The 111,592-nt window shown below is 71.1% G+C and carries 105 protein-coding genes, 2 tRNA genes and 1 pseudogene (2 of these 108 running past the window's edge); 44 read left to right on the forward strand and 64 right to left on the reverse strand.

Translation table 11 applies throughout. From position 1 onward, the window contains the following. The 4 genes in view from rhaS to IT072_RS14475 are tightly spaced (at most 39 nt apart) and all read right to left on the reverse strand, a layout consistent with a single transcriptional unit that may run on beyond the window. Window position 1, reverse strand: partial view of a rhamnose ABC transporter substrate-binding protein gene (gene rhaS / locus IT072_RS14460; RefSeq protein WP_442786766.1) — a 1-nt sliver only. The gene continues 1,046 nt to the left of window position 1, outside the view; a 1-nt sliver of its 1,047-nt coding sequence is all that appears in the window; the start codon is cut by the window's left edge — 1 of its three bases falls inside, at window position 1; the stop codon falls past the left edge of the window. Between the two features lie 39 nt (window positions 2–40). Next, window positions 41–1,081 (reverse strand): ABC transporter permease, encoded by a 1,041-nt coding sequence (locus tag IT072_RS14465; RefSeq protein ID WP_223357559.1) that lies wholly within the window; start codon window positions 1,079–1,081, stop codon window positions 41–43. After that, complete coding sequence (locus IT072_RS14470; RefSeq protein ID WP_223357560.1) at window positions 1,078–2,121, reverse strand: ABC transporter permease; 1,044 nt, start codon at window positions 2,119–2,121, stop codon at window positions 1,078–1,080. The genes IT072_RS14465 and IT072_RS14470 overlap by 4 nt, the downstream gene beginning before the upstream one ends. Then, on the reverse strand, window positions 2,118–3,647 hold the full coding sequence (locus IT072_RS14475) for a sugar ABC transporter ATP-binding protein (protein WP_223357561.1): 1,530 nt from the start codon (window positions 3,645–3,647) through the stop codon (window positions 2,118–2,120). Before IT072_RS14475 ends, IT072_RS14470 begins: the two co-directional genes overlap by 4 nt. A 127-nt stretch (window positions 3,648–3,774) precedes the next feature. Here IT072_RS14475 and IT072_RS14480 point away from each other — a divergent pair, with 127 nt between their 5' ends. After that, window positions 3,775–4,794, forward strand: coding sequence for a LacI family DNA-binding transcriptional regulator (locus IT072_RS14480; protein ID WP_223357562.1), 1,020 nt, complete (start codon window positions 3,775–3,777; stop codon window positions 4,792–4,794). Between the two features lie 27 nt (window positions 4,795–4,821). Here the strand turns inward: IT072_RS14480 and IT072_RS14485 are convergent, their stop codons facing one another. Both IT072_RS14485 and IT072_RS14490 read right to left on the reverse strand, forming a co-directional pair. Then, on the reverse strand, window positions 4,822–7,815 hold the full coding sequence (locus IT072_RS14485; RefSeq protein ID WP_223357563.1) for a helix-turn-helix transcriptional regulator: 2,994 nt from the start codon (window positions 7,813–7,815) through the stop codon (window positions 4,822–4,824). A gap of 73 nt (window positions 7,816–7,888) precedes the next feature. Next, window positions 7,889–8,155: a hypothetical protein gene (locus IT072_RS14490; protein ID WP_223357564.1), complete on the reverse strand. Its 267-nt coding sequence runs from the start codon at window positions 8,153–8,155 to the stop codon at window positions 7,889–7,891. A 144-nt stretch (window positions 8,156–8,299) separates the two neighbouring features. Here IT072_RS14490 and IT072_RS14495 point away from each other — a divergent pair, with 144 nt between their 5' ends. After that, window positions 8,300–8,893 carry an NADPH-dependent FMN reductase gene (locus IT072_RS14495; RefSeq protein WP_223357565.1) on the forward strand — a complete coding sequence of 198 codons (594 nt, stop codon included), beginning with the start codon at window positions 8,300–8,302 and terminating at the stop codon, window positions 8,891–8,893. On the opposite strand, the gene IT072_RS14500 is transcribed toward IT072_RS14495, so the two are convergent. Continuing rightward, complete coding sequence (locus IT072_RS14500) at window positions 8,868–9,380, reverse strand: metallophosphoesterase family protein (protein ID WP_223357566.1); 513 nt, start codon at window positions 9,378–9,380, stop codon at window positions 8,868–8,870. The two genes, IT072_RS14495 and IT072_RS14500, sit on opposite strands and share 26 nt — an antisense overlap. Before the next feature lie 48 nt (window positions 9,381–9,428). Here IT072_RS14500 and IT072_RS14505 point away from each other — a divergent pair, with 48 nt between their 5' ends. After that, a complete protein-coding gene (locus IT072_RS14505) occupies window positions 9,429–10,460 on the forward strand; it encodes an aldo/keto reductase (protein ID WP_223357567.1) in 1,032 nt (343 codons plus the stop codon). Window positions 10,461–10,615: 155 nt separating this feature from the next. Then, a complete protein-coding gene (locus IT072_RS14510; protein ID WP_223357568.1) occupies window positions 10,616–11,071 on the forward strand; it encodes an iron chaperone in 456 nt (151 codons plus the stop codon). A gap of 3 nt (window positions 11,072–11,074) precedes the next feature. Here IT072_RS14510 and IT072_RS14515 read toward each other — a convergent pair whose 3' ends face one another. Next, window positions 11,075–12,613: a DUF7059 domain-containing protein gene (locus IT072_RS14515; RefSeq protein WP_223357569.1), complete on the reverse strand. Its 1,539-nt coding sequence runs from the start codon at window positions 12,611–12,613 to the stop codon at window positions 11,075–11,077. Window positions 12,614–12,644: 31 nt separating this feature from the next. On the opposite strand from IT072_RS14515, the gene IT072_RS14520 reads away from it, so the two are divergent. The 3 genes from IT072_RS14520 to IT072_RS14530 all read left to right on the forward strand — a co-directional run bounded on the left by IT072_RS14520 (window position 12,645) and on the right by IT072_RS14530 (window position 14,465). Continuing rightward, complete coding sequence (locus tag IT072_RS14520) at window positions 12,645–12,920, forward strand: acylphosphatase (RefSeq protein WP_223357570.1); 276 nt, start codon at window positions 12,645–12,647, stop codon at window positions 12,918–12,920. A 146-nt stretch (window positions 12,921–13,066) separates the two neighbouring features. Beyond that, window positions 13,067–13,984 (forward strand): aminodeoxychorismate lyase, encoded by a 918-nt coding sequence (locus IT072_RS14525; RefSeq protein ID WP_223357571.1) that lies wholly within the window; start codon window positions 13,067–13,069, stop codon window positions 13,982–13,984. Between the two features lie 145 nt (window positions 13,985–14,129). Further along, on the forward strand, window positions 14,130–14,465 hold the full coding sequence (locus IT072_RS14530; RefSeq protein ID WP_223357572.1) for a hypothetical protein: 336 nt from the start codon (window positions 14,130–14,132) through the stop codon (window positions 14,463–14,465). Window positions 14,466–14,589: 124 nt separating this feature from the next. On the opposite strand, the gene IT072_RS14535 is transcribed toward IT072_RS14530, so the two are convergent. Continuing rightward, window positions 14,590–16,476 carry a thioredoxin domain-containing protein gene (locus IT072_RS14535; protein WP_223357573.1) on the reverse strand — a complete coding sequence of 629 codons (1,887 nt, stop codon included), beginning with the start codon at window positions 16,474–16,476 and terminating at the stop codon, window positions 14,590–14,592. Between the two features lie 54 nt (window positions 16,477–16,530). Here IT072_RS14535 and IT072_RS14540 point away from each other — a divergent pair, with 54 nt between their 5' ends. Together IT072_RS14540 and IT072_RS14545 are read left to right on the forward strand one after the other, a co-directional pair. Continuing rightward, the gene (locus IT072_RS14540; RefSeq protein WP_223357574.1) at window positions 16,531–17,364 is read left to right on the forward strand and encodes an aldo/keto reductase; all 834 of its coding nucleotides are present in this window, start codon (window positions 16,531–16,533) and stop codon (window positions 17,362–17,364) included. A 36-nt stretch (window positions 17,365–17,400) separates the two neighbouring features. Continuing rightward, on the forward strand, window positions 17,401–17,817 hold the full coding sequence (locus IT072_RS14545; RefSeq protein WP_223357575.1) for a hypothetical protein: 417 nt from the start codon (window positions 17,401–17,403) through the stop codon (window positions 17,815–17,817). A gap of 102 nt (window positions 17,818–17,919) precedes the next feature. On the opposite strand, the gene IT072_RS14550 is transcribed toward IT072_RS14545, so the two are convergent. After that, window positions 17,920–19,482, reverse strand: coding sequence for a long-chain-fatty-acid--CoA ligase (locus IT072_RS14550; RefSeq protein ID WP_223357576.1), 1,563 nt, complete (start codon window positions 19,480–19,482; stop codon window positions 17,920–17,922). 151 nt (window positions 19,483–19,633) lie between these two features. Between IT072_RS14550 and hrpA the strand changes: the two genes are divergently transcribed. After that, complete coding sequence (hrpA, locus tag IT072_RS14555) at window positions 19,634–23,488, forward strand: ATP-dependent RNA helicase HrpA (protein ID WP_223357577.1); 3,855 nt, start codon at window positions 19,634–19,636, stop codon at window positions 23,486–23,488. 64 nt (window positions 23,489–23,552) lie between these two features. Here the strand turns inward: hrpA and IT072_RS14560 are convergent, their stop codons facing one another. The 5 genes from IT072_RS14560 to IT072_RS14580 form a co-directional block, all read right to left on the reverse strand. Continuing rightward, on the reverse strand, window positions 23,553–24,335 hold the full coding sequence (locus IT072_RS14560) for an SDR family oxidoreductase (protein ID WP_223357578.1): 783 nt from the start codon (window positions 24,333–24,335) through the stop codon (window positions 23,553–23,555). 72 nt (window positions 24,336–24,407) lie between these two features. Beyond that, window positions 24,408–25,196 carry an amino acid ABC transporter ATP-binding protein gene (locus IT072_RS14565; protein ID WP_308443809.1) on the reverse strand — a complete coding sequence of 263 codons (789 nt, stop codon included), beginning with the start codon at window positions 25,194–25,196 and terminating at the stop codon, window positions 24,408–24,410. Continuing rightward, the gene (locus IT072_RS14570) at window positions 25,193–26,179 is read right to left on the reverse strand and encodes an amino acid ABC transporter permease (RefSeq protein ID WP_223357579.1); all 987 of its coding nucleotides are present in this window, start codon (window positions 26,177–26,179) and stop codon (window positions 25,193–25,195) included. The genes IT072_RS14565 and IT072_RS14570 overlap by 4 nt, the downstream gene beginning before the upstream one ends. Before the next feature lie 4 nt (window positions 26,180–26,183). Beyond that, window positions 26,184–27,092 (reverse strand): ABC transporter substrate-binding protein, encoded by a 909-nt coding sequence (locus IT072_RS14575; protein ID WP_223357580.1) that lies wholly within the window; start codon window positions 27,090–27,092, stop codon window positions 26,184–26,186. 219 nt (window positions 27,093–27,311) lie between these two features. After that, entirely contained in the window at window positions 27,312–27,557 is a 246-nt protein-coding gene (locus IT072_RS14580; protein ID WP_223357581.1) for a hypothetical protein, read from the reverse strand. Window positions 27,558–27,701: 144 nt separating this feature from the next. Between IT072_RS14580 and IT072_RS14585 the strand changes: the two genes are divergently transcribed. Continuing rightward, window positions 27,702–28,238: a GNAT family N-acetyltransferase gene (locus IT072_RS14585; RefSeq protein WP_223357582.1), complete on the forward strand. Its 537-nt coding sequence runs from the start codon at window positions 27,702–27,704 to the stop codon at window positions 28,236–28,238. On the opposite strand, the gene IT072_RS14590 is transcribed toward IT072_RS14585, so the two are convergent. The 5 genes from IT072_RS14590 to IT072_RS14610 form a co-directional block, all read right to left on the reverse strand. After that, entirely contained in the window at window positions 28,225–30,597 is a 2,373-nt protein-coding gene (locus IT072_RS14590; RefSeq protein ID WP_223357583.1) for a cell wall-binding repeat-containing protein, read from the reverse strand. The genes IT072_RS14585 and IT072_RS14590 overlap by 14 nt on opposite strands. A 45-nt stretch (window positions 30,598–30,642) precedes the next feature. After that, window positions 30,643–32,112 (reverse strand): aromatic amino acid ammonia-lyase, encoded by a 1,470-nt coding sequence (locus IT072_RS14595; protein WP_223357584.1) that lies wholly within the window; start codon window positions 32,110–32,112, stop codon window positions 30,643–30,645. Beyond that, entirely contained in the window at window positions 32,112–33,413 is a 1,302-nt protein-coding gene (locus IT072_RS14600) for an NtaA/DmoA family FMN-dependent monooxygenase (protein ID WP_223357585.1), read from the reverse strand. The genes IT072_RS14595 and IT072_RS14600 overlap by 1 nt, the downstream gene beginning before the upstream one ends. A gap of 32 nt (window positions 33,414–33,445) precedes the next feature. After that, window positions 33,446–34,465: a PLP-dependent cysteine synthase family protein gene (locus IT072_RS14605; protein WP_223357586.1), complete on the reverse strand. Its 1,020-nt coding sequence runs from the start codon at window positions 34,463–34,465 to the stop codon at window positions 33,446–33,448. Window positions 34,466–34,581: 116 nt separating this feature from the next. Then, complete coding sequence (locus tag IT072_RS14610; RefSeq protein WP_223360991.1) at window positions 34,582–35,418, reverse strand: sulfurtransferase; 837 nt, start codon at window positions 35,416–35,418, stop codon at window positions 34,582–34,584. 79 nt (window positions 35,419–35,497) lie between these two features. Here IT072_RS14610 and IT072_RS14615 point away from each other — a divergent pair, with 79 nt between their 5' ends. Both IT072_RS14615 and IT072_RS14620 read left to right on the forward strand, forming a co-directional pair. Then, window positions 35,498–36,049, forward strand: a complete 552-nt coding sequence (locus IT072_RS14615; RefSeq protein ID WP_223357587.1) for a TetR/AcrR family transcriptional regulator — start codon at window positions 35,498–35,500, stop codon at window positions 36,047–36,049. Between the two features lie 119 nt (window positions 36,050–36,168). Further along, window positions 36,169–37,605, forward strand: a complete 1,437-nt coding sequence (locus IT072_RS14620) for a DHA2 family efflux MFS transporter permease subunit (protein WP_223357588.1) — start codon at window positions 36,169–36,171, stop codon at window positions 37,603–37,605. Between the two features lie 96 nt (window positions 37,606–37,701). On the opposite strand, the gene IT072_RS14625 is transcribed toward IT072_RS14620, so the two are convergent. Next, the gene (locus IT072_RS14625; RefSeq protein WP_223357589.1) at window positions 37,702–38,691 is read right to left on the reverse strand and encodes a ribonucleotide-diphosphate reductase subunit beta; all 990 of its coding nucleotides are present in this window, start codon (window positions 38,689–38,691) and stop codon (window positions 37,702–37,704) included. 126 nt (window positions 38,692–38,817) lie between these two features. Then, the gene (locus tag IT072_RS14630) at window positions 38,818–41,289 is read right to left on the reverse strand and encodes a ribonucleoside-diphosphate reductase subunit alpha (protein ID WP_223357590.1); all 2,472 of its coding nucleotides are present in this window, start codon (window positions 41,287–41,289) and stop codon (window positions 38,818–38,820) included. A 312-nt stretch (window positions 41,290–41,601) separates the two neighbouring features. Here IT072_RS14630 and IT072_RS14635 point away from each other — a divergent pair, with 312 nt between their 5' ends. Both IT072_RS14635 and IT072_RS14640 read left to right on the forward strand, forming a co-directional pair. Next, a complete protein-coding gene (locus tag IT072_RS14635) occupies window positions 41,602–42,813 on the forward strand; it encodes an MFS transporter (protein WP_223357591.1) in 1,212 nt (403 codons plus the stop codon). Between the two features lie 119 nt (window positions 42,814–42,932). Then, window positions 42,933–43,814 carry a hypothetical protein gene (locus tag IT072_RS14640; protein WP_223357592.1) on the forward strand — a complete coding sequence of 294 codons (882 nt, stop codon included), beginning with the start codon at window positions 42,933–42,935 and terminating at the stop codon, window positions 43,812–43,814. Window positions 43,815–43,910: 96 nt separating this feature from the next. Here the strand turns inward: IT072_RS14640 and IT072_RS14645 are convergent, their stop codons facing one another. Together IT072_RS14645 and IT072_RS14650 are read right to left on the reverse strand one after the other, a co-directional pair. Further along, window positions 43,911–44,891 carry an aldo/keto reductase gene (locus tag IT072_RS14645; RefSeq protein WP_223357593.1) on the reverse strand — a complete coding sequence of 327 codons (981 nt, stop codon included), beginning with the start codon at window positions 44,889–44,891 and terminating at the stop codon, window positions 43,911–43,913. Window positions 44,892–44,951: 60 nt separating this feature from the next. Next, on the reverse strand, window positions 44,952–46,070 hold the full coding sequence (locus IT072_RS14650; protein WP_223357594.1) for an ABC transporter permease: 1,119 nt from the start codon (window positions 46,068–46,070) through the stop codon (window positions 44,952–44,954). Between the two features lie 97 nt (window positions 46,071–46,167). Here IT072_RS14650 and IT072_RS14655 point away from each other — a divergent pair, with 97 nt between their 5' ends. After that, window positions 46,168–46,767 (forward strand): TetR/AcrR family transcriptional regulator, encoded by a 600-nt coding sequence (locus IT072_RS14655; protein WP_223357595.1) that lies wholly within the window; start codon window positions 46,168–46,170, stop codon window positions 46,765–46,767. Between the two features lie 23 nt (window positions 46,768–46,790). On the opposite strand, the gene IT072_RS14660 is transcribed toward IT072_RS14655, so the two are convergent. Both IT072_RS14660 and IT072_RS14665 read right to left on the reverse strand, forming a co-directional pair. Continuing rightward, complete coding sequence (locus tag IT072_RS14660; protein WP_223357596.1) at window positions 46,791–47,597, reverse strand: alpha/beta fold hydrolase; 807 nt, start codon at window positions 47,595–47,597, stop codon at window positions 46,791–46,793. After that, window positions 47,594–48,184, reverse strand: a complete 591-nt coding sequence (locus IT072_RS14665; RefSeq protein ID WP_223357597.1) for a TetR/AcrR family transcriptional regulator — start codon at window positions 48,182–48,184, stop codon at window positions 47,594–47,596. Before IT072_RS14665 ends, IT072_RS14660 begins: the two co-directional genes overlap by 4 nt. Window positions 48,185–48,242: 58 nt before the next feature. Here IT072_RS14665 and IT072_RS14670 point away from each other — a divergent pair, with 58 nt between their 5' ends. The 4 genes from IT072_RS14670 to IT072_RS14685 all read left to right on the forward strand — a co-directional run bounded on the left by IT072_RS14670 (window position 48,243) and on the right by IT072_RS14685 (window position 52,673). Further along, on the forward strand, window positions 48,243–48,998 hold the full coding sequence (locus IT072_RS14670) for an SDR family NAD(P)-dependent oxidoreductase (RefSeq protein ID WP_223357598.1): 756 nt from the start codon (window positions 48,243–48,245) through the stop codon (window positions 48,996–48,998). 51 nt (window positions 48,999–49,049) lie between these two features. Beyond that, window positions 49,050–50,207, forward strand: a complete 1,158-nt coding sequence (locus IT072_RS14675; RefSeq protein ID WP_223357599.1) for an acyl-CoA dehydrogenase family protein — start codon at window positions 49,050–49,052, stop codon at window positions 50,205–50,207. Window positions 50,208–50,259: 52 nt separating this feature from the next. Further along, complete coding sequence (locus IT072_RS14680; protein ID WP_223357600.1) at window positions 50,260–51,372, forward strand: aminopeptidase P family protein; 1,113 nt, start codon at window positions 50,260–50,262, stop codon at window positions 51,370–51,372. 86 nt (window positions 51,373–51,458) lie between these two features. Then, a complete protein-coding gene (locus IT072_RS14685; RefSeq protein ID WP_442786811.1) occupies window positions 51,459–52,673 on the forward strand; it encodes a DUF445 domain-containing protein in 1,215 nt (404 codons plus the stop codon). A gap of 44 nt (window positions 52,674–52,717) precedes the next feature. Here IT072_RS14685 and IT072_RS14690 read toward each other — a convergent pair whose 3' ends face one another. Continuing rightward, window positions 52,718–53,098, reverse strand: a complete 381-nt coding sequence (locus IT072_RS14690) for a DUF3054 domain-containing protein (protein ID WP_442786767.1) — start codon at window positions 53,096–53,098, stop codon at window positions 52,718–52,720. 132 nt (window positions 53,099–53,230) lie between these two features. On the opposite strand from IT072_RS14690, the gene IT072_RS14695 reads away from it, so the two are divergent. After that, window positions 53,231–56,101, forward strand: coding sequence for an aminotransferase (locus IT072_RS14695; protein WP_223357602.1), 2,871 nt, complete (start codon window positions 53,231–53,233; stop codon window positions 56,099–56,101). A gap of 31 nt (window positions 56,102–56,132) precedes the next feature. Here the strand turns inward: IT072_RS14695 and IT072_RS14700 are convergent, their stop codons facing one another. Further along, window positions 56,133–57,020, reverse strand: a complete 888-nt coding sequence (locus IT072_RS14700) for a LysR family transcriptional regulator ArgP (protein ID WP_223357603.1) — start codon at window positions 57,018–57,020, stop codon at window positions 56,133–56,135. 71 nt (window positions 57,021–57,091) lie between these two features. Here IT072_RS14700 and IT072_RS14705 point away from each other — a divergent pair, with 71 nt between their 5' ends. Both IT072_RS14705 and IT072_RS14710 read left to right on the forward strand, forming a co-directional pair. Next, window positions 57,092–57,691 (forward strand): LysE/ArgO family amino acid transporter, encoded by a 600-nt coding sequence (locus IT072_RS14705; protein WP_223357604.1) that lies wholly within the window; start codon window positions 57,092–57,094, stop codon window positions 57,689–57,691. A gap of 71 nt (window positions 57,692–57,762) precedes the next feature. Continuing rightward, window positions 57,763–58,662 (forward strand): AraC family transcriptional regulator, encoded by a 900-nt coding sequence (locus tag IT072_RS14710; protein WP_223357605.1) that lies wholly within the window; start codon window positions 57,763–57,765, stop codon window positions 58,660–58,662. Window positions 58,663–58,771: 109 nt separating this feature from the next. Here IT072_RS14710 and IT072_RS14715 read toward each other — a convergent pair whose 3' ends face one another. Both IT072_RS14715 and IT072_RS14720 read right to left on the reverse strand, forming a co-directional pair. Beyond that, on the reverse strand, window positions 58,772–59,998 hold the full coding sequence (locus IT072_RS14715; RefSeq protein WP_223357606.1) for an MFS transporter: 1,227 nt from the start codon (window positions 59,996–59,998) through the stop codon (window positions 58,772–58,774). A 138-nt stretch (window positions 59,999–60,136) separates the two neighbouring features. Then, complete coding sequence (locus IT072_RS14720) at window positions 60,137–63,280, reverse strand: endo-1,4-beta-xylanase (protein WP_223357607.1); 3,144 nt, start codon at window positions 63,278–63,280, stop codon at window positions 60,137–60,139. A 242-nt stretch (window positions 63,281–63,522) separates the two neighbouring features. On the opposite strand from IT072_RS14720, the gene arfA reads away from it, so the two are divergent. Then, window positions 63,523–65,040 carry an arabinosylfuranosidase ArfA gene (gene arfA, locus IT072_RS14725; RefSeq protein ID WP_223357608.1) on the forward strand — a complete coding sequence of 506 codons (1,518 nt, stop codon included), beginning with the start codon at window positions 63,523–63,525 and terminating at the stop codon, window positions 65,038–65,040. Window positions 65,041–65,070: 30 nt separating this feature from the next. Here the strand turns inward: arfA and IT072_RS14730 are convergent, their stop codons facing one another. From IT072_RS14730 to galU, 5 genes are all read right to left on the reverse strand, one after another. Continuing rightward, complete coding sequence (locus IT072_RS14730) at window positions 65,071–65,679, reverse strand: GyrI-like domain-containing protein (protein ID WP_223357609.1); 609 nt, start codon at window positions 65,677–65,679, stop codon at window positions 65,071–65,073. A gap of 94 nt (window positions 65,680–65,773) precedes the next feature. Then, a tRNA-Ala gene (locus IT072_RS14735) sits at window positions 65,774–65,849 on the reverse strand. 58 nt (window positions 65,850–65,907) lie between these two features. After that, window positions 65,908–66,987, reverse strand: coding sequence for a hypothetical protein (locus IT072_RS14740; RefSeq protein WP_223357610.1), 1,080 nt, complete (start codon window positions 66,985–66,987; stop codon window positions 65,908–65,910). A 55-nt stretch (window positions 66,988–67,042) separates the two neighbouring features. Further along, window positions 67,043–67,711, reverse strand: a complete 669-nt coding sequence (locus IT072_RS14745; protein ID WP_226655359.1) for a GNAT family N-acetyltransferase — start codon at window positions 67,709–67,711, stop codon at window positions 67,043–67,045. A 62-nt stretch (window positions 67,712–67,773) separates the two neighbouring features. Beyond that, window positions 67,774–68,727, reverse strand: a complete 954-nt coding sequence (gene galU / locus IT072_RS14750) for a UTP--glucose-1-phosphate uridylyltransferase GalU (protein WP_223357612.1) — start codon at window positions 68,725–68,727, stop codon at window positions 67,774–67,776. Window positions 68,728–68,786: 59 nt separating this feature from the next. On the opposite strand from galU, the gene IT072_RS14755 reads away from it, so the two are divergent. From IT072_RS14755 to mscL, 3 genes are read left to right on the forward strand one after another with little or no spacing between them, the layout of a single operon-like run. Next, the gene (locus IT072_RS14755) at window positions 68,787–69,371 is read left to right on the forward strand and encodes a 5-formyltetrahydrofolate cyclo-ligase (protein WP_223357613.1); all 585 of its coding nucleotides are present in this window, start codon (window positions 68,787–68,789) and stop codon (window positions 69,369–69,371) included. 40 nt (window positions 69,372–69,411) lie between these two features. Then, window positions 69,412–69,717, forward strand: a complete 306-nt coding sequence (locus IT072_RS14760; protein ID WP_223357614.1) for an FmdB family zinc ribbon protein — start codon at window positions 69,412–69,414, stop codon at window positions 69,715–69,717. Between the two features lie 43 nt (window positions 69,718–69,760). After that, window positions 69,761–70,198: a large conductance mechanosensitive channel protein MscL gene (gene mscL, locus IT072_RS14765; RefSeq protein ID WP_223357615.1), complete on the forward strand. Its 438-nt coding sequence runs from the start codon at window positions 69,761–69,763 to the stop codon at window positions 70,196–70,198. Between the two features lie 11 nt (window positions 70,199–70,209). Here mscL and IT072_RS14770 read toward each other — a convergent pair whose 3' ends face one another. Genes IT072_RS14770 through IT072_RS14795 form a run of 6 tightly spaced genes read right to left on the reverse strand, consistent with a single transcriptional unit; the run spans window position 70,210 to window position 76,710 of the window. Then, entirely contained in the window at window positions 70,210–70,395 is a 186-nt protein-coding gene (locus IT072_RS14770; protein WP_223357616.1) for a hypothetical protein, read from the reverse strand. Window positions 70,396–70,414: 19 nt separating this feature from the next. After that, window positions 70,415–70,774 carry a type II toxin-antitoxin system PemK/MazF family toxin gene (locus IT072_RS14775; protein ID WP_223357617.1) on the reverse strand — a complete coding sequence of 120 codons (360 nt, stop codon included), beginning with the start codon at window positions 70,772–70,774 and terminating at the stop codon, window positions 70,415–70,417. Beyond that, the gene (locus IT072_RS14780) at window positions 70,771–70,992 is read right to left on the reverse strand and encodes an antitoxin (RefSeq protein WP_223357618.1); all 222 of its coding nucleotides are present in this window, start codon (window positions 70,990–70,992) and stop codon (window positions 70,771–70,773) included. The genes IT072_RS14775 and IT072_RS14780 overlap by 4 nt, the downstream gene beginning before the upstream one ends. Window positions 70,993–71,020: 28 nt before the next feature. Beyond that, on the reverse strand, window positions 71,021–74,782 hold the full coding sequence (locus IT072_RS14785; RefSeq protein ID WP_223357619.1) for an AAA family ATPase: 3,762 nt from the start codon (window positions 74,780–74,782) through the stop codon (window positions 71,021–71,023). Window positions 74,783–74,791: 9 nt separating this feature from the next. Further along, entirely contained in the window at window positions 74,792–76,129 is a 1,338-nt protein-coding gene (locus IT072_RS14790) for an MFS transporter (RefSeq protein WP_223357620.1), read from the reverse strand. Next, window positions 76,126–76,710: an ArsR/SmtB family transcription factor gene (locus IT072_RS14795; RefSeq protein ID WP_223357621.1), complete on the reverse strand. Its 585-nt coding sequence runs from the start codon at window positions 76,708–76,710 to the stop codon at window positions 76,126–76,128. The genes IT072_RS14790 and IT072_RS14795 overlap by 4 nt, the downstream gene beginning before the upstream one ends. A gap of 75 nt (window positions 76,711–76,785) precedes the next feature. Between IT072_RS14795 and IT072_RS14800 the strand changes: the two genes are divergently transcribed. The 3 genes from IT072_RS14800 (at window position 76,786) to IT072_RS14810 (ending at window position 80,399) form a co-directional block, all read left to right on the forward strand. Next, window positions 76,786–78,231: an MDR family MFS transporter gene (locus IT072_RS14800; RefSeq protein WP_223357622.1), complete on the forward strand. Its 1,446-nt coding sequence runs from the start codon at window positions 76,786–76,788 to the stop codon at window positions 78,229–78,231. A gap of 144 nt (window positions 78,232–78,375) precedes the next feature. After that, window positions 78,376–79,131, forward strand: a complete 756-nt coding sequence (locus IT072_RS14805; RefSeq protein WP_223357623.1) for a FadR/GntR family transcriptional regulator — start codon at window positions 78,376–78,378, stop codon at window positions 79,129–79,131. 11 nt (window positions 79,132–79,142) lie between these two features. Then, window positions 79,143–80,399: an alpha-hydroxy acid oxidase gene (locus IT072_RS14810; RefSeq protein WP_223357624.1), complete on the forward strand. Its 1,257-nt coding sequence runs from the start codon at window positions 79,143–79,145 to the stop codon at window positions 80,397–80,399. A gap of 23 nt (window positions 80,400–80,422) precedes the next feature. On the opposite strand, the gene IT072_RS14815 is transcribed toward IT072_RS14810, so the two are convergent. Both IT072_RS14815 and IT072_RS14820 read right to left on the reverse strand, forming a co-directional pair. Further along, the gene (locus IT072_RS14815) at window positions 80,423–81,046 is read right to left on the reverse strand and encodes a G5 domain-containing protein (RefSeq protein WP_223357625.1); all 624 of its coding nucleotides are present in this window, start codon (window positions 81,044–81,046) and stop codon (window positions 80,423–80,425) included. A 79-nt stretch (window positions 81,047–81,125) separates the two neighbouring features. Beyond that, window positions 81,126–81,752, reverse strand: coding sequence for a class I SAM-dependent methyltransferase (locus IT072_RS14820; protein ID WP_223357626.1), 627 nt, complete (start codon window positions 81,750–81,752; stop codon window positions 81,126–81,128). A 120-nt stretch (window positions 81,753–81,872) separates the two neighbouring features. Here IT072_RS14820 and IT072_RS14825 point away from each other — a divergent pair, with 120 nt between their 5' ends. Both IT072_RS14825 and IT072_RS14830 read left to right on the forward strand, forming a co-directional pair. Further along, window positions 81,873–82,778: a DsbA family protein gene (locus tag IT072_RS14825; RefSeq protein WP_223357627.1), complete on the forward strand. Its 906-nt coding sequence runs from the start codon at window positions 81,873–81,875 to the stop codon at window positions 82,776–82,778. 124 nt (window positions 82,779–82,902) lie between these two features. Beyond that, the gene (locus IT072_RS14830; protein WP_223357628.1) at window positions 82,903–83,199 is read left to right on the forward strand and encodes a hypothetical protein; all 297 of its coding nucleotides are present in this window, start codon (window positions 82,903–82,905) and stop codon (window positions 83,197–83,199) included. Here IT072_RS14830 and IT072_RS14835 read toward each other — a convergent pair. Together IT072_RS14835 and IT072_RS14840 are read right to left on the reverse strand one after the other, a co-directional pair. Next, complete coding sequence (locus tag IT072_RS14835; protein ID WP_223357629.1) at window positions 83,196–83,801, reverse strand: TetR/AcrR family transcriptional regulator; 606 nt, start codon at window positions 83,799–83,801, stop codon at window positions 83,196–83,198. The two genes, IT072_RS14830 and IT072_RS14835, sit on opposite strands and share 4 nt — an antisense overlap. A gap of 10 nt (window positions 83,802–83,811) precedes the next feature. Continuing rightward, on the reverse strand, window positions 83,812–84,456 hold the full coding sequence (locus tag IT072_RS14840; RefSeq protein ID WP_223357630.1) for a TetR/AcrR family transcriptional regulator: 645 nt from the start codon (window positions 84,454–84,456) through the stop codon (window positions 83,812–83,814). Between the two features lie 70 nt (window positions 84,457–84,526). On the opposite strand from IT072_RS14840, the gene IT072_RS14845 reads away from it, so the two are divergent. The 4 genes from IT072_RS14845 (at window position 84,527) to IT072_RS14860 (ending at window position 86,923) form a co-directional block, all read left to right on the forward strand. Further along, entirely contained in the window at window positions 84,527–85,072 is a 546-nt protein-coding gene (locus IT072_RS14845; RefSeq protein WP_223357631.1) for a hypothetical protein, read from the forward strand. Between the two features lie 77 nt (window positions 85,073–85,149). Further along, complete coding sequence (locus tag IT072_RS14850; protein ID WP_223357632.1) at window positions 85,150–85,746, forward strand: DUF6230 family protein; 597 nt, start codon at window positions 85,150–85,152, stop codon at window positions 85,744–85,746. Beyond that, window positions 85,737–86,183 carry a DUF6114 domain-containing protein gene (locus tag IT072_RS14855; protein WP_223357633.1) on the forward strand — a complete coding sequence of 149 codons (447 nt, stop codon included), beginning with the start codon at window positions 85,737–85,739 and terminating at the stop codon, window positions 86,181–86,183. Before IT072_RS14850 ends, IT072_RS14855 begins: the two co-directional genes overlap by 10 nt. Then, on the forward strand, window positions 86,180–86,923 hold the full coding sequence (locus tag IT072_RS14860; protein ID WP_223357634.1) for a hypothetical protein: 744 nt from the start codon (window positions 86,180–86,182) through the stop codon (window positions 86,921–86,923). Before IT072_RS14855 ends, IT072_RS14860 begins: the two co-directional genes overlap by 4 nt. 37 nt (window positions 86,924–86,960) lie before the next feature. Here IT072_RS14860 and IT072_RS14865 read toward each other — a convergent pair whose 3' ends face one another. After that, entirely contained in the window at window positions 86,961–87,566 is a 606-nt protein-coding gene (locus IT072_RS14865; protein ID WP_223357635.1) for a J-domain-containing protein, read from the reverse strand. A gap of 345 nt (window positions 87,567–87,911) precedes the next feature. Between IT072_RS14865 and IT072_RS14870 the strand changes: the two genes are divergently transcribed. Further along, complete coding sequence (locus tag IT072_RS14870) at window positions 87,912–88,142, forward strand: PLD nuclease N-terminal domain-containing protein (RefSeq protein ID WP_223357636.1); 231 nt, start codon at window positions 87,912–87,914, stop codon at window positions 88,140–88,142. Then, a complete protein-coding gene (locus IT072_RS14875) occupies window positions 88,139–88,852 on the forward strand; it encodes a DUF3592 domain-containing protein (protein WP_223357637.1) in 714 nt (237 codons plus the stop codon). Before IT072_RS14870 ends, IT072_RS14875 begins: the two co-directional genes overlap by 4 nt. Before the next feature lie 369 nt (window positions 88,853–89,221). Here IT072_RS14875 and IT072_RS14880 read toward each other — a convergent pair whose 3' ends face one another. The 9 genes from IT072_RS14880 to IT072_RS14920 all read right to left on the reverse strand — a co-directional run bounded on the left by IT072_RS14880 (window position 89,222) and on the right by IT072_RS14920 (window position 100,728). Beyond that, the gene (locus IT072_RS14880; RefSeq protein ID WP_223357638.1) at window positions 89,222–90,628 is read right to left on the reverse strand and encodes an LPXTG cell wall anchor domain-containing protein; all 1,407 of its coding nucleotides are present in this window, start codon (window positions 90,626–90,628) and stop codon (window positions 89,222–89,224) included. 170 nt (window positions 90,629–90,798) lie between these two features. Further along, window positions 90,799–91,893, reverse strand: coding sequence for a fatty acid desaturase family protein (locus tag IT072_RS14885; RefSeq protein WP_223357639.1), 1,095 nt, complete (start codon window positions 91,891–91,893; stop codon window positions 90,799–90,801). Between the two features lie 123 nt (window positions 91,894–92,016). Beyond that, complete coding sequence (locus IT072_RS14890; protein ID WP_223357640.1) at window positions 92,017–93,489, reverse strand: FAD-dependent monooxygenase; 1,473 nt, start codon at window positions 93,487–93,489, stop codon at window positions 92,017–92,019. A gap of 178 nt (window positions 93,490–93,667) precedes the next feature. Then, a complete protein-coding gene (locus IT072_RS14895) occupies window positions 93,668–93,901 on the reverse strand; it encodes a hypothetical protein (RefSeq protein ID WP_223357641.1) in 234 nt (77 codons plus the stop codon). A gap of 108 nt (window positions 93,902–94,009) precedes the next feature. Then, entirely contained in the window at window positions 94,010–95,002 is a 993-nt protein-coding gene (locus tag IT072_RS14900) for a C-terminal binding protein (protein WP_223357642.1), read from the reverse strand. Beyond that, window positions 94,995–96,020, reverse strand: a complete 1,026-nt coding sequence (gene speB, locus IT072_RS14905; RefSeq protein WP_223357643.1) for an agmatinase — start codon at window positions 96,018–96,020, stop codon at window positions 94,995–94,997. The genes IT072_RS14900 and speB overlap by 8 nt, the downstream gene beginning before the upstream one ends. 9 nt (window positions 96,021–96,029) lie before the next feature. Beyond that, entirely contained in the window at window positions 96,030–97,679 is a 1,650-nt protein-coding gene (locus tag IT072_RS14910; RefSeq protein ID WP_223357644.1) for a thiamine pyrophosphate-binding protein, read from the reverse strand. 25 nt (window positions 97,680–97,704) lie between these two features. Then, window positions 97,705–99,378, reverse strand: a complete 1,674-nt coding sequence (locus tag IT072_RS14915) for an amidohydrolase (protein ID WP_223357645.1) — start codon at window positions 99,376–99,378, stop codon at window positions 97,705–97,707. A gap of 3 nt (window positions 99,379–99,381) precedes the next feature. Next, window positions 99,382–100,728: an MFS transporter gene (locus tag IT072_RS14920; RefSeq protein ID WP_223357646.1), complete on the reverse strand. Its 1,347-nt coding sequence runs from the start codon at window positions 100,726–100,728 to the stop codon at window positions 99,382–99,384. Between the two features lie 226 nt (window positions 100,729–100,954). Here IT072_RS14920 and IT072_RS14925 point away from each other — a divergent pair, with 226 nt between their 5' ends. After that, window positions 100,955–101,893 carry an Lrp/AsnC family transcriptional regulator gene (locus tag IT072_RS14925; protein ID WP_223357647.1) on the forward strand — a complete coding sequence of 313 codons (939 nt, stop codon included), beginning with the start codon at window positions 100,955–100,957 and terminating at the stop codon, window positions 101,891–101,893. A gap of 21 nt (window positions 101,894–101,914) precedes the next feature. On the opposite strand, the gene IT072_RS14930 is transcribed toward IT072_RS14925, so the two are convergent. Beyond that, window positions 101,915–102,262, reverse strand: coding sequence for a LysR family transcriptional regulator (locus tag IT072_RS14930; protein WP_223357648.1), 348 nt, complete (start codon window positions 102,260–102,262; stop codon window positions 101,915–101,917). A gap of 34 nt (window positions 102,263–102,296) precedes the next feature. Beyond that, the gene (locus IT072_RS14935; RefSeq protein WP_223357649.1) at window positions 102,297–102,524 is read right to left on the reverse strand and encodes an RNA-binding S4 domain-containing protein; all 228 of its coding nucleotides are present in this window, start codon (window positions 102,522–102,524) and stop codon (window positions 102,297–102,299) included. Between the two features lie 49 nt (window positions 102,525–102,573). On the opposite strand from IT072_RS14935, the gene arfB reads away from it, so the two are divergent. Further along, on the forward strand, window positions 102,574–103,011 hold the full coding sequence (arfB, locus tag IT072_RS14940) for an alternative ribosome rescue aminoacyl-tRNA hydrolase ArfB (RefSeq protein ID WP_223357650.1): 438 nt from the start codon (window positions 102,574–102,576) through the stop codon (window positions 103,009–103,011). A 38-nt stretch (window positions 103,012–103,049) separates the two neighbouring features. Next, window positions 103,050–103,609 (forward strand): annotated as a pseudogene (locus IT072_RS14945) (dihydrofolate reductase family protein). A gap of 102 nt (window positions 103,610–103,711) precedes the next feature. Here IT072_RS14945 and IT072_RS14950 read toward each other — a convergent pair. After that, the gene (locus IT072_RS14950; RefSeq protein WP_223357651.1) at window positions 103,712–104,197 is read right to left on the reverse strand and encodes a MarR family winged helix-turn-helix transcriptional regulator; all 486 of its coding nucleotides are present in this window, start codon (window positions 104,195–104,197) and stop codon (window positions 103,712–103,714) included. Beyond that, a complete protein-coding gene (locus IT072_RS14955) occupies window positions 104,194–104,952 on the reverse strand; it encodes an SDR family NAD(P)-dependent oxidoreductase (RefSeq protein ID WP_223357652.1) in 759 nt (252 codons plus the stop codon). Before IT072_RS14955 ends, IT072_RS14950 begins: the two co-directional genes overlap by 4 nt. Window positions 104,953–105,243: 291 nt before the next feature. Here IT072_RS14955 and IT072_RS14960 point away from each other — a divergent pair, with 291 nt between their 5' ends. Then, window positions 105,244–106,434, forward strand: a complete 1,191-nt coding sequence (locus IT072_RS14960) for an IS481 family transposase (RefSeq protein ID WP_223357653.1) — start codon at window positions 105,244–105,246, stop codon at window positions 106,432–106,434. Window positions 106,435–106,476: 42 nt separating this feature from the next. On the opposite strand, the gene IT072_RS14965 is transcribed toward IT072_RS14960, so the two are convergent. The 4 genes from IT072_RS14965 to IT072_RS14980 form a co-directional block, all read right to left on the reverse strand. Continuing rightward, a tRNA-Arg gene (locus IT072_RS14965) sits at window positions 106,477–106,548 on the reverse strand. Between the two features lie 41 nt (window positions 106,549–106,589). Then, window positions 106,590–107,087 (reverse strand): HNH endonuclease, encoded by a 498-nt coding sequence (locus IT072_RS14970; RefSeq protein WP_223357654.1) that lies wholly within the window; start codon window positions 107,085–107,087, stop codon window positions 106,590–106,592. Between the two features lie 392 nt (window positions 107,088–107,479). Then, window positions 107,480–108,445, reverse strand: a complete 966-nt coding sequence (locus IT072_RS14975) for a C40 family peptidase (protein ID WP_223357655.1) — start codon at window positions 108,443–108,445, stop codon at window positions 107,480–107,482. A 221-nt stretch (window positions 108,446–108,666) separates the two neighbouring features. Beyond that, the gene (locus IT072_RS14980) at window positions 108,667–109,368 is read right to left on the reverse strand and encodes a metal-dependent transcriptional regulator (RefSeq protein ID WP_223357656.1); all 702 of its coding nucleotides are present in this window, start codon (window positions 109,366–109,368) and stop codon (window positions 108,667–108,669) included. A gap of 130 nt (window positions 109,369–109,498) precedes the next feature. On the opposite strand from IT072_RS14980, the gene serC reads away from it, so the two are divergent. Beyond that, complete coding sequence (gene serC / locus IT072_RS14985) at window positions 109,499–110,614, forward strand: phosphoserine transaminase (RefSeq protein ID WP_223357657.1); 1,116 nt, start codon at window positions 109,499–109,501, stop codon at window positions 110,612–110,614. A gap of 8 nt (window positions 110,615–110,622) precedes the next feature. Then, window positions 110,623–110,847 carry a DUF2530 domain-containing protein gene (locus IT072_RS14990; RefSeq protein ID WP_223357658.1) on the forward strand — a complete coding sequence of 75 codons (225 nt, stop codon included), beginning with the start codon at window positions 110,623–110,625 and terminating at the stop codon, window positions 110,845–110,847. A gap of 142 nt (window positions 110,848–110,989) precedes the next feature. Here the strand turns inward: IT072_RS14990 and IT072_RS14995 are convergent, their stop codons facing one another. Then, window positions 110,990–111,592, reverse strand: partial view of a DUF3027 domain-containing protein gene (locus IT072_RS14995; protein WP_223357659.1) — the 3' portion only. It continues 117 nt past the right edge of the window; 603 of the gene's 720 nt are visible here — the last part of the coding sequence; the start codon falls outside the window, past its right edge — the gene reads right to left on this strand; its stop codon occupies window positions 110,990–110,992.

Below are 111,592 nucleotides of genomic sequence, written 5' to 3' on the forward strand. Positions count from 1 at the left end.
TTGTTCCTTTCGATGGTGGATTGCTGTGGTGCGGGAGGGATCAGGTGAGCGTTCTGTGCCGGGTGGCGCCCGAGGCCCTGAGCCAGGCCAGAACGCGGGGCGAGAGCACCGAGACGATCAGCAGCACGCCGGTGATGATGTTGATGGCGTCGGAGCTGACGTTGGCGAGGCGGAGCGCGCTCTGCAGCACGCCGATGAGGAGCACGCCGGCGACGACGCCGTGCAGCGCACCCTTGCCGCCGAAGATGGACACCCCGCCGAGGAGCACGGCGGCGATGACCGAGAGCTCCAGTCCGGTCGCGTTGTCACCGCGAGCGCTGCCGTAGCGCAGCGTCCAGTAGATGCCGGCCAGGGCCGAGATCAGGCCGGTGAGCAGGAAGGCGATGAACTTGGTGCGGGCGACGTTCACCCCCGAGAAGGCGGCGGTCTCCTTGCTGAGTCCGAGGGCGAACAATCCGCGGCCGTACGGGGTCGCGTGCAGCACCACCGCGAAGATCGCGATGAGCACGACCACCAGGACCATGACGACGGGGATGCCGGAGTTCCCGAACCGCATCTGCACGAGGTTCTGCCAGAAGAACGGGAAGTCGGTGATGGCCGTCGTCCCCAGCAGTCCCACGGCGATGCCGCGGAAGAGGGCGAGCGTGCCGATCGTGACCGCGAGCGACGGCAGTCCCACGACGGTGACGAGGAATCCGTTGACCGCGCCGGCGAGGAGCCCGACGATGAGGCACGCCACCATCGCCGCCTCGATGGGCCACCCGGCCTTGGTCAGAACGCCCAGCATGACGCTGCTGAGCCCGAGGGTGCTGGCGACGGAGAGGTCGATCTCGCCCGAGACGATGACGAAGGTCATCGGCAGCGCGATCATCAGGATCGGCGTCACGTCCAGCAGGAGGAACCCCAAGGTCACCGGAGTGCCGAAGTTCGGGACGACCGCGGAGGCGACGATCGCGACCACGACGAGGGCGCCGATCACCGCGGACTCCCGCGTCAGCACCCAGCGCTGCCACAGCGGGCGGCTGTAGTCGGGGTAGGTGCGCGGTGCCGCCGTGGTGGCGGCGGTGTCGATGCCGGTCATGCGGCGACCTCTCTTTCGGCGACGAGGCGGCGCGTGAGCCGCAGGGCGAGGACGCGATCGAGCACGATGGCGCCGATGATCAGCACGCCGACGACCGCCTGCTGCCAGAAGTCCTGGATGCCCAGGATCGGGAGGGCGCGATTGATGGTGAGCAGGAGCATCGCGCCGAGCGCCGCGCCGTAGACGGAGCCGCTGCCGCCGAAGATCGCGACGCCGCCAATGACGGCGGCGCCGACGGCCTGCAGCTCGAGCCCGGTTCCGGTCTGCGAGCTCACCGTGCCGTAGCGGGCCACGAAGAGCACCCCGGCGAGACCGGCGAGCGCTCCGGAGAGGATGAACGCCGTGAGGACGCGCCGCGTGACCTTCAGGCCGTAGAGCTCGGCCGCGGCCGGGTCGGACCCGATCGCGTACAGCTCGCGTCCGCCGCGCCGGTTGCGCAGATACCAGCCCGCGACCAGCAGCACGACGAGCGCGAGGATCGTCAGGTACGGGATGGTGAGGAACGACCCCGTGCCCAGGTTGAGGAAGGCGGAGGGCACGTCGGAGGCGTTGATGCGGTTGCTCCCGGCCCACAGGACGTTGATGCCGCGGTACGCGTACAGAGTGCCGAGCGTGATGACGAGCGCGGGAACCTTGCCGTAGGCGACGAGCGCTCCGTTGACGAGGCCGAGCAGGCCGCCCGCGATCGCCCCGATCACGAACACGAGGATGATCGGGATGCCCGGGACGCCGACGAACAGCTGCCCGGTGAGGTAGGCGGTCAGGCCCACCACGGATCCGACGGAGAGGTCGACGTTGCGGGTGATGATGACGATGGCCTGCCCGATCGCGACCAGCGCGAGGATGGCGGGCGTCAGCAGCAGGTCGCGCCAGCCGTCGGGGCTGAACAGGAAGCTGGGGTTGATCGCGGTGGTCACGGCGATCACGATCACGAGAGCGACCAGAATGCCGGTCTCGCGGGCGCGCGTGAAGCTGCGGAAGAGGCGGCTCGCCGTGCTCGACCCGGGCGGGGTCGGCGGGGCCGGGGCGGTGGTGGTCATCGTGCGGCCTCCTCGGCGGCGTGCGTGGCGGCGAACATGACGTTCTCGGCGTCGGCGTCGGCGCGGTCGAACTCGGCGGTGATGCGGCCTTCGCGGACGACGAGCACACGGTCGGCCATCCCGAGCACCTCCGGCAGCTCGGACGAGATCATGAGGATCCCCATCCCGCGGCCTGCGAGCTCGGAGAGCAGCCGGTGCACCTCCGCCTTCGTGCCGACGTCGATTCCACGGGTCGGCTCGTCGATGATGAGCACCCGCGGCTCGGTCGAGAGCCACTTGCCCAGCACGACCTTCTGCTGGTTGCCGCCCGAGAGGGTGCCGACCAGCGTGTCCAGCGCGTTGGTCTTCAGCTGGAGGCGGCTCGCCCACACGCGTGCCGACGCGTTCTCCGACGCGTTGCGGATGAGGCCGAGCTTCGACAGGCGGGTGCGGATGGCGAGCGTCGAATTGCGGGCGACCGACTCCTCGAGCACCAGCCCCTGCTTGCGACGGTCCTCCGGGACGAGCGCCAGTCCGGCGGCCATCGCCGCGGTCGGACGTCGCTTCGGGATCACGCGCCCGGCGAGCCGGACCGTGCCCGACTCGTACCCGTCGACGCCGAAGACGGCACGGGCGATCTCGCTGCGGCCCGCGCCGACGAGACCCGCGAGCGCGACGATCTCGCCGGAGCGGACGGTGACGTCGACATCGGAGAACACTCCGGCCGCGGTGAGGCCCCGCACCTCGAGCAACGGCTCGCCGATGACCGTCTCCTGCTTCGGGAAGAGCTCGGTGACGTCGCGGCCGACCATCCGGCGCACGATCTCGTCCTCGCTCACTTTCGCGGTCGGGTCGGACGACACGTACGAGCCGTCACGCATGACGGTGATGGTGTCGCACAGCGAGAACACCTCGTCGAAGCGGTGGGAGATGAAGACGATGCCGCGGCCCTCGTCGCGCAGGCTGCGGGCGACGGCGAACAGGCGCTCCACCTCGACGCCCGAGAGCGCCGCGGTCGGCTCGTCCATGATCAGCAGGCGCGCGTCGAGCGACACCGCCTTGGCGATCTCGATGATCTGCTGGTCGGCGATCGAGAGGCCCTCGGCCAGCCGGTCGGGGTCGATCCGGACGCCGAGCCGCTGGAACAGGGCCTGCACCTCCTGGCGCATGCGGCGTCGGTCGATGCGACCGAACCGGCCTTTCGGCTGACGGCCCATGAAGACGTTTTCGGTGACCGAGAGGTCGGGGAAGAGCGTGGGCTCCTGGTAGATGACGGCGACGCCGGCCGCCTTCGCCTGCGCGGTGGAGGAGAAGTCGACGTCCTCGCCGCGGAGGCGGAACTCTCCCGCGTCGCGGCGGTACAGTCCGGCGACGATCTTCACGAGCGTGGACTTGCCCGCGCCGTTCTCGCCGACGAGGGCGTGGATGGTTCCCGGTTCGACCCGGATGCTGCCCGAGCGGAGGGCGACGACGGCCCCGAACGACTTCACCACCCGCGACAGTTCCAGCACCGGCGGTGCCGCTGTCGTGGGGTTGCTGCTGGACACTGCTGCCTCCTCATTGAGGTGAACGGGAATATGAATCGATTCAGGAGCGATTCAGCTACACTATATTTGGGGAGTGCGCCTCGGTCAAGCGAGGCGTTTGAACAGCAGCACCGGACGAGGAGCAACGATGCAACCGGCTAGTATCCGGGATGTCGCGCAGCATGCGGGCGTCTCCGTCGGCACCGTCTCCAACGTGCTCAACCGGCCCGACGAGGTCTCCGCCGAGCTCGTCGTGCGGGTCACGCGCTCGATCCAGGCGCTGGGCTATGTGCCCAACGACGCCGCCCGGAGGCTGCGCAAAGGCGTCAGCACGATCGTCGGGTTCGTGGTGCTCGACGGCCAGAACCCGTTCTTCAACGACGTGGTGCGCGGCGCGGAGGACGAAGCGTCGAAGCACAGCATCGCGATCCTCTACGGCAACACGGATGAGGACGCCGACCGTGAGCGCCTCTATCTCGACCTGTTCGAGGAGCAGCAGGTGCGCGGCGTGCTCATCGCCCCGTTCGGAGACATCCAGCCGCGCCTGGAGCAGCTGCGGCAGCGGGGGATCCGTGCCGTACTGGTGGACCGCTTCGGCGGCAGCAGCCGGTTCAGTTCGGTCTCGGTGGACAGCGTGGCGGGCGGCCGGATGGCGGTCGAGCACCTCATCGAGACCGGCCGACGCCGGATCGCCTTCGTGGGCGGCCCGTTCGAGATCCGGCAGGTGCGCGATCGCCTCGCCGGCGCGCGGGTGGCCGCCGAGAATGCGTCGGCACCCGTCGAGTTGGAGGTCGTCGCCACCGCGGCGATGACCGTCGAGCAGGGCGCGGAGGCCGGGGCACGCATCCTGAGCCGGCCTCGCCACGAGCTGCCCGATGCGCTCTTCGCCTCCAACGATTTGATCGCGCTCGGCCTGCTGCAGGCGATCGTCGCCGACGGACGCGTCGCCGTCCCGGACGACATCGCGATCATCGGATTCGACGACATCGCGTTCGCGGGCGCGGCGGCCGTGCCGCTGTCGTCGATGCGTCAACCGCGCTCGATGATCGGCCGCACGGCGCTCCGCATCCTGCTCGAGGAAACGGCGGATCCCGAACTCATCCCCCGCCAGACCGTGTTCCAGCCCGAGCTGGTGGCGCGGCGGTCGACGGCGCCGAAACCGCGCTGAGCCGGCCCGCCGCGCGGGCGTCCGCGTCTACCGCACCGACTGCCCGGCGCGATAGACCGCCTCGGTGCGGGACGAGGCCCCGACCTTGCGCAGGATGCTCGACACGTGCACGCTCGCCGTCTTGGCGCTGATGAAGAGCCGCTCACCGATCTGCTTGTTGCTCAGTCCCTGCTCGATCAGAGCGAGCACCTGCTCTTCGCGCTCGGTGAGCGGTGCTCCGGGCCCGGAGAGACCGGCGGGCGCACGCGGGCCGCGCGGTGCCGTCAGAGCTGCGGCGGCCGTCGCGATGAGTCCGTAGCCGTGCGTTTCGGCGGCGGCGACCGCCTCGGCAGCGAGCCGCTCCGCCGAGCCGCGGTCCCCGGCGGCGAGCGCCGTGCGGGCCGCCCGGAAGAGCGAGAGCGGGCGTACATGCGCGGGCGCCAGGGGCGAGGAGGCGACCTCGACGGCCGCTCTCCAGGCGGCGACCGCGGGTGCGAAGACCGCCGAGACGTCGGTTGCTCCGCGGTCCGTAGAAGCGTCGGCGCCCGGATGGGCAGCCTCCCCGAGGCGCGCGAGCACAGCACGCGCGGTGGCGAGTTCGGCGGTGATCATCGCGGTCCAGACGGGAGCCGTCGGCCACGACCGCAGCCCGGCGGCCGCCGTCTCGAGCGCGACCGCGTCGGCGCGCAACCGGTCGCGGGTCTCGGCGCCGGGCGCGTCCGCCGCAGCACGGTCGGCGAGGGCACGGTCGGCGAGGGCGCGCGCCGCCGTGGCGAGGAGGGGCAGATCCTTCGCCGGGATGACGCGGTGACCGTCGGCGAGCACAATCGCGGCGTCGCGCCAGGCCTCGTCGACCTCACCGCGGGCGAGGGCGATCTCCGCCCCGATCTTCGCGAGGTCGAGCTGCGACTGCACCTCCAGGTCGCCCTGCAGTCGCAGCCCGCTGCGCCAGCGCCGGTAGAGCGCGTCGGCCGGTTCGACCTCTCCGCGCCAGAGCATCAGCGACAGCTTCATGTGCTGGAGGTGCGCGCGGAAGCTCGGCGGTGGGTCGAGGGCCAGCGCCGGGTCGACGAGGGCTTCGGCGCGCGCGAGGTCGCCCAGGGCGAGCAGCGGCTCGATCGTGTTGGAGGAGAGGATCACGCCCGACGTCCGCTCGACACCGCGCGCCCGGGCCCGCGCGGCGCCGGCCTCCGCGATCGCCACCGCCTCCGCGTAGCGGCCCAGCCCGTTGAGCGCGTCGGATGTGTTGACCGCGTGCCGCAACAGGGCGGCGGTGTCGTCGCCGGCGACCACCCGGGCACGTTCGAGCTCCGCGAGGCCCTCATCGATGCGGCCGGTGGCGACGAGCGCGCAGCCCCGGATGTTGTGGGCGACGGACAAGCGCAGATCGCCCGTGCCGCCGAGCTCGTCGATCGCGCGGGAGGCGGTCTCGACGGCCTCCTCGAAGCGGGCCGACAGCATCAGCCGTGCCGCCAGCTCGGCGAGCAGCTGCGGCCGCAGACCGTCGCCCGGAGCGGTCGAACCCGCCGGGAGCACGTCCAGCGCCTCCCGCAGCAGCTCGATGCCGCCCGGCCTGTTGAGGTTGGTGACGTACTGCGCCTTGTCGCGCAGCAGCCGGGCGTGCTGCACCGGGTCGAGCGTCTCCGCGTCGTCGAGGGCCGCCGTCACGAGAGCGAGGGCGCGCTCGCTGTCGCCCCCGTTGCGGAGGGCGGACGCGGTGCGCTTCAGGAGATCGACCCTGCTCATGCCGCCCAGCGCCTCGGCGTCCGGCACGCGCTCCCACAGTTCGAGGGCGCGGTCGCCCATCGCCGCAACGGTCGCATAGGCATACGACCGCCGGGCCTCCTCCATCGCCTCGACGGACGCGGTGAACGCGCGCCGGAGGTCGTGCGCAGCCATCCAGTGCGTCGACAGCTGGATGGCCGAGCGCTGCGGACCCGCGGCCTCCAGCGCCTCCGCGTACCGGGTGTGGAAGCGCGTGCGCTCCCCCGGCAGCAGATCGGCGTGGACGGCTTCGCGCACCAGGGCGTTGCGGAAGGTGTACTCGGTGTTGTCGGCCGCCAGCACGTTGGCGACGACCGCCTCCCGCGCGGCGTCGTCGAGCTGCTCCGGGGTGCCGTCGAACACCGCGGTGAGCAGATCGTGCTCGACGCACACCCCGCCGGCGGAGACGACGCGCAACAGGCGCTGCGCGGGCGCGCTCAGCCGTTCGTAGCGGGCGAGGAGGAGCTCCCGCAACGTCTCGGGGAGGTCGTCACCGGTCGCGAGGCCGTCGATGCCGGCGAGTTCCTCCACGAAGAACGGCACGCCCTCGCTCAAGCGGTTGACCTGGTCGACGGTCGCGGCGTCGGGCACGCAGCCGAGCAACAGCTCCAGCTGCGCGGCGACCTGATCGCGCGAGAGCCGGCCGAGCTCCCAACGGGTCACGCGCCGCGTGCGCTCGAGCTCCGCCAGATAGGCCCGCAGCGGGTGACCGCGGGACACCTCGTCGCTGCGGTAGCCGAGCAGCACCAGCACCCGCCCGCGCTCGCTCATCCGCACCACGAACCGGAGCAGTTCGAGGGTGGAGGTGTCGGCCCAGTGGATGTCGTCGACCGCGAGCACCAACGGCCGCGACACCGACAGATTCTCGAACAGCACCGTGATCAGCTCGTACAGCCGCTCCGCTCCCGTGCGGGGCGGCAGCGTGCCGTCGTCCGCGAGCTCGGGCAGCAGGGCGGAGAGCCCCGCCGATCCCGGCCCCGCGGCCGCCAGCACGGTGTCGACGCCGACCAGCTCGATCAGCCGGCGCAGCGCCGCGGCGAACGGCGCATACGGCGCGCCGTCGCTGCCCAGGTCGACGCAGCGGCCCAGGAGCACTGTGGCGGAGCCCTCCACCTCGTCGAGGAACTCGGTCAGCAGGCGCGTCTTGCCGATACCCGCCTCGCCACCGATCACGACGGCCCGGGTGCCGCCCGCGGCGACCGTCGCGAGCTCGTCGCGCAGCACCGCGAGATCGGACTCGCGCCCGATCATCGTGGGGCTCGACGCCGGTGATCGCATTCCCTCATGCTGGCACGCGCCACCGACATCCCGGCACCTCCCGCGACCTCCTCTGCGCAGGGCAGAACGACCGTCACCGCACGCTGCGCGCGAGGTCGCGCACGGGGCCGGCCGCCGGCTCGGCGACCGGCTCCGCGGCTCCCGCCGCCGATCCCGGAGCGGCCGACCGTCGCGCGCCGATTCGCGCCGACCGCACGGTGCGCCGAGCCAGGAGCGCCTCCCTCCACCGCACGACCACGACGCGCTCGCGCCGCTGCCGCAGGACCTCGCGCTCCGCCATCCGCCGGGCGTCGTCCGCCGCGTTCACCCGGGCGACCACATACTCCTCGAGCAGTCCCATCCGTCCATCCCTCTCACTCGTTCCGACCACCTCAGACTGCTCGCTAAGGCGGTGCCCGAGCATCGGGAAGATGCCCTATTCCGATCCGCTCAGACGACATCGGCGGGGCTTCCGCTGCACCGCGCCCGGGTGCAGGCTGGCCCCATGGCAACGATCAACGTCCTGCAACCGCCCTATCGCGTCGGCTACTTCGTCGGCAGCCTCTCCTCGCGATCGATCAACCGCCACCTCGCCCGCGCCCTGATCCGCCTGGCACCCGCCGAGCTGGAGTTCACCGAGATCGAGATCGGCGGCCTCCCGCTCTACAACAGGGACTTCGACGGCGACTTCCCCGCGGTCGCGCTGGAGTACAAGGCCTCCATCGCCGCACAGGATGCCCTCCTGTTCGTGACACCGGAGTACAACCGCTCCATCCCGGGAGCCCTCAAGAACGCGATCGACTGGGCGAGCCGCCCGCACGGCGAGAACGTGATCGCCCGCAAGGCGTCCGCCGTGATCGGCGCCTCCACCGGGGCCATCGGCACGGCGGTCGCGCAGCAGCAGCTGCGCAGCGTCCTCAGCTTCCTCCAGGCGCCCCAGATGAACGCTCCCGAGGCCTACCTGCAGCTCAAACCCGGCTTGATCGAGGAGGACGGCACGGTCACCGACGAGGGCACCGAGGCGTTCCTCCGCGGTTTCATGGTGTCGTTCTTCGAATACATCGAGCGCGTGCTCACGGTCGTGCCGACGCCCTCCTGACCGGAACCAGCCGTACGTCGGCCAGACGGCCGTCCGCGACGGATGCCGTCAGGAAGGTGCACGCGGGCTGGCGGCGGCGGTCCGTCGGCGACCCCGGGTTCAGCAGCCGCAGGCCGCCCGGCGACACCGTGTCCCAGGGGATGTGCGAGTGGCCGAAGACGAGCACGTCCGCATCCGGGTAGGCGCGGTCGGCGCGCTCCTCCCTGCCCTGTGCCGCTCCGGTCTCGTGCACGACCGCGAACCGCAGCCCGCCCAGGTCTGCGCGCGCGACCTCCGGCAGCCGCGCCCGCAACCCCGGACCGTCGTTGTTGCCCCACACGCCGATCAGACGGCGCGAGCGCGCTTCCAGCAGGTCGAGCGTCGCCTCGTCGACCCAGTCGCCCGCGTGCACGACGACGTCGGCGTCGTCGACCGCCTCGAGGACCTGGTCGGGCAGAGCCCGCGCGCGCTTCGGGAGGTGGGTGTCGGAGATCAGCAGCAGCTTCATCCCTGTGAACGCTAGAGGAGGCCGCCGCCCGGGGCTAGCGTCGGCCGCATGGAACTTCGCAACCTCGGAAACAGCGGCACGATGGTGTCGGAGCTCGCGCTCGGCACCATGACGTTCGGGGCGGAGGCGGATGAGCCGACCTCCCACGCCCTCCTCGACCACTTCCTGGAGGGCGGCGGCACCCTCGTCGACACCGCGGACGTCTACAGTTCGGGCGTCTCGGAATCGATCATCGGCCGCTGGCTCGCCCGCAACCACGGCCGCCGCGACGAGATCGTGCTCGCCACCAAAGGGCGGTTCCCGATGGGCGCCGGGCCGAACGACCTCGGCCTCTCGCGCACCCACCTGCGCCGCGCACTCGACGGCTCCCTCCGCCGCCTCGGCGTCGACCACATCGACCTCTACCAGCTGCACGCCTGGGACGGCCTCACCCCGCTCGAGGAGACCCTGCGCTTCCTCGACGACGCCGTCTCGGCCGGGAAGATCTCCTACTACGGCTTCTCGAACTACCTCGGCTGGCAGCTGACCAAGGCGGCGCGGATCGCCGCCGAGCACGGTTGGTCCCCGCCCGTCACGCTGCAGCCGCAGTACAACCTCCTCGTCCGCGGCATCGAGCACGAGATCGTGCCGGCCGCCCTCGACGCCGGACTCGGCCTCCTCCCGTGGTCGCCCCTCGCCGGCGGCTGGCTCAGCGGCAAGTACCGTCGCGACGAGAGCCCGACGGGCGCGACGCGGCTCGGCGAGAACCCGACCCGCGGGATGGAGGCCTGGGACGCCCGCAACGCCGACCCGCGCACCTGGGAGGTGGTCGATGCCCTCGCGGCCGTGGCCGACGAGCTCGGCGCGACCTCCGCGCAGGTCGCCCTCCGCTGGCTGGCCGACCGCCCGGGCGTCACGTCCGTCATCCTCGGCGCCCGCACCGTCGACCAGCTGGACGACACCCTCCGCACCGCCGACGTGCGCCTGCCCGACGACCTCCGCCGCCGCCTCGACGACGCGAGCGCCCCGCGCGCCGAGGTCTACCCGTACGGCGAGCAGGCGGTGGCGCAGCGGCACCGGAAGCGTGAGGGCGGGCGGTAGCACGCCACGCATCGCGCGACGTGGACCAAGAGTCGGGTTTCGCACGCCTTTACCGGACATTCGGTCCAAATCGCCGGGGGCGAGCAGGAATCGAGAAGCGTGCGGGAGCGGGATGCGGGAGGCTGGGTTCACCAGAACCCTCAGGAGGACACGCCATGAGCCCCGCCAAGGACGACACCGACGGCTTCACCGCCGAGGAGCGCGCCGCCATGAAGGAGCGCGCCCGGGAGATCACGACGAAGCGCGCGTCGAAGAAGCTCTCGAAGGAGGAGCGGGCCGCCGCCGACGCCGCCGAGGTCGAGGCGACGATCGCCGAGATGACCCCGGAGGAGCAGGCGATCGCCCGGCGGTTGCACGAACTGGTCGCCGAGCACGCGCCCGCCCTCGCGCCGAAGACCTGGTACGGGATGCCCGCCTACGCGAAGGAGGGGAAGAACATCGTGTTCTTCCAGCCGGCGACGAAGTTCGCGGCGCGCTACTCGACGATCGGCTTCAACGACCCGGCACAGCTCGACGAGGGCACCATGTGGGCGACGGCGTTCGCGGTCGTCGAGCTGACCCCCGCCGACGAGAAGATCATCGCCGCCCTCCTGGAGAAGGCGGCGGGCTGACCCTCAGTCCTGGGCCGGGACGATGAGGAGGCCGTCGACCAGCATCCCGCGCACCGCCGGGAGCAGGTCGGCCAGCAGTGCCCCCTCGTCCACCTCGAGCAACTGGGCGAGGGCGGCGACGATCGCCCCGACGCTCAGCTCGCCGTCGCTCGCGCCGACGAGGGCCGCGAGGCCGGTGTCCGCCGAGACCGTTCGGCCGAAGCCGCCGCCCTGGCGCAACAGGATCGCGGTCGGCGCGTCAGCACCGGGCCAGAGGTGCCGCTCCTCGGTCACGTCGCCGGCGACCGCGAGCCGGAGGGTGGCGAGCCCACCGTCGTCGAGGGCGACTTGCAGGTCATGGGCCGCCAGCGCCGCGTCCAGCGCGACGCCGAGTCCGGCCTCGTTCGCGCCCAGGGAGCCGTGGATGCGCTCGAAGCGACGCAGGGTCGGCGCGCCCTCGGAGCGGCGCAGCAGCAGGTAGCCGAAGCCGACCTGCCGCACGTCGCGGGCGTCGAAGTCGTCGAGCCAGGCGGCGAGCAGGCGGTCGAAGGCGTCGGTGCCCGGCTTGGTCCCGCCGTCCCGGATCCACGTCTCGGCGTAGCCCGGTGCGTCTTCGGTGTCCCGCTCGACGACCCACGCGTCGAGCGGGACGGCGGAGGCGTCGATCCAGCCGCGCACGCGCTCGAGCGCGTCGGCGTAGCCGTGGTACTCCCAGTTGCCGAGCAGTTGGGCGACACCACCCGGCTCGAGGTGCTCGCCGCAGCCGGCGACGAAGGCGGCGACGAGCGCGTCCCCCACCATCCCGCCGTCGCGGTACTCGTAGGCGGGCACGCCGTCGGTGCGCGGGGTGATGACGAACGGCGGGTTGGAGACGATGTGGTCGAAGCGCTCCCCGGCCACCGGCTCGAACATGCTCCCGAGCCGGAACTCGATGCCGTCCACATCGTTGAGGTCGGCGTTCAGGGCGGCCAGCTCGAGGGCGCGCTCGGAGATGTCGGTGGCCACGACGCGTTCGGCGTGCCGCCGCGCGTGCAGCGCCTGGATGCCGCAACCGGTGCCGAGGTCGAGGGCCGTGCGCGCCGGACGCTGGAGCATGAGCCCGCTGAGGGTCATCGAGGCCCCGCCGACGCCGAGCACGTGATCCTCCGGGAGCGCATGACCCAGCGCGAGCTCACCGAGGTCGGACACGATCCACCACTCCGCCGCGCCGAGCACGTCGACGAACGCGTACGGGCGCAGATCGACGGACGGGCTCGCCGTGCCGTCGGCCACGCGCAGGAGTCCGAGCTCCCGCGCGCCGTCGATCCCGAGGCTCGGGAGCGCGTTGTCCGCCGCGGCGACCGGCTGGGGGCGCCCCAGGACGAAGAGCGTCGCGAGCGTGCCCAGGGCGGAGGGCTCACGGCGGGCGAGCGCCCGCTCGGCCGGCACCCGCTGGCCGCGGTGCAACGCCTCGGCCGCCTCCTCGCCCCACAGCTCGGTGAGGGCGGCGACGGTGAAGCCGGCCGCGGTCAGGTCGGAACGGAGGGCCGCGACGGACGCGGCACGATCGGCGGGTGAGCTCACCGGACCATTCAAGCAGGAGCACAATGGGCGTGTGATCCGCAGGAGAGCGATCGTGACAGGGACGGTGCAGGGCGTCGGCTTCCGCTGGGCGGCGCGCGAACAGGCGCAGACGCTCGGCGTCGCCGGCTGGGCGCGCAACCGGGCCGATGGCAGTGTCGAGGTGGAGGTCGAAGGCGAGGACGAGCGCGTCGACCGCATGCTCGCGTGGCTGCGGCAGGGGCCTCCCGGCTCCGACGTGCGGGCCGTGGACGTCTCGGAGGCGGCGACGGACGGCGACGACGGCTTCCGCATCCGGCAGACCGTCTGACCAGCCCCGCACGGCCGCGACGCGCTCGCGCGACCGCTACCGTTCGGGACGTCCGCGGCGCGGCGCCGCCCCGCACTCGTCCCGAAACACCGCGCTCGTCCCGAACCGCAGCGGTCGTTCGCGGCGGAGCGGTGGACAATGTATGGATGACCCGTGCGACCCTCATGACCGTGACCGCGCCGACCCGTCCCGCCTCGGCGGACGAGCACGGGGTCGACCCCGCCGCCGGCGACCCCGGCTACGCCCTGGCCGACTTCGGCGCACCGCAGGTCCGCATCACCGACCTCGGCATCACGCGCGGCGATGGGGTGTTCGAGACGATCGCCGTGATCGACGGGCACCCGCAGGCGCTCGAACCGCACCTCGGACGGCTGGCCCACTCGGCGGCGCTCCTCGACCTTCCCGAGCCGGATGCGACGGTGTGGCGCGAGGCCGTGCTCGCCGGAGTCGCGGACTACCGGTCGCGCAACGGCGGCGACGGCGAGCTGTACGCCAAGCTCATCCTCACCCGCGGCGTGGAGGGCGAAGGCCGGCCCAGCGGCTGGGTGTTCGTCGACGAGGGCGAGGACTTCTCCCGCCAGCGCCGGGGCATCCGCGTTGTGACGCTCGACCGCGGCTGGCCGCACGACGTCGCCGAGACCTCGCCGTGGCTGCTCGCCGGCGCCAAGACCCTGTCGTACGCGATCAACCGAGCGGCTGGCCGAGAGGCGGCACGTCGCGGCGCGGACGACGTGATCTTCCTCAGTTCCGACGGCTACGCGCTCGAAGGGCCCACGTCGAACGTCGTCCTGCTCGCCGACGGCATCGTCCGCACCCCGCAGACCGACCAGGGCATCCTCGCCGGTACCACGCAGGCCGCCGTGTTCGCGTTCTTCGAGGACCGCGGGTACCCGACCGAGTACCGCCGCATCACCGCCGACGAGCTGCGCTCCGCCGACGCGCTCTGGCTCGTCTCCAGCGTGCGCCAGGCCGCGCCGATCACCGCGCTCGACGACCGCGAGTACCCCGTCGACGCCGCGCTCGCCGCGGACCTGAACGCGTACCTCCTGTCGCGGACGGATTGAGGCCGCACCCACCGCGAGGGCTCCCCCGCTCGCGCGGTAGACCCCTCGTTACTCCCCGATTCGCGACGGTCGGCGCTGCCGTCTAGGCTGAACGCACCGTACCGGCGACGAGGCCGGTTCCACCGTCAGCGGAGGGAGGTCGTCCATGACCGAATACGTTCCCCGAAGTATCGAAGTGCTGCGCCAGCAGGCGCAGGACGAGCTCTCCGCGATCATCGAGCACCGCTGCCGGGCGGGCGAGGATCCCTGGCAGTTCATCCCCGACCTCCCGAGCGTCGATGAACAGGTCGTCATCTCTCTCCGGGCCGGTGCCATCGAAGCGTTCGATCTCGGCGAGCAGCAGTCGCGGGCGCATCATCCCGCCGCCGGTCGCGACGTGTTCACGCGCTTCGAGTACACCGTGCTCCGCCGCATCGCCCTGGAGCATCCCGAGCTGAGCGAAGCCGTCTGGGGCATGCTCGACAAGCTCGAGCGCGCATAGCGCCCCGCCGGCGTTTCCGGAGACGTCGCGCGACACGCCGCTGCGCTCGCCGTTGCTCCGGAGTTCGGGCGCCCGTGCAGAGAGACCTCCGGAATCGCCGCACGGTGGCGGGAGCCCGCAGGGCTCAGACGGCGAGCGCAGCCGGGTCGGTGACCGGGAGCCTGCAGACGAAGTCGTGGCAGAGGTACGCGGTGGGCAGGCCGCCGTGGGCGGTTCGGGCGGCGAAGAGCTCGAAGCCGTCGTCGGCGAAGGCCTCGGCCGCGGACTCGCCGACGATCGCGACCACCGGTGCCGGATGCGTCCGCACCGCGCGCAGCAGCCCGGCCGGGTCGGCCGGTCCGGAGGGGTGCGCGGTCGGGTCGTCCCCCGCGGGCAGCACCACGACGAGCTGGATCGCGTCGGCGGCCAGGCGCGACATCAGGCCGAGCGCGGCGCCGAACCCGCTCGGGGTGAGGACGGCCTGGCCCGCGACCAGCCGCATCCCCTCGCGTGCGGCGCGCTCGTAGCGGCGCTCGCCGGTGAGGAGGAAGAGCGTGTGCGCCGCGCCGGCGAGCGAGGACAGCCCGGACGGATACGCGCCCTCGGACGGATCCACCCGCACGGCGAGGCCGCTGGCAGCCAGCACCGGGTCTCCGCCGCCGGGTGCCTCGAACGGACAGGAGCCTCCCGCGGCCCCGCCGGCGTCGAGGCAGAGGTCGACGAGATCGCGCGCAGCATCCGCCCACGCCGGATCACCGGAGGCGAGGGACAGCTCGAGCAGCCCGTCCGCCAACGCCCCGTAGTCCTCCAGGGTGGCCTCCGCCGCCGAGATCCGCTCGCCGAGCGACACGCGCACCAGAGTGCCGTCGGCACGACGGTGACGCCCCAGCAGCAGCGAGGCAGCCTCCGTCGCGGCGACGATCCAGGCGGGACGGTTCAGGATGCGCGCCGCGCGGGCCAGCGCCCCGATGGCGAATCCGTTCCACCCGGTGAGCACCTTCGCGTCGACGGGCGGCGCCTCCAGCGAGCCCCGCTCCGCCGGGGACCGGCGGTAGTACTCGCCTTCGACACGGGCGCCGTCGATGGTGCTCTCCGAGTCCTGAGCAGACGCGAAACCGCCGCCCGGGCGGCGGAGCACTCCCAGCAGGAAGGCCGCGATCCCGTCGGCGGTGCGCTCCGCCCAGGGCTCGCCGGTCTGCAACCACGCGGTCGCGTAGGCGTCGAGCAGGAGGGCGTTGTCGTACAGCATCCGCTCGTAGTGGGGCTCGCCCCAGTCGCGACGCGTCGCGTACCGGAAGAAGCCGCCGTCGACCCGGTCGCGGAGCGGGGAGTCCGCCATCCTCTGCAGCGTGCGGTGAGCGAGCGGACGGCCCGCCGGCCGCTCGAGCAGGAAGCCGAGCACGGGCGCCACGGGGAACTTCGGCGCCGTGCCGAATCCGCCGTACCGGGCATCCTCCGCCTCGGTCAGCAGCGCGACGGCCGCGTCCAGCTCTCGGCCGTCCGGGAGATCATGGGCCGCGGTGGCCGCCGCCGAGGCCGCGGCGAGCGCGGCGACGACCCGGCCCGCGTCGGCCTCGACCTGGGCGCGACGCTGCTGCCACGCGTCCGCGACCGCGTCCAGCACCAGGCGGAACGAGGCCCGTCCGTCCACCGGGATCGGCGGGAAGTAGGTGCCGGCGAAGAACGCGCGGCCGGTCGGCGTCGCGAAGACGGTGAGCGGCCATCCGAGATTCTCCGTGAAGGCGCTCGCGGCGGAGAGGTAGGCGGCGTCGACCTCGGGATGCTCCTCCCGGTCGACCTTGATGGCGACGAACCGCGCGTTGAGCTCGGCGGCGAGCGCGGGGTCGGAGAAGCTCTCGCGTGCCATCACGTGGCACCAGTGGCAGGTGGCGTAGCCGATGGAGAGGAGCACCGGGACATCCCGCCGTCTCGCCTCCGCGAGGGCCTCCGGGCCCCACGGCCACCAGTCGACCGGATTGTCCGCGTGCGCACGCAGGTAGGGGCTGATCGCGTCCCGCAGTCGATTCGCCATGGCCACACCCTACGACCGGTGACCGCGGTCGGGGCGGCTGGTAGCGTTGTCGATATGGTTGCAAACGCAAATACTCCGACCCTGACCCTCAACAACGGAACCACCATCCCGCAGCTGGGCTTCGGCGTCTTCAAGGTCGACCCGGCCGAGACGACGCGGATCGTCACCGACGCGCTCGAGGTCGGCTACCGCCACATCGACACCGCCGCCATCTACGGCAACGAGAAGGGCGTGGGCGACGCTCTCGCCGCCTCCGGCATCGCCCGCGACGAGCTCTTCGTGACCACCAAGCTCTGGAACGACCGCCAGACCGACGCGCAGGCCGCCTTCGACGAGTCCCTCGAGAAGCTCGGGCTGGACTACGTCGACCTGTACCTCATCCACTGGCCCACCCCGGAGAAGGACACCTTCGTCGAGGCCTGGAAGTCGCTCGAGACCATCTACGCCTCCGGCCGCGCCAAGGCGATCGGCGTCTCGAACTTCCTCGTGCCGCACCTGGAGAAGCTGCTCGCGAACACGGACGTCGTGCCGGCCGTCAACCAGATCGAGCTGCACCCCGCCCACCAGCAGCCCGCCGTCACCGCCTTCTCGCGCGAGCACGGCATCGAGATCGAGGCGTGGGGCCCGCTCGGGCAGGGAAAGTACCCGCTCTTCGAGCTGCCCGAGGTCGCCGGCGCCGCCGAGGCCCACGGTAAGACGCCCGCGCAGGTCGTCATCCGCTGGCACCTGCAGACCGGCAACATCGTGTTCCCGAAGTCGAACCGCCGCGAGCGCATGGCCGAGAACTTCGACGTCTTCGATTTCAAGCTGACCGACGCCGAGGTGGCCGCCATCACCGGTCTCGAGCGGGAGGGCCGCGTGAGCGCGCACCCCAACGAGGTCAACTGACCGGATCCCGGGGCCACGGCGGATAGGCTCTCCCACGTGAAGCTGAGGATCACGACGGTGACGGGCAAGATCGCCTACGTCATCGGCGGCTACGGACTGCTGCTGGCGCTCAACGTGTTCGTGTTCCAGCAGCTCGTCGATCAGACGGTCGACGTGCTCATCGTGGCCGTGCTCAACCTCCTCTACGTGGCGTTCGGCGTCCGCACCTTCCGCGGCGCCGAGGAGAACCGCGAGGACCCGCGCGCCTGGTGGCGCGCGACCGCCAAGCCCGCCGCCGGTTTCTGGATCGGCGGCGGGCTGGCCGGGGCGGCCTTCGTCTCGGGCGTCGGGGCCCTGGCCAGCCGTCCGGAGAGCTCCTTCATCCCCACCGTCGCGTGCGTCTGCTACGCGGCGCTCGCGGCGTTCTACCTCCACTCGTCGGTGCGTCTGCGGACGATGGACACCGCGTCGTAGGGCGGGTCCAGCGGAGGAGATTCCGGCCGACGCGACGTGCCGTGCCGGGCAGCGGAGGAGTTCCCGGGCGAATGGGGCGAGATCTCCTCCGCTGCCGCCGACTCACACGGCGGCGCTCTCGAACCGCGCCACCAACTCGCGCTTCAGCACCTTGCCGCTCGGGCCGAGGGGCAGCGCCTCCAGGATCTCCACGCGGCGCGGGAACTTGTAGGCCGCCACGTGCTCCTGCGAGAAGGCGATCAGGTCGTCGCCGGTCGTCTCGGCGCCGGGCATCAGCGTCACCGCGGCCATGACCTCCTGGCCGTGCGTGTCGTGGGCGACGCCGAAGACGGCGACCAGTGCGACGGCCGGATGGGTCGAGAGGACCTCCTCCACCTCGCGCGGGTAGACGTTGTAGCCGTTGCGGACGATCATGTCCTTCTTGCGGTCGACGATGGTGATGTAGTCGTCCTCGCTCTTGGTGCCGAGGTCGCCGGTGCGGAACCAGCCGTCGACGACCGCCTCCGCGTCGGCCTGCGGGAGGTTGAGGTAGCCCTTCATGAGGTTGTGGCCGCGCACGACGATCTCGCCGAGCTCGCCGCGGGGCAGCAGCTCGATGCGGTCGTCGACCTCGGCGTCGGCGATGTCGACGTCGACGCCCCAGATCGGCGTACCGACGGTGCCGACGCGGGTCGGACGGCCGCGGTGGTTGAACGAGGCGACCGGGGAGGTCTCGGTCAGGCCGTACCCTTCGTGGACGTCGATGCCGTAGACCTCCTTCATCCGCTCGATGACCGCGACGGGGATGGCCGCGCCGCCGCTCATCCCGTACCGCAGCGGCGGTCGCTCCGGGTTGGACTTCGCGGCCTCCAGCAAGGCGATGTACATGGTCGGCACGCCGGTCATGATCGTGCAGGCGTGCTCGTTGAGCAGGTCGAGGGCGGTCGCAGGGTCGAACTTCGGCACGAGGACGACGGCGGCTCCGGCACGGAAGCCCAGGTTCATCACACAGGTCTGGCCGAAGGTGTGGAACAGCGGGAGGCAGCCCAGGATGCAGTCCGTCGGCAGCACGTCCAGCGCCTCCGCCAGGAGCACGTTCACCTGCTCGATGAGCGAGAAGTGGCAGCCCTCCGCCCCCTTCGGCTTGCCGGTCGTGCCGCTGGTGTAGAGGATGGTCGCCGTGTCGAACGGGTCGCGCGGGAGGTAGGTGTCGATCGGCTCCGCGGCCGCTGCCTCCGCCTCCAGCCGCGGGAACGGCAGCTGCTCGACGAGGTCGTCGGGCACCAGCACCGAGAGGGTCGGAACGCCCGCCAGCGCGGCGCCCTTCGCACCCTCAGCCAGCAGCGGCGCTGCGCAGATCAGCAGGGCGGCGCCCGAGTCGCGCAGCACATAGTCGATCTCCTCCGCCTTGAGGAGCGCGTGGACCGGGACCACGGATGCGCCCAGCGCGAGCACGCCGTAATAGGCGCGCGGGAAGTCGGGGACGTTCGGGATCATCAGCGCCACCCGATCCCCCGGGCCGATCCCGCGGGCGCGCAGCGCTCCCGCGTACCGCGTGGTCTGCTCCCAGAGATCGGCGTAGCGGATCTCCTGCCCCTGGAAGATCAGCGCGACATTGTCGGGCATGCGATGCGCCGTCTCGGCGAGGATGCTCGCGACGGACATGGTGGCGAAACCGTGGCTCATGGGGTCTCCTTCATCGACGTTGACAAGGGCCGGGTGAGGGCAACCTACAGCACCTACCCGCCGAGGATGCTGCGAAGTGCCGCTGTGCCGCCGTGAGCGCCGCCGCCTCGCCCCGTCGCGCCGCCGCTCACGGCGATAGACTGGAGGGCTCATGTCTGCGACCTCCACCCTCCCCCGCATCACGTTCCCGCCCGAGCTGCCGGTCAGCCAGAAGCGGGACGACATCGCGCGCGCCATCCGCGAGAGCCAGGTCGTGATCGTGGCCGGCGAGACCGGCTCGGGCAAGACGACGCAGCTGCCGAAGATCTGCCTGGAGCTGGGACGCACCTCCATCGGCCACACCCAGCCGCGCCGGATCGCCGCGCGTACGATCGCCGAGCGCATCGCCGAGGAGCTCGGCCAGTCGGTCGGCGAGCTGGTGGGCTACCAGGTGCGGTTCACGGACCGGGTCTCCGCCGACACCCGCATCAAGCTGATGACCGACGGCATCCTGCTCAACGAGATCCACCGCGACCGGCTGCTGCGCAAGTACGACACCATCATCATCGACGAGGCGCACGAGCGCAGCCTCAACATCGATTTCCTACTCGGCTACCTGCGCGAGCTGCTGCCGAAGCGCCCCGACCTGAAGGTGATCATCACCTCGGCGACCATCGACCCGGAGAGCTTCGCCGCCCACTTCGCCGCGGCCGACGGCACCCCCGCTCCGATCGTCGAGGTGTCGGGACGCACCTTCCCGGTCGAGATCCGCTACCGGCCGCTGGTCGCGGAGGCGATGGAGGACGAGGACGATCCGGATCCCGTCCCCGGCGCCGACCGTGACTATCTGCAGGGCATCAACGACGCCCTCGACGAGCTGGCTCGCGAGGCACCGGGTGATGTGCTGGTCTTCCTCTCGGGCGAGAACGAGATCCGGGACGCGGCGGACGCGATCCGCGGCCGCGCCCTCCCCGGCACGGAGGTGCTCCCCCTCTACGGCCGGCTCTCGGCGGCCGAGCAGCACCGGGTGTTCCAGCCGTCGTCGACGCCGGGCGTGCGTCGCCGCGTCGTGCTCGCCACCAATGTCGCCGAGACCAGCCTCACCGTGCCCGGGATCAAGTACGTGGTGGATGCCGGAACCGCCCGCATCAGTCGGTACAGTACGCGCGCCAAGGTGCAGCGCCTCCCGATCGAGGCGGTCTCGCAGGCCAGCGCCAACCAGCGCTCCGGCCGCTCGGGCCGCACCAGCGACGGGATCGCGATCCGGCTGTACTCGCAGGAGGACTTCGAGAAGCGGCCGGAGTTCACCGAGCCGGAGATCCTGCGCACCAACCTCGCGGCGGTCATCCTGCAGATGATCTCGCTCGGGCTCGGCGACATCGCGGCCTTCCCGTTCCTCACCCCTCCCGACTCGCGCGGCATCAAGGACGGCCTGGACCTGCTGACGGAGCTCGGCGCGATCACCACCGCGCGCGGCGGCGACCCGGCGCTCACGAAGGTCGGGCGTTCGCTCTCCCTGCTCCCGATCGATCCCCGTTTCGCCCGGATGGTCGTCGAGTCCAAGCGGCACGGCACCTCCCGCGAGGTGATGGCGATCGTCGCCGGGCTCACCATCCAGGACCCGCGCGAACGACCCGTCGAGAAGCGCGGCAGCGCCGACGAGAAGCACGCCCGCTTCGCCGACCCGACGAGCGACTTCCTCACCCTGCTCAACCTCTGGAACTACCTCGAGGAGCAGCAGAAGGAGCTGTCGTCGAGCGCGTTCCGCCGGCTCTGCAAGGCCGAGTACCTCAACTTCCTCCGGGTGCGCGAGTGGCAGGACGTCTACCGTCAGCTGCGCCAGCTCGCCAAGCCGCTCGGGTTGACGATCGGCGAGGCCTCGGTGAACCCGGACGGCATCCACCGCTCGCTGCTCGCCGGGCTGCTCTCGCACATCGGGCTGAAGGATCAGCGCGAGTCGGGCAACAAGGGCGGGGCGCGCACCCGGCAGTCCGAGTACCTCGGCGCCCGCCAGGCCCGGTTCGTGATCTTCCCCGGCTCCACCCTGGCCAAGAAGCAGCCGAACGCGCTGATGAGCGCCGAGCTGGTCGAGACCAGCCGCCTCTTCGCCCGGATGAACGCCGCCATCGATCCGGCCTGGGCCGAGCCGATCGCCGGCGACCTCTGCAAGCGGCAGTACAGCGAGCCGCACTGGGAGAAGAACCAGGGCTCCGTCGTCGCGTTCGAGAAGGTCACCCTGTTCGGGGTGCCGATCATCCCGCGCCGGCGCGTCCAGTACTCCCGGATCGACGCACCGCTGTCGCGGGAGCTGTTCATCCGCCACGCGCTCGTCGACGGCGAGTGGGACTCCCACCAGGCGTTCGACCGGGCGAACCGGAAGCTTCGCGCGGAGCTGCGCGAGCTGGAGGAGCGCACCCGGCGGCGCGACATCCTCAACGACGACGAGACGGTCTTCGAGTTCTACGACAAGCGCATCCCGGCCGACGTCGTCTCCACGCGCACCTTCGAGGGCTGGTGGAAGAAGGCGAGGAACGAGACCCCCGACCTGCTCACCATGACCCCGGAGTCGCTCCTGGACGAGGATGCGGCCGAGGTCGACGAGGAGGCCTTCCCGCCGGTGTGGCGTCAGGGCGACCAGCGCCTCACTCTGCGCTACCGGTTCGAGCCGGGCGCCGAGGACGACGGGGTGACCGTGCAGGTGCCCCTGCCGCTGCTCGCCGGTCTGCTGCCCGACGGCTTCGACTGGCAGGTCCCCGGCCTCCGACACGAGCTGGTCACGGCGCTCATCAAGTCGCTGCCGAAGGCGATCCGCCGGCAGGTGGTGCCCGCGGCCGACTGGGCGCAGCGCTTGCTCGGCGAGCTCTCGACGACGACGGGGATGCGCGCCCACGAGGGCGAGCGCCCCGCGGCCTCCCTCACCGACACCCTCGCGGCGACGATCTCACGCCTCACCGGCTCGCGGGTCAGCGGGACGGACTTCGACACCGAGCGGCTCCCGGCGCACCTGCGGCCGACGTTCCAGGTGATCGGAGAGCGCGGCCGCCCGCTGGCGAGCGGCAAAGACCTCGGTGCACTGCAGGAGCGTCTGCGGTCGCGCGCCCGGGACTCGGTGGCGCGGGTGGCCGAGGCCCGCACGCCGGACGCGATCGAGCGCACCGGGCTCACGACCTGGGACCTCGACGAGCTCCCGCGCTTCCTCGACAGCACGCACGAAGGCCCCGGGGGCTCGTCCAACACCATCCGCGCCTACCCCGCGCTCGTGGACGACGGTCAGAGCGTGTCCATCCGGCTGATGAGCACCCCGGCCGATCAGGCGAGAGCCATGCCCGGCGGCGTGCGGCGGCTGCTGCTCGCGAGCATCCCCTCGCCCGTCGCGTACGTGCAGCAGCACCTCACCGCGAACGAGAAGCTGACGCTCGCCGCGAGCCCCTACCCGAATACGAAGGCGCTCTTCGACGACTGCCTGCTCGCGGTCATCGACTCGGTGCTCTACCGGATGAAGCCGGACGGCCAGGTCTTCATGCGCGCCGAGTTCGAGGCCGTGCGCGACCGCGTCTCGGGCATCGTGATGGACGCGATGTTCGAGACCGTCGCGCTGGTCACGCGCATCCTCACCGCGGCGCGGGCGGCGGAGAAGACGATCGGCGGCGCCACGTCGCTCGTGTTCCTCGCCTCCCTCAATGACGCGAAGGCGCAGCTGGCCGGCCTGGTCTATCCCGGCTTCGTCTCGGCGACCGGGCTGGAGCAGCTGCGGCACCTGCCTCGCTACCTCGCCGGCATCAGCCAGCGCATCCAGGCGCTCCCGGTGAATCCGGGCCGCGACCGTGCGTGGCAGACCCAGGTGGAGACCGCGGTGGCGCTGTACACGGACGCCGGCGGGCGCATCCCGCTCGCCCCGCACAGCCCGCCCCACCTCGTGCACGCGCGCTGGATGCTCGAGGAGTTCCGCGTCTCGCTGTTCGCCCAGTCCCTCGGGACCGCCGAGTCCGTCTCCCTCCAGCGCATCCGCAAAGTCCTCGCCGGCTAGTCCCGAGGCGGCCCACAATCGGCCGCCTGGGTGGATCCGACCCCATTTCGGGCCGTCTCGAGGCTTATACAGGGAGGTGGAAGCCTCCGTTGGAGTGGAGGAGCTGGCCGTTGATCCAGCCGCCGGCGGCCGAGAGCAGGAAGGCCACGAGGTCGGCGGTGTCGTGCGGGGTGCCGAGGCGGCCGAGAGCGGTCTCGGCCGCGAGGTCGGCGGCGAGCTCGGGGGTCATCCAGCCGGTGTCGATCGGGCCCGGATTGACGAGGTTCGCCGTGATGCCCTGCGGCGCCAGCTCGACGGCCGCCGCCTGCACGATGCGGTCGAGAGCGCCCTTGCTCGCCCCGTACGGGAGGTTGTGGGCGGTGTGGTCGCTGGTGAGCGCCACGATCCGCCCCCACCCGTGCGGGCCCGCGTATTTCTCGGCGAACGCCTTGATGAGCAGCCAGCTCGCGCGGGTGTTGACGGCGAAGTGGGCGTCGAAGGCTGCGACGGAGGTGTCCAGGATGCCGCTGTCCACCGAGTGCGCGTGGCTCAGCACGAGCGCGCGCACCGGGCCGAGTCCGTCCCGCACCCGCGCGATCAGGGCGGCCGGTGTGGCCGGATCGGCCAGGTCGGCCTCCAGAGGCAGCACGCGCGCGCCGAGGGCCCGCATCCGCTCCGCGAGCTCGGCGTGGAACTCCGGCTCGCTCCCGAACGGCATGGTCGCGTCGTACCCGTCCCAGTACGAGAACGCGACATCGTGCGCCACGGCCAGGTCGAGGGCGATGGCGGCTCCGATGCTCCGCGCCCGCCCCACACCGGTGATCAGCACGACGGACCGGCGCCCGCGCTCCCCCGCCTCATCGCTCATCCCGCGATGCTAGCGGCCCGCGAGCCCCGCCCGCGAATCGTGAAGACGGCGGGCGGGGCCGGGGACGATGCGTCAGAGCACCTTCGAGAGGAACGTCTGCGTGCGCTGGTGCTGCGGATTCGCGAGCACCTCCCGCGGGTCGCCCGACTCGACGACCACGCCGCCGTCCATGAAGACCAGCTCGTCCGCGACCTCGCGCGCGAAGCCCATCTCGTGGGTGACGACGACCATCGTCATGCCCGACTGCGCCAGCCCCTTCATCACGTCGAGCACCTCGCCGACGAGCTCGGGGTCGAGCGCCGAGGTGGGCTCGTCGAAGAGCATCAGCTTCGGGTCCATCGCCAGGGCGCGAGCGATGGCCACGCGCTGCTGCTGACCGCCCGACAGCTGCGACGGGTAGTGGTCGCCCTTGTCGCTCAGGCCGACGCGCGCCAGCAGCTCCTTCGCCCGCTCCACGGCCCGCGCCTTGGGCAGTCCTTTGACGCGGATGGGCGCCTCGATGATGTTCTCGAGCGCGGTCATGTGGGGGAACAGGTTGAAGCGCTGGAACACCATCCCGATCTCCCGACGCTGCTTCGCGGCCTCCTTCGGCTTGAGCTCGAAGAGCTTGTCGCCGTGCTGGCGGTAGCCGACCACCTGCCCGTCGACCGACAGCCGGCCCGCGTCCACCCGCTCGAGGTGGTTGATGCAGCGCAGGAAGGTGGACTTGCCCGAGCCGGAGGGTCCGATGATGCAGAGCACCTCCCCCGGCTTGACCGAGAGCGAGATGCTCTTGAGCACCTCGTTGGAGCCGAAGCTCTTCGAGACGCCCTCGGCGAGGACCATGGGCGTCGCGGACGTGGCTGCGTTGATGTCGGTCATCCCTTGCCTCCGAGGTCGTTGCCGTCCGGTGCTCCCGAGGCCGGCAGGGCGCCCGTGGCGAGCGCCGGCTCCCGGTTCTCCGGGCGGCGGGCGTTGACGCCCCGCGAGAAGCGCTTCTCGAGGAAGTACTGCCCGATCATCAGGATGGACGTGAACAGCAGGTACCACAGCGACGCGACGATCAGCAGCGGCACCGGGGTGTATGTCACCGCGGAGATGTCACGGGCCACGCCGTACAGGTCCGTGGTCAGCGGGATGGCCGCCACCAGCGACGTGGTCTTCAGCATCGAGATCACCTCGTTGCCGGTCGGCGGGATGATCACGCGCATCGCCTGCGGGATGACGATGCGGGTCATCGTCTGCCACCACGACATGCCGAGCGCGGTCGCCGCCTCCTCCTGGCCCTCGTCGACCGAGAGCAGGCCCGCGCGCACGATCTCCGCCATGTACGCGGCCTCGTTCAGCGCGAGGCCGATGACGGCGATGATGAACGCGTTCTGCATGAACCCGAGGTCGAAGGTGACGTGGAACTCGGTCCACGGCACCCCCAGCACCAGCTGCGGGTAGATGAGCGAGAACAGGCCCCAGAAGACGAGCTGCACGTACACCGGCGTCCCGCGGAAGATCCACAGGTACAGCCAGGCGATCGACTTCACGACCGGGTTCGGGGAGAGGCGCATCACCGCGAGCACCAGGCCCAGGATGACGCCGATGACCATCGAGTAGACGGTCAGCTGGAGGGTGACCAGCGCAGCGGCGCTGATGCGCTTGTCGAAGACGTACTTGCCGACGTACTCCCAGCCGTAGGCGCTGCGCTGCGCCGCATCGACGAGGAACCAGACGAGTACGAGGATGAGCACGACGGCGAAGACGATCCGCCACGGGTGCTTGAGCTTGACGGCCTTGATCGGCTCGGAGGCCGGGGCGCCGGCCGGCGGCGGGGTCGTCCCCGCCGCCGGTCGGCCAGGAGTGCCCTGGGACATTCGGTCAGCCCTTCGAGGCGGCGTTGACCTCGGCGGTCGTGACGGCCCCGTCGGAGACGCCCCACTTGTCCAGGATCTTGCCGTAGGTGCCGTCGTCGATGAGCGCCTGCACCGTCTTCTGCAGCACCGGCGTCAGCGCGGAACCCTTGGCGACCGGGAGACCGTACGGGGCGACCTCGAACGCCTTGCCCGCGGCCTGCAGCTTGCCGTCCGTCTTCGAAATCGCGTAGGCAGTCACCGGAGAGTCTGCACTGAGCGCGTCCGCCTTGCCGAGGATGACCGCGTTGGTCGCATCGTCCTGCGTGTCGTAGCGGAGGATCTGAATCGCGTCCTTGCCTGCGTCCGTGCACGCCTTCGACTTCGCGGGCACCTCCTCCGTGTCCTCGACAGTCGTCGACTGGACGGCGACCTTGAGTCCGCAGGCGTTGTCGGGGTCGACCGTCTTGCCCTTAGCCGAGGCCCACGAGATTCCGGCCGTGTAGTAGTTGACGAAGTCGACCTGCTGCTCACGCTCGGTGGTGTCGGTGAACGACGACATGCCGAAGTCGTCCTTGCCGCCCGCGACCGACGGGATGATGTTGTCGAACTTCGCGATCGCGAACTCGACCTTCACGCCGAGCTTGGACGCGATGGCGTTGGTCAGGTCGACCTCCCAGCCGACCGGCTGTCCGGCGTCGTCCTTGTACTCGTTCGGTGGGTACGTGTTGTCCATGCCGACGACGAGCTTGCCGGCCGACTTGATCTTCTCGGGCAGCGACGCCGCGAGGGCGTCGTCCTTCTTGACGTCGATCGCCGCGGCGCTCGACGTCGAGGTGCCGCTGCTGGACGGGGTGGAGTTGTCGACACAGCCGGTGAGCGCCAGGGCGGCCACTGCGGCGAGTGCGGCCACCGGGGCCACGGATCGGATACGCATGATGGTGATGGTCCTTCTTCCTGTGTGCAGAGGGGTGCAGGAGGTATGGGGAGCATACCCCAGCACTCGGGCGCATCCATCACACTAATTTGCGCGTGAAACGCTGCTTTTCCTGCAGGTTTCGAACACATTTCGCGTTTCCTTGCGTGGATTCGTTGCAAGAGCGAACGATGCGCAGGAGGCTGGCCTCCTGCGCATCGAACCGCCAACCGTGAGCGATCAGGTGTAGTAGATGAAGTAGTACTGCGGCACCCACACACCCGCGCCGGGGATCACGATGGAGTAGCAGCCGTTGACGGGTCGTCCCGCTCGCTGCTGGCTTGCCATCGCCGTGCCACACGCGGCAGCAGTCGGATAGTACGGCGAGTAGTGTTCGGTCGCGGCTTGCGCCGGAAGCGCGGCCCCGAGCGCGATCGCGCTGCCAACGACAGCGCTAGCAACGGACATCTTGAGCGTTTTCTTCATCGATCCCCCTCAAAGGTGATTCATCGCCGACCCCCGGCGACACATCCTGTCTATCAGAGAGGGATGGGGCCAACAATGCCCGATCTTCGTAACGTTCAAGACGCGGAGCCCGCGCGTGTCGGGACGCTGTCGTAGGGTCGAGGCGTGACCGAACCGAGATCCGACGGCGCGTCGGCGCGCCCTCTGTCCGAGACCGTCCGCGTGGTCGTCACGCGCGCAGACGACCCACTCGCCGCCCCACTGGTCGACGAGTTGTCGCGCGAGTACGACGAGCGCTACGGCCTCAACGACGGCATCCCCTCGTCGGTCGAGCTCTCCCGCTACCCGGCCGAGCTGTTCACGGCGGAGCAAGGCGGGACGTTCCTGCTGCTGCTCGACGCCGACGGGGAGCCCGTCGCGGGAGGCGCGTTCATGCGGGAGGACGACGACACCGTCGAGATCAAGCGCGTCTGGACCCACTCCTCCCGCCGCAGGCAGGGGCTGGCCCGGCGCGTGATGGCCGAGCTGGAGGCCGAAGCGGGCCGGCGCGGCGTCCGCACCCTCGTCCTCACCACCGGCGCCCGCCAGCCCGAAGCCGTCGCACTCTACCTGTCGCTCGGCTACGAGCCGCTGTTCGACCTCGAGGGAGACTGGGAGGCGGTCTCCTACCTGGGATTCCGCAAGGACGTCAGCACGATCTGAGAGCCGCCACCTCGGGCGCGAGCGCGTTCGGACCACCGATCAGCGTCACCGCCGTCGCTCCCCACCCCGCCATCGACGACGGCACGGTCGCCGGCACGCAGCCGCCCATCGTGAGCAGTAGGGGCTGCGCGGCCACCGCGGCGAGCCCGGAGCCGGTGAGCGCGTCGGGGAAGGCGACGCCCGAGGCGAGATACACCGTCTGAGCCGAGGGATACACGGACCGCGCGACCAATTGCGAGGTGCTGAACCGGTCGTCGCCGCCGATACGGGTGGTCGGTGCGAGGGTCCCCAGCTGCGCGGCGATCCCCGCCGACACCGCCGAGACGCCCCCGACCACCGTGATCCTCGCGGGATGCAGTGCGGTGATCGTGCTCACCGTGGCCGCATCGAGCGCGGCGGCCCCGCCGAGCACCGTCAACACCGGGGCGCCGGTCGCACCGGCGGCGGCCGACGCAGAGAGCGAGTCGGGGAAGCCGACTCCGCTGGCGACGTAGAGGGTGGCCACCGAAGTTCCGCCGAAGGCGTCGGTGACGATCCTGCGCGCGGTGTCGAACCTGTCGCCTCCGGCGATGCGGTCGATGGCCGGGGCGAGCCCGGCGAGACTGCTTTCGAGCTCGGCCGAGAGGGAGACCGGCCCGCCCACGACGACGATGCGATCCGGGGCGAGGCGCTGGATCTCCGCTCTGACCGCCGCGGAGATGCCCGTCGTCGGCGCCAGCAGGACGGGGCCTCCCTGTTTCGCCGCGGCGGCGGTGGCCACGAGCGCGTCGGGAAAGTTCCAGCCGTTGGCGAGGTACACGGTCCTGGCGCCCGCCGGGAACGCCTTCTGCGACACCTGGACGGACGTGTCCGCACGATCGGAGCCGAAGACGCGCGAGGACGTGATCCCGACGGGGAGGTACGCCGTCGGGGACGGACTCGACCGGTTGTAGGAGCCGTACGTCGCGGTCACCGAGACGGTGTGGACGCCGGTGCTCAACCCGGTGGGCGCGAACGACCAGGCGCCGGTGGCCGAGACCCCGGTCGTCGCGGACGCGGTCGAGGAGCCGTCGAGGTACAGCGAGACGGACGTGCCCGTCGTGGCGTTCGGCACCGTGCCTGACACCGTGGGAGCAGCCCCTCCCTCCGTGGACGCGATCACCGGCGTGTCGAGCGTCACCTGCAGCTGCCAGCCCGCCTGCTTCTGGGTCACGCTGTTCGCGTCGCCGCCGAGCGGGTAGATCGCCGAGTAGCCCCCGGCGTTGGTGCAGCCCGGGGTCGACCAGTTGCCGGAGGAGTTGATGCCGACGGCGAAGGAGCCGATCATGGCGGGCCCGCCGCTGTCGCCATGCCACATGCACATCGTGGTCGAGACGGAGTTCACCGAGACGATCGCTCCGCCGTCGCCCAGGATCTTCTGGTCGAAGTTGACCCGCGTCACGACGCCGCAGGTCCAGCCCGTCGTGCGCCCCGACTTGCAGATCGGGGCGCCGACGGTCGCATTCTTCAGCCCGCGGACCGGGAGCGTCGAGCCGTTCCAGGTCGAGACCCGGCCGCGGGGCGTGAGGTTCGCGCCGGTCACCGGGATGAGGCCCGAGTCGTCGCCGCCGCCGAACATGAAGGTGTTCGAGGCGAGCGTCCCGATGATGGGGCCGGCCGTGCCCTGCTGGTTCGGCGCGCTCTGCAGGTAGCGGGAGGCCACGACCGGATCGCTCGGCACCGGGGTGTTCCCGCGCAGGCAGTGGCCGGCGGTGGCCATGGTCGGCGCGCCACCCGCCGCGTACCCGTTGAAGCCGGTGGAGCAGATCGAGATCGTCGACCCTCCCGTCCGCAGATACCATCCGAGGCCGTCGTCCAGGTCGTCGTACGCCGTCGTCGGCGCCACCGGCGCCGGTGCGGCGGGGGGCGCGTCGGTCGTCGGGGTCGCGCCGAGGGAGGCCACGAGGGTGCGCTGGGCGGCCGTCGTGGCCTGCACGGTGATCGTCGAGCCGTCCATCCAGACCTGATCGGCGCGGATGCCGCCCTTCTCGAGCTCGGGGACGATGTCGGATGCCCGGCCGGCCGCAGCGGCGTCGGCGAGATACTGCTCCGGGGTGAGACCGAGATCGCGGCGCACCGCGGCCTCCAGGCCCTGAGGGAGGCCGCCGACGTCGCCCCCACCTGTCACACCCCCGTCCTCCCCCGCCGGAGGACCAGGCGTCGGGACCGGGACCTCGATCGGCGTGGGGTTCTCGGGCGGCGCCGGCGCATCGATCGCCGGCCCCGCGGACGCGAGGCCCCGCGCCTCGTGCGGAGCCGGTGCCTCGGACGCCGCGACGCAGCCCGTGAGCAGTCCGATGGCGAGGCCCACCGCGAGACCTGTCAGCACGACACGATGCATGGATCGTCCTTCTCCCGCCCGCCGGCGCGAGCCCCACGGACGAAACTATCGGAGCAGGCGCGCCGCGTCTTCCACCAGAATGCGGGCCGGGGCTCCCGTCGCGACCAGATCGTCGAGGCGGTGCGCGAGTGGTCCCGTCCCTGCGCCGGTCGGGAGCACGCCGTTCGCGTGCAGCAGTTCCGCGGCGTGCAGGGCCTCCGCGGCGAACACGTCGGCCGCCAACGCGAGCGAGCGCTGCGCGAGTCGCACGGCCAGCGGCGCCAGAGAGGCGTGGTCCTCGACACCGGAGAGAGTGGTGCTGCCGAGAGTGGCCGGGGCCGCGAGCTGCTTCAGCTCGGCCGCGTCGGAGGCGGCGGAATAGAGCAGCAGACCGGGAACGCGGGTCCGGCCCTCCGCACGGGCCGTCGCGAGCGCGAGCGAGTGCGCCGCCGTCCGCCGCTCGGACGCGGCGGCGACATGCGCGAGGGCGAGCCGAAGCCCCTCGAAGGCGAGGGCGAGCGGGAGGGCCTGGAAGTTGCCGCCGGACACCAGGAGACCTGTCGCGACGTCGACGACCGGATTCTCGCTGCGCCCGGCCAGTTCGACCTCCAGCTCCGCGCGGACGCGATCGACGGCCTCACGCAGTGCCCCGTGCAGCTGCGGCGCGCTGCGGAAGACGAGCGGATCCTGCACGGTGACCACACGTGCGGGGTCGTGGAGGACGCTGCCGGCGAGAGCGTCGCGGATGCTCGCCGCCGAGGCCTGCTGGCCGCGCCCGCCGCGCGCGTCGGCGACGACGGCGCTGTACGGGCTCGGGTTGCCGCCCGGACCCGCGGCCGCGACGGCCTCGAGGGAGAGGGCGACAGCACGGTCCGCCATCTCCACGAGCGCCTCCGCCTCCCGCAGCGCGAGGGCGCCGACGCCGATGCTGAAGGCGTTGGAGCTGAGCGCCGCGAGGGCCTCGTGCGGTGCGAGGGCCAGCGGTTCGAGGCCGACGGCGGCCAGCGCCGCACCGGCCGGCGTTCCCCCGACGGAACCGTCGAGCACGGTCCCGTCGCCGGTCACGACGGCCGCGACCTCCGCCAGCGCCGTCAGGTCGGCGGCCCCCACCGATCCGCGCGACGGGATCAGGGGCACCACTCCCGCGTTCAGGAGGTCGGCGTACGCCTGCGCGAGCACCGGGCGCACACCCGCTCCGCCCCGCGTGAAGCCCGCCAGTCGGGCGGCGACGACGGCCCGCGCCTCCCCGTGCGACAGCGGATCGCCCACGCCGCCGCGGTGGTTGGCGATCGTCCTCCGCTGGAAGGCGGCGAACTCGTTCGGGTCGATGGCCTCGTCCCGCCCCGCCCCGAGGCGGCGGTTGAGCCCGTACACGGCCTCGCCGGAGGCGATGGCGCGCTCGACGACCGCGCGCGCGGCCTCGAGGGCGGCGCGCGCCTCCGGGCCGAGCTCGACCCTCGCGCCGTCCGCGATCGCCGCGATGTCCTCCGGACGCGGAGGCGCACCCCCGAGCACGACCGGCGCGCCCGCCGTCATCAGAAGTCCAGCAGGTTGCGGCGCAGGCCGCCATCGCCGAGCTCGCTGCGCAACAGGCCGCGTCTCCGCAGCGCCGGGACGAGCGGATCGAGCGTGCGATGCACGTTCGCGGGATGCACCTGGCCGGTGAACAGGAAGCCGTCGCCGCCGACCGCCCCGCCCAGCTCACCGAGATGGTCGGCGATCTCGTCCGCCGTCCCGACGATCGCCAGACCGTCCTTCGTGGCGCGCGTCTGCAGGATCTCGCGCAGGGTCGAACCCGCGGGCGCGGAGCGCACGAAGTTGTCGAGGGTGCCGCGGTTGCTGTTGGTGCTGAGCTCGGGAAGGGGGGCGTCCAGGTCGAAGGCCTTGAAGTCGACGCCCGTCAGATAGGAGATGGACTGCAGCTGCTCGTCGATCGCCGCCTGGGTGAGCTCGGCCCGCGCGGCGCGCACGCTCGCCGTCTCGGCCGCATTCGCGGTGACGATCGGCTGCACGACGAAGAGGACCTTGATGGCGTCGGCGTCCCGGCCGTTCTCCGCCGCCACGGCACGGATGCCGTCGCGATACTCTCGCATCCGCTCGGCCGTCGAGGCGAGTGCGAGCACGACATCCGAGTTCTTGCCCGCGAAGTCGCGTCCACGGCCGGACGCGCCGGCCTGCACCATCACGGGCTCCTCCGCCGCGGGCGCCGTGTTGAGCGGGCCACGCACGCGGAAGAATCTCCCCTCGTGGTCGATCGTGTGCACCTTGCGGAAGTCGGCGAAGACGCCGTTCGCGGCGTCTTCGACGATCGCGTCGGGTTCCCAGCTGCGCCAGAGCTTGCGGACGACCTCCACCCACTCGTCGGCGCGGTCGTACCGCAGGTCGTGCTCGACCTGCTTGTCGAGCCCGTAGTTCTGGGCTGCCAGATCGGAGCCGCTGGTCACCACGTTGAAGCCGAGACGACCACCGGCGAAGTGCTGGAGCGTGCTGAGCAGCCGAGCGGCCGTGAAGGGCTCGTAGAAGCTGGCGCTCAGCGTCGGCACGATCCCGAGTCGGCTGGTGGCCCCCAGGAGGTACGGCACGAGCGGCAGCGGGTCGTGCTTGGGCACGAAGCGCGCGGCGGAGAGGTTGACCTCGGCACTGCCGCCGTACGTGTCGGGGACCGCGACACCGTCTTCGATGATGAACAGATCGAGCCCGCTCGCCTCGAAGGTGCGGGCCGCGTCCTGATAGATGGGAGGCTGACGCCAGTCGTAGCCGATGCCGTACGTCGGATCGCCCCAGCCCTGCACGCCGAAGCCTGCGCCGAGGAACCAACCGAAGTGGAGGAGTGCCATGAGTGTCTTTCCGTGATCCGCTGTCGTGGCCGTCAGTCGCCGACGCCGGAGGCCCGCAGCCACAGCGGGTCGAACGCCTTGGTCAGGTAGTTGATGCCGCCGTCCGGAGCGACCGCGACGATCACCGAGCCGGCCGGCGCCCGCTCGGCGATCCGCAACGCGGTCGCGACCGCCAAGCCGGACGACGGCCCGAGCAGGAGGGCTTCCTCGGCCGCGAGCCGACGCACCGTGCGGTACACCTCGGCGTCCTCGACGGTGTGGACCTCGTCGACGACCCCGTGGTCGAACGTCTCCGGCCAGAACTCGCGCGGCCACGCGCTGCCGACCCCGTCGACGAGGATGCGCCCGGCGGGACCGCCGCCGTACGTGGATCCGACCGGGTTCGCCCCGTGGACGCGCACGGCGCCACCGGTGACGTCCTTCAAGAAGCGGCCCGTTCCGCTGACCGTGCCGCCGGTTCCGATCGCGGCGACGAAGTGGGTCACCCGACCGCCTGTCTGGCGCCAGATCTCGGGGCCCGTACCGCGATAGTGCGCGTCCGGGTTCGCGGCGTTGGCGAACTGCGCGGGGCGCCACGCGCCCGGCGTCTCCGCTGCGACCCGGTCGGCGACGGCACGCGGGTTCGCCGGGTCGCTCGGGTCGGCCTCCCAGTCCGCCTCCACGAGACGGGCGCCGTAGGCGGCGAGCACCTTCCGCTTCTCCTCCGAGATGTCGGCGGCGTGCACGATGACCACGGGATGGCCGGTGAGCCGACCGATGAGGGCCAGCCCGATGCCGGTGTTGCCGCTGGTGGCCTCCACGATGGTCGCACCGGGCGCGAGAGCGCCGGACGCCTCCGCCGTGCGGATCATGTTGAGCGCGATGCGGTCCTTGGAAGACCCTCCCGGATTGCGCCCCTCGAGCTTCACCAGCACCCGGGAGGCGAGCCCGCGGGTGAGGGCGTGCAGCTCGACGACAGGCGTATTGCCGATGAGCGCCGCGACCGAGTCGCACACCTCGGCCTCCGGCAGCGCGCCGGAGAGGTCCGAGGGGCGGAGGTCGAGCGTTGTCATGCAGGGAGACTAGGCGGTTCTGCGACGCAGCCGTACTCCTGTTGCCGCGTATTACAGCGTTGCCGCGGACGGCGGCGTTGCCGCGGACGGCGGCCGACCCGCCCCGCGCAGCGTGGTCACGCGTCGCCGGTGGCGACGGGCCGCGTGGGGTCGTTGGACCAGGCGGAGAACGATCCGGGGTACAGCGCCGGCACCCGCAGCCCCGCGACCTCCATCGCGAGCGCGGTGTGCGCGGCAGTGACCCCCGAGCCGCAGTAGACCGCCGCCGGTGTTCCAGGAAGCACGCCCAGTTCGGCGAAACGCGCGGCGAGGCGGTCGGCGTCGAGGAGTAGCCCGTCGGGTCCGATCGTGTCGGTGGTCGGCGCGCTCACCGCTCCGGGGATGTGGCCCGCCCGCGGGTCGACCGGCTCGACCTCACCGCGGAACCGCTCCCCCGCGCGGGCATCGAGCAGCAGACCGTCCGCGGCGAACGCCGCGGCGCCGTCCGCGTCGACGGTCGGGAGCACGCCGAAGGCGAGGGTCACCGTCCCGGGGGCCGGAGCGGCCGTCCCGCTCTCGAGGGCGCCGCCCGCATCCGTCCAAGCGGTGAGCCCGCCGTCGAGCACACGGACGTCTCTCACGCCCGCATGACGGAGCAACCACCAGGCACGGGCGGCTGAGGTGCCGGACACGTCGTCGTAGACCACGACCGCGTCGCCGTCGTTCAGCCCCCAGCGCCGAGCGGTGGCCTGGAAGTCCGCCTCCGCCGGAAGTGGATGCCGTCCTTCGGTGGGAGCCCCGTGGCCGGCGAGCTCCGTGTCGAGGTCGACGTATGCCGCCCCCGGAATGTGACCGCGGGCGAACTCAGCGGCTCCCGGCGGACCGCCGAGCCTCCAGCGCACATCGAGGACACGAGGCGGGACGGCGGACGCGAGTTCTACGGCGAGGTCGGGCGCGGCGACGAGAGGGCGTATGACCCGATTCTCGCACCGCCTCTCCCTTCTCCGCCTCGGGTCTTGCGGAAGGCAATAGAGTGAGTGTACAGTCACTCACATGTCACGAACTCTCTCCACCGCCGACGACCGACGCGAGGCGGTGCTCGCCAGCGCGATCACCGTCTTCGCACGCACGGGCTATCTCGGTACGCCGATCGCCGCCGTCGCGTCGGACGCCGACATCTCCCCGGCCTACGTCTTCAAGCTGTTCCCGGGCAAGGAGAGCCTCTTCGTCGCCGCGCTCGACCGCTGCTTCGAACTCGTCGAGCAGGCGCTCGAACGCGGTGCCCGCACCGCCCCCGACGGCACGCCCGATCAGATCCTCGATGCCATGGGCCTCGCGTACGCAGAGCTGATCAGCGACCGTTCGCTCCTCATGCTGCAGGTGCACGCGCAATCGGCGGCCGACGTGCCCGAGATCCACGACGCCCTCCGCCGCGGCCTCGCGCGCGTGACGCGGTTCGCCGCCGCACGCTCGGGCGCCGGCGACGACGCCGTCCAGCATTTCATCGCCTGGGGTCAGTTGTGCCACCTCACGGTGACGCTCGGACTCGACGACCTCCCGGACGAGTGGGCCCGCACGCTCACCCGCGGCATCCGCCACCCCTGACCCGACCGTCACCCCTGACACGCCCGGCACCTTTGACACGCCCTCCTCTCCTGCACCCACCACTCACCACTCACCGTCAAGGAGTGATTGATTGATCACTCACATCGAAGGGAATCACCATGACAATCTCCACACGTCCGAGCGCTCTTCCCCAACCGCACGGCTCCGCGCCCGCAGGCCGCTCCTCCCACCCGTGGTGGGCGCTGACGGTCCTGGCGCTGGCCCAGTTCCTCGTCGTCTTGGACGCGTCGATCGTGAACATCGCCCTCCCCAGCGTCGGCTCAGCGCTCCACCTCGACACGGCGGCACTCGCGTGGGTCGTCACCGCGTACGTCCTCCCCTTCGGCGGTCTGCTCCTCCTCGGCGGCCGCCTGGCCGACCGGTTCGGCCACCGACGGATATTCCTCGTCGGCGTGACAGGCTTCGCCGTCGCGTCGCTGCTCGCGGGCCTCTCCCTGAACGGCGGGATGCTGCTCGCCGCGCGGGCCTTGCAGGGCGGCTTCGCCGCGCTCCTCGCGCCGGCGGCGCTCGCGTTGCTCACCCTGCTCTTCCCCGACGGCGGCTCACGCGGAAGGGCGCTCGGCGTCTGGGGCGCTGTGGCCGGGATGGGCAGCGCGGCCGGCGTGCTCCTCGGCGGTCTGCTCACGGCGTCGTTCGGCTGGCCGTCAGTGTTCTTCGTGAACGTTCCCGTCGGACTTCTGGTCGTCGTGACGCTTCCCCGGTTGCTCGCACGCGATCAGGGCACGACCGGAACGAAGATCGACACCGCCGGCGCCGTCACCGCGACGCTCGGTCTCGCATCCGCGGTCGCCGCACTGAGCGAGGGCGGCGCTCTCGGATGGGCGCACCCGGTCGTCATCGTCCTCTGCATCGCAGCGGCCGCGCTTCTCGCCGCGTTCGTGATCGTCGAGCGCCGGGTCGGGCACCCGCTGCTCCCGTTCGGATTCTTCCGCAACCGCGACGCGACGGCGGGCAACCTGGTCATGCTGCTGGTCGGCGGATCGACAGTGGCGCTGTTCTTCGCGCTCTCCGTCTACCTGCAGGACGTGCTCGGACTCGACGCACTCGGCGCCGGCCTCAGCCAGCTGCCGCTCGCCCTCGCCCTCGTGGCCGTCGCGGGCGTCGTGCCCGCCGTCGTGACGCGGATCGGGCTGCGCCGCACTCTCACCGGTGCGCTCCTGCTGTTGGCGGCCTCCGTGACGTGGTTCGCGCTGGCCGGCCGGACGGGTCTGCTGACGGGGTTCATCCTTCCGAGCGTGCTCATCGGGGTGGCCCTCGGCGCCACCTTCGTGACCGCGACACAACTCGCGGTTCGCGGGGTGAGCGAGGCGGAGTCGGGGCTGGCGAGCGGACTGGTCAACACCAGCCAGCAGATCGGCGGTGCGCTCGGCCTGGCGGTGCTCGGTGGCATCGCGGCGGCGCAGACGGCCGCGCTCCTGGGTTCGGGATCGGCGCCGGTGGAGGCGACGGCCGGCGGGTTCCAGCTGCTCTTCTTCGGCGTGGCCGGATTCGCGGCGATCGGCGCGATCGTGACGGCGGCCGTACGGTCCAAGTGATCCGATGACCACGAAGGAGCGGCCCGGGGGATCCCGGGCCGCTCCTTCGTAGTCAGTGCGCGGTGTGCAGTGGCCGCTGGGGCAGCAGCCGCCGGCTCAGTGACCGCTGGACGCCTTCGCGTTCGACTCGTACGAGGTGTTGGTCGACTCGAAGAAGTTGACCAGTTCGAGGGTGTCGTTGGCGGTCGCCATCCACTTGGCCGGGTTCGACACCTTGTACTCGGCCTCGAAGCCCAGCTCCTCCAGGCGACGGTCGGCCAGATAGCGGACGTACTGGTTGATGTAGTTCGCGTTGAGGCCCAGGATGCCGCCCGGCAGGAGGTCGCGGTTGTACTGCTCCTCCATCTCGACGGCGTCGAGGATCATCTGGCGGATCTCGCCGGCGAACTCCGGGGTCTGCAGGTCCGGGTTCTCCTCGAGCACCGTGAGGATGAGATTGATGCCGAACTTGAGATGCAGCGACTCGTCGCGCACGACCCAGTCGATCAGCGAGCCGAAGTTGCGCAACAGGTTCCGCTGGCGGAACGACAGCGCGACCATGAAGCCGGAGTAGAACCAGATGCCCTCGAGGATCACGTTGTACGCCACGAGGTTGCGGATGAAGTCCTGCTTGCCCTCGGTCGTCGTGATGTCGAGCGTTTGCTCCGTCATCCGCTTGATGAACTGGACCTCGAACTCCTCTTTGCGGGCCATCGACGGCACGTCGACGTGGGAGTTGTACGCCTGCTCACGGTCGATCGGGAACGTCTCGAGGACGTACTCGAACGACATGCAGTGGTTGGCCTCCTCCCACATCTGCTTGGCGAGGTAGAGGTGCGCCTCGGCCGCGTTGATGTAGGGGTACACGCCGAACGCGAGCGCCTTGTTGACGAGGAGTTCGTTCGGGTTGAAGTAGCTCATCAGGAAGGTGACCGCGTGACGCTCCTCATCGGTCATCTTCTTGAAGTCGGCGATGTCCTCGCCGAGCTGGATCTCGTTCGGGAACCAGGTGTTCGCGACGGCCTGGTCGTACAGGTCCATCGCCCACTGGTACTTCACCGGCTTGAGCAGCAGGCCCTCTTCGATCCCGGTACCCAGGATGCCCATGTTCTCTTTCTCCTCTATCAGACTCGGTGGCTCGCGCGGGGAGCGATTACTGGCAGGACTCGCACTGCAGGTCGTCCATCGGGTCGACCGGCACGTAGTAGTCCTCGATCACGGTGGCGTTGTTCATCACTTGTCACCTCCCGCGAGACCTCCGAAGCCGAACCCGCGACGAGCGGGCGCGGCGGGAGCCGGAGCAGCGGCGGGCTCTGCGGCGGCGGGAGCACCCGCGCCGACGGTGGCGAAGCCCTTGCGGCCGCCCGAGATCTCCTCGGACTTGTTCACCTTGACCGTCGACTGCTCGGCCTGGTGACGCGGCTTCATGTGGAGGTAGTAGGTCGTCTTGACGCCCTTCTCCCACGCCGCGTAGTAGATGTCCATCATGTCGCCGATGTCCCGGGTCTCCAGGTACATGTTGCGGCTGATGGCCTGGTCGATCCACTTCTGAGCGCGCGCGGCCACCTCGATGAAGGCGTGCGGCGAGAGCTGGAAGCTCGTCTTGAACGCGGCCTTGATCTCGTCCGGGATGGCGGCGATGCCCTGGATGTCGCCCTGCGAACGGAGGATCGACTCGCGCACGTCCTCCCACAGCCCGCGCTCCTGGAGCGCCGCGACGAGGTTGCGGTTGACCTCGAGGAACTTGCCCGACGAGGTCGACCGGCTGAAGATCTGCGAGAACTGCGGGTCGAAGCCGGGGGTCGTGCCGGCGACGAGGCCGATCGAGGCCGTCGGCGCGATCGCCATCAGGGTGGCGTTGCGCATGCCGCCCTTGACCTTCTCGCGCAGGCGGTCCCAGTCGAGGCGGATGGTGCGGTCCACCGTGATCGGAGTGCCGCGGTCGGCCTCGGTGAGGGCGATCGAGTCGTAGGGCACGAGTCCCTTCGACCAGCGCGATCCCTCGAAGTTCGGGTACGCCCCGCGCTCCTGGGCGAGGTCGGCGCTCTCGTCGATGGCCGCGTACGAGACGTGCTCCATGATCTCGTCGATCAGGGCGTACGCCTCCTCGCTCTCGTAGCTGAGGCCGAGGCGCTCGACGATGTCGGTGAAGCCCATGACGCCGAGACCGATCGCGCGGTTCTGCTGGTTGGAGAAGTCGGCCTCGTCGACGCTCGACACCGTGATGTCGATCAGGTTGTCGAGCTGGCGGACGGCCTGGCGGGCGCTCTCCTCGATGCGGGCGAAGTCCATCTTGCCGTCGACGAGATGCCGCGACAGGTTGATCGACGCCAGGTTGCAGACGGAGACGTTGTCGCGATCCTGCGGGAGCGTGATCTCCGTGCAGAGGTTGGAGAGGTGGATCGTGCCCGTGTTGTTGTTGAGGGCACGGTTGTTGATCGTGTCCTTCCAGGTGAGCCACGGGTGGCTCGTGGTCTGGAGGCTCATCAGGATGTCCTTGAACTGCGCACGCGCGCTGATCTTCTTGAACATCGCGATGCGGCCGGCCTCGGCCTCGTCGATGTAGTGCTGGTAGCGCTCGGAGAACGCCTTGCCGTACAGCTCGTTGAGGTCGGCGACCTCCAGCGGGTCGAAGAGGTACCAGTCCTGGTCGTTCTGGACGCGCTTCATGAACTCGTCGCTGATCCACACGGCCGTGTTGGCGGTGCGGGTGCGGCGGTAGGGGTCGCCTGAGTTCTGGCGCAGGTCCAGGAACTCCGGGAAGTCCATGTGCCAGTTCTCCATGTAGAAGCACAGCGCGCCGAACTTCTTGCCGCCGCGGCTCACCGCGCGCAGCACGGAGTCGATCGTGTGCATGAACGGGATCGGGCCGGTCGAGGTCGTGTTGTTGGAGCGGATGGGCGACCCCTGCGCGCGTAGCTTGGTCACCGACAGACCGATGCCGCCGGTGCCCTTGGTCAGCCACATCACGTCGCGCACCGACTTGGCGATGTGCTCGATGTCGTCCTGCATCTCCATGACGAAGCAGTTGGAGAGCTGCGGGTACGCGGTACCGGCGTTGACGAGGGTGGAGCCCGCCGCGAGGTACTCGAGCTTCGACATCTTCTCGTAGAAGGCGAGGGCGTGGCTGGTCGGGTCGGCCTCGTTGAGCGAGAGGCCCATCGCGATGCGCATCCAGAAGTACTGCGGCACCTCGAGCGAGTCGCCGTTGCGCGCCTTGATGCCGTAGCGGTTGTTGAGGGTGACGACGCCGATGTACTTGAGCAGCTCGTCGCGCGACGGGTCGAGCGCTGCGGCGAGGCGGTCGAGGTCGAACAGCTGCGTGAAGCGGGAGTCGAGCAGCGTCTCCGAGACGCCGCGCTCGATGTAGGCGCGGAAGTGGGAGGAGTGGAGGGAGACGAGCTCGGCGTCGTCGGCGTAGTCGCCGAGCACCCGCTTGTAGATCGTCTTGAGGAGGAGTCGGGCGGCGACGGTGTCGAACGCCGGGTCGTCCTTGACGTTCTGCAGGGCGACCTGGATGACCGCCTCATCGAGCTGCTGCGTCGTGATGCCGTCGAAGAGAGTGAGCTCGAGCTCGCTCGCGATCTGGGTGACCCACGTGATGTTGTCATCCAGTCCCTGGGCCGCCGTCTCGATGGCCAGGTTGATCTTGTTGGCGTCGTACGGCTCGCGCTCGCCGTTGCGCTTCACGACGGTGATTGCCACGTTCTCTCCCTCTTCGCACTGCCCATCAATCCGAGTGATGGCATGGTCGTGCACCGGCTCCCTCGAAGGGCTGGTCCGGCGCTGTTTCCCCGTCGGATCGAGCCGCAGCGGGAGTGATTTCCGCGTGCTGGGGCGATCCGTGTGGGACCACTATATAGCGGGGTGCCGACATTTCCATCCCCCCACATCTAGTGGGCGTGTCGTCCACAGATGTGCATGAGTTATGCACATTTCCACAGCCCCCAATGCGGGGCGTGCGCACCCTGCCGGCCCTCGTGGAACGTCGTCCGCTGCCGATAGAGTGAACGGATTGTGAGCAGCTACACGAGCCTTCTGAAGACCCCGGGCGTCGCGCGCATCATCGCCGCGCAGCTGACGGCGCGCTTCCCGTTCGGCATGCTCTCGCTCGCGTTCCTGCTCCACATCGAGCGCGTCCACCACTCCTACGGGGCGGCCGGGCTGGTCCTCGCGGCGATGAGCATCGGTCAAGCGATCGCCGGCCCGATGACGAGCCGGCTGATGGGAGTGCTCGGGATGCGCGTCGTGCTGTGGACGACGCTCGGCCTCTGCGCCGTCGCCGTCGCGCTCATCGGCGTGCTCGTGATGCCCATCCCGGTGACGATGGCGGTGGCGTTCTTCGCCGGCCTGAGCATGCCGCCCATCCAGCCGGCGGTCCGCACGATCTATCCGAAGATGGTCAACTCCCGCCAGCTGACCCCGCTCTTCTCGCTCGATGCCTCCGCCCAGGAGATCATCTGGATCGCGGGGCCGGTCGCGATCACCTTCGTCTCGACCCAGGTCGGCACCGTCGAGGGCATTCTGATGTCCGTCGCGATCATGCTGCTCGGCGGGTTCTGGTTCATCTCCTCGCCCGAGGTCGGGCGCGTGCGCATCCCGCGCAGCAAGCGGCGGTTCGGCGTGGTGCTCACACGCCCGCCCGTGCTGCTCGCCACGGTCGTCGGCTTCCTCCTCATCGGCTCGTGCGCCGCGGTCGAGGCCGGGGTGGTCGCGACGTTCGACGAGGGCTCCCCCCTCTCGGGCATCGTCCTGGCCATCTGGTCCGTCGGCTCGCTCGTGGGCGGTCTCGCCTTCGGACACGTGCCGATCGGGCCGTGGGCCACGGCACGCCGCATGCTGCTCGTCTTCGTCGGCGTCGCCCTGTCGAGCTTCATGCTGTGGTCGCCCTGGGCCCTCTCGGTCACCCTCCTCATCGCCGGCGTCGGAATCGCTCCCGCCCTCGCCGTCCTGTTCGCGATCGTCTCCGCCAGCGTCAAGTTCTCCGACACCGCGGAGGCGTACGGCTGGGTGGGCACCGGCCAACTGATCGGCGCCGCGCTCGGCTCCGCCCTCGCCGGCTTCCTCATCGACGGCTTCGGTGCCGTCGGAGCCTTCTGGGCCGCCGCCGCCTTCGCCCTCGTCGGCTTCATCGTCGCCGCCCTCGCGCACCGCATCCACCCCGACCTCCGCGGACGCGACGCCTCGCCCATCCCCGACACGGAGCCCGTCCCCGTCGTCCCCTCCTGACCCGCGAGGTTCACGTTGTTGCGCCCATTTCGCGGTTTTGAGCGCAACAACGTGAACTTCGGCGAAGTGGGGTGTGGATAAGTCGGGAGGGTCGGTTCGGCGAGTGGCAGAGTGCGCAGATGGCACGACAGCGCAGCTCACTACCGACCACCCTCACCGGCGGACCGTTCCTCGTCCACGACGCACTCGGGGAGGGACTCTCGCGGTCGCGACTCCGCGGCGGCGACCTGACCCGCCCGTTCCGCGGTGCACGGCTTCCCGCAGGTTCTGATGGACTGATCGAGAGGTGCCGTGCGTACGCTCAGCATCGCCGGCTGGATTTCGCGTTCAGCCACACGACGGCAGCCCTTTTCCTGGGCGTCCCCCTCCCACTCGGACTGGATCCGGCGATCCATGTGAGCGTCCCCGCACCGGGTCGAGCGCCCGAGATCGCCGGTTTCGTCGGCCACAAGCTGACGGATTGGGCCACCGTCGAGCGTGAGGGCCTTCCCATCACGACCCCCGCGCAGACGTGGATCGATCTCGCGCCGCTCCTCCCACTGCGCGAGCTCGTCGTCGCCGGCGACCACCTCGTCGCCGAGCGCGCGACGCTGTGCACCCGTGAAGAGCTCGCGCATCGGATCGCCGCGTCGGCCGGCCGTCGTGGGATCGCGCGTGCCCGCCGTGCGCTCGATCGGGTCCGTCCTGGGTCGGAGTCGCCCGGCGAGACCCGACTCCGGCTTCTCCTCATCGATGCCGGGTTGCCGATGCCCGACCTCAATCGGGAGATCCGGGACGGCGACGTCTTCGTCGCCCGAGTCGATCTCGCCTACCCGACGGCGAAGGTCGCGCTTGAATACGAGGGCGACATCCATCGGGTGGACCGCGACGTCTGGCGCAAAGACCTCCGCCGCCGCGAACGCTTGGCTGACCTCGGCTGGCGCATGGTTCGCGTCAGCGGCGACGACATCGCCCACCCCGCCGAGCTGCTCACCCGCGTCCGCCGACTCCTGCAGGAATGAGACGCCCGTCGAAGTTCGCGTTGTTGCCCTTAAAACGCCGGAATGAGCGCAACGACGTGAACTTCGGACGAGAGGTGGGTTACGAGCGCGGGTGGGTTACCAGCGGGGGTGGACGGCGGCGCGGAAGTGGGTGTCGTAGATGGCGCGGACGGCCGGGTCGAGGTCGGGGAGGTGCGGGACGCGCGCGGCGGCGGCGTTGGCGCGGGCCTGGTCCGCGGAGCGGGCGCCCGGGATGACGGTGGAGACGCCGGGCTGCGCGATGATCCACGCGAGGGCGGTCTGGGCGGGCGTGAAGCCCTCGGGCGCCAGCGCGGCGAACTCGCGGGCGGCGAGCACGCCCTCCTCGTAGTCGACCCCCGAGAAGGTCTCGCCGACGTCGAAGGCCTCACCGTGACGGTTGTACGAGCGGTGATCGTCGGCGGCGAACTCCGTCTGCTCGGTGTAGCGGCCGCTCAGGAGGCCGGAGGCGAGCGGCACCCGTGCGATGATGCCGACCCCGGCCGCGCGAGCCGCGGGAAGCACCTGGTCCAGCGGTTTGAGCCGGAAGGCGTTGAGGATGATCTGCACGCTCGCCGTGCCCGGGCGCGCGATCGCGGTGAGCGCTTCGTCGCAGGTCTCGACACTGACGCCGTAGTTCGCGATGGCGCCGTCGGCGACGAGCGTGTCGAGGGCGTCGTAGACCCCGTCGCTCGAGAACACCGGGGTCGGCGGACAGTGCAGCTGCACGAGGTCGAGCGTGTCCACACCGAGGTTGCGGCGGGAGCGGTCGGTCCATTCGCGGAACTTCGCGAGGGTGAAGTTGGCCGGATCCTGCTCCTCCCGACGCCCCATCTTGGTGGCGACGGTCAACGGGAGGTCGGGGCGCGCGGCACGGAACCGCCCGATGAGCTGCTCGCTGCGGCCGTCCCCGTAGACGTCGGCGGTGTCGAAGAAGGTGACCCCGGCGGCGGTCGCCGCGTCGAGCACCTCGAACGCCGCATGCTCGTCGACGTCGCCCCAGTCTGCCCCCAGCTGCCAGGTCCCGAGACCGACGACCGAGACCTCGCGGCCGGTCCTGCCCAGCGTCCGTTGCTCCATGCGCCCCACCCTAGCCGCCCCGCCCCGGCCGGAGGCCAGGACGGGCGCAGGGAACAGGGCTCAGGCGGCGGCCGCCACGACCCGCTGGTTGCGGAAGTGGCCGACGAGCATCCCGATCAGCCCGAGCGCCGCCCAGCCGAGGAGCACCAGCCAGGCCCCGGAGGCGTCGGCGTCCGGGAAGTACGACAGGTCGCGCAGCAGGGTGACGGAGGCGCCGGGGACGAACCACTGGCCCACCTCGCCCCAGGGGCCGGTCATGAACTGCAGCGGTTGGGCCGCCGCGGAGAGCGGGTTGCCGACGAGCATCGTGAGCACGGAGCCGACCGCGATGCCCGCGCGCCCGATGAGCGCGTTCATCCCGACGATGAAGGCCGCCGTGGCGAACATCGAGAGCCCGACGGCGAGGGAGTTGAGCAGGAAGCCGCCCTGCAGGATGCCGAGCCAGCCCTGCAACACCGCCGTGACGCCCAGTCCGCCCACGACCGCATAGACCACGACGGCGACGAGCCGGCGCCAGCTGCCGGCGACGAGCAGGGAGATGAGGATGCCGCCGAGCATCCCGCCGAGCACGAGCGGGAAGGAGGAGACCGACAGTCCGAGGCCGCGGGCGTCGTCGGCGGAGAGCGGGACGACGTCGGTGACGGTGACCGTGATCGTCGGCGCGACGGTCCCGGCCGGTGCCTTTCCTGCCGCGATCGCCTGCTGCACGGCGGCCGCGGCCTGCGCGTTCGCCTGCGTCTGGATGGTCGCGGCCACCTGGCCGAGCAACTGCGAGACCGCCGCGCCGTTGGCCGAGGCGGTGAGGACCTCCGGCGTGTCACCCAGGACGATCGCCCCGTAGACCTCGCGGGTCTCGATCAGCTTCACGGCGTCGTCGCGCGTCGCCGCGGTGGTGATGTCGAAGACGCCGTCGGCCGAGCTTTCGAGCTGCTTCTCGACCTGCGCGACCTGGGCGGAGCCACCGGCGATCGCGATCGGCAGGTCCTTCACCGAGGAGGTGACGGTCGGCCAGAGGAAGGCGAGGAGGACGACCAGCACGGCGGCGGCCGCCCCGACCGCCAGCACCACGGAACGCAGCCACGGGGTGTGGGCGACCGGAGCGCGGCCGGGCCCACCGGCGGCGACGGGTGAGTCCCCGGGCGTTGCGGCCGGGTTCGGGGCGAGGGTGTTCTGTGTCATGACGGACTCCAATAAAACGAATGATCGTTCTTTATGGTGAGGCTCCCATCCGGTATTGTCAAGAATGATCGTTCGTTTTTCATGCGAGGAGGCCGCGATGCCCAAAGTCACCGAGGAGCACAAGGCCGCCCGGCGCCAGCAGATCACGCAAGCCGCCCTCCGGCTGTTCGCCCGCTCCGGGTTCGCCGCGACGACGATGGCCGACATCATCGAGGAGTCCGGACTGTCGGCGGGCGCGATCTACGGGCACTACAAGAGCAAGGACGAGCTCATCCGCCTCGCGGTGGCCGAGATCATGGACGCGCGCTTCCTCGACGTCGCCACCGCTCGCGAGCGCGATCCCCTCCCCACCCCCGGCGAGGTCGTCCGACTCCTGGTGACGGGGCTCTCCGAGCAGATCGGCGAGCTCCAGCTACTGCTCCAGGTCTGGGGTCAGGTGCCGATCAACCCCGAGCTGCGGACGGTCGCGACCGAGGTCGGCGCCCGGTTCACCGACATGTTCTGCGGCTATCTGACGCAGTGGTACCGGGCGTCCGCCGGACTCGACGCGGCCGCCTCGTCCGAGCTGGCCCAGCGGCATGTGCCCCTCTACGTCGGGATGGTGCACGGCTACGTCACGCAGTCTGCCCTGTTCGCCGGCTTCGACGGGGAGGCCTACCTGGAGGTCGTGGACACGGTGCGCCTCCCGGCCTCCTGACCGGCACGCTCAGCCGACGGGGCTCAGCTGCATGCCGCGGCGACCACGCGGGCCAGCCGTTTGCGGATGATGTGGTCGTTGGCCTCGACCCGGTGCATGGTGACGGAGCGCATCGCCTCGATCACGGCGAGGCTCCCCGGCGCGATGAAGGCGTCGAGCGTCCCGTAGACCACGTGGACCGGTACGCGCACGCGCGCGAGGTCGCTCACGACGGTCTGCTGCTCGATGCAGTTCTCCAGCGACAGGACGAACGGCCGCCAGGTGCGCTCCGTGATCTCGAAGACCCCCTTGATGGGCAGCATGCGCGCCAGGATGGTGGCGTTCATCATCGTGAACTCCTTGTTGGCCCTCAGGAACTCGTACGCGCGGAGGTAGGCGCTCACCCGCGTGCGCACGCGCCGGTCGCCGATCGCCGCGGGCGGGCCGTAGACCGGCGGCCCGACCAGCACCAGCCGGGTCAGGGCGGCGGGATGGTCGGCGGCGTAGCGGGCGACGATCAGGCTGCCGAGGGAGTGGCCGACCAGGACGAACGGAGCGCGCAGTCTCAGGGCTCGGAGCGTGCGGTGCAGGGCGGCGACGTGCTCTTCGAGGGTGTACGTCGCGTCGGGCGGGGCGGGCGAGCGCCCGAAGCCCAGGATGTCGATCGAGATCACCCGGTGGCCCGGTTCGAGCAGGGGGACGAGGTTCTGGAACGTGACGGACGACGATGCGATCCCGTGGACCAGTACGACGACGGGCCCCTCCCCCTCGTCGCCCGCGACGTGCAGCAGCGGGGCGCGGCGGAACCAGCCGTCGAACACATCGCGCAGGCGGCCCCTGGCTCCTCTCATGGGTGCGTCGCTCCCGCCCGGTCCGGCCACCAGGCCGGGGTCACCCTCCCGATCAGGTCGAGCAGCCCGTCGATGTCGCGGGGGCGCGGGCGGCTCAGCCACACGTCGATCGCGCCGATGGTCCCGTCCGCGATATAGCGCGCGATGGCCCGGCGCTCGAGCTCGTCGCCGGCCGGCACGTCGACGCTGTGCTGGTCGAGCAGCAGCTCGATGGACCCTTCGAAGTGCTCGCTGAGGAGGGCGTGGAGGCTGGAGCTGCCGCTCTCGGCGCCCAGCCCGCGCCGATAGATGGCGTCGTGGGCGTCGACGTGCTGGAGGACGGCACGGGTGACACCACTCACGGCGGCCGCCGCATCCTCCGGCGCGACGCCGACGAGGTAGGCGGCGCGCAGATCGTCCAGCTCGGCGCGCAGTACACGCTGGAGCAGTTCGACCGGCGAGGCGGCGTAGGTGTACACGGTCGAGCGGTGCACTCCCGCCGCTGCGGCGAGCGCCGAGACGGAGACATCGGCGACCGGGCCCGCCGTGGCGAGCCGCAGGATCGCCGCGGTCAATCGGGCGAGCGTCTTCTCCTGGCGGGCATCCACTTTTCGATCGTACAATGGAGTTATCCGACAGATGTCGGATAACTGAAGGGAGATTTTCATGGCTCAGTACGACGTCGCCGACCGGTCCGCGATCGTGACCGGAGGCGGCTCGGGCATCGGGCGCGCCGTGGCGCTCACCCTCGCGGCCAGCGGCGCTGCGGTCCTCGTGACCGACATCGACGAGGAGCACGCGAAGGCCGTCGTGGCCGAGATCGAGGCGGCCGGCGGAAGGGCCGCCGCGCTCGCGGGCGATGTGACCGACCCCGCGTTCGGCGAGGCCAGCGTCGCCGCCGCAGGCGCCCTCGCACCGCTCAGGATCGCGATCAACAACGCCGGCATCGGCGGCCAGTCCGCGCCCGTCGGCGACTATCCGCTCGACGGCTGGCGCAAGGTCATCGAGATCAACCTCAACGCGGTCTTCTACGGCATGCAGCCGCAGCTGAAGGCTATGGCCGAGAACGGCGGAGGCGCGATCGTCAACATGGCGTCCATCCTGGGCAGCGTCGGGTTCGCCAACTCCTCCGCCTATGTGACCGCCAAGCACGGGCTGCTCGGCCTCACCCAGAACGCGGCGCTCGAGTACGCCGACCGGAAGGTGCGCGTCGTCGCGGTCGGCCCCGGCTTCATCCGCACCCCGCTCGTCGAGGCGAACATGACCGCCGACGCCCTCGCCTTCCTCGAGGGCAAGCACGCGCTCGGCCGCCTGGGCGAGCCGGAGGAGGTCGCCGCCCTCGTCGCCTTCCTCGCGTCGGACGCCGCGAGCTTCATCACCGGCAGCTACCACCTGGTGGACGGCGGCTACACCGCCCAGTGAGTCACCGTTCACCCGTTTCGTGCGCGGTCACGCTCGCCTAGGCTGAGGACCGTGACCGAGCACGAGCTGCTGACCGACGACCTCCTGGAGCGGTTCCGGGGGCGTGCCACCGCCTACGACGCCGAGAACCGCTTCTTCCAGGAGGACTTCGACGAGCTCGTCGAGGCCGGCTACCTGCGGGCGCTCGTCCCAGCGGAGTTCGGCGGCCTCGGCCTCAGCCTGGAGCAGACCGCGCGCCTCCAGGTGCGGCTGGCGGGGGCGGCACCCGCCACCGCGCTCGCGGTCAACATGCACCTGGTGTGGACGGGCATCGCCAAGACCCTGCACGACCGCGGCGACCACGCCCTCGACCTCGTCCTCCGGGAGGCCGGCGCCGGCGAGGTGTTCGCCTTCGGGCTGAGCGAGGCCGGCAACGACCTCGTGCTGTTCGGCTCGACGACGGAGGCCCGTCCCGCGGGAGACGGCTCCTACACGTTCCACGGCCGCAAGATCTTCACCTCCCTCTCCCCGGCCTGGACCCGGCTCGGCACGATGGGGCTCGACTCGGCGAGCGCCGACGCCCCGAAGATCGTCTACGGCTTCATCGACCGCGACGCGGGCGGGTTCGAGATCCGCGACGATTGGGACACGATCGGGATGCGCGCCACCCAGAGCCGCACGACCGTGCTCGACGGCGCCCGGTCCGCCGCCGACCGCATCGTTCGGCGGCTCGCCCCCGGCCCCAACCCCGACCCGCTGGTCTTCGCGATCTTCGCCAATTTCGAGATCCTCCTCGCCGCCGTCTACACCGGCATCGGCGCCCGGGCTCTGGAGCTGGCCGTGGCCGCCGCCCATCGCCGCACCAGCCTCAAAGACGACGGCCGGAGCTACGCGAACGATCCGGACATCCGGTGGCGCGTCGCGGAGGCCGCGATCGAGCAGGACGCCCTCCTCCCCCAGCTCGACGCCCTGGCACGCGATGTCGACACACTCGCGAACCACGGCGCGCTGTGGTTCCCGAAGCTCGTCGGCCTGAAGGTCCGGGCCACCGAGACCGCGCGCCGCGTGGTCGATCAGGCCGTCCGGGTCTCGGGAGGCTCGACCTACTTCGCCGGCAACGAGGTCGGCCGCTTGTACCGCGACGTGCTGGCGGGCATCTTCCACCCCTCGGACGCGGAGTCGGCGCACAACACCGTCGCGAACGCCTGGCTCGGCCCCGTGGCGGACTGAGCGGGCCCGGGTCGTCGCCCGCGAGACATCCCGCAGCGAATCGGAGGACTCCATGCAGCAGATCACGGCCCAGCACTTCGCCGAGCGGATCCGGCGAGGCGCCGCGCGAGCGCGGGAGGCGGGCTTCGACGGTCTGCTCGTCGCGCCCGGACCCGACCTCGCGTATTTCGCCGACTACCTCCCGATCGCGACGACCGAGCGCATCACCCTGCTGGTGGTCCCGGCGGACGGCGACCCGTCGATGGTCGTCCCGGTCCTGGAGCACGACAGTGCGGCGGCGACCAGGGCGGCGGACGCGATCCGCCTCGTCGACTGGGCGGACGGCGAGGACGAGTACGTCCCGACCGCGGCGCTGCTCCGACCGGGAGGTCGGTACGCGGTGTCGGACGCCTTCTGGGCGATGCACCTCCTCGGCCTGCAGGCGCGGCTCCCGGAGGCGCGGTTCGAGTCGTTCTCGCGGGCTCTGCCCATGCTGCGCGCGGTCAAGGACGCCGATGAGATCGATCGGCTGGCCGCCGCGGGGGCGGCCGCCGATGCGACGTTCGAGGACATCCTGTCCGTGCGGTTCGCGGGTCGCACCGAGCGCGAGGTCGCCGCTGACCTCGATCGGCTTCTGCGCGAGCACGGGCACGAGCAGGTCGACTTCACGGTCGTCGGGTCCGGGCCGAACGGCGCTAACCCGCACCACGAGGCCGGCGACCGCACGATCGGCGAGGGGGACATGGTCGTGCTCGACTTCGGCGGGCTGATGGACGGTTACGGCTCCGACACCACGCGCACGGTCCACGTCGGCGAGCCGACGGACGAGGAGCACGAGGTGTTCGAGGTCGTGAAGCGTGCACAGCAGGCCGCTTTCGAGGCGGTCGCCGTCGGCATCCCGTGCCAGGAGATCGACCGGGTCGCGCGGGCGGTGATCCGCGACGCGGGCTACGGAGAGTACTTCATCCACCGCGTCGGGCACGGCATCGGCACCACGACGCACGAGCCGCCGTACCTGGTCGAGGGCGAGGAGCAGCCGATCGAGGCGGGGATGTGCTTCTCGCTGGAGCCCGGGATCTATCTGCCCGGCCGGTTCGGCGTCCGCATCGAGGACATCGTCGTGGCGGGCGAGGACGGCGCGCACCGCCTCAACAACACCAGCCGCGAACTGCACCTGGTCCGGTGACGACCGACCGGGCGCCCGCGGACAGCGCCGCCGACGACCGCACGGCCGCTCTCCGTGATGCGGAGCGCCGACGCGCCCTGCGCCGGATGAAGACCCTCGCCACCTCCCTCCTGGCGATCGCCGCGGTCGTGTTCGCCGTCGCCTTCGCCCTCCAGGACCGCTACCCGTGGCTCGGCTTCGTCCGCGCCGCGGCGGAGGGCGCGATGGTCGGCGCGCTCGCGGACTGGTTCGCCGTGACCGCGCTGTTCCGGCACCCGCTCGGACTGCGTATCCCGCACACCGCGATCATCCCGACCCGCAAGGACGAGATCGGCGAGAGCCTGGGCGAGTTCGTGGAGACGAACTTCCTCGCCGACGATGTCGTGGCGGGCAAGCTCGGCTCCCTCGACCTCGCGGGCGCGACCGCCGGCTGGCTGGCCGAGCCGGAGAACGCCCGCAGGGTCGTCGCCGAGGGCTCCGGTGCGCTGGTCGGCGTGGCCCGGCTGCTGGACGACGAACGGATGCGCGACGCGATCGAGGCGGTCGTGCGCACCCACCTGATCGACCCGCCATGGGGTCCGCCGCTCGGCCGGCTCGGCGAGAAGGTGCTCGCCTCCGGCGGACACCGCGAGGTCGTCGACCTGGTGCTGGACCGGGTGGACGAGTGGCTCGCCGCGCATCCCGAGGCGTTCGCCACCCTCGTCTCTCGCCGGCTCCCGTCGTGGGTGCCCTCATTCGTCGACAGAGTGGTGGACGAGCGTCTGCACACCGAGGCGCGACGGTTCCTCGCCGACGTGCGAGGGGATCCGGAGCACACGCTGCGGCACGCGATCGACGACGCCCTCGCGCAGCTCGCTGACCGCCTGCAGCACGATCCCGACACCGTCAGCCGGCTGGAGTCGGCCAAGGCGCGGGCGTTCGACGACCCCCGCATCCGTGAGCTCGCCGCATCGGCATGGGCGGCGGCGCGCACGGCTGCGGTCGATGCGCTCTCCGACCCGGAGAGCGAGCTGCGCCGCCGCGCCGAGGCCGCCCTCGCCGACGCCGCGCGCCGGGTGGCGGGCGATCCCGGCCTCCGCGCGTCCCTCAACTCCCGCATCAACGACGCCGCGCTGCACCTCGTGAGCGCCTACCGGCACGACATCGCCGGGATCATCAGCGAAACGGTGCGCGGGTGGGACGCCGCGGAGACCACGGACAAGATCGAGACGCAGGTGGGACGCGACCTCCAGTTCATCCGCATCAACGGCACGGTGGTCGGGGCCCTCGCCGGCGTGGCGATCTACAGCGCGGCGACGCTCATCGCCACGCTCGCCCGTTGACCCGCGCGCGATTCGCGCCGAACATCGCGACGTGCAGAAGGACCTCAGGCGCGACGGACGGCGCGGCGACGCACGAACGGGAGCGCCACGAGCCGCCAGCCCACGAGGAAGACGCCGAGCACGACGAACGCGACGGCGATGAAGCTCGGCTGGACGCCCTGGCCTGCGGAGGTCCGGATGAGCATCCCGAGCGCCACCGTCATCAGCCAGATGGGGATGCCCGGCCAGACGATCGCCAGCGGCCGGCGCCACGCCCAGGTCACGAGCCATCCGGCGACGAGGGCCACGAGGAACGGCCAGAGGGTCGTGAACAGGCCCACGACGCTCGCGGACTCGCCGTGACTGCGGCGCCCGACGAGCACGAAGACCAGCACGAGGGCGGCATCGATGGCGAATGCCATGACCGCCGTCCTCCAGGGTTTCACGCGTCGATGCTACGCGTCGCACCCCGTGCGTTGCCTGGGTGCCGGGCGGCGGACGGCGAGGATCTTCGCAGCGCCCGGGAGGGTCACGCTCACTAGACTGGACACAGCCCGCCGACGAGCCCTGGAGCCCCTGTGCCGAACTTCGACTTCCTCGAGCAGCCCTCCCTTCCCCGCCCGGACATCACCCCCGACGACGCGCGTGCCATCGCCGCAGAGCGCTTCGGACTGAGCGGTGCGATCACCGAGCTGGGAAGCCAGCAGGACCGCAACTTCCTCATCGACACCGGCGAGAGCCGCTTCGTGCTCAAGATCGCCAACCCTGTCTTCTCGGCCGACGAGCTGCTCGCGCAGAACGCGGCGCTGAGCGTGCTGGCCGGGTCGGGAATCCGCGTGCCGTCTGTCGTGTCCGCGACGGGAGGCGGCGAGCTGCAGCCCGTCGACGTGCGCGGGGTCGAGCTGCACGCCCGCGTGCTCAGCTTCCTCGACGGCGATCCGCTGACCGACGTCGCCCACCCGACCAGCGAGCAGCTGCGCACGCTGGGAGCGCTGGCGGGAGGCATCGCCGCCGGTCTCGCCGGACTGGAGCACCCCGGGCTCGACCGCACCACCCAATGGGACGCGCGCATCGGCGGTGAGGTGGTCGACCTCCTCCTGGAGCACGTCGGGCAGCCGGCGAAGCGGCGCGTGGTGCGGGCCGCCGCCGACGCTGCACTCGCGCGCCTGGAGCCGCTGCGCTCGCGCCTCCGCGTGCAGGCCACGCACGGCGACGTGACCGACGACAACATCGTGCTCGGTGCCGCCGGCCCGGGCGTCATCGACTTCGGCGACGTCGCGGACGGATGGCTGGCCGGTGAGCTCGCCGCCACGGTCACGAGCGTGCTGCATCATGTGCCCGAGGAACCCTTCGCCGCCGTGCTCGACGTGGTGGAGGCGTTCCACGAGCACTCGCCGCTCGACGACGCCGACCTCGCCGCGCTGTGGCCGCTCGTCGTGCTGCGCGGGGCCGTGCTCGTCGTGAGCGGTGAGCAGCAGGTCGCCATCGACGGCGACAACGCGTACGCGGACGAGAACCGCGCGCACGAGTGGCTCGCGTTCGACGTCGCGCGCCGCATCGACGCCGACGAGATGGAGGCCCTCCTCCGGCACCGCCTGAGCGCGCCCGCGGTGTCGCCCGAGGTGGGCAGGCTCGTCGCCCTCGACAGTGAGCCGCGCAACCTGGCCGACCTCTCCGTGCTCGGCCGCGACCAGGATGCCGGGGCGTGGACGCAGGACTCCGCAGAGGACGACGCTCTCGCCCGGGTGTGCCGCGACGCCGGTCATGCGATCACTCGCTACGGAGAGGCTCGCCTCACCCGTGCAGTGCGCGATCGCACCGGATCGACCGCCACCATCGCGCTCGGGGTGACGCTGGAAGCGCCCGCGGGCGTCGCCGTGCTCGCGCCGTTCGCCGGCGAGCTCGCCCTCGTCGAGGGCGCCTGGCTCCTCCGCGGCGACGGGATCGAGCTGTGGCTGGACGGGCTGGCCCGCCCGCTCACGACCGCCGCCGTGGCGGCAGGCGACGAGATCGGCTCCGCCGTCCGCCTCACGGCGCAGTTGAGCCGAACCCGCGGCCACCGCCCGCCCGCCTTCGTCACGCCGACCGCGCCGTTCGCGCTCTGGGCTGCCGTCTCCCCCGATCCGTCCGAGCTGTTCGGACTCGACGTGACGGCGACCATCCCGGACCCGGCCGGCGCGCTCGCCCGCCGCGACGACACCTTCGCCCGCGTGCAGGAGCACTACTTCGCACACCCGCCGCTCATCGAGCGCGGCTGGCGCCACCACCTCTTCGACACGCGCGCGCAGAGCTACCTCGACATGGTGAACAACGTGACGCAGATCGGCCACGGTCACCCGCGTCTGGTCGAGGCGGTGCGCGACCAGTGGGCGCGTCTCAACACGAACTCGCGGTTCCACTACGAGGAGCTCTCGCGCTACACCGAGCGACTGGCGGAGCTCGCACCGGAGGGCCTCGACACCGTCTTCCTCGTCAACTCGGGCAGCGAGGCGGTCGACCTCGCCCTCCGCCTCGCGCAGACCCACACCGGTCGCCGCACCGTGCTGGCGGTGAAGGAGGCCTACCACGGCTGGACGGTCGGCTCCGACTCCGTCTCGTCCTCGCTCGGCGACAACCCGCGCGCCCTGGAGACCCGGCCCGACTGGGTGAAGCTGGTCGCCGCTCCCAACGCGCTGCGCGGCATCCACCGCGGTCCGGACTCGGCGGGGGCCTACCTGGACGATCTCGACGACGACCTCGCCGCGCTCGAGGCGGAGGGGATCGATGTCGCGGGCTACATCGCCGAGCCGGTGTTCGGCAACGCGGGCGGTCTCATGCTCCCCGACGGCTACCTGGCCGGCGTCTACGAGCGGATCCGCGCCCGCGGCGGCGTCTGCATCGCCGACGAGGTGCAGGTGGGCTTCGGGAGGCTCGGGCACTACTTCTGGGGCTCGCAGCAGCAGGGGGTGACGCCGGACATCATCACGATCGCCAAAGCGGTCGGCAACGGCCAGCCCCTCGGGGCCGTCATCACGACCAGGGAGATCGCGGAGTCGTTCGCCGCCGAGGGGTCGTTCTTCTCGTCCGCAGGCGGCAGCCCGGTCAGCTCCGTGGTCGGGCTCACCGTGCTCGATGTGATGCGCGACGAGCACCTGCAGGAGAACGCCGTCGAGGTCGGGGATCACCTCGCCGCCCGCTTGCGGGAGCTCGGCGACCGCCACCCGCTCGTGGGTGCGGTGCACGGGATGGGCCTGTACCTCGGCGTCGAGCTCGTGCTCGACCGCGCGGAGATGACCCCGGCGACCGCGGAGGCGACCCTCGTGTGCGATCGCATGCTCGCCGAGGGCGCGATCGTGCAGCCCACGGGCGACTACAAGAACGTGCTCAAGATCAAGCCGCCGCTGTGCATCACGCGGGAGAGCGCCGACCGCTTCGCCGACGCGCTCGACCTGGTGCTGGCGACGCTCTAGCCGGCGGGCGCTGCGCGTCGGGCGCAGCCGGTCAGGAGCGGCGCGGCGGCTGCAGGGCGGCCGCCGCGTGCTCCCGGATGGCGTCGGCGACCGCCGCGAGCGTGTCCGAGCGCATCGACCACTGATGCCAGTGGAGCATGACCGACTCAGCACCGGCGTCGTCGAGCACCACGAGCCGGCCCTCGGCGAGGTGCGTCACGATCTGGAGGTCGGGCAGCATCCCCCAGCCGAGGCCCAGCTCGGCCGCGCGCACGAACTCGGTCGACGCCGGGATGTATTGCCGCGGCGGGCGCGCGCGCGGCGCGAATCGCGCGAGGTAGCGGTCCTGGAGGGCGTCCTTGCGGTCGTAGACGAGCATGGGCGCGACGCCGGCGGCCTCCGGAGTCCAGCCCTCCGCCGCCCAGCGCGCGACGAAGGCGGGGCTGGCGACAGGCCGGTAGACCATGGCCCCGAGCGGCGACACCGTGCACCCCTGCACCGGGTCGGCGTCCGAGCCGATCGCCGCCATCGCCGTGCCGTCGCGCAGCCGGTCGAGGGTGTGCTCCTGGTCGTCCAGGCCGACCTCGAAGACCAGGTGCGGGAGGCTCGCGAGGGCGGGGAGCACCCAGGTGGCCAGGGAGTCCGCATTGACGACGAGCGGGATCGCGGGCGTGGACCCGTCGATTCCGCCCAGCTCCGCGGCGGCCTCCTCCTCCAGCAGGGCGACCTGGCGGGCGAGGCGCAGCAGCACGCGCCCGGCGTCGGTGGGCGCGATCGGTTTGCTCCGGCGCACGAGCACGCGGCCGGCACGCTCTTCGAGCGCCTTCATCCGCTGGCTGACCGCCGAGGGCGTCATGTGAAGAGCCAGCGCGGCGCGCTCGAACGTGCCGTGGTCGATCACGGCGGCCAGGGTCCGGAGGTGCTCGGCGTTCACGTCCATGAACAGTGATGCTAATGCTTCGTAAGGAACCCAAGCTGTACTGAACGCGCGGCGCTCCCTATCGTCGAGACGTGCTCGCCATCTTCCTGACCGGCCTCGGCTCCGGCGCCTCACTCATCGTCGCCATCGGCGCGCAGAACGCCTTCGTCCTGCGCCAAGGCCTGCGCCGCGAGCACGTGCTCCCGGTCGTGGCGCTCTGCGTGCTCAGCGACGCCGTCCTGATCGCCGCCGGGGTGGCCGGGATCGGTGCGCTGGTGAAAGCTGCGCCGCTCGCGCTCGGGATCGTCCGCTGGGCCGGGTTCGCCTTCCTGCTCGGGTACGCGGTGTTCGCCGCCCGCCGCGCGCTGAAGCCGTCGGGGCTCACCGCGGCCTCGGGAGTCTCGCCGTCTCTGCTCTCGACGATCGGCATGTGTCTCGCGATCACCTGGCTCAACCCGCACGTGTACCTCGACACGGTGCTGCTGCTCGGCTCCCTGTCGGCCGATCACGGGGATCCCGGCCGCTGGGTGTTCGGCGCGGGCGCCGCGACGGCGAGCCTGCTGTGGTTCAGCGTGCTCGGGTTCGGCGCCCGCGTCGCCGCACCGCTCTTCGCCCGGCCGATCGCCTGGCGCATCCTGGACGCCGGGATCGCGGTGCTGATGGTGGTGCTGGCGGTGCTCCTCGTCGTGTGATGCCACAGGTCGATCGAGGTGCGGCTCGGCGGTGCGGGAATCCCGTCCCGTCCCGCGCGGTTGCGCTCCTCGTGAGCATCATCGAATCGGACGCCCCTCCCGCCGTCGCCCCGCTCCCGGCCGCCGCGGCCTCCCGCGAGCTCACCGAAGACACGGCCCGGCTGCTCGAGCAGATGCTCGCCGCCCTGGACTGGACGCTCGTCGATTTCGCGCGGCACGAACTGCTGGACGGCGAGACGATCTCCGGCCGGGTGATCGAGGTGCCCTTCTTCCTGGTGATGAGCGGCGAGATCGAGCTGCGCACCGACGGAGAGAGCACCCTCTTGCGCGGCGGGGACTTCGTGCTGCGCACCCGGCCGACCGCCTACCGGATCCACGCCACGTCCGGGGCGGAGGTCGTCGCCGGCTCACTGCGACTGGCCTCCGGCGCCGAACACCCTCTGGCCCGCTCTCTGCCCGACGCGCTGATCGCGTGCCAGCTGCTGCGGCGGGATGCGCACCTCAACGCGCTCGCCGAGGCTCTGCTGGCCGAGGTGGCGAGCGCGCGCCCGGCCTCGTGCGCCTTCGCCGGGCGGCTCGTGAGCGTGCTCGCGGCGTCGGCGGTGCGGGCGTGGGTCGAGAACGGCTGCGCCCCGGACGGCTGGCTCCTTCCCGCGAGCGATCCGCACATCGCGCGCGCCGTCGCAGCCATCCGCGACGACCCCGGGAGCGCGTGGACACTGGAGCGGCTCGCCCGCGTCGCGAGCACGTCGCGTTCGGCGTTCGCCGAACGCTTCCATGCCGTCGTCGGTGAGCCGCCCGCGCGCTACCTGCTCCGGGTGCGGATGGAGCGGGCCAAATCGCTCCTGTCCGGCGGCCGCGTGAGCGTCGCCCAGGCCGCCCTGTCGCTGGGGTACGGCTCGGAGGCCGCCTTCAGCCGCGCGTTCCGGCGGCACACCGGCTCCACCCCGTCCGCCTGGCGCAGAGCCTGAGGCTCGCCGCCGCCCTCCGTACGCCAGAGGGGTCGCGTTCTGCCGGAAAGCCGCGCGCTTTGCGGCAGAATGCGACCCCTCTGCGGGTGGTGGGCCGACGCGGGGCCGGTCAGGCGGCGCGGCGGCCGAACCAGCGGCGGGTGGAGGCGAGCAGCAGTCCGCCGAGTGCGGCCGAGACACCGCCGGCCACGAACACCACCGAGACCGTCGTGGCGTCGATCAGCACCCCGCCGACCACGGCACCCGTGGAGATCGCCAGTTGGAACGTCGCGACCGTGAGCCCACCGGCGCTCTCCATCCGTTCGGGCTCGACCCGGGCCGACCAGGTCTGCGCCATGGTCGGCACACCGCCGAACGCCATGCCCCAGATCGCGGCCGCCGCGAACGCGAGCAGCACCGAGCCGGACGCGAACGAGAACGCGATCACCGCCGCGCCGAGGATGGTGGGCAGCACCACCAGCGTCGTGGCCAGGCGCTTGTCGACCACGCTTCCCGTGATCAGGTTGCCCAGAAGGCCGCCGACACCGTAGACCGCGAGCAGCGCGGCGATCCCGGTCGCACCGAGTCCCGGCACCTGTTCGGCAGCGGGACGGATGTAGGTGAAGCTCGCGAAGTGGCCGGCGACGATGAGGAGCACCCCGACGAGCCCCACGATCATCGCCCTGGAGCGCACGGTCGCGACGAGCGCGCGCAGCCCGGTCCCCGCGGCGGCCGGCACCGACGGCATGGCCAGCGCCATGACCACGATCGCGACCGCGGTCGCCCCGGCGACGGCGAAGAACACGACCCGCCACCCGGCGACCGAGCTGATGAGGGCGCCGAGCGGGACCGCCGCGACGGTGGCCGCGGAGACGCCGGTGTTGACGACCATCATCGCCCGGCCGAGGTGCCGCGCGGGGACGAGATGGGCCGAGACCGCGAGCGCCATCGACCAGGTTCCCGAGATGGCCAGCCCGAGCGCGACACGCGCGACCACGACCATCCAGAACGCCGGAGCGATCGCCGTCACCAGGTTCGCCGCGAGCGCCAGCACGAGCAGGCCCAGGAGGAGCCTCTTCCGATCGAGGCGCGGGAACACCAGCGCCGTCGCGGGCCCGGCCACGACGCCCACGAGAGCGGTCGCCGTCACCACTTGCCCGGCGACCCCCTCCGTCACCCCGAACTCCGCCGCCATGGCGGGCAGGAGGCTGGCGGGCAGGAACTCACTGGTCACCAGGACGAACACTCCCACGAGCAGCGCGACGACGCCGGCCCAGCGGGCGGTCTGTCCGCCGGGTGTTCCCGGCAGCGGGATGGCGGCGGTCGGGGAGGTCGGAACGGTGTCGCTGGCGGTCATGCCTCCATGCTCACGGCACCGCGGAGCGCCCACCTGATCGGTCGTCCGGGAGGTGTGACTCTGCGTCCGGAACGGGCTGGACGCGAGGGGCGCGCCGATGCCGCAGCACCGGCGCGCCCCCGCGTCGATCATCGCCGGTCAGATCGCGCGGCGCCTCCGCAGGACGATCCCCCCGGCGACCAGCAGGGCGAGCCCCACCAGAGCGGCGACGGCGTAGCCGGCCGCGCTCGTCGACCCCGTCGCGGCGAGGTCACCGGATGCGGTGGCCGCCGTATCGGTGCCGACCGCCCCCGGTACGCCGCCGGCCGCCGGGGCCACCACGGCGAGCGAGGCCGTGGCCGCCGTCGTGTCGCCCAGCCGCGCCTCGAGGAGGTAGTCCCCGGCGAGCGTGGCCTGCGGCACGGTCAGCGTCGCCGCGCCCGAGCCGTCGTCGCCGATCGCCACGCTGCCGAGCAGCCCCCCGGAGCTCGCGGTCGGCCCGGCGATGGCGGCCGCGGCGGCGACGCTCGCCCGCTCGCCCGGCGCGGGAGCCGGCTCGAGCCACACGTCGACGACGTCCCCCGTGGTGAAGCCGGACACCGTGACGTCCACCGTGGACCCGGCCTCGACCGACGGCGCAGCGGGGACGATCGCGGCGTCGGCCGCCTCGGTCTGCTCGACGAGGCGGGCCACGCCCCAGCGGGTGGTGTTGTTCCAGCTCGCGCCGCTGCTGTCCGCCCAGTTGCGGACGCCGACCCGACGCCCGCCGTTCGCATCGTTCACCTGAGCCTCGAAGCCGATGGTCGCGCCCGGTCCGCCCTTTCCGAGAAGGGCGATCGCCGCCTCGACGACGTAGCCGCCGTCGACCACCGTCACCGCCGAGTCGACGCGGGCGGCCTGCGCGGCCGCGTCGCCCGAGCCGAAGCTCTCGGCCCCCGCGGCATTGATCCGCAGTTGCATGTCGTCGGAGGTGTACGCACCGGCCTTACGGTTTCCGAGGTCCACGAACAGCTCGACCGAGTCCTTCTCGTGTGCGGCGGACGCGCTCGTGTCGATGACGGGATCGGCGACCTCGGCCAGGACGAACAGCGTGTCGCCGTCGCCCGACCAGAGCGTGCGGACCCGCGCAGTGGCGGTTCCCGTTCCTGTCACGGCCTTGTCCGTCGACACCGCGTTGGCGGGCTCCCAGAGCTCGTCGACGACGCCGTCGATCGCCGGGGCGGAGGGCGCCTTCAGTACGTCGACGCTCTGGAGGTCGTCGAGCAGCGTCAGGTCTCCGTCGATGCCGCCGGGGTTCCACCCGTGAGCGGCGCCGCCGTCGGTGACGACGATGTTGAACTTCGAGGTGCCTCCCGACGCCAGTGCCGACGCGGGGATGCGGAGCACGGCCTCCCAACCGGTCGCGGTCTCCTTGCGGACGCCTTCGACGTCACCCGATCCGTCCCGCCCGTAGGTGTGGACGCGCCCATCGAAGGTGACGTCGATCCCGTCGGCGGCCTCGGGCGTGCGATCGGCGGAGACCACCTTCACCGTCAGATGATCGGCGCTCCAGCGCAGGGCGAAAGAGGTGCCGTCCGCCAGCGCCGTGGGCGCGAGCTGGGCCCAGACGGGGCTGGAGGTCGCCCGGTGGTCGAGCGCGACGTCGCCCCCGTACACGTTCATGGCTTTCGGCTCCGCGGGGATCTCGCCGCCCCGCGCCCCGACGTACGCCCACTTCGCGTTGTAGTAGTCGTCGAAGAGCAGCGGAGCGCCCTCGTAGTAGCGCCAGGAGCCCAGGTCGGCGAGGCCCCAGACGGTCACCGAGTAGAGGTCTTTCACCCGGTCGTGCTGCCGGAAGATGTCGAACGCCCGCTTCACGAACGCGCCCTGACGGACGAGGAGGCGCTCGGTGGCCGGGTACCCGGTCGCCACGTCGAACTCGGTGACCGCTTGCACCACCGGCATCGTCTCGAAGGCGGTGAGGGCGGTGTCCAGGTTGGCGACGGGGGTGCTGAGGCTGACGTGGAACTGGTGCCCGACGCCGTCGACGGGCACTCCTCGCTGCATGAGTCGCTCGACCAGGTCGTGATAGCGGCGGAGCTTGGTCGACGCGCCATCGCCGCCCTCGGTGCCGTACTCGTTGATGAAGAGCTTCACCGGACGTGTCGCGGCGGGGTCCGCGTACACATCGTTGAAGGCCTCGTCCGCGAAGCGGAAGGCATCGTCGACGAACGTCTCGCCCAGGATGTTGTACCAGTTGCTCGTTCGCATCCCGTTGCTCGCCGTCGCCGTGGAATCGGCGATGACCTCGTTGACGACATCGAAGGCGGTGAGCGGGTTGCCTGCGGAGCCGAACGGTCCGTACTTGTCCGCGAAGTAGCCGGCCACGCCGTAGATGTGCGCGCGCATCCGCTCGCGCAGGATCTGCTGGTCGTCGACGGACGAGGTGAGGGCGACTCCCGCGTCGGTGCGGAAGAACCACGCCGGGACCTGGCTGTGCCACACGAGGACGTGGCCGTAGACGCGGCCGTCGGTCCGCCGGGCCCAGTCCATGAGCGCATCCGCTTCGGAGTTCGCGGCGACGAAGCTCTTGTCCGCGGTGTACCACGCCTCCGGCTTCATGTAGTTCTCCGGGGTCACCTGGTTGAAGTGCCGGGTGAGGACATCGCCGGGCTGACCGGTGGTGAAACGCTGGTACGTCGCCGCCCCGATCGGGAAGGGCAGCGCGTCCTTGAGCGGGGCGGTGCCGTCGATGACGGTCCTCCCGGCGCGATACGCCGTGATGAGCGGGTCGTCGAGCAGGAACGTCACCGTGGGATCCTCGGCCGCGATCACGAGCGTCCCGCCTGTCACGGCGGCGGCCCGGATGTAGTCGCCGCTCAGGCGGGTCCAGCCGTCGGCCGTGACCGTCTGAGCTGTCGCGACGGGGACGACGGCGCCCCCGTCCTCGACGACGTCGATCCTCATGCGCGACGGGCTCGCACCGGCGTCCAGGCGCGCCCAGACGCTGGCGGTGTAGCGCTCGCCCGCCCGCAGGAGCGTGCCGATGGGTGTTCCCGCGCCGTGCGAGCTCGCGGTGCGGCCGGTGACCCGGAGGCTCGTCTCGTGGCTGAGCCGCACCGCGTTGTAGGCCGCGACGGCGACGCCGGAGCCATAGGCGCTCCACGGAGCGATCCGCCCCTGCTCGAAGTTGGAGAAGAGCACGGTGGTCGGTGCTTCCTCGACGGTGGCCGCCTGAGCGGGGAGGGACAGGGTACTGCTCACCAGAGCCGCGGCCACTGCCGCGGCGAGGGCGAACGCACGCCGTTTCGGGGGTCTCTTCATCGTTGAATGCCTCGCGTTTGTCTGAGAGTTCTGACAGGAAGGGTGGTGCGAGCCGCACGCTAGCGGCATTTGCAGCGTGTTGCAACAATTTTCAAAAACCCCGGAAAACGTTTTCGAAAATGATGGACAGATGGCCCGCGTGCTGTGACACTGGCGGTTCGTGCACAGACGCCGAGGCGCCGGCGCGAGCCGCCTGCCGACCCGCCGGAGCTCGTGCCGCCCGGCCGGATGAAGGATGGCAGTTGGTCTCTCACGCCCAGGTCACACTGGACCGCAGCGCGGTCGTCGCCCCCGTCCCCCGCCGCCTGTTCGGCTCGTTCGTCGAGCATCTGGGACGCTGCGTCTACGACGGGCTCTACGAACCGAGCCACCCCGATGCGGATGCGGACGGCTTCCGCCGCGACGTGATCGCGCTCGTGAAGGAGCTTGGCGTGACGACCGTCCGCTACCCCGGAGGCAACTTCGTCTCGGGCTACCGGTGGGAGGACGGTATCGGCCCCCGCGAGACGCGCCCTGTCCGGCGCGATCTCGCGTGGCATTCCCTCGAGTCGAACCAGGTCGGGATCGACGAGTTCGCGCGCTGGTGCGCCGCGACGGGTTCGGAGCTGATGATGGCCGTCAACCTCGGCACCCGCGGGATCGCCGAGGCCCTCGACCTCCTGGAGTACGCGAACCAGCCCGCGGGCACGGCGCTCAGCGACCTCCGCGCCGCCAACGGCGCCGTCGAGCCGTACGACATCCGCATGTGGTGTCTCGGCAACGAGATGGACGGCCCGTGGCAGCTCGGCCATCTGACGGCCGAGGAGTACGGCGCCCTCGCCGCGCGCACGGCATCCGCGATGAAGATGGCCGACAAAGACCTCGAACTCGTCGTCTGCGGCTCGTCCGGCTCGGCCATGCCCACGTTCGGGGAGTGGGAGCGGGTGGTGCTGGAGCGGGCGTACGACCACGTGGACTACATCAGCTGCCACGCCTACTACCAGGAGCGCGGCGGTGATCTCGGGTCCTTCCTCGCCTCGTCGATCGACATGCAGTTCTTCATCGACACGGTCACGACGACGGCCGATCAGGTCAAGCGGCGGCGGCGGAGCTCGAAGACCATCGACGTCTCGTTCGACGAGTGGAACATCTGGTATCTCGACGAGCACCAGTCGCTCACCGACGTGTCGGACACCTGGGAGTTCGCGCCGCACCTCCTGGAGGACGTCTACTCCGTGGCGGATGCCGTCGTGCTCGGCAACCTGCTCATCACCCTCCTCGGCAACACCGACCGGGTGACGTCGGCCAGTCTCGCGCAGCTGGTCAACGTCATCGCCCCCGTCCGGACCGAACCGGGCGGTATCGCCTGGCGGCAGACCACGTTCTTCCCGTTCGCGACGACGAGCCGGCTCGCTCGCGGGGTCGTTCTGCGCCCGACGATCACCTGCGCCACCTACGAGACCGCGGTCTACGGCGACGCGGCGGTGGTGGACGCGGTGGCCACGCTGGACGAGGAGTCCGGGAGCGCCGCGGTCTTCCTCGTCAACCGCAGCCTGACCGAGCCGATCGTCGCCACGATCGACGCCCGGAGCCTCGGGGTGAGCGCGATACGGGAGACCGCGATGCTCCACGACGCGGATCCGAACGCCACGAACTCCCCCGCCGATCCGGCGCGTGTCGCCCTCCGGCCCAACCCGTCCGCGTCGGTCGAGGACGGGCTGCTCACCGTGACGCTCCCGCCCGTGTCGTGGACGGCCGTCGCGCTGACGCTCGGCGACTGACCTCGTCCGTTCGGACGCCCCGTGGCGTCCTCAGCCCCGCAGCACGGGCTGCCGCAGCAGCGTCCGCAGCTTCTCGGGTGCGACGCGTCGGGCGTCGCTGAGGTAGACCTCGTGGTGCTTCCCGGTCATCCGGAGGCCGGACTCCGGGATGAACGTGTCGTGCATCCGTTCGAGGGTCGCCGCCTCGTCGTCGTAGGGGCCGAGGTGGAGGGTCTGCACGCAGGTCCCCTCGTCCAACTCCTCCACCCGCAGGAGGTCGAGCGCGGGAGCCTTCCTGGCGGCTTTGGCGCGGGCGGCGTCGACGAGGTCGTCCGTGATCCAGTCCGGCACCAGGATCATCGCCGTCCAGTCCCAGGCGGATGTGTCGCGGGAGGACGTGAACGCGGCCATCGACTCGGCCCACCAGAGCGCTTCGAGCGGCGGGACGACGTAGTCGCGGTCGAGGCCGTCCTTGCTCGCGAACTTCAGCGCGTACGCCACCGGGTAGAGCGTCGCCACGGCATCCGCGTACGCCGCGGACGTGTTCGGGTCGCCGTGACCGTCGATCATGAGGTAACGCTGCGGCGGGACCTCGATGATGCGGAACGTGCCCGCCTGCGCCCGATACCGGTCGAGCGTCTTCACGAAGTCGGTCTTCATCGAGCCCTCTCACGGATCGCCGTCTGCTCCAGCATGGCGTATCGGGCTCCGACGCAGAAGGGCCGCTCTGGCGAGCGGCCCTTCTGCGGTGTTCTGGTGGAGCTAAGGAGATTCGAACTCCTGACCTCTTCGATGCGAACGAAGCGCGCTACCAACTGCGCCATAGCCCCGGGGAACTGCTCTGAAAGCCTAGCACCCCATCCGCTCCGAGCCGAAATCGAGCGCCGCTCAGCTCGCCGCGCGGCGACGGCGGAGCACCGCGTCGAGATCGATCGCTCCGTCGGACGCGGGGTCGACGATGCCCATGCTCGCGTAGCGGCTCGGGACGGGCTCGGGGATCGGTCGAACCGGGGCGACCGCCTGCACAGAGGAGGCCGGAACCTCCTCCGTCACCGCGGCGGGGCGCAGCGGCACCGGCGGCGCGACCGGCGCGAGCTCGGAGGCCTTGCGGTCGAACTCGGCGCGCGCTGCGGAGCGGCGCAGCTCGGTGGCGGCGTCGACCGACGCCATCGCCGCTGCGGCGATGGTCCCGGGCGAGAGGTGGAGGGGCTTCGGGAGGGGCCGCGGGGTCCAGCTCTGGCGCAGACGCTCCTGGACCGGCAGTTCGTCGTGCTGAGCGTCGTCGTAGAGAGCCGGCGCGGCCGGGATGGTGACGGCGCGCGCGGGAGCTGCGGGAGCCTCCTGCGGGTGCGCGAGGCGCCCCAGCATCCCGAGCGCGGCGACGGAGACCGCGGCCGACAGCGCGGGCACCAGCCAGGCGCCGGTGGACAGCATGACGCCGGTGCCTACGACGACGCCGATCACGCCGACGACGAGCACGAGGGTGCTGAGCGCGCGGGCGCGACGGAGACGACGACGGCGCTGCGGCGAGAGCATCGGGCGGCTGCTCGCGGCCGCGATGGCGCGTGCGCGCTGGGCCGCGGCGGCGCGGGAGGCGCGCTCGACGGCGATCGCAGCCTCGGCGGCGCGCTCGGCCTCCTCGGCGGCGAGCCGGCGCTCCTCGGCGATCGCCTGCTCGCGACGCGCGTGGGCCGCTGCCTCGGCGCGTGCCTCGACGAGCTGGCGCTGCTCGGCCCGGCGCAGCACGCGCTGCTGCTCCGCGACCGTGCGGGCCGTGGCCTCCATGCGGACCTCGTCGGGCAGCTCGCTCGTCTCCGCGAGGATGCGGAGGGTCTGCTGCAGTCGTACGGCGTTGCGCTCGGTGGCGAGATACTCGCGGCGTCGGAGCCAGACCGGGATCAGATAGGCCAGCCAGAGGATCGCCGCGATGGCGACGACCACCCCTCCGCCCATCACATCCCCGTTCATGTCTCTACGCTAGGGGGCCGCGGGCGTGCGGGCGCGGCAGCGGGCCGGGCGTGTCTCAGCGAATCCGGGCGATCGGCAGCGGGAGTGCCGCGGCCGCGAGGTCCTCGGCGGTGACGGTCGCCGCATCCGGAGGCACCGCGCCGTCGCGCCAGCGCCGCAGCACGCCCTGCGTCAGCTCCTCCGAGACGAGCCCGAAGCAGAAGTGGTCCCGCCAATCGCCGTTGATGTGGATGTACCGACGACGGAGGCCCTCGTAGCGGAAGCCGAGCTTCTGCACCACGCGCAGGCTCGGCTTGTTCTCCGGGCGGATGCAGATCTCCATCCGGTGCAGGCCCAACTGGTAGAAGCAGTAGTCGGTGGCGAGGGCGACGGCCGTCGGCGTCACGTCGCGGCCGGCGAACTCCTCCGCCACCCAGTAGCCGATCGTCGCGCTCGACAGGGAGCCGTACGCGATCGACGACACGTTGAGCTGTCCGGCGAGCGCGCCCTCGTACTCGACGATGAAGGGCAGCCCGTGCCCGGCGCGCGCGTTGGCGAGCAGGGAACGGATGCTCGCCCGGGTGTCGAACGACCCCGGCGAGTAGGGGCTGGTCGCCTCCCACTGCCGCAGCCAGCCGCGGTTGTCGAGCAGGGACCGCTCGAGCGCGCGCGCGTCGCGCAGGCGGATGGGGCGCAACCCCACCGGCCCCTCACCGAGCGTGGGGACGACGATCGCCACGGGCATCTCCTTCGTGCGGGCTACTGTTCAGTTGCGTTCGAGGGCGGTTGACGGGAGGGGCGTCGCCCTCAGGCCGTCGGCTCGCCCACGGGCTCGGCGGGCATCTCCTCGACGGCCTCCTCGGGGGCGTCGTCCAGCCCCTTCGCGAAGTCGCGCAGCCACGGGCGCAGCTCGGGGCCGAGGTCCTCGCGGTCGGCGGCGAGCTGCACGATCGCCTTGATGTAGTCGAGACGATCGCCGGTGTCGTAGCGGCGCCCGCGGAACACGACGCCGTAGACGCCTCCGGTCCAGTCGGGGGCGTGGGCCATCGACTGCAGCGCATCGGTCAGCTGGATCTCGTTGCCGCGGCCCGGCTCGGTGCGCTCCAGCACGTCGAAGACCTCGGGGCGGAGGATGTATCGGCCGATGATGGCGTAGTTGGAGGGCGCGTCCTCCTTGTTCGGCTTCTCCACGAGGCCGGTGATGCGGACGACGTCGTCCTCGTCCGTCTCCTCGACGGCGGCCGCGCCGTACAGGTGGATGCTGTCGGGGTCGACCTCCATCAGGGCGACGACCGTGGTGTTGTGCTCGTGCTGCACCTCGAGCATGCGCTTGAGGAGGGGGTCGCGGGAGTCGATGATGTCGTCGCCGAGGAGCACGGCGAACGGCTCGCGGCCGACGTGCATCTTGGCGCGCAGCACGGCGTGGCCGAGGCCCTTCGGGTCGCCCTGGCGCACGTAGTGCATGTCGGCGAGGGCGGTCGAGTAGTTGACCTTTTCGAGACGGTCCGTGTCGCCCTTCGCCTTGAGCGTGTCCTCCAGCTCGGCGTTGCGGTCGAAGTGGTTCTCGAGCGCGTTCTTGTTGCGGCCCGTGATCATCAGGACGTCGTGGAGGCCGGCGTCGACCGCCTCCTCGACCACGTACTGGATGGCCGGCTTGTCGACGACCGGGAGCATCTCCTTCGGCATCGCCTTGGTGGCGGGCAGGAATCGGGTGCCGAGACCGGCCGCGGGGATGACTGCTTTGGTGACGTGGTTAGCCATGCCGCCTACAGTATCCGCATTTCCTCCGGCGTCACGGCCCCATCTTCTAGGATTGCGCCATGGACTCTGACACTGCCGCCCATCGCAAACGCGCCCTGCGCGCGGAACTGCGGGAGCGACGACAGAACCTCACGACCACCGAGCGGGCCGCAGCGACGGCCGGTCTCACCCGGCACCTCGTCGACCTGACCACCGACCTGAACGCGCGTTCGGTCGCCTGCTTCCTCTCCACCACGATCGAGCCGGACACCCGCCCATTCCTCAACTGGGCGCACGCGCAGGGGCTGCGGGTGCTGCTGCCGATCTCCCGCGCGGACGGGCTCCTCGACTGGACCACGGGCGACGGCGAGACCGAGACGGAGGGCCTGTTCGGGATGCCAGAAGCCGTCGGAGAGCTGCTCGGCCCGATCGCCATCAACGACGTCGACCTCATCATCGTGCCGGCCGCCGCGGTCGACGCCTCGGGTATGCGCCTGGGCTGGGGACGCGGCTATTTCGACAAGACGCTCGGCAGCATGGAAAAATGTCCCCCGGTGTACGCCGTCCTGTTCGACGGCGAGCTGGTGGACGAGGTGCCGCGCGAGCGGCACGACCAGCCGGTCGACGGAGTCGTCACCCCGACCCGCATCGTCCAGTTCACCTGACGCACCCGCACTCGGACGCACCTGTACTCAACGGAGCCTCATGCCCACCTACTCCTACGCCTGCCGTGACTGCGGCCACGCCTTCGACATCCAGCAGGCCTTCACCGACGACGCCCTGACGGTCTGCCCGAACTGCGGCGGGAACCTGCGCAAGGTGTTCGGCGCCGTCGGCGTCACGTTCAACGGCTCCGGCTTCTACCGGACCGACTCGCGTGGTACGAAGAGTTCGGGAGTGTCGGGAGGGTCGTCGACCGGTGCCGGCTCGTCGACCGGTGCCGGCTCGTCGTCCGGCGGCGGCTCGTCGTCCGGCGGCGGCTCGTCGTCCTCCAGCGGCTCCTCCTCCTAGGCTCCGCGCGACCTGTGCACCACCCCTGGCGAAAGGACCGACCATGATCAAAGGCTTCAAAGAGTTCATCCTCCGCGGGAACGTGATCGATCTGGCCGTCGCCGTGGTCATCGGCGCCGCGTTCACGGCCGTCGTCAACTCCATCGTCGGCAACATCTTCAACCCGCTGATCAGCGCCATCTTCAAGGCCGACACACTGGACAACGCGCTCGACGTCCCCGTCGGCGACGCGACGATCAAGTTCGGGGCCGTCGTCGGCGCGATCATCAGCTTCGTGATCGTCGCCGCGGTCGTCTACTTCGTCTTCGTCTACCCGCTCAACCTGGTCAAGGAGCGCGCCGAGCGCCTCCGCAAGAAGGGCGTCGTCGAGCCCGACGCGCCCATCACCGAGCTCGACCTGCTCACCGAGATCCGCGACCTCCTGCAGACGCAGCAGGCGCCGCCGCAGGCCACCGGCAAGCACTCCGACCCGCAGGCCTGAGCGGCTCCACGTCAGTAGTGCGGCGGGACGTCCCGCCGCAGCTGCTCGTCGTTCGACCCGAACGACGGCGAGTGGTCAGAGTCCTCTCCTGCATGCTCTCCGCGCACCTGAGGCGAGGGATCGGCGCCGGGCGCGCCGGCCCGCTGCACCCGCCGGTGCCGGCGCACGGGCGGGCGCTCAGGGCTGCTCTCGGTCATCCCTCCAGCGTAGCCGCGCTCACAGCGAGAGATGGAAACGGAGGGCATCGTCGACCTGGTGCATGATCCATGCGGGCGTGACTCCGCGATAGCGGCCGATACGCGGGTGACCGATCGCGCGCACCTGCTCAGCCTGGATCTTCGACGCCCGGTCGAGCCCCATCAGGGCGAGGTCCTCGGGGTCGTCCACGGCCACCTGGAACTCGTGGACGTTCGCGACATTCGAGGTCAGCGGAACGAACGCGAGAACGCCGCGACCGCGTCGGGTGACGGAGGCGTTGACCCCTTCGTTGCTCACCACGATGCACGGACGCAACCGCGCCGCCTCCCCCTCGACGACGGGATCGAGCTGGACGTCGTAGACCTCTCCCCGTCTCACTCCTCGAGACCGTCCCCCGCCGTCTGGTCCCAGAGCTCCTGCTCCCCGGACGCCTCCCACTCGTCGAACGCCTGTGCGTAGGCGCCCTCGGCGTCGAGTTCGCGCTTGAGGCGGATCAGTCGATGGATCGCCGCCGAGCGATTGCCGGCGAAATCAGCGGCGACGACGTCGAGGTAGGCGACGTCCTCCTCCGAGAGGCTCACACTCAACTTGGTCATACCGCGATGCTACCACGGTAGGAAGAGCCTAGGCCGGGAGCGTGATCGGGGCCGTCTCGGTCCCCGGCTCGGCCGCGCCGATGAGGCGGGCGATGCGGGATGCGACGGCGTCCGGGTCCGCGAAGAGCTCGAAGCTGTGCACGCGGAGGTAGTGCCAGCCGAGGCGGCGGAGCACATCGGGGCGCAGCCGGAGCGACTCGCGCAGGCTGCCGGAGTGGACGTCCTCGTCGGTCTCGACGACGACGGCCCGGCCCTCGTGCGAAGCGATGAGGGTGAGCTTGCCGCGATAGCCCAGGTGCACGTCGAGGCCGCGCCGGGCGAGGCGCTTGGCGAGATCGATGATCATCGGGTCCGCGTCGGGGCTGAGGTGCTCGGGCGCCGCGGCCTGGAGCTGGTCGGCCTCCCCCAGCACCTGAGCGAGCGCGGCGATGCCGTGACGCATGCGGGTCTCGTCGATGTCGTCGGGCGAGAAGCAGGACACGATGTCCATCCCGCGGCGGGCGCGCGTCATGCCGATGGCGAGAAGGCGGTCGCCGCCCGGCTCGGCGAGGGCGCCGAAGTTCGAGAGCAGGCGCCCGTGCGGGGTGCGTCCGTAGCCGATGGAGAAGATCACGCGGTCGCGGCTCTGCCCGACGGACTGGTCGAGCGTGACGACCGAGAACGGCTCGGCGCGGTCGCCCAGGATGAAGTCGGCGAGGTCGGTGCGCTTGGCGAAGGCCGCCAGCACCGCCTGGTTGACCCGGACGGCGTGCCGATCGCTCGCCGAGATGACCATCAGCGACTCGCGCGGGCGCTCGATCGCGTGCTGGAGCACCAGCTCGACGACCTTCGCGACTTCCGCGTCCGTGCTCTCCACCGCTCCCGTGTCGCTGTCGGGCATGCCCTGACCGCCGGAGACGTAGTGCAGCGCGAGGCTGCCGTGGCCGAGGTAGGTGCCCGCCCAGGGCAGCGAGTCGATCATGCCGCCGTAGAAACGGCGGTTGACGAGCTCCGCGAGGTCTTCGCCTCCGGCGCGGTAGCTGCGCTTGAGCGTGTAGACCGGCAGAAGCTCGGCGAGACGGGCCAGGGCGGAGTCGGCGTGCATCGCGTCGACGTCGTCGGGGACGCCCTCGAAGGACGTGCCGTACTCGTGCACCCCGATGTCGAAGCGCGACGGCGTCTGCGTGACGGGGTCGCCGAACGCGACCAGCTGCTTGGCGCGGCGCAGCACCGGGATGTTCTCGGCGAGTGTGGAGGCGCCGGCGTCCACCAGCACCACGGCGTCGAAGGCGAGGTCGGGTCCGAGCTCGGGCACCTCGTACGGCGAGATCAGCCACACCGGCGCCAGCGGCCGCGACAGATGCGGCGCGGCGGCCTCGAGGGCGGACGCGGTGGGGTGTCCGGCCTTCAGCAGCCGCTTGAGCGCCGCGGCCTCGTCCGGCCAGTCGACGATGCCGATCTTCCAGGTCTCGGCCATCAGCCAGGCGAGCTGCTTGCCCGTGGCGGAGGCGTGCGCCTCGTCGACGAGACGGAAGTCGGCCTCCAGGCGGTCGAGCACACCGGTGTTGGCGTTCAGGAGGGCACGGTCGGCGGCGAGCAGCGACTCCAGCACCGACTGCCACCAGGCGAGCTCCAGCTCGGCGCTGACCTGCGACTCGGGCACGTGGCGCACCGACAGGTCCTGGATGAGCGGGTCGAGGTCCAGGTCGCGCAGCTGTCCCAGGAGGGCGGTGCGCTCCTGGAGGTTGGCGAGCACCTCCGACTCGGCCGCGAGCCCGGCGATCTGGCGCGTGAGCACCTCGATCGGCAGGGCGGCCAGCGACTGCGGCGTGCCGGTGCGGCGCAGCGGGATGTCCAGGCGGGCGAGGTCTTCCGCGACGCGCTGGTAAGCGACCTGCACGTCGGCGATGCCCACCGGGACCTCGGGGACGACGCCGGCGACGGCGAAGCGGTTCCACAGGATGCGCTGCTGCTGGATGCGGCGGAGGCTCTCGTTGAGGTCGGTGACATGCACGCCGGGTCGCACGTACTCGAGCGCCAGCTTGCGCAGCCGACGGCGGTTGGCGCCCGTCATCGTGGCCGACTCCCGGCGCGACGCGGTCGCGGCGATGAGCTCGGCGAGCGAGCGGTCGAACACGGCCGGCGTGAAGCGGTCGAGGGTCTCGCGGATGTCGAGCAGCAGCCGCAGGTACACGCCGAGCTCGGCGATCGACTCGAACGGACGCATCCGCGTCTGGCCGATCAGCGCGCGGGCGCGGTCGATCAGGCGCGGCAACTCGGCGCGGTTGAGCTTCTTGGCGAGGTCGTGGGCGGCCTTGCCCTCCTCCGTGGTCGTGAACGACGCGCCGTACCAGGGCGAGTCGTCGGGACCATAGCGGAACTCCCCGAGGCGCGCGGCACGGATCAGGGCGTCCGCCGACGCGTCGCGGTCGACCGCGAGCGCTTCGATGGACGTGCGGCCGAGCCGGGCGGTGGTCGAGGGCGGCGACGGGAGTAGGGAGAGACGGGAGAGCTCGCGCAGGGCATCGAGCACCGAGACCTTGAGGACGGGGTCGCGGCGGCCGAGCGCCGAGCGGTAGTCGAGCAGCACCTTGCGGAGGCGCACGAGTGCCTCGTCCACGTCGGTGACACGCGGCTGCGTCGCCTTCTCGTTGCGGCCGATGGACTGGATGAGGTCGCGGCGCAGCGTGCGCGGCGTCACGGCGAGGCCCGGGAGGCCGACGCGGGTGAGGCGCTGCGCGATGTCGTCGAGGCTCGACCGGCGCGGGCTGACCACCAGCACGCGCTTGTGCTGGGAGACGAGGGCGCCGATCGCGTTGACGACCGTCTGGGTCCCTCCCGTTCCGGGGAGGGTCTTGACGACGAGGGAGTTGCCTGCCGCGATCTGCTCGACCACGGCCTCCTGCTCCTCGTCGGCGTCGAGCAGGAGCGTGTCGGTGGCCGGCGGCCGCTCGTCCTGGGGGATGTGCTCCACCGGGTTGAAGGCGCTCTCGATCGTCGTCCGCGCGGACGGGTTGCCCGCGAGCGCATTGAGGAGGGTCGTGTCGAGATCCTCGGCCTCCGCTCGCAGGGCGGGGGCGACGTCGGCGAAGGACGACACCACGAGGCGGGGCTGCACGTTGAACCAGGGCAGATGCGAGGTGAGGCCGCGCAGCCGGTCGATCACGGGTTGCGGTTTGAAGACGCCGTTGGTGAGCGCGAGGGCGACGAACGCGTTCGCGTCGAGGGTGATCTGGAACTGCTCGGCGAGGGCGCGCGACAACTCCGGGTTGAGGAAGGGCTGCCCCTTCAGCTTCAGCTCGAAGTCACGGCCGTAGCGGCGGATCGCCAGCGGACGCAGCAGGATGGGCGCGGTCAGCTCATCGCCGCCGTGCCGCCACTGCGCCAGGCCGATCGCCAGATGCACCGACTCGATTCCGCGCACGGTGCGCAGCTCGATGCCCTTGGTGGTGATCGCGTTCGCCGCGGCGCGCGCGGTGCGCAGCGCGAGCTCGTCGCGGATCAAACTGGAGAGCAGGGTGCTCTTGCCGGTGATGAACTGCGGGAGTCCGCCCGGGTGCGTCGTGCTCAGCTCGATGCGCGCCCGCGGGCTGTCCTCGAAGTGCAGGAGCGGGGAGACACCGCCGATGGACGCGATCTCGTCCTGCCAGCGCTTCCGCACCGGGTCGGCGATGTTGCCGGCCACCAGGCCCGGATCCCCCAGGCTCAGCTGGTGCGGCGCGGTCGAGTTCGCGACCGGGTGCAGGGCGTCGTCGTCCGCGAGGCGGGACCCGTCCAGGTCCTCCTCGTTCTTCCTATCCAGTCGCCACACACGGACACCCTACGTGCGATTCCCGGAAACACCCGGCATCCCGGGCGGGTTTCGCGGCAAAACGGGGGTGGGCGGTCGCAGCGCCAGCAGCGCGATCACCCCGCACGCCAGATACAGCGCCGCCTGTCCGTCGAGGATCGTGACCACGTCGAACCGTTCGGCGAGGAGGCCGCCCGCCAGGAGGCCGACGCCCTGAGCCGCGCCCGCGACCGTGGTCATCGCGGCGATGACCCGGCCGAGCGCGTGCGGCGGCGTCGCGGTCTGGACCAGTGTGATCTCGCCGGTCGCCGTCGCCACCGCGGGGATGCCCATCGCGATGAAGAGCCCGGCGTAGACCCCGAGGGCGGTCGTGAACGGCGCGAGGTTCCAGGTCAGCAGCGAGAGGAGACCGAACGCCAGGTAGCCGGCCCCGACCAGAGCCCGCGGGGCGAGCCGACGCACCAGCATGCCGGAGAGGAGGCCGCCGAGCACGCCGCCGATCGCCTGGACGCCGCGCAGGAGGCCGACTCCCGCATCCCCGGCGCCGAGGTCCTGCGTGACGTAGACGATGAAGAGGACCAGGAAGAGTCCCTGCGAGACGCTCCCGAGCGCGGTGATGACGGCGAGGGTCCGCAGCGTGCCCGAGCGGCCGATCAGGGCGAGCCCCTCCCGCCACTCGCGCAACAGGCGGCGCTCGACCGCCGCCGGGGCCTCCTCTGCGGCCGGTGTCGTGCGTGGGGAGCGGGGCGTGCGCCGCATGAACGCGACGAGCGCGGCGGTGATGAGGAAGGTCGCGGCATCGGCGACGACGACCCCCGGCAGGCCGCCCGCGGCGAACGCGATCCCGCCGAGCGGGGAGCCGACGAGACGCGCGATGCTGTCGCTCACCGCGATGAGGGCATTGCCGCGGGCGAGCTGATCCGGCTCGACGAGGCTCGGGACGAGCGCTTGGCGCGCGGGGTTGATCACGGCGCCGAGACACGCCTCCACCGCGGCGACCGTGTAGACGATCCACATCCGGTCGGCGGAGGCGGCGAGCAGCGGGAGCAGCGCGACGGCCTGCAGCAGCGCCGTGACGATGATGGTGCGGCGGCGGTCCCAGCGGTCGACGAGCACGCCCAGGAAGGTGCCGAGCAGCAGCATCGGCACAAGCTCGACGAGGAAGACGGTCGACGCGCCGAGGGCGGAGCCGGTCGCGGCGAAGGCGAACAGCGGCAGTGCGATCATCAGCAGCCAGTCGCCGGTGTCGGAGACGAGGCCGGCCGACCAAATCAGCGCATAGTCGCGGCGGAGCAGCGGCGACCGCGAGGCAGGAGGGCGCGGGGAGGCCGACTGCTCGGGCGAGGTCGCCTGGTCACGGGAGGTCATGAGGCGTCCGGGTGACGGAACGCGGCGAGGTGCAGGGCGACGACGTCGCTTCCCTCGGGCGGATCAGCGCGGGTCAGCCCGATGTACGGCCGGATGAGGGCGTCCAGCTTCGTGCCGAGCTCCTTCAGCTCGGCGGGCGTCAGGCGGAGCGCGTAGCCGGACAGCATGCTCGCGTCGCGCCACTCCTCCGGCTGATCGTCCCGCTGCGCCAAAGCGCGGTGTGCCAGTTCGGCCTGATCGTCGATCTGCCGGTCGGCGAGAAGGCGCTCCGCGGTGTCGGCGCCCAGCCGGAAGCCCGGGTCGTCGGTGCGCCCGAACGAGAGCCCGGTGGCCGTGGACTGCCACGGCCGTTCGCGACCGTCGTCGGCCTCCGCCGGCTCCACCAGCCCGAACTTGGCGAGGGAGCGCAGGTGATAGCTGCAGTTGGAGGCCGTGGAGCCGACGGCCTCCGCGCACTCGCTCGCGGTGCGCGGGCCGAACGCCATCAGGTGATCGAGCAGCGCGAGCCGCAGCGGGTGCGCGAGGGCGCGCAGGGCACGCGGGTCGGTGACGGTGCGGCGCTCCGGCGATCTGAAAGACATGTTTCAGATTGTCCACTGCCGCTTCTTTCACGTCAAGACGGGAATGGACGAAACCGCCGCGCGTTGTTCACACGTGTGAACAATCCCACCCACGCGAGTGTCGGCTTCCGGTCCGAGCGCGGCCCCGTCCTGATCGCCCTCATGCTGACGACAGGACTCGTCGCGATCGACTCCACGATCCTGGCGACCGCCGTGCCGTCGATCGTCACCGACCTGGGCGGGTTCTCGCAGTTCCCCTGGCTCTTCTCGGTCTACCTGCTGGCACAGGCCGTCTCGGTCCCCGTCTATGCGAAGCTCGCCGACACCGTCGGCCGCAAGCCTCTGGTCCTCATCGGGATCGGGCTCTTCCTGCTCGGCTCGATCCTGTGCGGCTTCGCCTGGTCGATGCCCGCGCTCATCTTGTTCCGCGTCATCCAGGGCCTCGGCGCGGGGGCCATCCAGCCGATCGCGATCACCATCGCCGGCGACATCTACACGATCACCGAGCGTGCGAAGGTCCAGGGCTACCTCGCCAGCGTCTGGGCGATCTCCTCCGTCGTCGGCCCGACCCTCGGCGGGGTCTTCTCGCAGTTCGTCTCGTGGCGGTGGATCTTCTTCGTCAACATCCCGCTGTGCCTCCTGGCCGCGTGGATGCTCGCGCGCAACTTCCACGAGAACGTCGAACGCCGCCCGCACCGCATCGACTACGCGGGCGCCGCGCTGCTGACCGTCGGAATGAGCCTCCTCATCCTCGCGGTGCTCGAGGGCGGCCAGGCGTGGGCGTGGAACTCGGTGTGGAGCATCGGCGCATTCGTCGTCGGCGGGCTGCTGCTCGTGGCTTTCCTGCTGGTGGAGCGGCGGGCGGCCGAGCCGATCCTGCCGCTCTGGGTGTTCTCGCGACGGCTGCTCGTGACCACGACCCTGATCTCCCTCGGCATCGGCGCCATCCTGATCGGCCTCACCTCGTACGTCCCCACGTACCTGGAGACCACCACCGGCGCTTCCCCGCTGATCGCCGGTCTCGCCGTCGCCGCCCTGACCCTGGGCTGGCCGATCGCGGCGAGCCTCTCCGGCCGGTTCTACCTGCGGATCGGGTTCCGCAGCACGGCGCTGCTCGGCACCTCCATCGCCATCGTCGGCGCGATCGCGCTCGCCGCGACCTCCGTGCACCCGAGCGTCGCGTTCGTCGCGATCAGCTGCTTCGTGGTCGGGCTCGGGATGGGCCTGGTCGCGACCCCGACCCTCATCGCCGCGCAGTCGAGCGTCGCGTGGAACGAACGCGGCGTGGTGACCGGAACCAACATGTTCTCGCGTTCGATCGGCAGTTCGGTCGGCGTCGCCGTGTTCGGCGCGATCGCGAACGCCATCATCGCCTCCTCCGCCGGCGGCGACCACGACCCGGGAACGGTGCAGGCGGCGTCCACGGCGGTGTTCGTCGCCGTCGCGATCGCGGCCGCCCTCACCATCGTCGCCGGCCTCGCGATGCCGCGCTCCCGGGTCGAGGACGTCGAGCTCGGCCACCAGCCCGCCACCGCCGAGTAGCCCGCGCGACCCTCCATCGAGGCGGCGAATAGTGGGCCGTCTCGATGCGAGACGGCCCACTATTCGCCGCCTCGATGGATGTGGGCGGCTCGCAGAGTGCGCGCTAGTGTGGTCTGACCATATGGTCGGACCACAGGAGGGGCGATGACCGCGGAGCCGCGGGCGTGGGAGGGCGTGCTCGCCCACATCGAGGCGCGGCTCGTCGACGGACGGCTCCGGCCGGGCGACCACCTCCCCGCGGAGCGGGCGCTGTCCGCCGAGCTCGGCGTGGGCCGTTCGAGCGTGCGCGAGGCCATCCGCGTGCTGGAGGCGATGGGTCTCGTCCGCACCCAGACCGGCTCGGGACCGACCTCCGGCGCGATCATCGTCGCGCGGCCCGTCGGCGGCATGCAGGCGCTCATGCGGCTCCAGGTCGCGGCCAGCGGCTTCCCCGTCGCCGATGTCGTCCGCACGCGACTGCTGCTCGAGACCGCGGTCGCCGACGAGCTCGCCGAGCGCCCCGGCGCGGTCGGCCTCGCCGATGCCGGGCAGCTGCTCGATGCGATGGACGACCCGGCGCTCACGCCGCAGGAGTTCCTCGCGCTCGACGCGCAGTTCCACCTCGCGCTCGCCGACGCCTCGGGCAACACCGTCGTCGCGGCGACGATGGCGGGCCTCCGCACCTCCATCGAGGGCTACGTGCTCGCCGGCCTCGCCCGCATCACCGACTGGGAGGCCATGGCCGCCCGCCTGCGCGCCGAGCACCGCGCGGTGGTCGAGGCGATCGGAGCAGGCGATGCCGCAGCGGCGCGCACGCGCGTCCACGCGCACATCAGCGGCTACTACCGCGACGCCTTCCCGTCCGACCCCGACTCCGAACCCGCCATCGCCATCACCACCGCCACCCACGAATCCAGATAGGCAGCCCGCACATGGTCACCCGCCAGTTCCCCCAGCCCGCCGAGCTCCTCGAGCTGATGAAGTTCAAGAAGCCGGAGCTCGACGCGAAGAAGCGCCGCCTGCAGGGCGCACTCACGATCGAGGACCTGCAGCGCATCGCCAAGCGCCGCACCCCGAAGGCCGCCTTCGACTACACCGAGGGCGCCGCGGAGGGCGAGCTCTCGCTGGCCCGCGCCCGTCAGGCGTTCCAGGACATCGAGTTCCACCCGTCGATCCTGAAGGACGTGTCGGTCGTCGACACCTCGTGCGAGATCTGGGGCGGCCCCTCCGCCCTCCCGTTCGGCATCGCACCGACCGGCTTCACGCGCCTGATGCAGACCGAGGGCGAGGTCGCGGGCGCCGGAGCCGCCGGAGCCGCAGGCATCCCGTTCACCCTCTCCACGCTCGGCACGACATCCATCGAGGACGTGAAGGCGGCCAATCCGGCCGGCCGCAACTGGTTCCAGCTCTACGTCATGCGCCAACGCGAGATCTCGTACGAGCTCGTGCGCCGCGCCGCCGCGGCCGGATTCGACACCCTGTTCTTCACCGTGGACACGCCGGTCGCCGGCGCTCGCCTGCGCGACAAGCGCAACGGCTTCTCGATCCCGCCGCAGCTCACGCTCGGCACGATCGTCAACGCCATCCCGCGCCCGTGGTGGTGGTACGACTTCCTCACGACGCCCAAGCTGGAGTTCGCGTCGCTGTCGTCGACCGGCGGCACCGTCGGCGACCTGCTCGACGCCGCGATGGACCCGTCGATCAGCTTCGACGACCTGAAGATCATCCGCGACCTGTTCCCGGGCAAGATCGTCGTCAAGGGCGTGCAGAACGTCGAGGACTCCGCCAAGCTGGTCGATCTCGGCGTCGACGGCATCGTGCTCTCGAACCACGGCGGCCGCCAGCTCGACCGCGCGCCCATCCCGTTCCACCTCCTGCCCAAGGTGGTGCAGGAGGTCGGCCACCACACCGAGGTCGCGATCGACACCGGCATCATGAACGGCGCCGACATCGTCGCCGCGTACGCGCTCGGCGCCAAGTTCACCCTCATCGGCCGCGCGTACCTGTACGGCCTGATGGCGGGAGGCCGCGCGGGCGTCGACCGCACCATCCGCATCCTGTCGGACCAGATCGTCCGCACCATGCAGCTGCTCGAGGTCTCGTCGCTCGCCGAGCTGACGCCGGGGCACGTCACCCAGCTGCAGCGCCTCGTGCCGGTCGGCGCGACCAGCTCCGCCGCCGTCCGCTGAGAGGGGCGGCGACGGTGCAGGGGCTACTCGCAGCCGACCCCGTCGCCGTCGCGGTCCAGGTCGTAGATGTCCGTCCCGACGACCTGCACCGGCCCGCTGACGTAGGAGGGTCCGTTGCCGCTGCCGCCGGCGCAGTCGACATCCGAGTCGATCGGGACGCAGGCTCCGGAGTAGTTCGGGTCGCAGGTCCCCTGCTGCTGCGGCGGCGGGGCGGCTTCTGCGGCCGGAGCCGGCTGTCGCGTGCCCACACTCGTGACCTGATCGACGGGCGGTGTGGTCACGGTCTCGGAGACGAGGGTGCGCGACGTCTCCGCCCCGTCGACCAGCGTGACGCTGTACCGGCGCGTGGTGACGCCGTCGCGCCCCTCCGTCGTGACCGAGCGGACGCCGGCATCGAGGCCGGGGTCGTCGACGGTCGTCGACGCGAACGGGAGGGCGACCTCCACGTCGACGGTGGTCACCTCGATCTGCGGCGTGTGCGGCACCGAGGCGGTCGGCACCGACACGAATGAGGAGGCGTCGGACTCGGCGACCTCTGCCGGAGCGCGCCCGCCCGCGGCGTAGGCGGACACACCGACCACGACCGCCAGGGCGGCTGCGGCGGCGGCGATCGGCCAGCCCAGCGTGGTCAGCCTGCGTCGCGTCACGTTCGCTCCTTCGGGTCGTGCTCGCTGCAGTCTGCCGAGTGCGACCGCGCACGGCAAGGACCCGAACGAGGGGCGGACGCTACGCCGACGGGATCCGGGAGACCATGACGAATTCGTTGTACTGGAAGACCTTGCCCGCCGCGCGCGGGAAGGGGAACGAGTAGTGGCGCTCCGGCCGCACACCGATCCTCTCGCTGAGCCGCGCCAGGCCGTCGAAGTCGACGAAGCTGACGTGGGTCGCGTCGCTGCGGTAGCCGACCTCCTGCGGGGTGATGAAGCAGACCCGGCCGCCGGGCTTGATGTACCGGAGGTAGTCCGTCAGCAGGGAGACCGCGAAATCCGCGTCGAGGTGCTCGACCAGATGCGCGGCGAGCATGGAGTCGAAGGCGCCGGGCACCGCGTACTCGGTCGACGGGAACTCGTCGGAGGTGAACGCCGTCAGGCCGCGCGCCCGCGCGATCTCGATCGACGCCGCGTTGTGGTCGACGCCGACCCCGTTGTTGCCGAGGTGCGCGAGGTTGCGGCCCAGTCCGCAGCCGACGTCCAGCACCCGGCCGAGCCGCAGGCGGCGGATGTTCCAGCGGTACGGCGCCTGCACGTTCAGCGTGCGCCTCCACCACGATCCGTCGAGCCGCCGGAGCCGTTCGGCGTACTCGTCGCCCGCCGTGCCCTCGCCCGTGCCTGCGTCCGGCGTCCCGTCCGCCATCAGCTCACGCCATCGTCTGTTCGCATGGCCCTAGGCTAGCGCCGATGCCACCAGCCCTCTCATAGGTAACTACCCCTACGATCGGTGGAGGAATGTCCGCACTCGGATGGGATGAACTGAATGGCAACGGGTAGAGGGGCCTCCGGCCCGAGCAAACGCGACCGTCGCGAAGAGGCGCGCGAGACCGCGCGCCTCATGCGCGAGGAGGCCGCGAAGAAGGCGAAGCGCCGTAAGGTCATCGTCCAGAGCTCCGTGATCGTCGGTGTGCTCGCGGTGCTCACGGTCGTCGGCCTCGTCATCTACTCGAGCGTCAGCGCCTCGACCAACGTCGCCAATCCCAAGAACATGATCAGCGGCGGCATCGTGCTCACCCAGGCCGACCAGGCCGTGACCAGCGCCGCGATCACGGGCGGCGACGCCCCGACGCCGACCACGCAGAAGCTGGACGGCAAGACGGCGCACATCCAGATCTGGCTCGACTACCAGTGCCCCTACTGCGACCAGTTCGAGACGACGAACAGCGACCAGATGAAGAAGATGATGGCCGACGGCACCGCGACCCTCGAGATCCACCCGGTCGCCATCCTCGACTCGCCGACGAACAACAAGTACTCGACGCGGTCCGCCGCCGCCGCCGCGTGCGTGGCCAACTACGACCCGGACAAGTTCTTCGACATCAACAGCGCCTTGTTCGCCAACCAGCCGGATGAGCAGACCGGCACCGGACTCACGAACGCCGAGATCCTGAAGCTGTTCAAGGATGCGGGCGTCGAGTCGAAGGCGATCACCGACTGCGTGAACAACCAGACCTACGCGCAGTTCGTCACCAACCGCACCAAGGAGGCGGTCGCCAGCAAGCAGCTCGCGAACCCCACCAGCGGCGGCTTCGGCACGCCGACCGTGTTCGTCAACGGCGAGCGCTACCAGGGCGGCTTCACCGACGCCACCCAGTTCGCCACGTTCGTCGCCACCGCCGTCAAGGACGCCGGTGACAGCGGCTCGGTCACCTTCCCGAAGAAGAGCTGACCGCTCCCGCACCGCTCGAGAAGGCGGCCGGCTCTCACGGGCCGGCCGCCTTCTGCGTCGCCGCGTGCGGGTGTAGGTTCGCCGCATCGCACCCACCGCATCCCGCAGCGACAGGAGGCCCCGCATGGACCGCATCCCCGAGGACGGCGTCGAGGACGAGCAGTACGGCGACGGAGACGCCGGCGACACCGCGGGCTGGGTCGATCCCGCCGTCGGCGACGTCGACTACGCCGCCGACGACCCCATCGCCGAGGCCGACTTCGCCGACGAGCTCGTCACCACGGACGGCGTCGCCGGCGAGACCGTCTGGGGCAACCCGGCCGGCGGCGAGGCCTCCCCGATCGAGGACGAGCACGACCTCCTGGACGACCCCGACGAGGGCGTGCTGACGGAGGAGGACGTGGAGGAGGAAGGGATCTAGTCCGGCCGGCCGGGAACCGGGATCGCCGCGACCACGCCGCGGGCGCTCCGTTCCAGGAAGCCGACGATCTCGTCGGACGAGAGGTCGGTGCCGAGTGCGCTCTCGACGAGGGCCTCCTCTGCGAAGGCCACCCACGAGCGCAGCGCGATGCGCAGCAGCGGAGTGTCGGGCACGCCGAGTTCGAGGAAGGCCGCGACGACGCGGCCGGCCTGTTCCTCCCGCGCCTCCTCCACGACGGCGCGCACCTCGCTGTCGCCGCTCGCCACGCCGCGCACGAGCGAGTAGAACGTGCCGCGGTGCTCGCGCACGAACCGGACGATGCGCTCGAGCGTGTCGCGGAGGCGCTCGAGCGGGGGCAGCTCTGGCACCGGTTCCGTGGCGTGCAGCATGCTGTCGCGGGCGGTGCGGACGACCTCCCGGTGCAAGCCCTGCTTCGAGCCGAAGTAGTGGAAGAGGAGCGCCCGGGAGACCCCGGCGCGCTCGGAGAGGATGTCGATCGTGAGCGCATCCAGCGGCTCTTCGGCCAGGAGGGTGATGCCGAGCGCCACCAGCTGGGCACGACGCTCGTCCGGAGTGAGCCGGGTGCGCCGATCGGTGGACATGCTGCCCAGCCTAGGCGGCGAGGCGGTCGACCTCGGCGCGGAGGATGTCCAGCGCCCACTCCGGGGATCCGTCGCGCACGAGCAGGTGGAGGGCGAGGCCGTCGACGAGAGCGTGCAGGCGGAGCGCGTCCGTGCCGAGCGCGCGCTCGCGATCGGCGGCGTCCGCACCGGTGTCGTCCCCATCGGCGTCGGCACCCTCGGCGTCGGCACCCTCGGTCCCGGCTTCCCGGCGGAGGAGGCGAACCAGGTGGAGACATGCCCGCGACAGCGCCTGGTCGGCGATGTCGCGGATGCGGGCGAGGCCCGGCACGGCGGGCGCTTCCGCGATGAGCGCGATGTTGACCTCCAGCTCGGCGCGGCCGTCCGCCGTCAGCGGAAGCAGCTCGGCGAGCACGTCGAGCGCGTATTCCCGGGTGTCGGCGCGGCGCGGGAGGGCCTGGATGCGATCGGTGACGCGCTCGACCATCAGCTCGGCGGAGAACTCGATCAACTCGGTCCGCGTCGGGAACAGATGCCGGAGGGACCCGACCGCCACCTTCGCCTCCGCGGCCACGGTGCGAACCGAGACCGCTCCGAGACCCCGATCGGCGATGACGCGCCAGACGGCCTGGGCGAGGTCGGCTTTGCGGGCGTCGTGGTCGATCGTGCGCGGCATGGAATCGGATGCTAGCACGAGCGTGCTAATTTGCTAGTACAATCGTGCTACCAACCAGGGAGGGGTGTCCATGCTCGTCGCCGTGATCATCGCCTGCGAGGTCCTGTTCTGGGTCTTCATCGTCGCGGGGCTCAGTGCTCGCTATCCGCTCCGCCGCCGTCGCCTCGGGGCCGCGCTGCTCGCCCTCGCCCCGGTGACCGACGTGCTGCTCCTGGCCACGACCGCGATCGATCTCGCCGGAGGAGCGACGGCGACAGCAGCGCACGGGATCGCAGCGATCTACCTCGGCCTGTCGGTCGCATACGGGCGCGCGATGATCCGGTGGGCGGACATCCGCTTCGCCCACCGCTTCGCCGACGGTCCTGCCCCGATCAGGCGCACAGGGGCGGACTACACCCGCGCCTGCTGGCGGGATGTGCTCCGCACCCTGCTCGGCGCCGCCATCGCCGCCGGCGTCATCGGCCTGCTCATCCTCGTCGCGGGAGATCCGGAACGCTCACAGGCGGTCGCGGCGTTCCTCCCGATCCTGTGCGTGGTGGTCGGGATCGACACACTGTGGGCGGTCAGCTACACGATCTGGCCGCGTCCGGCCCCTCGAACGGGTGCCACCTATTGACAAACTGTCAATAACGTCTAGGTTTGCTCCTGGACCTGACCGCACTGGCGCTGTCACGGCCCCGAACAGGAGGATCGATGAGGTTTCGAAAGTTCGCCGGCACCCACGGGGGCCGCATCGTGCTCGCCGCCGTGCCCGTCGCCGTGGTGTCGACACTGCTGATGGCGGGAGTCGCGCAGGGAGCCGTGCCCGTGTCGTTCGCCGTCTCGGGCAGTCAATTCCAGATCTCCGCCTCGAAGCTGGAGGGCAGCGGATTCTCGCAGTACGCGGGCGTCGCGCCCGACACTGCGGGCACAGACCACCAGGTCGCGATCGCCAACATCAAGTCGGCGACACTGGCTGACCTCTGCCAGTCGGTCGTCACCGACACCCCGCTCGGCAAGGTCGGCATGCTCATCACCGCGGGCGGGGGCGGTTCGCCCGCCTCGGCCTCCGACCTCCAGATCGGCATGACCGACCTCAAGGGGGACTCGCAGTTCGGCAACATCCGGATCGGCGTCGACGCCTCCGCGGTCAACACGGCCGCCAAGGGCACCGCCGGCGACTTCGCACAGGACGCCGACACCGTCACGATCTCGAACCTGCAGCAGACGGCGTGGAGCACGCAGGCCTCCGTGTTCACCCTCACCGGAATGCACGTGCAGCTGACGGACGGTTCCAAGGGGTGCTTCTGAACGCGACGGCCGCGGCGTCGGACGGCCGGACGGCGGGCGTCGTCCGCGCCCCCTCCGGCTCGCGGCGCGCACGGTTCCGCTCCTGGCGTCGCTCCCGTCCGTTCGTCGGCGGGCTGCTCACGGCGCTCGGCGGCATCGAGCTGTTCTTCTCCGGGCAGCTCGACATCGGCAAGATCCACGTGCAGCTTGGGATCGAGGGCCTCCAGGCGACGATCATCCCGATCGTGCTGGTGCTGCTCGGCGTCCTGGCCGTCGCGATGCCCGCCCACCACGTCTTCTACGGGGTCATCGCCCTCGCGGTCGCCGTGTACTCGCTCGTCGGCGTCAACCTCGGCGGGTTCTTCGTCGGGATGCTGCTGGCCAGCGTCGGAGGCGTGCTCACGGTGGCCTGGATGCCGAAGAAGACCTCGACCGACGCCGGAGACGACGAGCGATGAGCCCGCACGGCAGGCGGACGCGGCCCGGCGTGATGGTCGCCGCTCTGCTGGCGTGCGTGGTCGTCGCCGTGGGCGGTCTCGGCGCGGCGCGCCTCCCGGCCACCGCGCGCAGCGAGTTCTGCATCCCGATCCTGATCCCGTGCTCGACTCCGACGCCGACTCCGACACCGACACCCTCGCCGGGGTCCGGCACAGGAGGCGGCTCGGGCGCGCCGGGCTCACCGCTCGACCCGCTGCTGCCCACGCCGACTCCCACACCGGGCGCTCCGGGCCCGACGCCCTCCGCGCCCGCGACGCCGGCTCCGGCGCCCACCGACGACGCGAGCGCACCGATCTTCACTCAGCCGCCGGCCCAGCTCGGTAGCCAGTCGCTCTCGTTCACCGGGCTCAGCGGTATCGCCGTCGTGAACGTGCCGCTGGCCGACGGCAGCCGCGTCCCCGCGCTGAGGATCTCGGCCGAGAGCATCACGATCGGCGGCTTCAGCCTCACCGTGCGGCATGACACCGGCCCGTCGCTCGCCACCACGGCGGACACGATGACGTTGAAGGGCCACGTGCAGGTCTACCTGAACTCGATCACCGCGACGACAGCCGACGGGCGCTCCCTGACCCTCGGCGCCGACACTCCTCCCCCGGCGGACGGGGTGCCGAACGACCTGCTGCGTGTGACGCTCGGGCTCGTGGGCGCGACGGCCGACTCCATCGTCTACACGAACACGAAGCAGCACCTCTCGGAGTGAGCCCGGCGCGGTGAAGCCGGCGCGGCGACACGGCCCCTCAGCGGGCGCGGCGCAGACGGCGGCGTTCGCGGCGGCTCAGCGCGGCATACGCCTCCGCCTCCGCCCGGCGCCGTTCCTCGGCGACCCGGAGGCGTTCGGCACGGCGCTTCGCCCACGCCGCGACCTCCGCGTCCGCATCCCGCGTCGCGGTGACGACGGGAGGGCCGCCCTGCAGCTGGCGGCGCGCCTCCCGTACCCGGCGGTTGAAGTCCTCGACGTGCTCGCGCACGGCGCGTTCGGAGCCGAGGCGATCCAGACGCTCGGCGAACTCCCTGTCCTCCGTGCGGAGCGTGAGAGCGGGCGGCCCCAGGCCGGTGAGCTTCTCGCGCTCGATCTTGCGGCGGATCCACCAGTCGGGATCGTGCGTGCCGGTCAGGCCCGGCAGCGGCTTGCCCGCGCCGGGCAGGTCGTCGAAGTCGCCACGGCGGATGGCCTGCTGGATGGCGTTCTCGATCACGTGCGCCCGCTGGTCCATCGACGGCTGACCGGCGTTCGCCTCCTCCGCCTCCTCGCCGCGCTCCTGCGCCTCCCTGCGGAGCCGGTAGCGCACGGCGTCGACGCGGGCATCCCCCTGCTGCGGCGCGGGCTCGCGGGAGTCGGACATGCCTCCACCCTACGCGCGGGCCCGCGGGGAGGCTCCGGACACGGTCGCAGCGGCGGTGATCTCCTGGAGGCGCACATGCGTCGCTGAGAGCAGAACCCCTGATATCCGTTGACTTCTGAGCGATCGGCTCTACTGTGTTGGTTGACCACGGCGTCCCGCATGGCGGCGCCGCGCGGCCGGACGGCGCGCCGACCCGCTGGGACGGGCCGCCACCGCGATAACCGGCAGGCGACGGCCGGCTTCTCGGGTGAGCCGGTCGTCGTTGCGCGCGGACGGTAAAGTAGCGGCGCGGGCCGGCAGGGATGCCGAGCGCGCGCACCGACGCCGACACGAGGGGGAAATGCCATGCTGAGCGGACTCGCGGGGTGGCACACGATCATGCTGCTGGTGTGGGTGGTCCCCCTCGTGCTCTGGGTGATCGCCCTCGTGCAGATCGCGCTGAGCCGCACCACCGCCGCGTATGTGATCGCGTGGATCGCGATCGCGACCCTCGTTCCCGTGATCGGCGCCATCCTGTGGTTCACGCTCGGCCGGACGAACGCGCCCGCCAACCGGTCGACGGGAGGCGCCGCATGAGCACCGTCGACCCGTCCTACGCCCGCGCCGCCCGCCAGGCGCGTCGCCCCGGCACGACGCGCGTCGTCGTCCTGCTGGTCGTGCTGTTCGCCGGCGGAGTGCTCATGGGATGGGGGTGGGGCGGCTTCGCCCTCATCGGCGAGGATGCCGAACCTCCCGTCGGCGCGGTGGTCGGAGCGGTCGGCGGCCTGATCCTCTCCGTCGCCGGATTCGCCGGCTGGACGGCGACGGTGCTGCGCCGGTCGGATGTCGGCCTCGGATACGGCGCCGCGGCGGAGCTGTTCGGTGGCGGCGCCGGTCTGATGGCCGTCCTCCAGGGCACGCAGAACGTCGTCGCCCTCGGGATCGCGTGGGCGCTGTTCGTGCTCGGCGCCCTCTTCCTCGTGCTCGGCGTCTCCGCCGCGGCCGCCCGCCGACGCCAGGACTCACGGGACGAGCGCATCATGGAGTCCGGAATGCTCACCACGGCGACCGTGAGCGACAAGGGCTACGACTTCTTCCACGAGAGCTCGCGCATCCTCACCACCGTCACGTTCACTTTCACCGACCTCCAGGGCACGCAGCGCTGGGTGCAGAAGACCGTGCTGATCGAGCAGTCCGCCCCGATCATGGAGGGGCAGGAGACCCGCCTCTGGTACGACGCGGCGAACCCGGGCGACACCCGCAGCATCGTGGTGGAGCTGGCGCGCGCGAACGCGCTGCGCCGCTGAGTCGCGACCGCCGCTGTTCGGGACGACTGCGGCGGGGCGCGGGACCGCGAACGTCCCGAACCGGCGCAGACGTTCGCGAAACGGGCCTTGCGCTGCCACGTCGGTGCGGCCGCTCTGTGCCTGACGGGTGCGGCACGCTCCCGGTGACGACTCAGTCGTAGCCGAGGATGACGACGTCGTCCTCGCGCAACCGATCGACGTCGGGCTGTTCTTCGAGGACGGCGCTGGCGAGCATGCCTGGGATGCTACGTCGCGTCCCGTGCACGCCTGAATCGACACGGTGTCCAATCCGCGCGCTCGCGTCGACACCGCGTCCAGCACGACGACGGCCCCCGTTCCAGGAACGGGGGCCGTCGCGGGTGAGGTGCGTTACGCCTGCGCGGAGCGACGACGGCGCGCGACCAGCACACCGGCGGCGCCGAGCAGGACGAGGAGGCCACCGATCGTCGCCGGGATCGCGGCGTCGGATCCCGTCGCGGCGAGCGCGGCGGTCGTGGTGACGGCGGCGACGCTCAGGGCGACCGCCTGGACGCCGCCCGAGCTCTGCCCGACCAGTACGAGCGTGTGCGATCCGGCGGCCAGCTGAGCGAGCACATCGGCGCTCAGCGTGACCTGGACCTTACCGTCGACGACCGGGAACGAACCCAGGAGGATCGGGGTCGAGTACACGTAGACGTCGACGAACGAGTCCGCCGAGGTCCACTCGACCGAGGCCGTGTATCCCTTCGTCGGGTCGAGCGTCGCCGGCAGGCCCGCCGAGAGCGGAGTGCCGGGCGTGACGCCGTTCGCGGCGAGGTAGGCCGGGAGCGCGTCCGAGTTCGGCACCGGGGCCGCGGCGGCGGGCTTCTGCGGGGCGGTGACGACGCCGGTCGTGCTGCTGCGGACCCACGCGGTCGTGTGCCCGGCGAGCGTCGCGGTCACGATGACGCCGACGCTCATGCCCACCTCGGCGTCGGTGACGGTGTAGCTGTCCGTCGTGCTGCTGAGTTCGCTGCCGGACTGGCCCGAGCTGGCGAACCACTGGTACGAGAACTGCGAACCCTCCGGGAACCCGGCCGGGGACACGGTCAGCGTCGTGCCGACGGTCGCAGCACCCGCGACCGTCGCGGTGCCGGTGGGGACGAACGAGTACGTGGTGCCGTTGAAAGTGACGGAGTCGACGTCCGCCTGCGTGCCTGCCTCGGTGAGCACGCCGAAACCGAGCACCTGGACGGTGTCGACGTCGAGCGCGGCGAGGAAGTCGCCGAGGGTGGCCGAGTCGTTCTTGGCGTAGAGCGGCGCGCCATCGGCGTCGGTGATCGCCGTGCTGGTGACCCAGGTGTCGGTCAGCGCAGCGGTGTTGGTGCCCTCGACCGGCGACGCCGGGCGCAGCGTCGTGAACTTGGGCGCCGTCGCATCCCCGTAGAAGAGGGGGAGCTGGAAGTACGCGGAGTTCCACGAGGTCTTCCAGGAGACGCCCCCGGCCTGCACGAGGCTCTCGAGCTGCGCCCCGGTCAGACGCTCCTGCTCGGTGTAGCCGTAGAGGATCTGCGACTCGCCGGTCAGCTCGAGGCCGTTGGCGCCCACGACCGCACGGTCTTCGGCGTTCGCGTACCCCTGGTGCCAGCCCGGGTAGGTGTCCTCGTTCGACCGGATGTCCTGCTGGTGGACCTCCGCGGTCGCCGGGGCGGCCTGTGCGGGTGCGGAGGCGACGAGCGCCATCCCGCCCGCGATGACCGCACTCAGACCGAGGGCCGCAGCACGTGCGGCCCAGGTGGTGTTCTTCGTCGAATTCACAGTGTCAATGACCCATTCACGTCGGTGTCGCTCGTCTGGTGTGCAACCGGGCGGACGCGCGTGATAAACGTGCGATCCCCCCTGTTATCCCTTGAGCTTAGGCGTTGGTTGACTAACGCAACTATTACCCGAATGGGGGTCATTTCACCGTGCGTCGCCGCCCGCGGCCGTCAGGCCCGGCGGAACTGGGTGACCATCGGGCAATCGAACGGGTCACGTGCGGAGAGGCCGACGCGGTTCAGGTAGTCGATCACGATCCGATACGACCGCACCAGCCCGGTCTCCGTGTACGGGATGCCGTGGGTCGCGCAGTGCGCGCGCACCATCCGGCGAGCGCGGGCGAGGCTGGGCCGCGGCATACTCGGGAACAGGTGGTGCTCCACCTGGTGGTTGAGACCTCCCATGAGGAGGTCCATCCACCAGCCGCCGCGGATGTTGCGGGAGGTGAGCACCTGCTTGCTGAGGAAGTCGACGCGGGCTCCGGCCGGCAGTTGCGGCATGCCCTTGTGGTTCGGCGCGAACGACGCGCCCATGTAGACGCCGAAGACGGCGAGCTGCACGCCCAGGAAGGCGAACGCCATCCCGACCGGGAGCATGAGGAAGACGATCGCCACATAGACGGAGAGACGGGTGCCGATCGCGACGAGTTCGCGCCGGCGTCCGTCGACCTTGCGCACCTCGACGAGCGAGCGGATCGAGGTGACGTGGAGGTTGACGCCTTCCAGCAGGAGCAGCGGGAAGAACAAGTGACCCTGCCTGCGGGTGATCGCCGCCAGCAGGCCGGTGGCGCGGGCCGCGTCGTCCGTCGTGAACGAGATCGTGTCGCGCGCGATGTCCGGGTCTTTGCCGACGACGTTGGGGTTGGCGTGGTGCCGGGTGTGCTTCGTCATCCACCACTGGTAGCTCATGCCCACCAGCCAGGTGACGATGAACCGGCCCGCGCGGTCGTTGGCCGGGCCGGACGCGAACACCTGCCGGTGGGATGCCTCGTGACCGAGGAAGGCGAGCTGCGTGAAGATGACCCCCAGGACCGCGGCGATCAGCAGCTGGAACCAGGAGTCGCCGAGGAGGACGAATCCGGCGGATGCGCCGGCCAGGCCGACGATCAGCACGGCGAAGACCCCGGCGTAGAACCCGCGGCGGCGCTCCAGGAGACCGGCTCCGCGGACCTCCCCGAGCAGTTCGTTGTACGTGCTGGTGACCGGGGCCCGGCCTTCAGGACGCGTGCGCGTCGGACGGATCGGTCCGAGAGTGGATGTGGGCATACGCCCCTCCGCTGGTTCAGGCGACTTCCCAGCCGAGGTGAGGGGCAGTTTGCCCGAGATGCTGCAACCGTACGCGGCGAAGCTGGGCACCAGCCGCGTAGCGGGCGATCCGCGCCGCGCAGCTCACTCCGCCTCGCCGAACCACCGGCGCAGCCGCTCCTCCAGCCCGGCCTGATCGCTTCCGATCCAGACGACATGACCGTCGGGCCGCACCAGGATCGCCGACGCATCGAGCTCGTCGCTGCGCGCGACGAGGAGGTCGACACGATCCTCCCACCCCGTCACGGAGAGCGCGCCCGACGGGTCGAGCAGCAGCCCGCGCCCGGTGCGCAGGTGCTCGTACAGCCGGCCGCCGCCCGCGAGCGGGATGTCGCGCAGGCGGCGCCCCACCAGCTCCGGCGCGTTCCCGTCACCGGCGCCGTCGACGTCGTAGCGGATGCCCGTGCCGCTGATCCGCTCGGCCAGGAACCGGGCGACGTCGTCGAACGAGAGGAGGTCCTCGACGACCCGGCGCACGGCCTGCGGCCCCGGCTCGGCCGCGATCAGCACGCTCTGCGCCCGGGTGAGGGTGAGGACATCGTCGGCGACGGCGTGCCGCTCCGTGAAGTACGTGTCGAGCAGTCCCTTCGGCGCAGTGCCCGCGATCTCGGCGGCGAGCTTCCAGCCGAGGTTGACCGCGTCCTGGATGCCCAGGTTCAATCCCTGCCCGCCGAGCGGCGGGTGGACGTGCGCCGCATCGCCCGCCAGCAGCACCCGGCCGACGCGATACCGCTCCGCCAGCCGCGTGGCGTCGGTGAAGCGCGACAGCGACCGCGGCGAATGCACGCCGAAATCCGTGCCCGCGAAGGCGCGGAGCTGCGTGCGGAACTCCTCCAGGGTCGGCAGAACGGAGCGGTCTTCCGCGACCGAGGCCGCGGGTACGACGGCGCGGTAGCGTCCGTCGCCGGCGGGCCCGATGCCGAAGCCGCGGTGCGTCTTCCGCACCTCCGCCCCCACGGTCGCGATCTCCTCCGCCGACGCCGTGACCTCCACCTCGCCCAGCAGCCATTCGGTCGCGGCCGCCTCGCCGGGAAAGCCGACGCCCAGGAGCGTGCGCACCCTGCTGCGCCCGCCGTCGGCGCCGATCAGCCAGGACGCGCGCAGCCGCTCTCCGTCCGCGAGGTCGACCGTCACGCCGTCGTCGTCCTGCGCGAATCCGACGAGCTCGGCGCCCCTGCGGATCTCCGCCCCCAGCTCGGCCGCGCGCTCGGTCAGCAGCCGGTCGGTGACCGGTTGCGGGATGCCGAGGAGGTAGGCGTGAGCGCTGTCGAGCCTCAGCGGACGGGGGCCGGTCAGCCCGGCGAAGGAGCCGACGGCCCCGGGATAGGGCGTCCCGTGCTCGAGGAACCGCTCCAGCATGCCCCGCGCATCCAGGAGCTCGATGCTCCGCGGCTGCAGACCCAGTGCCCGCACCGCCTCCGTCGGCTCGGCGTCCCGCTCCAGGACCAGCACGGACACGCCGTGGAGCCGCAGCTCCGCCGCCAGCATCATCCCCGTCGGGCCACCCCCGCCGACGATCGCATCGTATCTGTCGGGAACCGTTGCCGGACCGCCCATGACCACCCCGCTTCTCGCCGCCGGATCTCGGCCGCGACCAGCCATTCTGGTGCATCACACTGTGCTTGCCGCAAGCCCCGGGGGCTCCGGTATCCTGGAAATGCAGGCAGGGATCGCTTCGGCACCATCGCGTGCGTTTCGTCACATGGCGTATCCCGTCATGTCGCACGCGGCCCGGCTACTCGTCCCGGGCGTCCGCCCCGTCGAACTCGTCCAGCTGGTCGACGCCCTGCGACTGCTCGACCTCCACATCGACGCCGCCGTCGACGTCGGCCGCCTCGACGACGGTTCCCGCGGCTCCCGGTGCTCCGGGGGCCCGGAACGCGCCGGTCCCCTCGTCCAGCGTTCCTTCGCCGTCCGGGTAGCCGGCCTCATCCGGGTACTCGACCCCGCCCGTGTCCGACATGTCCATGCGGTTCTCCCTCCGGTGGTCGTTCGCGACGAGCGGACCGCCCGTGGTCCGATCCTCCACCCGCTCGCCGCCGACCGCCAGTCCCGCGGGGCGCGGAGCCGACCCGGCTCACACCCGGTTGACCGGCGCCTCCGGCGCTCCCTCGCGCACCGCGTCCACCGCGTTCTGCGCCTGCACCCGCACGTACTCCCCCTCGGTGAAGCGCGAGAAGTACGCGATGTGCGGAGTCAGCACCACATCGTCACGCCCGACGAGGGGATGCCCTGCGGCGGGCGGCTCCCGGTCGAGCACGTCGAGCGCAGCGCCCGCCAGGTGGCCACGGTCGAGCGCATCCACCAGGGCGGCGTTGTCGAGGAGGCCGCCGCGGGAGACGTTGATCAGGCGGGAGCCGGCGGGCATCGCGGCGAGGAACCCCGCGTCGACCATCCCCGTCGTCTCGGGGGTCAACGGCATGTGCAGCGACAGCGCGTCGGAGGCGGCGCGCACCTGCTCCAGGCTCGTCCGCTCGATGCCGAGCCGGCGGAGGTCGGCGACGATCTCCGGTGTGTCCGGCAGCATCGGATCGTAGCCGAGCACGCGGCCGAAGAGCGGGCCGGCGAGGCGGGCGAACTCGCGGCCGATCCGCCCGAGGCCGAGGATGCCGAGGGTCTGCTCGCTCAATCGCGGCGGCGGGGAGGCGGCGCGCTCGTTCCACCGGTCCGGTGTCGCGGAGGCCGTGTAGAACGGGAGCTGGCGCGCGCTCGCGAGGAGGAGCGCGAGCGCGTGCGTCGCAACCTCCTCCGTCGCGGCGCCGGGCACGTTCGTCACCCAGACGCCGTGCTCGGTGGCGGCCTCCACATCCACGTAGTCGAAGCCCATCGACATGAGGGCGACGACCTTCAGCTGCGGCAGGGCGGCGATCATCTCGCGGGTGACGGCGGCGTAGCCGGGGAGGAGGGCGTCCGCGTCCTGCGCCCCCGCGACGATCGCAGCGGGGTCGCGGGTGCCGAGCACGCGCACCTCGAAGCCCTGCGCCTCCAGCAGCGCGATGCCGGGAGCCGGGTCGGTGTCCTCGACGTCGGTGTAGACCGCGACGGGGCGGCGGTCGGCGGCGTCAGTCATCGGCCGACCCGCGGGGATGCGCGCTGCCCTCGCGCACGATCACCTGCGCCATCGCGGTCATCAGCTCGTACGCGACGTGCGCAGCAGCGATGCCGGTCACCTGGGCGTGGTCGTAGGCGGGAGCGACCTCCACCACGTCCGCGCCGACGATGTTCAGGTCGGTGAGGCCGCGCAGGATCCGCAGCAGCTCGCGGCTGGTCAGGCCGCCGGCCTCCGGCGTCCCGGTTCCGGGAGCGTGGGCCGGGTCGAGCACGTCGATGTCGATCGAGATGTAGAGCGGACGGTCGCCGACGCGCGTGCGGATGCGCTCGAGGGCGGCGGGGATGCCGTGCTCCTCGATGTACTCGCTCGACACGATCGAGAAGCCCAGACGCGCGTCGTCCTCGAGGTCCTGCTTGCTGTAGAGCGGCCCGCGGGTACCGACGTGCACGGACGCGGTGCGGTCGAGGTAGCCCTCCTCCGACGCCCGCCGGAAGGGGGTGCCGTGCGTGATCGGCTCGTCGAAGTAGGTGTCCCAGGTGTCGAGGTGCGCGTCGAAGTGCAGCACGGCCACCGGTCCGTGCTTCGCGCTGACGGCCTTGAGCAGCGGGTACGCGATGGTGTGGTCGCCGCCGATCGTGAGGATGCGCCGCACCCGGTCGCCGAGCGCGCCCGCGGCCTCCGCGATCTGGTTCACCGCCTCGTCGATGTGGAACGGGTTGACCGCGATGTCGCCGGCGTCGGCGACCTGCACGGCCTCCCATCCCGAGAAGTCCTGGGCCGGGTTGTACGGCCGCAGCAGACGGCTGGAGGCGCGCACGTGCTCCGGGCCGAAGCGGGCGCCGGGACGGTAGCTGACGCCGGTGTCGAACGGGATTCCGACGACCGCGAGGTCCACCGCGGGAACGTCCTCGAGCCGCGGGAGGCGGGCGAAGGTCGAGAGCCCGGCGTACCGCGGGGTCCTCGAGGCGTCGGCCGGCCCGACGGGCGGGGTGGCCGGGGTGCTGGTGGCCGGGGTGCTGGTGGGGATCGTGCTCATCGGTCTCTCCTACTTCGTGAACGTGTGCTGCGGAAGGTGGACGACCTGCAGCCCGCCCGCGGCGCCCGCGGCGGCGACGGCATCGGCCAGCTGGGCGGCGGACGCCACGCGGCGCCCGGTGCCGCCGAACGCGTCGGCGAGCGCCGCCCAGTCGGGCTGCGCCAGATCGACGCCGACGGGAGCGATGCCCGCATCCGCCTCGTTCTGCTTGATCTCGGCGTACCCGCCGTTGTCGACGACGATCACGGTGACGTCGAGCCGCTGCTCCACCACGGTCATGAACTCCTGCAGCGAGAACATCAGCGCACCGTCGCCGACCACCGCGAAGACCGGCCGGTCGGGCCGCGCGACGCGGGCGCCGATCGCGGCGGGCAGGCCGTAGCCGAGCGTGGCGTAGGTGGCCATGTACGGCGTCGAGTTCGGCTTCGCGACCCGCAGCCGGTTCAGGAGGCCCCAATAGGCGATCTGCGACGAGTCGGTGGTCACGATGGCATCGTCCGGCAGGGCGGCGACGATGGCGTCGGCGAGGGCGGTGTTCACCGCGGAGAGTTCGGCGCACTCCGCGGCGACGGCCGCCAGCGTCTCGGCCACCCGCGGGACGCGGAGCGCGGACGAGGCCGGCGTGTGCGAGTCCGCCTCCTGCGACTCCAGCCGCCGGCCGATCGCGGCGAGCGCAGCGGCCGCGTCCGCGACGATCCGGACGTCCGCCGGCTGGTTCTTGTCGAGCTGCGCGGCGACGAGGTCGACGCGGATCACACGACCACGGGCCTCCAGCGCCTCCACCCACAGCTCGGCCTCGCCGAGCTTGGACCCGACGACGAGGAGCACGTCGGCGTCCCGCGCACGGTTGCGTGCCGCCGCCAGGCGCAGGTTGGAGCCGAGCGACAGCGGGTGGCGCTCGTCGAGCACGCCCTTGGCGTTGAGGGTCGTGACGACCGGCGCGTTCAGGCGCTCGGCGAGCGCGCGGAGCTCGTCCGCAGCGCCGCGCGAGCCGCCTCCCGCGAGGATGACGGGGTCGTTCGCGCCCGCCAGCAGACGCGCCGCCTCCGCGACCGCCGCGGCATCCGGTAGGGCCACGGGAGCGGACTCCCGCGCCGTGAGCGCGTCGCCGTCGAGGCCGGTCTCCTCCTCGAGGAGGTCGAGCGGCACCTCGATGTAGACCGGACGCGGGCGACCGGTGCGGAACAGCGCGAACGCGTCGTGGACGGCCGCGACGGCCTCCTCGACGGACTGCACGCGACGGCCCCACTCGACGATCGCCGACACGGCGCTCAGCTGGTCCTTGGTCTCGTGCAGGGTGCCCACGTCCGCGAACTCGCGGCCGCGCGCCGGGCCGGGCGAGAGGAGGATCATGGGCCGCGACTCGCAGTACGCGGTGCCCGCGGCCGAGAGCGCGTTGAGCAGGCCGGGGCCGCTCGTGGTGATCACGACGCCCGGCTTGCCGGTCTGGAGCGACCACCCGTCGGCCGCGTATCCGGCGCCCTGCTCGTGACGCGCGGTCACGGGATGCACGCCCAACGCGGTCAGCGGCCGGTAGAACTCGAGGTTGTGGGTGCCGGGGATGCCGAACACCGTGTCCACGCCGTAGTTGCGGAGGGTTTCGATGAGCACCCACCCGGTCGTGCGTCGGGGCTGCGTCTCCACGCTCGTCGTCTCCATTCCGTTCCGTCCCTCCCGAGCCGTCTCAGCGGCCGTCGGCGTCGTAGCGAGGCGTGCCGTCCACCCACGTGGCGCGCACCGGGATGTCCGCGATCGTGTCCGCCGCCGCCGTGAGCGGGTTCGCCCCCAGGACCACGAAGTCGGCGCGCTTGCCGACCGTGAGCGAGCCGAGCTCGTTCTCGCGGCCGAGCGTGATCGCTCCCTCCAGGGTGTGGCCGCGCAGGGCCTCCTCCGCGCTGATCCGCAGCGAGTCGGGGCCGAGCTTGTGGCCGCGGCGGGTGACCCGGGTCACGGCGGCCTGGATCGCCTCCAGCGGGCGCGGCTCGGCGACCGGGGCGTCCGACGAGATCGTCACCGGCACGCCGGCTTCGATGAACTCGCCGAGCGGGTTGAACCGCTCCCCGGGCGTGCCGATGGCCTGCTCCACCCCCTCGCCCCAGTTGTAGTAGTGCTGGGTCTGATTGACCGGACGGATGCCGAGGCGCGCCATCCGCGCGATCTCCTTCGGATCCGGGAGGCCGCAGTGCTCGATGCGGTGGCGGGCGTCGTGGTCGGGGCGCTCGGTCAGCGCCTGTTCCACGGCATCCACGACCATCGCGATGGCTGTCGGCGACTGCGCGTGCGTCGCGGTCTGCAGCCCGGCCGCGTGCGCCCGGGCGACGAGTCCCGCGTACTCGGCGGGCTCGTGGTAGAGCTGCCCGGTGCGGCACGGGTCGCCGATGTAGCCTTCGGGGAAGTACGCCGTCCATCCCCCGAGCGTGCCGTCCGCGTAGAGTTTGATGCCCGCGACGGACAGGAATGCGTTGCCGAACGGCCCGGTGAGTCCGAGCTCCACCACCTGGTCGAGCAGATGGGAGAGGAAGTATATCGAGACGCGCACGGAGAGCTCGCCGCGGTCGGCCATCGCCAGGTAGGCGGACAGCTCGCGCTTCGACACCTGCGCGTCGCCGAGGGCCGTGACCCCGGAGGAGAGGAACTCGCGCTGCGCGATGTCGAGCTGGCGCTGGTGCTCCGCCGGCTCGTCGCCGAGGTGGAAGTTGGGGCCGTGGTGGCCGATCTTCACTCCGTGCAGCCCGGTGAGCACGTTGCAGGCCGCGTCGGACAGCTCGCCGGTCAGCTCGCCGTCCGCATCGCGGAAGAACTCGCCGCCCTCGGGGTTGGGCGTGTCCCTCGTGATGCCGTACTTCTGCAGCGTGAAGGTGTTCACGACGCCGCCGTGGCCGGAGGCGTTCATGATGTAGACCTCGCGGTCGGTGGCGACCCGGTCCAGCTCCTCCTTCGTGGGGTGGCGCCGCTCCTGAAGGTTGCGCTGCTCGTAGCCGTAGCCGCGGAGCGGGACGCCGGCCGGCAGCCGGCGCGCGCCCTCCCGCATCAGCTCCACGATCTCGGGGATGGACGCCGCCTTGGCCGGGCTGACGTCCACCCACGTGAGCAGCTGCCCGTACATCAGCGGGTGCGCGTGCGCGTCGATGAAGCCGGGCACGATCGTCGCGCCGGGGAAGTCCGCGCGGACCGGTGCGACACCGGCAGCGTCCGCCGCCGCCTCGACCTCGGCGAGCGTCCCCACGGCGAGGATGCGGCCGCTCGCGGTGAGCATCGCCTCCGCGCGCGGGGTGTCGTCGTCGACGGTCAGGATCACGTCGGCCGTCACGATGGTGGGGGCCGAATCGCGGTCGTCGAACGTTGCCAGGTGTCGCATGGGTCAGATCCTCGTGGTCTTGATGGCGGTCGTGTCCAGGCGCGGGGTGAAGGATCCCGTCGCCGGTGCGGAGTCGGAGTGCTGCGGCGCGAACCAGGTGCCGACGACGGCGATCAGCGCGAGAGCGCCGAAGAACCAGATCGCGGACCAGAAGGTGCCGGTGACGGCGATCAGGCCGGTCGCGATGGCGGGCGACAGGCCGCCCCAGACCGCGGCGCCGATCCCGTACGAGAGCGACATCGAGGTGTAGCGCGCCTGCGGGCGGAACATCTGCGTCATGACCGTCGAGAGCGGGGCCCACGCACCGCTCAGGGTGATGCGGATGACGCTGACGAAGATGTAGATGAGCGTCACCTGGTGGTTCTGGATGACGAGCACCAGCGGGATCACGGCCACGAACGACAGCAGCGATCCGAGGATGATGACGCGCTTGCCTCCCCACTTGTCGCCGAGCAGCGCCAGCGGCAGGGTGACCAGGGCCTCGATGAACGAGGCGACCGTCATGGCGCCGAGGATGACGCTCGCGTCCAGGCCGACCTCCGGGCTCGTGGCGAAGTTCTGCACGAAGACCGTGGCGATCACGTAGCCGCCCGACGACATCGCGATGATGCAGAAGCCGAGCAGGATGGCCAGCCAGTTGTTGCGCAGCGCGAACAGGATCGGGGTGGACTGCGTGTGGCCCTCGATCTTCTCCTCGAAGACCGGCGTCTCCTCCACGCGGTAGCGCACCCAGATGCCCACGCCGATCAGCACGATGCTGAACAGGAACGGGATGCGCCAGCCCCAGGTCAGCAGCACGTCGTCGCCCATTCCCGCGAGGATCCAGAACGCGCCGGAGGCGAGCAGCGCGCCCAGCGGGTTGCCCAGCTGGGTGAAGCCGCCGTAGAAGTTCTTGAACTTCGGCGGTGCGCTCTCCACCGACATGAGGCTCGCACCGCCCCACTCGCCGCCGACCGCGAGGCCCTGCGCGATGCGGAGCACGATGAGCAGGACGGGCGCGACGATCCCGATCGTGTTGTAGCCGGGCAGGCAGCCGACCAGCACCGTCGCCACGCCCATGATGAAGAGCGTGATCGTCAGCGCGCGCTTGCGGCCGAGCTTGTCGCCGATGTGGCCGAAGATGATGCCGCCCAGCGGCCGCATGAAGTACGCCACCGCGTAGGTGCCGAACGATGCCAGCGTGCCGAGCGCGTGGTTGACCTCGGGGAAGAACACCTGGGGGAAGACGATGGCGGCGGCCGTGGCGTAGACGTAGAAGTCGTACCACTCGATGGTCGTGCCGACCACCGAGGCGAGGCCGGCCTTCAACGCACGGGCGTGCCCGGGGGGTTGCGTCGCGATTGCAGACACACAAAGCTCCTTTGCTCGTACTGCCGAAATTCGATTGTCGTGCGCGTTTCGTCGTGAAGTCTCATCCCGTCGGCCGGGATGCGCAAGCGCAGTTCCGCGTCGAGAGTGGGACTGTTCCGCCCTTCTGCGGGGTTATCGCGCCAATTCGCGCGCGATTCGGCAGCATGATGCGTGCCATGCCATCCTTTTGCGGCCGAAGGGATGCGTTTCCGGGTATTCTGCGGATGTGCCCGCCCGCCCCGAACGCGCCGCCCCCGACCGCGACACCGACGCCCTCGACAGCAGCCTCTTCCGTGCGCTGCAGTCCGACGGCCGCGCCAGCATCCACGAGCTCGCCCGCACGCTCGGCGTCTCCCGCGACCTCGTCTCACGCCGCCTCGGCACGCTGATCGGGCGGGACGGTCTGCGCGTCGTCGCCGCCCTCGATCCCGGCTTCGCCGGCCTCAACGTCCTCATCCACGGCCTCGTCGCCGTCGACGGTCGCGCCCGACCCGTCGCCGAGCGCATCGCCGACCTCCCCGACACCGTCTTCGTGTCCCTGGTCGGCGGCTCCTCCCCCATCGTCTTCGAGTCCCGCCACGGCGACACCGACGAGTTGCACGCCACCCTCACGGCCATCCGCGCCATCCCCGGCGTCCGCGGCCTCCGCGTCAGCACCTACGACGCCCTCCTCAAGGAGTTCATCACCGCCGCCACCGTCACCTCCGTGAAGCTGGACCGCCTCGACCACGACCTCATCGCCGTACTGCAGGACGACGGCCGCGCCAGCTACCGCGCCCTGGCCGACCGCGTGCGGCTCTCCCCGTCGTCCGCGCGTGCCCGGGTCAAGCGCCTCCTCGACGCGGGCGTCATCCGCATCGCCGCCATCGACGCCGGCGGCCTCTCCCGCAACCGCGTCGCCGTCGGCGTCGGCATCGCCCTGCGCGGCTCGGCGGACCCGGTGCACCGCTATCTCGTCGACGCGACCGCGGTCGACCTCGCCGCCGACGCCCACGGAGCCTACGACGTCATCGCGACGATCGTCGGCACGACCCGCGTCGGGGTGCTCGAGGTGATCGAGGACCTGCGGGCCCTGCCGGAGGTCGGCGCGGTGGAGACGTGGGCGCACCTCGACATCATCAAGGAGGACTACGCGCGGACGCTGGGGCGGATCGTGCGGGGGTAGCGGCTACCGCGCGTACCGCCGCTACCGCCCCTGCCGCTTCTTGTAGGGCTTCGGCTGCCCCTTCACGATCGGCGCCCTCCCCCTGCCTTTCGACGCCTTGGCCTTGCCGCCCGCCGGAACGACCGGCTTCGGCGCAGGCGTGGGCGCCGCCGCGATCTCGGCCCTCGCCGTCGCGAGGAAGAGCGTGCCGGCGTTCGTCAGCCGGGTTCCTGAGGCATCCCGCACGAACAACGGCGACCCCACCTCGTCCTCCAGCTTCGCGATCGACGAGTAGAGCGACGCCAGCGGGATGTTCAGAGCCTTCGCCGCCCGCGGGAAGTGCAGCTCCTCGGCGACAGCGACGAACCGGGTCAGCAGGGTGATGTTCACGGGGTACGCGCTCCAGTCCCTCTCGTCACGCTCATCACGGGCAGACGCGGACGCTGCGCCCCTCGAACGTGACGACATCCCCCACCTGCAGCTGCCGCCCGCGACGCCGGTCGACCTCGCCGTTCACGGTCACATACCCGTCGATGATGGCCTCTTTGACATTGCCGCCCGAGTCCAGGAGGCCCGCGAACTTCAGGAACTGGCCCAGCCGGATGCCGTCCCCGCCGATCGGGATGTCGTCGATCGCGGGTGGGGTGGCCATTCCCAAATGCTAACCCACCGCACCGGCAGCCCAGGAGGATGATGGACCCGTGCCCTCCGCCCACCGCCCTGGCCTCCGGGTCGACGCTGGACTCACCATCCCCGAGTCCGAGCTCACCTGGCGTTTCTCGCGCTCGTCCGGCCCCGGCGGCCAGGGCGTGAACACCGCCGACTCCCGCGCGGAGCTGGTGTGGGACGTCGCCGCCTCCACAGCGTTGTCGCCGCCCCAGCGTGAACGCCTCCTCGACCGCCTCTCCGGCCGGCTGGTGGACGGGGTTCTGACCATCGCGGCCTCTGAACACCGCGCCCAGCTGCGCAACCGGGAAGCCGCGCGCCTCCGCCTGGCCGCCCTGGTCGCGGACGCCCTCCAACCGCCCGCTCCCTCGCGCCGCCCCACGAAACCGACCCGCGGCGCCCGCGAACGCCGCCTCGACGCCAAGAAGCGCCGAACCGACATCAAGCGCCTGCGCCGCCCGCCGCAGGACTGACCGCCACCCACTCGCGGCCCACCCTCGAGGAAGAGACCATGCGACCCCTCCGCTACGCCATCAACGTCACCCTCGACGGCTGCGTCCACCACGAGGCCGGCCTCCCGCCCGACGAGGACTCGATGCGGTTCTGGACCACCGAGCTGCAGCGCGCCGACGCCCTCCTCTTCGGCCGCACGACCTACGAGATGATGCGATCCGCCTGGCGCCGGCCCCTGTCCGGATCCTGGCCCGAGTGGATGGCCGACTGGCAGCGCCCGTTCGCGGAGACCATCGACACGGCCCCGAAGCACGTCGTGTCGAGCACCCTGGACGAGGTCGACTGGAACGCCGACCTGCTGCGCGGCGACCTGCGGACCGCGGTCGAGCGACTCAAGGAGGAGCCGGGCAACGGGCTGTTCGTGGGCGGCGTGACCCTCCCCGCGCCCTGGCCGATATGGGACTGATCGACGAGTACGTGTTCGTGGTCCAGCCGATGGTGGCGGGCCACGGGCCGACGTTGCTCGCGGGGCTGCGGGAGACGGTGCGGCTGGAGGTCGTGGAGCGGCGGGTGCTCGGGTCGGGCGTGGAAGTGGTGCGGTGTCGGCCCGACGAGTAGGCGAGCGGGGAGGTCGGGCATCCGCACGTCTTCCACAGAGCCCGTTCTCGATCAGAGCCCGCTCTCGATCAGAGCCCGTTCTCGATCAGGGCCCGTTCTCGGTCAGCGCCCCTGCTCCGGTGAGGACCGGCTGAAGTCGTGCGTCTGAACCTGAGCGATGGCGCGTTCCAGCACCTGGATCGCGGCGTCGATGGCGGCGGGGTCGATCCCGGCGAGTGCGACACCGCGGACCACGGCGAACGGGTCCGGTAGTCCGTCCAGCAGCCGGCGTCCGGACGGGGTGAGGGTGAGTTCGCGTTGTCGCTGGTCCGCCGGGGAGATCGTCTGCTCGACGAAGCCTTTGCGCACCAGGGTCGAGACGATGCCGCTGAGCGCCGCGCGTTCGGCATCGATGATGGGGCCGAGGTCGCGTTGCGCGGTCGGTCCGGCGTGGGCGAGGTGGCGGAGGACCAGCCACTGGGTCGAGCCGATGCCATGGGCTTTCAGGAGCGTCTCGACGGCCAGTCGGTTCGCGTAGTAGTAGCGTTTCGCCCAGGTGCCGAGGGAGTCCTTCTCGTCGGTCGTCGCGTTCATCTGCGCCCCTGTCACCACGGGATGCTCTGGTTCTCCCAGCGGGTGAACGTGCCGCTCGGTCCATCCGGGCCGAGCAGGCAGACGCGCACCACCTCACGGGACCCGTCCTCCACCGATTCGGCCCCCGCGAACGCGTTCAGGTTCGTGGCGGTGTATGCGGGCGACACCAGGTTCACCTTGATGTCGGTGTCCTCGAGCTCGACCATGATCGCCAGCGTGATGGCGTTCTCCGCCGCCTTCGACGCCGGATACACGGGGCCGAACATCGAGTGGTACGGGTAGCTCGGGTCGGCGTTCGCGGTGAGGGACCCTACGCCACTCGAGACGTTCACGATCCGCGCATCCGACGACCTCCGCAGCAGCGGGAGCATCGCCTGGTAGACCGCGAGCGTGCCGAAGACGTTCGTCTCCCACACCGTGCGGATCTCGTCCAGCGACGCCGTGCTGGCCTTGTTCGCCGCCGCGTACCCTGCGAGGAAGTCCCCGTCGGTCCGGGCCGCGCGCGAGATGCCCGCATTGTTGACGAGCAGATCGAGCCGACCGAACTCGCCCTCGATACGCTCCCGGGCCGCACGAATCGAGGCGCCGTCCGTGATGTCGATCTGAATCGGGATGGCACCCTCACCGATCTCGTGAGCGGCAGCAGCCCCCTTGGCCGCGTCACGCGAGCCCAGGAGAACCGTCACCCCATTTGCCACGAGCTCCTTCGCCACCTGGAACCCGACACCCTGATTCGCCCCCGTGATGAGAGCAATGCGCGCGAATGTCATGACTCGTCCTTTCGTTCGGTACCGAACTAGTTTCGCGCGGTGCCGGACGAAGCGCAAGGGTTGAGGCGAGATGGGTGGAGGGCAGCGGTCACGGCGATTGTGAAAGAGACTCGGGCCGGGGTCTCGGTGCGGCCAAGGCACACGCCCGGCGCGGCGGATGAATCGGCGTCACCCGACGATCGTCGCCGAGGGCGATTGGCCCGTCGGTGCCCCTGGAGGTGTCTGGGTTCACGACATAGGTCTCAGTTGATAGGTCCCTGGTGAGTCGGGACATGCGTCACAGTCGGTGGCATGTCGAAGGCTCGGGTCGCCGTGATGAAGATCGTGTCCAAACAGCTCACCGTGACGGCGGCAGCTGCCGAGTACGGGTTCTCCCGCCGGCACCTGCATCGGCTGCTCGCACGCTACCGAGACGGCGGCCTGGACGCGGTCGAACCGCGCTCCCGAGCCCCGCACACCAGCCCGCAGCGAACCGCGGACGAAGTCCGGGAACGGATCCTGCAATTGCGAGCTGAGCTGATCGGGAACGGGTTGGATGCCGGCCCGGTCACCATCGCCTGGCACCTCGAACAGGAGAACCTGCAGGCTCCGTCGACCTCGACGATCCGCCGGACCCTCCACACCGCCGGGCTCATCACCCCGGAACCCCGGAAACGGCCCCGCTCCTCCTACCTCCGGTTTCAGGCCGCGCAACCGAACGAGACCTGGCAGTCCGACTTCACCCACTGGCGCCTGGCCGATGGCACCGATATCGAGATCCTGAACTGGCTGGACGACCACTCCCGCTACCTGCTCTCCTGCACCGCACACCGCCCGGTCACCGGCGACGACGTGGTCACCAGCTTCCTGACCGCGACCGAACGGCACGGCATCCCTGCCTCCACCCTGACCGATAACGGCAGGGTCTACACCGCCCGGTTCGGCGGCGGCCGCAACGCCTTCGAATACCTGCTCCCCCTGCTCGGCGTCACCCAGAAGAACGGCTCACCCAGCCACCCGCAAACTCAAGGCAAGATCGAACGCTTCCACCAAACCCTCAAACGCTGGCTCACCGCACGGCCCGCCGCCGACACCCTGACCGAGCTCCAGACTCAGCTCGACGCGTTCCGGGAGCACTACAACGAGCACCGCCCCCACCGCGCCCTGAACCGGCAGACACCCGGGCAAGCATTCCGCGCCACCCCGAAAGCGCTCCCCGCCCAGGCCCGCACCCCCGGCCACTACCGCATCCGCTACGACCTCGTCGGAACAGGCGGCAAAGTCAGCCTCCGCCGCGCCGGCCGAATGCACCACCTCGGCATCGGCTACCACCACCGCGGAACCCGCATCCTCGCCCTCGCCGACGACACCACCGTCACCGTCATCGCCCTGAACACCGGCGAAATCCTCTCCACCCACACCATCGACCCCACCCGCAGCTACTGGCGCAACAACGAGAAAACCCCCGGCCGATGGCCGAGGGCTTCTTCACGTGAGACCTAAGACGCGACTCAGGTGAGACCTATGTCGCGACTCAAGACACGGTGCCCCTGGAGGGACTCGAACCCCCAACCTTCTCCTTAGGACGGAGCAGCTCTTCCATTGAGCTACAGAGGCCAGCCCATCGAGTCTAGCGAAACCGACGCGAGGAGCAGGAATCACGCCGCGGGGGCGAGGTAGTCCTCCCAGTCGGGTTGGGAGATCTCGGTGCCGCGGACCATCCAGGAGGCGTCGTGGGGCGCGCGGGGGGTGACGGCGAGGGTCCAGCCCATTTCGGCGGGGGTGCGGTCGCCTTTGAGGTTGTTGCAGCGGAGGCAGCAGGCGACGAGGTTCTCCCAGCTGTCGCGGCCACCGCGGGAGCGGGGCTGCACGTGGTCGATGGTCGTGGCGGACTTGCCGCAGTAGCCGCAGCGGTGGAGGTCGCGGCGGAGGACGCCGCGGCGGCTGACGGGGACGGCGCGGCCGCGTGGGAGGCGCACGTAGCGGGTGAGGAGGATGACAGAGGGGCGCTCGAAGCTGCCCGAGATGGTCCAGACGGGGTGGTCGGGGTCGATGGAGAGCACGGTGGCCTTGTGATTCATCACGAGGACGAGGGCGCGCTTGAACGAGACGACCGCGAGGGGTTCGTAGCCGGCGTTGAGGACCAGAGTCTTCATCTGCGACCTTCCGGGAGGGCGAGAGGGGTGGGGGTGGACGCTGCAGGGCAAACAAAAAGGGCACTGTCCGTGCGGACAGCGCCCAATGAAGGAACGACAGGGTGGTGGTGACGCACCACGCGATGGTGGAGGCAGGGCTCCACATGGTGGCGGCAGGCGAAGAAGTCGCGGCGACGCTCCACCGACGGGAGGCCGCGCTCGGCCCGTCGGGTCGCCCTCAGCGACCAGACTCCGGGCGGAACAGCAACCGGATGACGCGGCATCAGGGGATCAGAGTAACGCAGAAACGGCGCGCCTCCTATTCGAGGCGCGCCGTTTCACAGCCGGGCCAGCCAGAGTTCACCCTCCGGTAAGAAAGGCGTTCGCCCACCGGCCAGAAAACCGAAACCCGATCAGATCCCGAGACGGACGATGTAGAAGTCGCTCGTCCAGATGGGACGCACCGAGATGGAGCGGCCGACCTCGGGGGCGTCCATGATGTTGCCGTTGCCGGCGTAGAAGCCGTCGTGTCCGGACATGATGACGAGGTCGCCGGGCTGGGCGTCCTCGATCGAGATCCGCTTGCCGGCGGCCGCCTGGTCCGACACGGAATGCAGGAGGGAGACGCCGAACTGGGCGTAGACGAACTGCACGTACCCGGAGCAGTCGAAGCCGGCCGGGGAGGCGCCGCCGAAGACGTAGGGGGTGCCGATGTACTGCTGTGCAACCGAGAAGACGGAGGCGAGGCTGAAGTTGGGGTAGGGCGGGTTGGCCAGGAAGTCGGAGACCGACGGGCCGGAGTAGCTGTTCGCGTAGTTCGTCAGCGTGACGGCGGCCCGCTGACGGGCGGCCTCGGCAGCGGCGGCGGCCTTCTGCGAAGCGAGCTGCTCCTCCGTGGTGGCGGAGGCGGCGTCTCGGGCGACGGCGGCGGAGGCGACGGTGGTGCCGACCTCGACGGTCTGCGCCTGCGCCTTCTTCATGCTGTCCGCGGCGCTCGTGCCGAACGCGGACGTCTCGGCGCTGTCCGGGTTGAAGGCGAACGCGGGGATGGACATGGTGGCGATGATGCCGGTGGCCACGGTCATGACCGCGACGTTGATGGCCCAGCCGCCCTTGCGCTTCGCGGCCGGCTTCGTCGCGGCGGCCGTGGAGCCGGTGGTGGCGGACGCGGCGGCGGTCTTCGCCGGAGCAGCGGTGCGCGCGGCGACAGACGGCTTCGGGGCGGCCTTCGCGGTGCGCTCGGCGGCGGTGCGCTCAGCGCGGAGAGAGCGGCGGGAGACGAGAGCAGAGTCGGCGGGGGAACCGGTCTCGGCGGGGGTCTGTGTGGCGTCGGTGCTCGTGCGGTCCTGGTCAGGACCGGGCGTACTCGAGTGTGCCAAGTGCAACCTCCAGCGCTCCGGCAGCACTAGGGAGCTGCCCCCGCCCGATGCGTATTGGCTTCGGCTTCACGAACCGGGAGACGGGTTCAGGGGGTGTGGAGCGTCCCGGTTCGGGTTCTGATGGGCCGGCTTGTGGCCCGTTCGAACTCGTAAGAGACTACGGGACGTACTCCCGTTTGTCACATCATTTCGAGACTCTTTTAACGAACCGGTAACGGAATTCAGGCGTCGACGAAGATGTGGGCGGCGAGCTCGTTGGGCAGCTCCAGCCCGGTCTCGAAGCCGTCGATCTGCACGGCTACGTAGGAGCCGGCGGGAGAGAAAGTGCCGGTCGAGCCCGGAAAAACACCCGCCTGCTTGAGCTGGAGCAGCAGCTCCGGGTCAACCTGCGCGGGCTCGCCGAGGCGGCGGATCCTGGCAGTCACCCCGGAATCGGAGCCGCGGACGACGTCGACGAGGTTGACCAGGCTCTGCGTGGCGGCGGCGGCGTCGACGGCGCCCTGGTCGCCCAGGTCGCCGAGGCCCGGGATGGGGTTGCCGTACGGCGACTCCGTGGGGTGACCGAGCATTGTGAGCAGCTTGCGCTCCACCTGCTCGCTCATCACGTGCTCCCAGCGGCAGGCCTCCTCGTGCACGTACTCCCACTCGAGCTCGATCACGTCGCTGAGCAGGCGCTCGGCCAGGCGGTGCTTGCGCATGACGTTGACGGCCTTGCGGCGGCCCTCGTCGGTGAGCTCCAGGTGACGGTCGCCCGAGACGACGACGAGGCCGTCGCGCTCCATGCGGCCGACGGTCTGCGAGACAGTGGGGCCGGAGTGGCCGAGGCGCTCCGAGATGCGCGCGCGCAGGGGGATGATGTTGTCCTCTTCGAGCTCCAGGATGGTGCGAAGATACATCTCCGTCGTGTCGATCAGATCGGTCATGAACCCCTCCACTTGCAGGCACGCGAATGTCGGGGTAGAGCCTACTTGCTGCCGACGACAGAAACGTGCAGGCGCGTCCGGGCGGTCCCGGCGGCCATCAGGTGGTTACAACAGCCCATACACTTCTGTTATGCCGGATGTGACGATTCCCACTGATCTGCTGCCCGCCGACGGACGATTCGGCTGCGGCCCGTCCAAGGTCCGCCCGGAGCAGCTGGCGTACCTCGCCGGCCCGGGCGCCGCACTGCTCGGCACCTCCCACCGGCAGGCGCCGGTGAAGAACCTCGTCGGCCGCGTGCGCGACGGTCTTGCCGACCTGTTCCGCATCCCCGAGGGCTACGAGGTCGTCATCGGCAACGGAGGCTCCACCGCCTTCTGGGACGCAGCGGCGTTCTCCCTCATCGAGACCCGGAGCCAGAACCTCGTCTTCGGCGAGTTCGGCGGCAAGTTCGCCAAGGCGGCGAAGACCCCGTGGCTCGAAGCCCCGCACGTCATCGAAGCCCCCGCCGGCTCGCGCAGCACGGCCGAGCCGGTCGAGGGCGTCGACGTCTACGCCTGGCCGCACAACGAGACCTCCACCGGCGTGATGGCCCCGGTGCGCCGCGTGACCGGCGACGCGGGCGCGCTCACCGTGATCGACGCGACCAGCGCCGCGGGCGGCGTGGACATCGACGCGTCGCAGGCGGACGTCTACTACTTCGCCCCGCAGAAGAACTTCGCCTCGGACGGCGGTCTGTGGCTGGCTCTCTTCTCCCCCGCCGCGATCGAGCGGGTCGAGCGCATCGCGGCCACCGACCGTTACATCCCCGAGTTCCTCTCCATCAAGAACGCGATCGACAACTCGCGCCTCAACCAGACGCTGAACACCCCGGCCGTCGCCACGCTGGCGCTGCTCGACAACCAGATCGAGTGGATGAACGGCAACGGCGGCCTCGCCTGGGCCGACGCCCGCACCCGAGAGTCGTCCGACGCGCTGTACGCGTGGGCGGAGGGCGTGGACTACGCCACCCCGTTCGTCGCCGACCCGGAGCACCGCTCGCAGGTCGTCGTCACGATCGACTTCGACGACCGCATCGACGCCGCCGCGGTGGCCAAGACGCTCCGTGCGAACGGCGTCGTCGACACCGAGCCCTACCGCAAGCTCGGCCGCAACCAGCTGCGCATCGCCACGTTCACGGCCATCGAGCCCTCCGACGTGCGCGCGCTCATCGGCTGCGTCGAGTACGTGGTGGAGCGGCTGGGCTGACGACCGCCATGCGGCTCTGGCTCCGCGACGACGAACGACGGCCCGACCCGGTCCCCGTGAAGACGGACGACCGGCGGGCCGTTCTCGTCGGCCTCGCGCTCTGGGTGCTGGCGCTCGTCGTCGTGCTCATCGCCGGCCCGGGCGGTGTCTGGACCTGGACGGTCGTCGTCGGGCTGGCTCTCGGCGTCCTCGGGATGGTGTACCTCACGGTCACCCGGCGCAAACGGGGCTGACCGGCGCGTCGACCCGGGTACACCGACCCGGGTGCGCCGACCCACACGCGACAGATGCGCCCGGCCGGCGCAGGATCCGTGGACGGACCCTGCGCGCGGACGGACCTGCGCCGAGACGGCGCTAGTGCTGCTCGGACGACCGCTACTGCTGGTCGGTCGACTCCGGCCCGGCTTCTGCGATCTCCGGCTCCTCGAGCGCGGCGGCCTCCTCGGCCGGGAGGTCGAGATCGGCGTCGACGTCGGTGACCTCGTCGAAGGCGGGATCGAGCGCGTCGACGACCGCGACGTCGTCGTCCGACTCGGCGTCGTGGTCCGACTCGGCGTCGTCGCCGTGGAGGCTGTCGATGTCGACCCCGTCGAGGTCGTCGTCGCCGTGGAGGTCGTGGACGTCGTGATCGTCGTCCTCGTCCTCGTCGTCGTCCTCCGCGTCGTAGTCGTCCGCGTCGTCCTCGTCCGACTCGTCGTCGGTCTCATCGTCCTCGTCCGAGTCGTCCTCGTCGGAGTCGTCCTCCGCCGCGGCTTCGGCCTCGGCAGCGGCGATGGCCTCCTGGGCGGCCTGGTAGTCGGCGAGACGCTCCGACCACGGCACCCAGTCGGGCGCGAGCAGCGCGCCCTCGGCGGGCATCAGCTCGGCCTCGAGCACCGTGGGGGCGGCGTCCTCGTCGGCGCGGCCGATCGTGACCGTCCAGCGCCAGCCGGGGTAGCCGGCGAGCTTGGCCTCGAAGAGCAGGGAGACGACGGCCTC

The sequence above is a fragment of the Leifsonia sp. ZF2019 genome (assembly GCF_019924635.1).
In the GTDB taxonomy this organism is placed as follows: domain Bacteria; phylum Actinomycetota; class Actinomycetes; order Actinomycetales; family Microbacteriaceae; genus Leifsonia.

Excerpts from the sequence above, each read along its gene's own strand:
- IT072_RS14465 (WP_223357559.1), bottom strand. The coding sequence starts at position 1,081 with ATGACCGGCATCGACACCGCCGCCACCACGGCGGCACCGCGCACCTAC.
- IT072_RS14470 (WP_223357560.1), bottom strand. The coding sequence starts at position 2,121 with ATGACCACCACCGCCCCGGCCCCGCCGACCCCGCCCGGGTCGAGCACG.
- IT072_RS14480 (WP_223357562.1), top strand. The coding sequence starts at position 3,775 with ATGCAACCGGCTAGTATCCGGGATGTCGCGCAGCATGCGGGCGTCTCC.
- IT072_RS14485 (WP_223357563.1), bottom strand. The coding sequence starts at position 7,815 with ATGCGATCACCGGCGTCGAGCCCCACGATGATCGGGCGCGAGTCCGAT.
- IT072_RS14490 (WP_223357564.1), bottom strand. The coding sequence starts at position 8,155 with ATGGGACTGCTCGAGGAGTATGTGGTCGCCCGGGTGAACGCGGCGGAC.
- IT072_RS14495 (WP_223357565.1), top strand. The coding sequence starts at position 8,300 with ATGGCAACGATCAACGTCCTGCAACCGCCCTATCGCGTCGGCTACTTC.
- IT072_RS14500 (WP_223357566.1), bottom strand. The coding sequence starts at position 9,380 with ATGAAGCTGCTGCTGATCTCCGACACCCACCTCCCGAAGCGCGCGCGG.
- IT072_RS14505 (WP_223357567.1), top strand. The coding sequence starts at position 9,429 with ATGGAACTTCGCAACCTCGGAAACAGCGGCACGATGGTGTCGGAGCTC.
- IT072_RS14510 (WP_223357568.1), top strand. The coding sequence starts at position 10,616 with ATGAGCCCCGCCAAGGACGACACCGACGGCTTCACCGCCGAGGAGCGC.
- IT072_RS14525 (WP_223357571.1), top strand. The coding sequence starts at position 13,067 with ATGACCCGTGCGACCCTCATGACCGTGACCGCGCCGACCCGTCCCGCC.
- IT072_RS14530 (WP_223357572.1), top strand. The coding sequence starts at position 14,130 with ATGACCGAATACGTTCCCCGAAGTATCGAAGTGCTGCGCCAGCAGGCG.
- IT072_RS14535 (WP_223357573.1), bottom strand. The coding sequence starts at position 16,476 with ATGGCGAATCGACTGCGGGACGCGATCAGCCCCTACCTGCGTGCGCAC.
- IT072_RS14540 (WP_223357574.1), top strand. The coding sequence starts at position 16,531 with ATGGTTGCAAACGCAAATACTCCGACCCTGACCCTCAACAACGGAACC.
- IT072_RS14550 (WP_223357576.1), bottom strand. The coding sequence starts at position 19,482 with ATGAGCCACGGTTTCGCCACCATGTCCGTCGCGAGCATCCTCGCCGAG.
- hrpA (WP_223357577.1), top strand. The coding sequence starts at position 19,634 with ATGTCTGCGACCTCCACCCTCCCCCGCATCACGTTCCCGCCCGAGCTG.
- IT072_RS14560 (WP_223357578.1), bottom strand. The coding sequence starts at position 24,335 with ATGAGCGATGAGGCGGGGGAGCGCGGGCGCCGGTCCGTCGTGCTGATC.
- IT072_RS14565 (WP_308443809.1), bottom strand. The coding sequence starts at position 25,196 with ATGACCGACATCAACGCAGCCACGTCCGCGACGCCCATGGTCCTCGCC.
- IT072_RS14570 (WP_223357579.1), bottom strand. The coding sequence starts at position 26,179 with ATGTCCCAGGGCACTCCTGGCCGACCGGCGGCGGGGACGACCCCGCCG.
- IT072_RS14575 (WP_223357580.1), bottom strand. The coding sequence starts at position 27,092 with ATGCGTATCCGATCCGTGGCCCCGGTGGCCGCACTCGCCGCAGTGGCC.
- IT072_RS14580 (WP_223357581.1), bottom strand. The coding sequence starts at position 27,557 with ATGAAGAAAACGCTCAAGATGTCCGTTGCTAGCGCTGTCGTTGGCAGC.
- IT072_RS14590 (WP_223357583.1), bottom strand. The coding sequence starts at position 30,597 with ATGCATCGTGTCGTGCTGACAGGTCTCGCGGTGGGCCTCGCCATCGGA.
- IT072_RS14595 (WP_223357584.1), bottom strand. The coding sequence starts at position 32,112 with ATGACGGCGGGCGCGCCGGTCGTGCTCGGGGGTGCGCCTCCGCGTCCG.
- IT072_RS14600 (WP_223357585.1), bottom strand. The coding sequence starts at position 33,413 with ATGGCACTCCTCCACTTCGGTTGGTTCCTCGGCGCAGGCTTCGGCGTG.
- IT072_RS14605 (WP_223357586.1), bottom strand. The coding sequence starts at position 34,465 with ATGACAACGCTCGACCTCCGCCCCTCGGACCTCTCCGGCGCGCTGCCG.
- IT072_RS14615 (WP_223357587.1), top strand. The coding sequence starts at position 35,498 with ATGTCACGAACTCTCTCCACCGCCGACGACCGACGCGAGGCGGTGCTC.
- IT072_RS14620 (WP_223357588.1), top strand. The coding sequence starts at position 36,169 with ATGACAATCTCCACACGTCCGAGCGCTCTTCCCCAACCGCACGGCTCC.
- IT072_RS14625 (WP_223357589.1), bottom strand. The coding sequence starts at position 38,691 with ATGGGCATCCTGGGTACCGGGATCGAAGAGGGCCTGCTGCTCAAGCCG.
- IT072_RS14640 (WP_223357592.1), top strand. The coding sequence starts at position 42,933 with ATGGCACGACAGCGCAGCTCACTACCGACCACCCTCACCGGCGGACCG.
- IT072_RS14645 (WP_223357593.1), bottom strand. The coding sequence starts at position 44,891 with ATGGAGCAACGGACGCTGGGCAGGACCGGCCGCGAGGTCTCGGTCGTC.
- IT072_RS14650 (WP_223357594.1), bottom strand. The coding sequence starts at position 46,070 with ATGACACAGAACACCCTCGCCCCGAACCCGGCCGCAACGCCCGGGGAC.
- IT072_RS14655 (WP_223357595.1), top strand. The coding sequence starts at position 46,168 with ATGCCCAAAGTCACCGAGGAGCACAAGGCCGCCCGGCGCCAGCAGATC.
- IT072_RS14660 (WP_223357596.1), bottom strand. The coding sequence starts at position 47,597 with ATGAGAGGAGCCAGGGGCCGCCTGCGCGATGTGTTCGACGGCTGGTTC.
- IT072_RS14670 (WP_223357598.1), top strand. The coding sequence starts at position 48,243 with ATGGCTCAGTACGACGTCGCCGACCGGTCCGCGATCGTGACCGGAGGC.
- IT072_RS14680 (WP_223357600.1), top strand. The coding sequence starts at position 50,260 with ATGCAGCAGATCACGGCCCAGCACTTCGCCGAGCGGATCCGGCGAGGC.
- IT072_RS14685 (WP_442786811.1), top strand. The coding sequence starts at position 51,459 with ATGAAGACCCTCGCCACCTCCCTCCTGGCGATCGCCGCGGTCGTGTTC.
- IT072_RS14700 (WP_223357603.1), bottom strand. The coding sequence starts at position 57,020 with ATGGACGTGAACGCCGAGCACCTCCGGACCCTGGCCGCCGTGATCGAC.
- IT072_RS14715 (WP_223357606.1), bottom strand. The coding sequence starts at position 59,998 with ATGACCGCCAGCGACACCGTTCCGACCTCCCCGACCGCCGCCATCCCG.
- IT072_RS14720 (WP_223357607.1), bottom strand. The coding sequence starts at position 63,280 with ATGAAGAGACCCCCGAAACGGCGTGCGTTCGCCCTCGCCGCGGCAGTG.
- IT072_RS14730 (WP_223357609.1), bottom strand. The coding sequence starts at position 65,679 with ATGAAGACCGACTTCGTGAAGACGCTCGACCGGTATCGGGCGCAGGCG.
- IT072_RS14740 (WP_223357610.1), bottom strand. The coding sequence starts at position 66,987 with ATGAACGGGGATGTGATGGGCGGAGGGGTGGTCGTCGCCATCGCGGCG.
- IT072_RS14745 (WP_226655359.1), bottom strand. The coding sequence starts at position 67,711 with ATGCCCGTGGCGATCGTCGTCCCCACGCTCGGTGAGGGGCCGGTGGGG.
- galU (WP_223357612.1), bottom strand. The coding sequence starts at position 68,727 with ATGGCTAACCACGTCACCAAAGCAGTCATCCCCGCGGCCGGTCTCGGC.
- IT072_RS14755 (WP_223357613.1), top strand. The coding sequence starts at position 68,787 with ATGGACTCTGACACTGCCGCCCATCGCAAACGCGCCCTGCGCGCGGAA.
- IT072_RS14760 (WP_223357614.1), top strand. The coding sequence starts at position 69,412 with ATGCCCACCTACTCCTACGCCTGCCGTGACTGCGGCCACGCCTTCGAC.
- mscL (WP_223357615.1), top strand. The coding sequence starts at position 69,761 with ATGATCAAAGGCTTCAAAGAGTTCATCCTCCGCGGGAACGTGATCGAT.
- IT072_RS14770 (WP_223357616.1), bottom strand. The coding sequence starts at position 70,395 with ATGACCGAGAGCAGCCCTGAGCGCCCGCCCGTGCGCCGGCACCGGCGG.
- IT072_RS14780 (WP_223357618.1), bottom strand. The coding sequence starts at position 70,992 with ATGACCAAGTTGAGTGTGAGCCTCTCGGAGGAGGACGTCGCCTACCTC.
- IT072_RS14790 (WP_223357620.1), bottom strand. The coding sequence starts at position 76,129 with ATGACCTCCCGTGACCAGGCGACCTCGCCCGAGCAGTCGGCCTCCCCG.
- IT072_RS14795 (WP_223357621.1), bottom strand. The coding sequence starts at position 76,710 with ATGTCTTTCAGATCGCCGGAGCGCCGCACCGTCACCGACCCGCGTGCC.
- IT072_RS14805 (WP_223357623.1), top strand. The coding sequence starts at position 78,376 with ATGACCGCGGAGCCGCGGGCGTGGGAGGGCGTGCTCGCCCACATCGAG.
- IT072_RS14810 (WP_223357624.1), top strand. The coding sequence starts at position 79,143 with ATGGTCACCCGCCAGTTCCCCCAGCCCGCCGAGCTCCTCGAGCTGATG.
- IT072_RS14820 (WP_223357626.1), bottom strand. The coding sequence starts at position 81,752 with ATGGCGGACGGGACGCCGGACGCAGGCACGGGCGAGGGCACGGCGGGC.
- IT072_RS14825 (WP_223357627.1), top strand. The coding sequence starts at position 81,873 with ATGGCAACGGGTAGAGGGGCCTCCGGCCCGAGCAAACGCGACCGTCGC.
- IT072_RS14830 (WP_223357628.1), top strand. The coding sequence starts at position 82,903 with ATGGACCGCATCCCCGAGGACGGCGTCGAGGACGAGCAGTACGGCGAC.
- IT072_RS14835 (WP_223357629.1), bottom strand. The coding sequence starts at position 83,801 with ATGTCCACCGATCGGCGCACCCGGCTCACTCCGGACGAGCGTCGTGCC.
- IT072_RS14840 (WP_223357630.1), bottom strand. The coding sequence starts at position 84,456 with ATGCCGCGCACGATCGACCACGACGCCCGCAAAGCCGACCTCGCCCAG.
- IT072_RS14845 (WP_223357631.1), top strand. The coding sequence starts at position 84,527 with ATGCTCGTCGCCGTGATCATCGCCTGCGAGGTCCTGTTCTGGGTCTTC.
- IT072_RS14850 (WP_223357632.1), top strand. The coding sequence starts at position 85,150 with ATGAGGTTTCGAAAGTTCGCCGGCACCCACGGGGGCCGCATCGTGCTC.
- IT072_RS14860 (WP_223357634.1), top strand. The coding sequence starts at position 86,180 with ATGAGCCCGCACGGCAGGCGGACGCGGCCCGGCGTGATGGTCGCCGCT.
- IT072_RS14865 (WP_223357635.1), bottom strand. The coding sequence starts at position 87,566 with ATGTCCGACTCCCGCGAGCCCGCGCCGCAGCAGGGGGATGCCCGCGTC.
- IT072_RS14870 (WP_223357636.1), top strand. The coding sequence starts at position 87,912 with ATGCTGAGCGGACTCGCGGGGTGGCACACGATCATGCTGCTGGTGTGG.
- IT072_RS14875 (WP_223357637.1), top strand. The coding sequence starts at position 88,139 with ATGAGCACCGTCGACCCGTCCTACGCCCGCGCCGCCCGCCAGGCGCGT.
- IT072_RS14885 (WP_223357639.1), bottom strand. The coding sequence starts at position 91,893 with ATGCCCACATCCACTCTCGGACCGATCCGTCCGACGCGCACGCGTCCT.
- IT072_RS14890 (WP_223357640.1), bottom strand. The coding sequence starts at position 93,489 with ATGGGCGGTCCGGCAACGGTTCCCGACAGATACGATGCGATCGTCGGC.
- IT072_RS14895 (WP_223357641.1), bottom strand. The coding sequence starts at position 93,901 with ATGGACATGTCGGACACGGGCGGGGTCGAGTACCCGGATGAGGCCGGC.
- IT072_RS14900 (WP_223357642.1), bottom strand. The coding sequence starts at position 95,002 with ATGACTGACGCCGCCGACCGCCGCCCCGTCGCGGTCTACACCGACGTC.
- speB (WP_223357643.1), bottom strand. The coding sequence starts at position 96,020 with ATGAGCACGATCCCCACCAGCACCCCGGCCACCAGCACCCCGGCCACC.
- IT072_RS14910 (WP_223357644.1), bottom strand. The coding sequence starts at position 97,679 with ATGGAGACGACGAGCGTGGAGACGCAGCCCCGACGCACGACCGGGTGG.
- IT072_RS14915 (WP_223357645.1), bottom strand. The coding sequence starts at position 99,378 with ATGCGACACCTGGCAACGTTCGACGACCGCGATTCGGCCCCCACCATC.
- IT072_RS14935 (WP_223357649.1), bottom strand. The coding sequence starts at position 102,524 with ATGGCCACCCCACCCGCGATCGACGACATCCCGATCGGCGGGGACGGC.
- IT072_RS14955 (WP_223357652.1), bottom strand. The coding sequence starts at position 104,952 with ATGACATTCGCGCGCATTGCTCTCATCACGGGGGCGAATCAGGGTGTC.
- IT072_RS14960 (WP_223357653.1), top strand. The coding sequence starts at position 105,244 with ATGTCGAAGGCTCGGGTCGCCGTGATGAAGATCGTGTCCAAACAGCTC.
- IT072_RS14970 (WP_223357654.1), bottom strand. The coding sequence starts at position 107,087 with ATGAAGACTCTGGTCCTCAACGCCGGCTACGAACCCCTCGCGGTCGTC.
- IT072_RS14980 (WP_223357656.1), bottom strand. The coding sequence starts at position 109,368 with ATGACCGATCTGATCGACACGACGGAGATGTATCTTCGCACCATCCTG.
- serC (WP_223357657.1), top strand. The coding sequence starts at position 109,499 with ATGCCGGATGTGACGATTCCCACTGATCTGCTGCCCGCCGACGGACGA.
- IT072_RS14990 (WP_223357658.1), top strand. The coding sequence starts at position 110,623 with ATGCGGCTCTGGCTCCGCGACGACGAACGACGGCCCGACCCGGTCCCC.